General features: G+C 72.6%; 97 protein-coding genes and 1 pseudogene. 48 read left to right on the top strand and 50 right to left on the bottom strand.

Annotated elements, in window-relative coordinates; all coding sequences use genetic code 11:
- Positions 1-96 precede the first annotated feature (96 nt).
- Together ACIBSW_RS30280 and ACIBSW_RS30275 are read left to right on the top strand one after the other, a co-directional pair.
- A complete protein-coding gene (locus ACIBSW_RS30280; RefSeq protein WP_354723272.1) occupies positions 97-801 on the top strand; it encodes a PIG-L family deacetylase in 705 nt (234 codons plus the stop codon).
- Between the two features lie 130 nt (positions 802-931).
- Positions 932-1837, top strand: a complete 906-nt coding sequence (locus ACIBSW_RS30275; protein WP_354723270.1) for a FliA/WhiG family RNA polymerase sigma factor — start codon at positions 932-934, stop codon at positions 1835-1837.
- A 58-nt stretch (positions 1838-1895) separates the two neighbouring features.
- On the opposite strand, the gene ACIBSW_RS30270 is transcribed toward ACIBSW_RS30275, so the two are convergent.
- Positions 1896-4235 carry an ATP-binding domain-containing protein gene (locus ACIBSW_RS30270; RefSeq protein WP_354723305.1) on the bottom strand — a complete coding sequence of 780 codons (2340 nt, stop codon included), beginning with the start codon at positions 4233-4235 and terminating at the stop codon, positions 1896-1898.
- A 184-nt stretch (positions 4236-4419) separates the two neighbouring features.
- Here ACIBSW_RS30270 and ACIBSW_RS30265 point away from each other — a divergent pair, with 184 nt between their 5' ends.
- On the top strand, positions 4420-4935 hold the full coding sequence (locus tag ACIBSW_RS30265) for a hypothetical protein (RefSeq protein WP_354723268.1): 516 nt from the start codon (positions 4420-4422) through the stop codon (positions 4933-4935).
- Positions 4936-4969: 34 nt separating this feature from the next.
- Here the strand turns inward: ACIBSW_RS30265 and ACIBSW_RS30260 are convergent, their stop codons facing one another.
- A complete protein-coding gene (locus ACIBSW_RS30260; RefSeq protein WP_354723266.1) occupies positions 4970-5818 on the bottom strand; it encodes a sigma-70 family RNA polymerase sigma factor in 849 nt (282 codons plus the stop codon).
- A 247-nt stretch (positions 5819-6065) separates the two neighbouring features.
- Between ACIBSW_RS30260 and ACIBSW_RS30255 the strand changes: the two genes are divergently transcribed.
- Positions 6066-7580, top strand: coding sequence for a DEAD/DEAH box helicase (locus tag ACIBSW_RS30255; RefSeq protein WP_354723264.1), 1515 nt, complete (start codon positions 6066-6068; stop codon positions 7578-7580).
- A gap of 58 nt (positions 7581-7638) precedes the next feature.
- Here the strand turns inward: ACIBSW_RS30255 and ACIBSW_RS30250 are convergent, their stop codons facing one another.
- Genes ACIBSW_RS30250 through ACIBSW_RS30240 form a run of 3 tightly spaced genes read right to left on the bottom strand, consistent with a single transcriptional unit; the run spans position 7639 to position 11557 of the window.
- On the bottom strand, positions 7639-8166 hold the full coding sequence (locus ACIBSW_RS30250; protein WP_354723262.1) for a YceI family protein: 528 nt from the start codon (positions 8164-8166) through the stop codon (positions 7639-7641).
- Between the two features lie 40 nt (positions 8167-8206).
- Positions 8207-10903: an AAA family ATPase gene (locus tag ACIBSW_RS30245; RefSeq protein WP_354723260.1), complete on the bottom strand. Its 2697-nt coding sequence runs from the start codon at positions 10901-10903 to the stop codon at positions 8207-8209.
- A gap of 9 nt (positions 10904-10912) precedes the next feature.
- Positions 10913-11557 carry a hypothetical protein gene (locus ACIBSW_RS30240; RefSeq protein WP_354723259.1) on the bottom strand — a complete coding sequence of 215 codons (645 nt, stop codon included), beginning with the start codon at positions 11555-11557 and terminating at the stop codon, positions 10913-10915.
- A 17-nt stretch (positions 11558-11574) separates the two neighbouring features.
- On the opposite strand from ACIBSW_RS30240, the gene ACIBSW_RS30235 reads away from it, so the two are divergent.
- A complete protein-coding gene (locus ACIBSW_RS30235) occupies positions 11575-11757 on the top strand; it encodes a hypothetical protein (RefSeq protein WP_354723258.1) in 183 nt (60 codons plus the stop codon).
- Between the two features lie 3 nt (positions 11758-11760).
- On the opposite strand, the gene ACIBSW_RS30230 is transcribed toward ACIBSW_RS30235, so the two are convergent.
- From ACIBSW_RS30230 to ACIBSW_RS30220, 3 genes are all read right to left on the bottom strand, one after another.
- Entirely contained in the window at positions 11761-12801 is a 1041-nt protein-coding gene (locus tag ACIBSW_RS30230) for an App1 family protein (protein ID WP_404799499.1), read from the bottom strand.
- 99 nt (positions 12802-12900) lie between these two features.
- Positions 12901-13572, bottom strand: coding sequence for a hypothetical protein (locus tag ACIBSW_RS30225; protein WP_354723257.1), 672 nt, complete (start codon positions 13570-13572; stop codon positions 12901-12903).
- Between the two features lie 188 nt (positions 13573-13760).
- Positions 13761-14183 (bottom strand): hypothetical protein, encoded by a 423-nt coding sequence (locus tag ACIBSW_RS30220; RefSeq protein WP_354723256.1) that lies wholly within the window; start codon positions 14181-14183, stop codon positions 13761-13763.
- Positions 14184-14274: 91 nt separating this feature from the next.
- Between ACIBSW_RS30220 and ACIBSW_RS30215 the strand changes: the two genes are divergently transcribed.
- The 9 genes from ACIBSW_RS30215 to ACIBSW_RS30175 all read left to right on the top strand — a co-directional run bounded on the left by ACIBSW_RS30215 (position 14275) and on the right by ACIBSW_RS30175 (position 25977).
- Positions 14275-15111: an NAD-dependent protein deacetylase gene (locus ACIBSW_RS30215; RefSeq protein WP_354723255.1), complete on the top strand. Its 837-nt coding sequence runs from the start codon at positions 14275-14277 to the stop codon at positions 15109-15111.
- Positions 15112-15368: 257 nt separating this feature from the next.
- A complete protein-coding gene (locus ACIBSW_RS30210) occupies positions 15369-16391 on the top strand; it encodes a LacI family DNA-binding transcriptional regulator (protein WP_354723253.1) in 1023 nt (340 codons plus the stop codon).
- 120 nt (positions 16392-16511) lie between these two features.
- Positions 16512-18194 carry an ABC transporter substrate-binding protein gene (locus ACIBSW_RS30205; RefSeq protein ID WP_354723249.1) on the top strand — a complete coding sequence of 561 codons (1683 nt, stop codon included), beginning with the start codon at positions 16512-16514 and terminating at the stop codon, positions 18192-18194.
- A gap of 85 nt (positions 18195-18279) precedes the next feature.
- Positions 18280-19413 carry an ABC transporter ATP-binding protein gene (locus ACIBSW_RS30200; protein ID WP_354723247.1) on the top strand — a complete coding sequence of 378 codons (1134 nt, stop codon included), beginning with the start codon at positions 18280-18282 and terminating at the stop codon, positions 19411-19413.
- Positions 19410-20390 carry an ABC transporter permease gene (locus ACIBSW_RS30195; protein WP_354723245.1) on the top strand — a complete coding sequence of 327 codons (981 nt, stop codon included), beginning with the start codon at positions 19410-19412 and terminating at the stop codon, positions 20388-20390. Before ACIBSW_RS30200 ends, ACIBSW_RS30195 begins: the two co-directional genes overlap by 4 nt.
- A 3-nt stretch (positions 20391-20393) precedes the next feature.
- On the top strand, positions 20394-21479 hold the full coding sequence (locus tag ACIBSW_RS30190) for an ABC transporter permease (protein ID WP_354723243.1): 1086 nt from the start codon (positions 20394-20396) through the stop codon (positions 21477-21479).
- A complete protein-coding gene (locus ACIBSW_RS30185) occupies positions 21476-22483 on the top strand; it encodes an ABC transporter ATP-binding protein (protein WP_354723241.1) in 1008 nt (335 codons plus the stop codon). The genes ACIBSW_RS30190 and ACIBSW_RS30185 overlap by 4 nt, the downstream gene beginning before the upstream one ends.
- Before the next feature lie 81 nt (positions 22484-22564).
- Positions 22565-23968 (top strand): GH1 family beta-glucosidase, encoded by a 1404-nt coding sequence (locus ACIBSW_RS30180; RefSeq protein WP_354723239.1) that lies wholly within the window; start codon positions 22565-22567, stop codon positions 23966-23968.
- A 146-nt stretch (positions 23969-24114) separates the two neighbouring features.
- A complete protein-coding gene (locus ACIBSW_RS30175; RefSeq protein ID WP_354723301.1) occupies positions 24115-25977 on the top strand; it encodes a ricin-type beta-trefoil lectin domain protein in 1863 nt (620 codons plus the stop codon).
- Between the two features lie 19 nt (positions 25978-25996).
- Here the strand turns inward: ACIBSW_RS30175 and ACIBSW_RS30170 are convergent, their stop codons facing one another.
- A complete protein-coding gene (locus tag ACIBSW_RS30170) occupies positions 25997-27256 on the bottom strand; it encodes an ROK family protein (RefSeq protein WP_354723237.1) in 1260 nt (419 codons plus the stop codon).
- A 104-nt stretch (positions 27257-27360) separates the two neighbouring features.
- Between ACIBSW_RS30170 and ACIBSW_RS30165 the strand changes: the two genes are divergently transcribed.
- From ACIBSW_RS30165 to ACIBSW_RS30155, 3 genes are all read left to right on the top strand, one after another.
- The gene (locus ACIBSW_RS30165) at positions 27361-28191 is read left to right on the top strand and encodes a class I SAM-dependent methyltransferase (RefSeq protein WP_354723235.1); all 831 of its coding nucleotides are present in this window, start codon (positions 27361-27363) and stop codon (positions 28189-28191) included.
- A gap of 56 nt (positions 28192-28247) precedes the next feature.
- Entirely contained in the window at positions 28248-28457 is a 210-nt protein-coding gene (locus ACIBSW_RS30160; protein ID WP_354723233.1) for a hypothetical protein, read from the top strand.
- Between the two features lie 113 nt (positions 28458-28570).
- On the top strand, positions 28571-30109 hold the full coding sequence (locus ACIBSW_RS30155; RefSeq protein ID WP_354723232.1) for a GGDEF domain-containing protein: 1539 nt from the start codon (positions 28571-28573) through the stop codon (positions 30107-30109).
- Between the two features lie 8 nt (positions 30110-30117).
- Here the strand turns inward: ACIBSW_RS30155 and ACIBSW_RS30150 are convergent, their stop codons facing one another.
- A complete protein-coding gene (locus tag ACIBSW_RS30150; RefSeq protein WP_354723230.1) occupies positions 30118-30492 on the bottom strand; it encodes a cupin domain-containing protein in 375 nt (124 codons plus the stop codon).
- A 77-nt stretch (positions 30493-30569) separates the two neighbouring features.
- Between ACIBSW_RS30150 and ACIBSW_RS30145 the strand changes: the two genes are divergently transcribed.
- Both ACIBSW_RS30145 and ACIBSW_RS30140 read left to right on the top strand, forming a co-directional pair.
- Positions 30570-31013 carry a MarR family winged helix-turn-helix transcriptional regulator gene (locus ACIBSW_RS30145; protein WP_354723228.1) on the top strand — a complete coding sequence of 148 codons (444 nt, stop codon included), beginning with the start codon at positions 30570-30572 and terminating at the stop codon, positions 31011-31013.
- A 44-nt stretch (positions 31014-31057) separates the two neighbouring features.
- Positions 31058-31687 carry a maleylpyruvate isomerase family mycothiol-dependent enzyme gene (locus tag ACIBSW_RS30140; RefSeq protein WP_354723226.1) on the top strand — a complete coding sequence of 210 codons (630 nt, stop codon included), beginning with the start codon at positions 31058-31060 and terminating at the stop codon, positions 31685-31687.
- A gap of 56 nt (positions 31688-31743) precedes the next feature.
- On the opposite strand, the gene ACIBSW_RS30135 is transcribed toward ACIBSW_RS30140, so the two are convergent.
- The 4 genes from ACIBSW_RS30135 to ACIBSW_RS30120 all read right to left on the bottom strand — a co-directional run bounded on the left by ACIBSW_RS30135 (position 31744) and on the right by ACIBSW_RS30120 (position 42403).
- Positions 31744-34266, bottom strand: a complete 2523-nt coding sequence (locus ACIBSW_RS30135) for a DNA topoisomerase IV subunit A (protein ID WP_354723224.1) — start codon at positions 34264-34266, stop codon at positions 31744-31746.
- A 13-nt stretch (positions 34267-34279) separates the two neighbouring features.
- Positions 34280-36337, bottom strand: coding sequence for a DNA topoisomerase IV subunit B (locus ACIBSW_RS30130; protein WP_354723222.1), 2058 nt, complete (start codon positions 36335-36337; stop codon positions 34280-34282).
- Positions 36338-36459: 122 nt separating this feature from the next.
- Positions 36460-41727, bottom strand: a complete 5268-nt coding sequence (locus tag ACIBSW_RS30125; RefSeq protein ID WP_354723220.1) for a diguanylate cyclase — start codon at positions 41725-41727, stop codon at positions 36460-36462.
- 40 nt (positions 41728-41767) lie between these two features.
- Positions 41768-42403: an adenylate/guanylate cyclase domain-containing protein gene (locus ACIBSW_RS30120; RefSeq protein WP_354723218.1), complete on the bottom strand. Its 636-nt coding sequence runs from the start codon at positions 42401-42403 to the stop codon at positions 41768-41770.
- Positions 42404-42571: 168 nt separating this feature from the next.
- Here ACIBSW_RS30120 and ACIBSW_RS30115 point away from each other — a divergent pair, with 168 nt between their 5' ends.
- Positions 42572-45421, top strand: a complete 2850-nt coding sequence (locus tag ACIBSW_RS30115) for an AAA family ATPase (RefSeq protein WP_354723216.1) — start codon at positions 42572-42574, stop codon at positions 45419-45421.
- Between the two features lie 163 nt (positions 45422-45584).
- Positions 45585-46358, top strand: a complete 774-nt coding sequence (locus ACIBSW_RS30110; protein ID WP_354723214.1) for a DUF5995 family protein — start codon at positions 45585-45587, stop codon at positions 46356-46358.
- Between the two features lie 80 nt (positions 46359-46438).
- Here the strand turns inward: ACIBSW_RS30110 and ACIBSW_RS30105 are convergent, their stop codons facing one another.
- From ACIBSW_RS30105 to ACIBSW_RS30085, 5 genes are read right to left on the bottom strand one after another with little or no spacing between them, the layout of a single operon-like run.
- Positions 46439-46960, bottom strand: coding sequence for a hypothetical protein (locus tag ACIBSW_RS30105; protein WP_354723212.1), 522 nt, complete (start codon positions 46958-46960; stop codon positions 46439-46441).
- A 41-nt stretch (positions 46961-47001) separates the two neighbouring features.
- Entirely contained in the window at positions 47002-48351 is a 1350-nt protein-coding gene (locus ACIBSW_RS30100; RefSeq protein WP_354723210.1) for a HAMP domain-containing sensor histidine kinase, read from the bottom strand.
- Positions 48344-49033, bottom strand: a complete 690-nt coding sequence (locus ACIBSW_RS30095) for a response regulator transcription factor (RefSeq protein ID WP_354723208.1) — start codon at positions 49031-49033, stop codon at positions 48344-48346. The genes ACIBSW_RS30100 and ACIBSW_RS30095 overlap by 8 nt, the downstream gene beginning before the upstream one ends.
- Positions 49034-49062: 29 nt before the next feature.
- Positions 49063-50313, bottom strand: coding sequence for a DUF6596 domain-containing protein (locus ACIBSW_RS30090; protein ID WP_354723206.1), 1251 nt, complete (start codon positions 50311-50313; stop codon positions 49063-49065).
- Complete coding sequence (locus ACIBSW_RS30085; RefSeq protein ID WP_354723204.1) at positions 50310-50669, bottom strand: YciI family protein; 360 nt, start codon at positions 50667-50669, stop codon at positions 50310-50312. Before ACIBSW_RS30085 ends, ACIBSW_RS30090 begins: the two co-directional genes overlap by 4 nt.
- A 364-nt stretch (positions 50670-51033) precedes the next feature.
- On the opposite strand from ACIBSW_RS30085, the gene ACIBSW_RS30080 reads away from it, so the two are divergent.
- The 3 genes from ACIBSW_RS30080 (at position 51034) to ACIBSW_RS30070 (ending at position 55819) form a co-directional block, all read left to right on the top strand.
- Positions 51034-54453, top strand: a complete 3420-nt coding sequence (locus ACIBSW_RS30080) for a discoidin domain-containing protein (protein ID WP_404799498.1) — start codon at positions 51034-51036, stop codon at positions 54451-54453.
- A gap of 102 nt (positions 54454-54555) precedes the next feature.
- Positions 54556-55410 (top strand): ion transporter, encoded by an 855-nt coding sequence (locus tag ACIBSW_RS30075; protein WP_354730606.1) that lies wholly within the window; start codon positions 54556-54558, stop codon positions 55408-55410.
- A 34-nt stretch (positions 55411-55444) separates the two neighbouring features.
- Positions 55445-55819, top strand: coding sequence for a VOC family protein (locus ACIBSW_RS30070; protein ID WP_354730608.1), 375 nt, complete (start codon positions 55445-55447; stop codon positions 55817-55819).
- 5 nt (positions 55820-55824) lie between these two features.
- Here ACIBSW_RS30070 and ACIBSW_RS30065 read toward each other — a convergent pair whose 3' ends face one another.
- Both ACIBSW_RS30065 and ACIBSW_RS30060 read right to left on the bottom strand, forming a co-directional pair.
- Complete coding sequence (locus ACIBSW_RS30065) at positions 55825-56301, bottom strand: hypothetical protein (protein WP_354730610.1); 477 nt, start codon at positions 56299-56301, stop codon at positions 55825-55827.
- A 123-nt stretch (positions 56302-56424) separates the two neighbouring features.
- On the bottom strand, positions 56425-59010 hold the full coding sequence (locus tag ACIBSW_RS30060) for a discoidin domain-containing protein (protein WP_404799497.1): 2586 nt from the start codon (positions 59008-59010) through the stop codon (positions 56425-56427).
- Positions 59011-59213: 203 nt separating this feature from the next.
- On the opposite strand from ACIBSW_RS30060, the gene ACIBSW_RS30055 reads away from it, so the two are divergent.
- The gene (locus tag ACIBSW_RS30055) at positions 59214-59783 is read left to right on the top strand and encodes a DUF305 domain-containing protein (protein WP_354726908.1); all 570 of its coding nucleotides are present in this window, start codon (positions 59214-59216) and stop codon (positions 59781-59783) included.
- 68 nt (positions 59784-59851) lie between these two features.
- Here ACIBSW_RS30055 and ACIBSW_RS30050 read toward each other — a convergent pair whose 3' ends face one another.
- Positions 59852-61255, bottom strand: a complete 1404-nt coding sequence (locus ACIBSW_RS30050) for a DUF1996 domain-containing protein (RefSeq protein ID WP_354726910.1) — start codon at positions 61253-61255, stop codon at positions 59852-59854.
- Positions 61256-61525: 270 nt separating this feature from the next.
- On the opposite strand from ACIBSW_RS30050, the gene ACIBSW_RS30045 reads away from it, so the two are divergent.
- The gene (locus tag ACIBSW_RS30045; RefSeq protein ID WP_354726912.1) at positions 61526-62584 is read left to right on the top strand and encodes a LacI family DNA-binding transcriptional regulator; all 1059 of its coding nucleotides are present in this window, start codon (positions 61526-61528) and stop codon (positions 62582-62584) included.
- Here the strand turns inward: ACIBSW_RS30045 and ACIBSW_RS30040 are convergent, their stop codons facing one another.
- Positions 62585-63079, bottom strand: coding sequence for a DinB family protein (locus ACIBSW_RS30040; protein WP_354726914.1), 495 nt, complete (start codon positions 63077-63079; stop codon positions 62585-62587).
- A 16-nt stretch (positions 63080-63095) separates the two neighbouring features.
- A complete protein-coding gene (locus tag ACIBSW_RS30035; protein ID WP_354726916.1) occupies positions 63096-64280 on the bottom strand; it encodes a helix-turn-helix transcriptional regulator in 1185 nt (394 codons plus the stop codon).
- 342 nt (positions 64281-64622) lie between these two features.
- Between ACIBSW_RS30035 and ACIBSW_RS30030 the strand changes: the two genes are divergently transcribed.
- Positions 64623-64856 (top strand): hypothetical protein, encoded by a 234-nt coding sequence (locus tag ACIBSW_RS30030; RefSeq protein ID WP_354726918.1) that lies wholly within the window; start codon positions 64623-64625, stop codon positions 64854-64856.
- 13 nt (positions 64857-64869) lie between these two features.
- On the opposite strand, the gene ACIBSW_RS30025 is transcribed toward ACIBSW_RS30030, so the two are convergent.
- A complete protein-coding gene (locus tag ACIBSW_RS30025) occupies positions 64870-65970 on the bottom strand; it encodes an ionic transporter y4hA (protein WP_354726920.1) in 1101 nt (366 codons plus the stop codon).
- 119 nt (positions 65971-66089) lie between these two features.
- Between ACIBSW_RS30025 and ACIBSW_RS30020 the strand changes: the two genes are divergently transcribed.
- Entirely contained in the window at positions 66090-66902 is an 813-nt protein-coding gene (locus tag ACIBSW_RS30020; protein ID WP_354726922.1) for an SAM-dependent methyltransferase, read from the top strand.
- Positions 66903-66914: 12 nt separating this feature from the next.
- Here ACIBSW_RS30020 and ACIBSW_RS30015 read toward each other — a convergent pair whose 3' ends face one another.
- Positions 66915-67070, bottom strand: coding sequence for a hypothetical protein (locus ACIBSW_RS30015; protein WP_354726924.1), 156 nt, complete (start codon positions 67068-67070; stop codon positions 66915-66917).
- A 102-nt stretch (positions 67071-67172) separates the two neighbouring features.
- On the opposite strand from ACIBSW_RS30015, the gene ACIBSW_RS30010 reads away from it, so the two are divergent.
- Positions 67173-67727, top strand: a complete 555-nt coding sequence (locus ACIBSW_RS30010; protein ID WP_354726926.1) for a hypothetical protein — start codon at positions 67173-67175, stop codon at positions 67725-67727.
- Here the strand turns inward: ACIBSW_RS30010 and ACIBSW_RS30005 are convergent.
- Positions 67695-68234, bottom strand: coding sequence for a MarR family transcriptional regulator (locus ACIBSW_RS30005; RefSeq protein ID WP_354726927.1), 540 nt, complete (start codon positions 68232-68234; stop codon positions 67695-67697). The two genes, ACIBSW_RS30010 and ACIBSW_RS30005, sit on opposite strands and share 33 nt — an antisense overlap.
- A 92-nt stretch (positions 68235-68326) precedes the next feature.
- On the opposite strand from ACIBSW_RS30005, the pseudogene ACIBSW_RS30000 reads away from it, so the two are divergent.
- Positions 68327-69139, top strand: a pseudogene (locus tag ACIBSW_RS30000) (EamA family transporter); the annotation flags it as partial.
- Positions 69140-69160: 21 nt separating this feature from the next.
- Here the strand turns inward: ACIBSW_RS30000 and ACIBSW_RS29995 are convergent.
- Entirely contained in the window at positions 69161-69805 is a 645-nt protein-coding gene (locus tag ACIBSW_RS29995; RefSeq protein ID WP_354726929.1) for an NAD-dependent epimerase/dehydratase family protein, read from the bottom strand.
- Positions 69806-69867: 62 nt separating this feature from the next.
- Between ACIBSW_RS29995 and ACIBSW_RS29990 the strand changes: the two genes are divergently transcribed.
- From ACIBSW_RS29990 to ACIBSW_RS29960, 7 genes are all read left to right on the top strand, one after another.
- Positions 69868-72753 carry an SWIM zinc finger family protein gene (locus tag ACIBSW_RS29990; protein WP_354726931.1) on the top strand — a complete coding sequence of 962 codons (2886 nt, stop codon included), beginning with the start codon at positions 69868-69870 and terminating at the stop codon, positions 72751-72753.
- A 63-nt stretch (positions 72754-72816) separates the two neighbouring features.
- Entirely contained in the window at positions 72817-73878 is a 1062-nt protein-coding gene (locus ACIBSW_RS29985; RefSeq protein WP_354726933.1) for an AAA family ATPase, read from the top strand.
- Positions 73871-76312, top strand: a complete 2442-nt coding sequence (locus ACIBSW_RS29980) for a DUF5682 family protein (RefSeq protein ID WP_354726935.1) — start codon at positions 73871-73873, stop codon at positions 76310-76312. The genes ACIBSW_RS29985 and ACIBSW_RS29980 overlap by 8 nt, the downstream gene beginning before the upstream one ends.
- Positions 76309-76434: a hypothetical protein gene (locus tag ACIBSW_RS29975; RefSeq protein ID WP_354726936.1), complete on the top strand. Its 126-nt coding sequence runs from the start codon at positions 76309-76311 to the stop codon at positions 76432-76434. Before ACIBSW_RS29980 ends, ACIBSW_RS29975 begins: the two co-directional genes overlap by 4 nt.
- Complete coding sequence (locus ACIBSW_RS29970; RefSeq protein ID WP_354726938.1) at positions 76431-76556, top strand: hypothetical protein; 126 nt, start codon at positions 76431-76433, stop codon at positions 76554-76556. Before ACIBSW_RS29975 ends, ACIBSW_RS29970 begins: the two co-directional genes overlap by 4 nt.
- Positions 76553-77725, top strand: coding sequence for a VWA domain-containing protein (locus tag ACIBSW_RS29965; protein ID WP_354726940.1), 1173 nt, complete (start codon positions 76553-76555; stop codon positions 77723-77725). Before ACIBSW_RS29970 ends, ACIBSW_RS29965 begins: the two co-directional genes overlap by 4 nt.
- Before the next feature lie 217 nt (positions 77726-77942).
- Positions 77943-78461 (top strand): polyketide cyclase, encoded by a 519-nt coding sequence (locus ACIBSW_RS29960; protein ID WP_354726942.1) that lies wholly within the window; start codon positions 77943-77945, stop codon positions 78459-78461.
- Between the two features lie 448 nt (positions 78462-78909).
- On the opposite strand, the gene ACIBSW_RS29955 is transcribed toward ACIBSW_RS29960, so the two are convergent.
- From ACIBSW_RS29955 to ACIBSW_RS29935, 5 genes are all read right to left on the bottom strand, one after another.
- Positions 78910-79146 carry a hypothetical protein gene (locus tag ACIBSW_RS29955; protein WP_404799496.1) on the bottom strand — a complete coding sequence of 79 codons (237 nt, stop codon included), beginning with the start codon at positions 79144-79146 and terminating at the stop codon, positions 78910-78912.
- Between the two features lie 228 nt (positions 79147-79374).
- Complete coding sequence (locus tag ACIBSW_RS29950; RefSeq protein ID WP_354726944.1) at positions 79375-80031, bottom strand: DUF6082 family protein; 657 nt, start codon at positions 80029-80031, stop codon at positions 79375-79377.
- Positions 80032-80600: 569 nt separating this feature from the next.
- Positions 80601-81380: a phosphotransferase gene (locus ACIBSW_RS29945; protein WP_354726946.1), complete on the bottom strand. Its 780-nt coding sequence runs from the start codon at positions 81378-81380 to the stop codon at positions 80601-80603.
- Positions 81377-82024, bottom strand: coding sequence for a 4'-phosphopantetheinyl transferase superfamily protein (locus tag ACIBSW_RS29940; protein ID WP_354726948.1), 648 nt, complete (start codon positions 82022-82024; stop codon positions 81377-81379). Before ACIBSW_RS29940 ends, ACIBSW_RS29945 begins: the two co-directional genes overlap by 4 nt.
- Positions 82017-82826, bottom strand: coding sequence for an alpha/beta hydrolase (locus ACIBSW_RS29935; RefSeq protein WP_354726950.1), 810 nt, complete (start codon positions 82824-82826; stop codon positions 82017-82019). The genes ACIBSW_RS29940 and ACIBSW_RS29935 overlap by 8 nt, the downstream gene beginning before the upstream one ends.
- Before the next feature lie 127 nt (positions 82827-82953).
- On the opposite strand from ACIBSW_RS29935, the gene ACIBSW_RS29930 reads away from it, so the two are divergent.
- Both ACIBSW_RS29930 and ACIBSW_RS29925 read left to right on the top strand, forming a co-directional pair.
- A complete protein-coding gene (locus tag ACIBSW_RS29930) occupies positions 82954-83394 on the top strand; it encodes a nitroreductase family deazaflavin-dependent oxidoreductase (RefSeq protein WP_354726952.1) in 441 nt (146 codons plus the stop codon).
- A gap of 9 nt (positions 83395-83403) precedes the next feature.
- Positions 83404-83844, top strand: a complete 441-nt coding sequence (locus ACIBSW_RS29925; RefSeq protein WP_354726954.1) for a nitroreductase family deazaflavin-dependent oxidoreductase — start codon at positions 83404-83406, stop codon at positions 83842-83844.
- On the opposite strand, the gene ACIBSW_RS29920 is transcribed toward ACIBSW_RS29925, so the two are convergent.
- The 4 genes from ACIBSW_RS29920 to ACIBSW_RS29905 all read right to left on the bottom strand — a co-directional run bounded on the left by ACIBSW_RS29920 (position 83834) and on the right by ACIBSW_RS29905 (position 87715).
- Positions 83834-84631, bottom strand: a complete 798-nt coding sequence (locus ACIBSW_RS29920) for an ABC transporter ATP-binding protein (protein ID WP_354726956.1) — start codon at positions 84629-84631, stop codon at positions 83834-83836. The genes ACIBSW_RS29925 and ACIBSW_RS29920 overlap by 11 nt on opposite strands.
- The gene (locus ACIBSW_RS29915) at positions 84628-85662 is read right to left on the bottom strand and encodes an iron chelate uptake ABC transporter family permease subunit (protein ID WP_354726958.1); all 1035 of its coding nucleotides are present in this window, start codon (positions 85660-85662) and stop codon (positions 84628-84630) included. The genes ACIBSW_RS29920 and ACIBSW_RS29915 overlap by 4 nt, the downstream gene beginning before the upstream one ends.
- Positions 85659-86630, bottom strand: a complete 972-nt coding sequence (locus ACIBSW_RS29910; protein WP_404799510.1) for an iron chelate uptake ABC transporter family permease subunit — start codon at positions 86628-86630, stop codon at positions 85659-85661. Before ACIBSW_RS29910 ends, ACIBSW_RS29915 begins: the two co-directional genes overlap by 4 nt.
- 86 nt (positions 86631-86716) lie before the next feature.
- Complete coding sequence (locus tag ACIBSW_RS29905) at positions 86717-87715, bottom strand: ABC transporter substrate-binding protein (RefSeq protein ID WP_354726962.1); 999 nt, start codon at positions 87713-87715, stop codon at positions 86717-86719.
- A gap of 129 nt (positions 87716-87844) precedes the next feature.
- Between ACIBSW_RS29905 and ACIBSW_RS29900 the strand changes: the two genes are divergently transcribed.
- Positions 87845-88978, top strand: a complete 1134-nt coding sequence (locus tag ACIBSW_RS29900) for a DUF5925 domain-containing protein (protein ID WP_354726964.1) — start codon at positions 87845-87847, stop codon at positions 88976-88978.
- Here the strand turns inward: ACIBSW_RS29900 and ACIBSW_RS29895 are convergent.
- The 5 genes from ACIBSW_RS29895 to ACIBSW_RS29875 form a co-directional block, all read right to left on the bottom strand.
- Positions 88973-90169: an adenylosuccinate synthetase gene (locus ACIBSW_RS29895; RefSeq protein WP_354726966.1), complete on the bottom strand. Its 1197-nt coding sequence runs from the start codon at positions 90167-90169 to the stop codon at positions 88973-88975. The genes ACIBSW_RS29900 and ACIBSW_RS29895 overlap by 6 nt on opposite strands.
- Positions 90166-91134 (bottom strand): hypothetical protein, encoded by a 969-nt coding sequence (locus ACIBSW_RS29890; RefSeq protein ID WP_354726968.1) that lies wholly within the window; start codon positions 91132-91134, stop codon positions 90166-90168. The genes ACIBSW_RS29895 and ACIBSW_RS29890 overlap by 4 nt, the downstream gene beginning before the upstream one ends.
- 18 nt (positions 91135-91152) lie before the next feature.
- Positions 91153-92148, bottom strand: a complete 996-nt coding sequence (locus tag ACIBSW_RS29885; RefSeq protein ID WP_354726970.1) for a molecular chaperone DnaJ — start codon at positions 92146-92148, stop codon at positions 91153-91155.
- Positions 92145-92897 carry an NUDIX domain-containing protein gene (locus tag ACIBSW_RS29880; RefSeq protein ID WP_354726972.1) on the bottom strand — a complete coding sequence of 251 codons (753 nt, stop codon included), beginning with the start codon at positions 92895-92897 and terminating at the stop codon, positions 92145-92147. The genes ACIBSW_RS29885 and ACIBSW_RS29880 overlap by 4 nt, the downstream gene beginning before the upstream one ends.
- A gap of 186 nt (positions 92898-93083) precedes the next feature.
- Positions 93084-93374, bottom strand: coding sequence for a DUF1540 domain-containing protein (locus ACIBSW_RS29875; protein ID WP_354730724.1), 291 nt, complete (start codon positions 93372-93374; stop codon positions 93084-93086).
- A gap of 176 nt (positions 93375-93550) precedes the next feature.
- Between ACIBSW_RS29875 and ACIBSW_RS29870 the strand changes: the two genes are divergently transcribed.
- Together ACIBSW_RS29870 and ACIBSW_RS29865 are read left to right on the top strand one after the other, a co-directional pair.
- On the top strand, positions 93551-94672 hold the full coding sequence (locus ACIBSW_RS29870) for a glycosyl hydrolase (protein ID WP_354730722.1): 1122 nt from the start codon (positions 93551-93553) through the stop codon (positions 94670-94672).
- A 10-nt stretch (positions 94673-94682) separates the two neighbouring features.
- Complete coding sequence (locus ACIBSW_RS29865) at positions 94683-95519, top strand: patatin-like phospholipase family protein (protein ID WP_354730720.1); 837 nt, start codon at positions 94683-94685, stop codon at positions 95517-95519.
- A 161-nt stretch (positions 95520-95680) separates the two neighbouring features.
- Here the strand turns inward: ACIBSW_RS29865 and ACIBSW_RS29860 are convergent, their stop codons facing one another.
- Positions 95681-96304, bottom strand: coding sequence for a hypothetical protein (locus ACIBSW_RS29860; protein WP_354730718.1), 624 nt, complete (start codon positions 96302-96304; stop codon positions 95681-95683).
- A 109-nt stretch (positions 96305-96413) separates the two neighbouring features.
- Here ACIBSW_RS29860 and ACIBSW_RS29855 point away from each other — a divergent pair, with 109 nt between their 5' ends.
- Positions 96414-96932: a SigE family RNA polymerase sigma factor gene (locus ACIBSW_RS29855; protein WP_354730716.1), complete on the top strand. Its 519-nt coding sequence runs from the start codon at positions 96414-96416 to the stop codon at positions 96930-96932.
- Positions 96929-97648, top strand: a complete 720-nt coding sequence (locus tag ACIBSW_RS29850) for a hypothetical protein (protein WP_354730714.1) — start codon at positions 96929-96931, stop codon at positions 97646-97648. The genes ACIBSW_RS29855 and ACIBSW_RS29850 overlap by 4 nt, the downstream gene beginning before the upstream one ends.
- A gap of 12 nt (positions 97649-97660) precedes the next feature.
- On the opposite strand, the gene ACIBSW_RS29845 is transcribed toward ACIBSW_RS29850, so the two are convergent.
- The gene (locus ACIBSW_RS29845) at positions 97661-98050 is read right to left on the bottom strand and encodes a hypothetical protein (RefSeq protein WP_404799495.1); all 390 of its coding nucleotides are present in this window, start codon (positions 98048-98050) and stop codon (positions 97661-97663) included.
- A gap of 239 nt (positions 98051-98289) precedes the next feature.
- On the opposite strand from ACIBSW_RS29845, the gene ACIBSW_RS29840 reads away from it, so the two are divergent.
- Together ACIBSW_RS29840 and ACIBSW_RS29835 are read left to right on the top strand one after the other, a co-directional pair.
- Complete coding sequence (locus ACIBSW_RS29840) at positions 98290-99102, top strand: SGNH/GDSL hydrolase family protein (protein ID WP_404799494.1); 813 nt, start codon at positions 98290-98292, stop codon at positions 99100-99102.
- A gap of 85 nt (positions 99103-99187) precedes the next feature.
- On the top strand, positions 99188-99592 hold the full coding sequence (locus ACIBSW_RS29835; protein ID WP_354725190.1) for a PLD nuclease N-terminal domain-containing protein: 405 nt from the start codon (positions 99188-99190) through the stop codon (positions 99590-99592).
- A gap of 43 nt (positions 99593-99635) precedes the next feature.
- Here ACIBSW_RS29835 and tuf read toward each other — a convergent pair whose 3' ends face one another.
- Together tuf and ACIBSW_RS29825 are read right to left on the bottom strand one after the other, a co-directional pair.
- Positions 99636-100823: an elongation factor Tu gene (gene tuf, locus ACIBSW_RS29830; protein WP_354725188.1), complete on the bottom strand. Its 1188-nt coding sequence runs from the start codon at positions 100821-100823 to the stop codon at positions 99636-99638.
- A 261-nt stretch (positions 100824-101084) separates the two neighbouring features.
- Positions 101085-102824 (bottom strand): serine/threonine-protein kinase, encoded by a 1740-nt coding sequence (locus ACIBSW_RS29825; RefSeq protein ID WP_354725186.1) that lies wholly within the window; start codon positions 102822-102824, stop codon positions 101085-101087.
- A 201-nt stretch (positions 102825-103025) separates the two neighbouring features.
- Here ACIBSW_RS29825 and ACIBSW_RS29820 point away from each other — a divergent pair, with 201 nt between their 5' ends.
- Positions 103026-103961, top strand: coding sequence for an aminoglycoside 3'-phosphotransferase/choline kinase family protein (locus tag ACIBSW_RS29820; RefSeq protein ID WP_354725184.1), 936 nt, complete (start codon positions 103026-103028; stop codon positions 103959-103961).
- Positions 103962-104016: 55 nt separating this feature from the next.
- On the top strand, positions 104017-106062 hold the full coding sequence (locus tag ACIBSW_RS29815; protein ID WP_354725181.1) for a response regulator: 2046 nt from the start codon (positions 104017-104019) through the stop codon (positions 106060-106062).
- Here ACIBSW_RS29815 and ACIBSW_RS29810 read toward each other — a convergent pair.
- The 4 genes from ACIBSW_RS29810 to ACIBSW_RS29795 all read right to left on the bottom strand — a co-directional run bounded on the left by ACIBSW_RS29810 (position 106051) and on the right by ACIBSW_RS29795 (position 115198).
- Complete coding sequence (locus ACIBSW_RS29810; RefSeq protein WP_354725179.1) at positions 106051-106989, bottom strand: ribose-phosphate pyrophosphokinase; 939 nt, start codon at positions 106987-106989, stop codon at positions 106051-106053. The genes ACIBSW_RS29815 and ACIBSW_RS29810 overlap by 12 nt on opposite strands.
- A 61-nt stretch (positions 106990-107050) precedes the next feature.
- On the bottom strand, positions 107051-108118 hold the full coding sequence (locus ACIBSW_RS29805; RefSeq protein ID WP_354725177.1) for a DUF2855 family protein: 1068 nt from the start codon (positions 108116-108118) through the stop codon (positions 107051-107053).
- 83 nt (positions 108119-108201) lie between these two features.
- Positions 108202-110448, bottom strand: coding sequence for an MMPL family transporter (locus ACIBSW_RS29800; protein WP_354725175.1), 2247 nt, complete (start codon positions 110446-110448; stop codon positions 108202-108204).
- A gap of 31 nt (positions 110449-110479) precedes the next feature.
- The gene (locus ACIBSW_RS29795) at positions 110480-115198 is read right to left on the bottom strand and encodes an aminotransferase class I/II-fold pyridoxal phosphate-dependent enzyme (protein ID WP_354725173.1); all 4719 of its coding nucleotides are present in this window, start codon (positions 115196-115198) and stop codon (positions 110480-110482) included.
- Positions 115199-115343 lie beyond the last annotated feature (145 nt).

Here is a 115343-nt window from a genome sequence, read left to right as displayed (position 1 = left end):
CCGATGGGACTCAGCATCGCCGACCCCCCTCGGCGACGCCGATTCACCCCGGGAGGCCGATGTGCGTCGAGAACACACCCCACCCGGAGGCGCGGCATGACCCGCAGCGTGCTGGCCGTCGGCGCGCACCCCGGCGACATCGAGTTCGGCTGCGCCGGCACCCTGGCCGCGCACCGGGCCGCCGGCGACTCCGTCACCATGCTGGTGCTCACCTGCGACGGGCCGGACACCGCCGGCGGCCGGCAGGCGGAGGCGGCCGCGCGGGCGCTGGACTGCCTGCTCGTCTGGGGACCGCAGGCCGCCGAGCGCCGCTCCGGCGGGGACCGCCGGGCGCTCAGCCGCGGCCCGGGCGACCGCCGCGTGCACCGCCCGCGTCCCGATCAGCCCTGGGGGTCCGGCCCGGTCACCCCGGACGGCATGACCGTCGCCGCCATCGAGAACGTGCTCACCGGCGTGGACGCCGACGTGATCTACGTGCACGCCCCCGACGACGCCGACACCGAGCACCGGGCCGCCGCCGTCGCCACGCTCGCCGCCGCCCGGCACAGCGGCCGGATCCTGCACTACGCCGTGGACTCGACGCTGAGCTTCGCCCCGGCGCTGTTCGTCGACGTCTCCGCGTACCTGGGTCGCAAGCTGGCGGCGCTCGCCGCGGCGCCGTACCCGGTCGATCCCGAACTGCCCACCGGAACGGCCCGGCACTTCGGCGCGCAGGCCCGGGTCCGCTACGCGGAGGCGTTCGCGCCGGCCCGCTTCGTGTGGGACCTGGCGACGGCGGATCTGCCCGCCCGGGCTACTTGAGCGACTGTAACGAGCGCAACCGGGAGGCAACGCTGCGCCACCGGGCGGCGCACCCGTAGTCACTCAGTGTTTCCCCTTGTCAAGCCGTAGGCCATCCGCCGAGGGCCACGGACAACACACGGGGGATCACATGACCAGCGCCATGACGACTGCCGCCGACACCGCGCCCGCCGTACCGGCGCTGTCCGCCGCCGAGCAGGAGGAGCTGATCCGGACTCACATGCCGTTGGTCGGTCACCTGGTGCGCGACATGCTCACCCGCATCCCGAACCACATCCACCGCGACGACCTCACCAGTGCCGGCCTGCACGCGCTGGTGACCGCGGCCCGCGGCTGGGACCCGACCCGCGGCATCCCGTTCCACCGCTTCGCCACGACCCGCATCCGCGGCGCCATCCTCGACGAGCTCCGCTCGCTGGACTGGGCCACCCGCTCGGTGCGTACCAAGGCCCGGATGACGGACACCACCCGGCAGCAGCTGACCACCACCCTGGGCCGCACGCCGACGAACGAGGAGCTGGCGCAGGCGCTGGGCACCACCACGACGGACCTGAACCAGACCGACAACGACGTGCAGCGCGCGACCGTGCTGTCGCTGCAGGGCTTCACCACCACCAGCGCGGACGACCTGGTCACCGAGCGGACCCCCGGCCCGGAGGACATGCTGCTGCGCCGCGAGCAGATCGGCTACCTGCACCACGCCATCGAGTCGCTGCCGGAGCGCCTGCAGATCGTCGTCACGGAGTACTTCCTCCGGGAGCGGCCGATGGCGGACATCGCCGCCGACCTCGGCGTGACCGAGAGCCGGATCAGCCAGCTGCGCGCCGAGGCGCTGTCGCTGCTCAAGGACGGCCTCAACACGCACCTCGACCCGCACCTGGCGCCGGAGGTGGAGAACCCGGAGAGCATCGTCGCGCGCCGCCGTGCCAGCTACTTCGCGACGATCGCCGGCAACACCAGCCTGCACTCGCGGCTGGCACTGACCAACGCGCACGGCCTGACGCCGCTGTCCGTCCAGGACCCGACGGCCGCCTGAGCCACCGGCGACGAGAAGTGGGCCGGCGCGAACGCGCCGGCCCTCTTTCGTGTCGGCGTCAGGCCAGGGCGTTCAGGACCTTCGGCAGATCGGCGGTGTGCAACACGCCGAGGGACAGGGTCGAACGGGTCACCGCGACGTAGAGGTCGCTCAGGCCGCGCGGGCTCTCCGCGATGATCCGGTCCGGCTCGACCACGATCACGCTGTCGAACTCCAGGCCCTTCGCCTGCCGCACCGTCATCAGCACGATGTGGTTGAGCAGGTCGGGCTGCTCACCGACCGCCGACTCCGGTATCGCCGCGGTCAGCTCGCGGCCGAGCTCGTCCTCGATCTCCGCCGGCACCAGGACGCCGACGCGCCCGCCCGTGACGCCGGACGCCTCCCGGCGTACCGCCTTGATCAGCTCCGTGGCCAGCTCGGCGGGCCGCACCCGGGCCGCCCACGGCTCGACGCCGGCCGTCCGCACCGACCGCGGCGGCCGCAGCGACGGGTCGACCGCGGCCAGCACGTCCGCGGCCACCGTCATCACCTCCGCCGGGGTGCGGTAGTTGACGGTCAGCTCGGCCAGCCGCCAGCGCTGCGCGACGTACGGCTCGAAGACCTGCTCCCAGGTGGTCGTCCCGGCCAGCTCGCCGGTCTGCGCCACGTCGCCGACCACGGTCATCGACCGGCTCGGGCAGCGGCGCATCAGCAGCCGCCAGGCCATCGGCGACAGCTCCTGCGCCTCGTCGACGATCACGTGGCCGAAGACCCAGTTGCGGTCGGCGGCCGCGCGCTCCGCGGCGGTCCGGGTGTCGATCACCTCGTGGCGCTCGACGAAGGCGCTCGCGTCCACGACGTCGATCGCGGAGAGCACCTCCTCCTCTTCGTCCTCGAAGTCGAGCGAGCGGGAGCCCTCGACGATCTCGAGCACGCCCTCGGCGTACTCGATGGCCTGCTCGCGCTCGCGGGCCACGGCCCGGGCCCGCAGGGTGTCGTCGACGCCGAGCAGCTCGGCGAGCTCGTCCAGCAGCGGCACGTCGGCCGGCGTCCAGCCGGCCCGGTGCCCGCGCAGCAGCAGCCCGCGCTCGTCGTCGGTGAGCCCGGGCGCGGCCGACGCCAGCCGGCCGGCGTCGCCGAGCAGGTCGCGCAGCACCTGCCGCGGGGTGAGGATCGGCCACAGGTCGAAGAGGGCGGCCTGCACGTCGGCGTCCTCGCGCAGCTCGCGGCGGGTCTCGGCGAGGTCGGCCTCCTCGAGCAGGTTCTCGCCGCCGAGCGGGTCGGCGCCGATGCGCTCGGCGATCTGCAGCGACAGGGTGTGGATGACCGCGGTCACGAAGATCGACCGGGCCAGGTTGTGCGGGCGCCCGGAGCGCCGCGCCTCCTCGCGCGCCTCCTCGCAGACGGCCCGCTCGATGCGCAGCGGGAAGCCGTCGTGGTCGACCTCGACGTGGTCGTCCGGCACGGTCTGCCGGTCGGCGACCGCGGCGGCGAGCACGTCCAGCATGTCCGTGCGGCCCTTGAGGGCGGCCGCCTCCGGCGCCTCGGCGGCCCGGGCGGTCACGCCCGGGAACATGTCGCCGAGGGTGGCGAGCAGCACGCCGGTCTCGGCGAGCGAGGGCAGCACCTGGGAGATGTAGCGCAGGAACGTCGCGTTCGGCCCGAGGATCAGCACGCCCTGCTTGGTCAGCTGGGCGCGGTGCGTATAGAGGAGGTACGCGGCGCGGTGCAGCGCCACCGCGGTCTTGCCGGTGCCGGGGCCGCCCTGCACCACCAGCACGCCCGGCAGCCCGGCGCGGATCACCTCGTCCTGCTCGGACTGGATCGTCTCGACGATGTCGCGCATGCGCCCGGTGCGGTGCGCGGTCAGCGCGGAGAGCAGCGCGGCCTCGCCGGTCACGTCCTCCCGGCCGCCGGCCGCGCCGGCCGCCAGGTCCAGCACCTCGTCGTCGATGCCGGTCAGCTCCCGGCCCCGGGTACGCAGGTGGCGCCGCCGGGTCACCCCCTCGGGGGACACCGCGGTGGCGAGGTAGAACGCCCGCGCCGCGGGGGCCCGCCAGTCGACGAGCAGCGGGTCCCGGGCGCGGTCCTCGGCGAAGAGCCCGATCCGGCCGATGTATCGCGGATTGTCGGCGGCAAAGTCGAGCCGGCCGAAACACAGACCATTCTCGACCGCATTCATCTGGGCCAGTTGTTCGGCCCAGTGGCTGCGGGTCGCCTCCCGCTGCGATCGGCCCTGCGGCGTGCCGCCCGCCTCGAGCAGGATCGCCCGCAGCCGCTCGTCGGCCTGCTCACGCAGCAGATCGAGGCGGCCGTAGAGCGTCGCGAGGTAGGCCTTTTCGGACTCGATGTCGTCGTTCCGCTGTGTTTCCGTACTGCCGGCGGAGCTTGACAAAGCTACTCCTTGCTGTGGTAGCATTCCGAGGTCAGCCACCCTTTGAGGTGGCTTTTTTGCTTTCCATGGAAACGCTCAGAATAGCTGATGTCGATGCCGGGCGGCGACATGGTGGCCAGGGTTACGGCCCGTGCGGGCAAGTGTAAGGAATCCGTCACCGTGGGCCCCCGCCCGTTACGCCGAGCGGCACATCGACATTAAGCGGTACATGAACCACAGCCACCCGTTCCGACGCCTCGGCGCGCTGGCGCTCATCGCCGTCGCCGCCGTCACCCTCACCTCCGCCTGCTCCGACGACAAGGCCGAGGCCCCCGGCAACGCCGCCGCGGCCGCACCCGGCGGCCCGGAGCCCAAGAACATCGAGGCCGCCAAGGCCGCCGCGCAGACCGTGTTCGACCGCTTCAGCGGCGGCGACTTCGCCGGCGCCTGGGAGCTGTACACCGCGGCCGGCAAGAAGGCCATCAGCAAGGACGACTACGTCAAGCTGAACACCGCCTGCTCCCGCAAGGGCCTCGCCATCCAGCTCACCAGCGCCCGCATGGAGGGCACCGACAAGGCGATCGTCATCGCCAAACAGCTGGTCGCGGCGCAGTCGTACACCATGGTGTACGAGGGCGACGCCTGGAAGCTCGAGCCCGCGAAGGAGGGCCTGGAGCTCTACGCCAAGGGCGCCGACAAGGCGATCGCGGCACAGCGAAAGGCCGGTACCTGCGCCAACGCATGACCCCTGGCCTGGGGCCGGTCCACTGTGACCGGCCTCAGGCAGCTACCGGCATCCCGTCGACGCCGGTGAGCGCGAGCCGGTCCCGCAGGGTGCCGCGCGTGGCGATCTCGTCGAAGTACGCCGACCGGCGGCGCGCGACGCAGCCCTCCTTGGTCGGGCTCTCGGCCGCGAGGGCTGGGTCGAGGTGCGTGTTGAGACCGTCCTTGAGCAGCGCGAGCGCCTCCGCGCGCAGCTGCGACACCCGCGACTCGGTCACGCCCAGCTCGACCGCGATCTGCGCCATCGGGCGCTCGTCGAAGAAGTAGCCGGTGATGACCGCGCGCAGCCGCTCCGGCAGCACGTCGACGGCGTGCCGCAGGTAGCCCAGCCGCTCGCGGCGGATCAGGATCTCCTCCGGGCCGAGACTCGGCTCGGTGACCATGTCGTCCGCGCCGGCCGTGGCGAAGCCCTGGAGGCTGAACACCACCGCACGCTGCACGTCGTCGTCGGCGGACTCGACGTCCTCGACCGTGCAGCCCAGCCGCTCGGCCACCTCCGTCGCCGACGGCATCCGGCCCAGCTCGGCGGTCAGCTCCTGGCGCGCGCTGTCGGTACGCCGGGCCCGCTGCCGCACCGACCGGCTGGCCCAGTCCAGGCCGCGCAGCTCGTCGAGCAGGGCGCCGCGCACCCGGGCCGCGGCGAAGCGGGCGAACGGCACGCCGCGGGCGTCGTCGAAGCCGCGGGCGGCGGCCACCAGGGCGGCGTACCCCGCGGACAGCAGGTCGTCACGGTTCACATGGGCCGGGACCCGGGCCAGCATCTCCCGCACCAGGTGGCCGACGAGCGGCATGTGCGCTCGTACGACATCCTCGCGCCGACGGTCGAAGGCGGGTTCTCCGCTCATGGGGGTCACTCCTCGCAGTACCCGGCCGGTGGGGGGAATCCGGCACTGACGAGAAAGGTCGCGGCCCACAGGTGCAGGGCAGGTCACACTCGGGTGCAGCGAGGTTGCAGCGATCACCGCGTACACTTGATCTCACGGCCCGCCCAGTTCTGCCTCGGGCCGTCTTTGGATCGACCACCACGCGCCGCGACCGTGTAGGTCTGCGCCGGGCAGGACGACCCCTTCGAACTTCGGAGTTCTCACCTACATGTCCTCGTTCACAGACCTCGGCGTGCCCACCAAGCTCGCCGCGGCTCTTGCCGCCCGCGGCATCGAAACCCCCTTCCCGATCCAGGCAGCCACGCTGCCCGACTCGCTCGCCGGCCGCGACGTGCTCGGCCGCGGCCGTACCGGCTCCGGCAAGACGTACGCCTTCGTGCTGCCCGTCCTCGCCCGCCTCGCGGCGAGCAAGGCGCCCCGGCGCCCGATGCGGCCCCGCGCGCTGATCCTGGCGCCGACCCGCGAGCTCGCCACCCAGATCGAGGCGACCCTCGCCCCGCTCGCCGAGGTGCTCGGCCTGCGCACCCTCACCGTCTTCGGCGGGGTCGGCGCGAACCCGCAGATCCGCGGCCTCAAGGCGGGGGTCGACGTGCTCGTCGCCTGCCCCGGCCGGCTCGCCGACCACCTGCAGCAGGGCTACGCCAGCCTCGACTCCGTCGAGATCACCGTGCTGGACGAGGCCGACCACATGGCCGACCTCGGCTTCCTGCCGGTGGTACGCCGCCTGATGGACGCGACGCCCCGCGAGGGCCAGCGCATGCTCTTCTCCGCGACGCTGGACGGCGGCGTGGACGTGCTGGTCAAGCGCTTCATGAGCAAGCCGGTCACACACCACGTCGACGCGGCGGCCGAGGCGCCGGTCGAGATGGCCCACCACGTGCTGCACGTGCGCCACGACGACCGCTTCCCGGTGCTCGTGGACCTGGTGGCGGCGCCGGGCCGCACGGTCATCTTCACCCGCACCAAGCGCCGGGCGAAGACGCTCACCCGTCAGCTGGTCCAGGCCGGCGTGCCCGCGGTGGAGCTGCACGGCAACCTGGCGCAGAACGCGCGCAACCGCAACCTGTCGGCGTTCTCCGACGGCAGCGCGCAGACGCTGGTCGCGACGGACATCGCGGCCCGCGGCATCCACGTCGACGACGTCGCGCTGGTCATCCACGCCGACCCGCCCGTCGAGCACAAGGCGTACCTGCACCGCTCGGGCCGTACCGCCCGGGCCGGCGCGCAGGGCACGGTCATCACGCTGATGACCGACGACCAGCAGAGCGACGTGCGCGACCTGACCCGCAAGGCGGGCATCAAGCCCACCACGACGAAGACCCGCCCGGGCGACGCCCTGCTCGCGCAGCTGGCGCCGGGCGAGCGCACCTTCAGCGCGCCGGTCTCGCCGGTGGCCGAGCCGGAGCCCGCGTCCACCGGCGGCGGCGGTCGTTCGCGGCGGCCCCGGGCAACGGGTCACCCGGCCGGCACCCGGGCCGCGGGCGCCCCCCGCGGTGCGGGCGGCGCCCGCGCCGGCGGCGCGGCGCGCGGCGGCGGCGAGCAGCCCGCCCGGTCCGGCGGCCGCGGCCAGGGCGGCGGCGCCCGGTCGCAGGGCGGCCACTCGCAGGGCGGCGGCTCCTCGCGGGGACGCCGGGGCGGGACCGGATCGACAACGGTGCACACCACCCAGTCGTCCAGCGGCGGCGCGGCAGCCTTCTCGGCGCGCAGCCGGGCGGCCCGCTAAGTAGCAGGCGTCGTAAGCCCGCCACGGTCCTGACCGTGGCGGGCTTCATGCTGTCTGATCAAGCCGCGCCGCCGGGCTCCACGCGGCAGTCCACGGTCACCCGGACCTGCCGGCCGATGATCCAGCGGCCCGCCGGGACGCCCGCGGCCACCCGGTCGACCACCGCGGTCGCCCGGAACCGGTAGCCGTCCCCGGCCGGCGTCGCGTCCACCAACTCGAGGACCATCGGGGCGGAGCCGCCGCGGACACCGAGCACGCCGGCCAGCCGCCAGCCCTCGGCCGTACGGGTCAGGCCGGTGCTGCGGAAGCCGATCACCGGATGGGCGTCCGCGGCGAGGAAGCGCCGGCCGCGGACGTCGGCGTCGCGCCGCTTGTCGTCGGTGGTGAAGCTGGCCGAGTCCAGCTCCGCGGAAACCGTCGACAGCTCCGGCCTCGCGGCCACCACCAGCGTCCCCGAGCGGATCTTGAAGGTGCCGTCGACCGGCTTGAGGCCGAAGACGTGCGTCGCCGTGAACCGTACGGTCGAGCGGCGCGGGTCGATGCGGTAGGTACCGGGCAGGACCTCTGCCTCGAGATGAAGTGTCATGCCGCAAGCCTCGCCGCCCGGGCGCCGCCGGCACTCAGTGCTACCGCTGAGAAACGGTACGTACCCACGACGCCACCTGGGTCCGGTTGCTCAGCCCGAGCTTCGCCAGCAGGTTGCGGACGTGGGTCTCCACCGTGCGCTCGGAGAGCACCAGCTTCGCCGCGATGGCCCGGTTGGCCAGGCCCTCGGCGACGAGGAAGGCTATCTCGCGTTCCCGGGCGGTCAGCGCGCCCGGCCCCGCGCGTACCCCCGCGGTCTCCTCGGCCAGGGCCTGCGCCGCCGCCGCGACGCCGGGCATGCCCAGCCGCCGGGCGGCGGCCGCGGCCGACTCCGCGAGGTCCCGGGCCCGCCCGCGGTCGCCCGGGGCGGCCCGGGCGACCAACGCGCGCGCCAGGCCCAGCCGGGCGTGCGCCAGGAACGGCGGCGAGCCCTCGTCCATCTCCACCGCGGTGACGAGATGGCCGACCGCCGCGTCGTGCTCGCCCAGCGCCGAGGCGATCGTGCCGAGCGACCTCGCCGTCGCGCCGTAACAGCTCGTCGTGTTGTTCAGGTAGGTGCGCTCGTAGCGCACGGCGCGGTCGTAGCAGTCGCGGGCCGCGTCGCGGTCGCCGGCCCGGGCCGCCAGCTCCCCCGCGGTGATCAGGATGTAGCTGCGGCGGGCGTCGGGCGCCAGGTCCGCGAGCACGGGCCGCAGGCTCTGCCAGCACAGCTCGACCGTCTCGCGCACGCCGGCGTCCATCGCCATCCGGCCGAGCTGCGCCGTCGCGACCGGCATCGACAGCGCGACCGGCAGCCATTCGGCGGCGGCGGTGCTCAGGTACCGGCCGGAGTCCCCGGTCTGCAGCACCAGCCCGCTCGCGAACGCGTGGTAGAGCAGGACCGCGGTGTCGTCCTGCATCCGGACGCCGACCTCGCGGGCCTCCAGCGCCAGCTCGCCGGCCTCGGTGAAGCGGCCCGCCAGCAGCGCCCGCGCGGCCCGGGCCCGCAGCAGGTGCCAGCGGGCGAGCGGCCAGCCGAGCCGGTCCGCGAGCACGCCGAGCCGCACGGTCTCCTGCTCGGCCGCGGCGTTGTCGCCGCTCATCAGGTAGGCGTCGATGCGCCAGGTCCGGCCCCACAGCTCGGCGTCCGGCCGGCCGAGCGAGCAGCTCCGGTCGGCGAGCTCGAGCACCAGGCCGGGCCGCTCGAACGGGTCGATGACCTGGTGCCGGGCGTGCACCGCGGCGGCCAGGTCGCCCGGGAGCCCGGACTCCTCGGCCAGCGTCATGGCCTCGACGCTGATCTGTGCCGCCCGGCCCGGGTCGCCGCTCTCGGCGAGCAGGAACGCGTACTGGGCGAGGACCCGGGGATGGCGGCCGGCCAGCGCCAGGGCCCGCTCGCAGAGCAGCAGCAGCGCCGGGGCCAAGGGTCCGGCGACGCCCCGCACGACCAGCGCGGCGTCGACCGCGAGGGCCGGCCGCCCGGCGCGCTCGGCCACGTCGAGCAGGTCGTCGCAGTCGGCGATCGCCAGGTCGAGGCGGCCGTCGGCGTACGCCGCCGTGGCGCGGGCGAGCCGATCGGCCGGGTCGTCCGCCAGGTCGACGGCGTGGCCGTACCAGCGGACCGCCTCCGCGAGGTCGAGGGCCGCGGCCGCAGCGGCCCGGCAGGCCTCCACGGCCGCCTGCCGCGAGCCCGCGTCGACGGCGCAGCGGACCCGGTGCCGGGCCACCTCGGCCGGTGCGGCGCCGGCCGCCGTCAGCGCGTCGGCGAGGCGGCGGTGCCAGGCGATCCGCTCCGCGCGGGCCAGCTCGTCGTAGCGGGCCTGGCGCACCAGTTCGTGCGCGAAGCGCAGCAGCGCCGGGCGCCACGGGTCGTCGGTCAGCACGCCGGCGTCGAGGGCCTCGGCGAGCAGGTCGTCCACCGCCGCCGGGTCGCTCGCCGCGGCCCGCAGCACGGGCACGTCGATCTCGGCGCCGAGTGCCGCGGCGCCGCCGAGCAGTTCGCGGCAGGCCGGTCCGAGCTGCGCGGTCCGCCGGCCGACCAGGCGCCGCAGCTCCGTGTGCACGCCGACGCCGGCGGCCGGGTGCCGCAGCCGGTCCTCACGCTCCAGCTGCCGGGTCAATTCCCTTACGTAGAGCGGGTTTCCGCCGCTGAGCCGGTGCATCGCGGCCGGCCATGAGCCGTGCACGCCCGGACCGGCGTGTGCCCTCAGGTACGCGCCCACGGCGGCCGGCTCCCACGGGTCCAGCCGCAGCACCTCCGCGCCGGGCAGCCCGTCGGGTGCGAACGGCGGCCGTGCCGTCCCGATCACCAGCAGCCGGGTGCCGGGCAGCTCGTGGCAGAGCAGGCGCAGCAGGGCGAGCGACGGCGGGTCGGCCCAGTGCAGGTCCTCGAGGACCAGCACCAGGTGGCCGGCCTCGCGCAGGGCGCGCACGGTGGCCTGCGCCACCCGGAAACGGAGCGCCGCCGGGGACTCGCCCTCGGCGGCGGGCGCGCTCAGCAACTCCGGCGACAGGCCCGGCACGTCCTCGAGCAGGCGCAGCCACGGCCAGTACGCGGGCGCGCCCTCGTCGGGCACCGCCCGCCCGGTGCCGACCGTCGCGCCGGCCGCGGCGGCCCGGGCCACCGCCTCCTCGACCAGCGTGGTCTTGCCGATCCCGGCCTCACCGACGAGCAGCGCGGCGGCACCCTGTCCGGCGGCCGCGGCGGCGCGCAGCCGGTCGAGGGCGACCACCTCGGGTACCCGGCCCACCAGTCCCACGGGACAACCCTATGGCGTGTGCACCGCGATCTCCGCACCGAGCCGGTAGCCGTTGCACAGCTCCAGGTCGTCGCCGCTCCAGAACCGGCCCGGGTCGTACCAGCTGGGCTGCCTCCTGCGCCCCAGCAGCCCCATGTCCTCGTAGGTCACGGCGACGACCTCGGCGCAGTACGCGGTCTCCAGGTCCGCGTCCTGCGTGCCCTTCTCCTGCCACGGCAGGCGCAGCTGCGGCACCCGGCCGCGCGCCCACCGCCAGGCGAGCTGCGCGCTGGACGGGAACGGCGTGCCATCGAGCCGGGCGACCGTCTTGAGCGCCCGGTCCTCCATCTGCGGGGTGACCGGCTGCTCCAGCTGGCGCAGCCAGCCGCGCTGGCCGTACCGGTGCGCCCAGACGGTGACCGCGTCGCGCAGGTCGTGCAGCTGCACGCCGCGCTGGAACGTGCCCGACCAGAGGTCGGGCAGCGACTTGCCCAGCTCGGCGTGCCACATGAGCGGCGGCATGTCTTCGATCACGAGCGACATGCCGACGTGGTTGACGGGGCTGTTGGTCATGGCCTGGATGGCACGGTCGGGTCCGGAGCGGCCCCGGAACAGCCAGATGTCACCCGTACGCGTCAGATCGATGGCCTCGTCGAGGCTGATGTCGGCGACCACTTGTCTATCCTCATCAGATGCGTTGGTGGAAGGTAGCGGGATTGGCCGGGCTGGCGGGGGTCGCCGCCACGGGTGTTGTGCTGGCACGTTCGGAGCGCCGGCGCCGGGCGTACACGCCGGAGGAGATCCGCGAGCGGTTGCACGCGCGGTTGTCCGAGGCGACCGACGAGACGGCGAAGTCCCCGGCCGGCGAGGACTGACACCTAGACGACATCGGTGTCCCGCAGCAGCGACCAGAGGCCCGCGCCGTCGGGTGCGGCGAACCAGGTCTTACCGCCGGAGCCGACCACCTCCGGGTCGCCCGTCGGCCCGGGGATGGCGCCGGCCAGAACAGCCTGCGTCGGCGAGAGCCGGCGGATGGCCACGGCGGCGACGTTCTCCGGGTGCGCGTGCGCGAACTCGGAGTAGATCTCCTGGTCGTGCTGGCCGTCGTCGCCGATCAGCAGCCACCTGATGTCGGGGAACTCGGCCGCGAGCCGGCGCAGGGTGTTGCGCTTGTGCTCCTGCCCGCTGCGGAACCACCGGTCCGGGGTCGGCCCCCAGTCGGTGAGCAGCAGCGGGCCGGCCGGGTACAGGTGCCGGGACAGGAAGCGGGTCAGCGTCGGCGCCACGTTCCAGGCGCCCGTGGAGAGGTAGAAGACCGGCGCGCCCGGGTTCGCGGTGACCAGGCGCTCGTAGAGCACCGCCATGCCCGGCACCGCCGCGCGGGCGTGCTCGTCGAGCACGAACGTGTTCCACGCCGCGAGCAGCGGACGCGGCAGCGCGGTCACCATCACCGTGTCGTCGATGTCGGAGATCACGCCGAACTTCATGGCCGGGTCGACGACGCGGATCGGCGCCTCCACCGGCAGGGCTCCCTCGGTGCTCAGGCGCACGTGCGCCCAGCCCGGCTCGAGATCGCCCCTGACCCGGGTGTCGATGTATCCGCTGCGGTCGGTCCGGGTCTCGTGGATCCGGTCGCCGACCTGCAGCAGCACGGGAGCGTTGTTCACCGGGGACGTGGTGAAGCTACGCCAGCCGCGGGTCTTCTCCGGGCGGCGCTTGGCCGGGGTGCTCCGGGTCAGCACGACGCGGCCCATGACGCGGGCCCAGCCCGGCGCGCCGTACCCCGTGTAGGCGGTGATGACGGGCTGCCAGCCGCGCTGACGCAGCCGTCGCTCGATCACCTCGTGCACGGCGTCCTCGATGCGCGCGGCCCGGTGCAGGCGCACGGCGGGCGGTCCGCCCGCCGGGGTCAATGACACTCAAGGCCTCCTGCCATCCCTCATGAGCGACTCTGTGACGGTACCTGGCCTGCCGGTGTTACGCGGCGCAACGGGGGCGATCGGGGTGGCGGTATCCACTCAGGACGGTGCCCGCAACGGGCGGGGGCGGTGCACGGCGAGCCGCGTCCGCGTGGGCCGCGTCGGCGTCCAGCGCTGCGAAAGCCGCGCGTCGCGCTCGGCGCGGGACTGCACGGCCAGCGCCTCGGTGCGCAGGCCGCGCACGGTTGCCGCGGCCCGCTCGGCGTCCTGCCAGGCGCGCCGCTCCCGGCCGGTCGCCGCCTGGTAGAGCGCGTACCGGTGCTCGCGCACCGCCGCGCGCAGCGCGGCCTCCTGCGCGACCGGATGGCGACGCGGATTCCACCCGCCGCGGTGCGCGAGCACCTCGTTGAGCTGCGCGATCGACAGCTCCCGTCGGCGGCAGGCGGCGGTGGCCCGGCGGTGCAGGTCGCGCTCGCGGTCGGCGAGCTCCGCGCGGGTGCGGCGCTGCCGCAGGATCGGGAAGGCGGCCGCGGTGACGGACTTGCGGGCGGCGCGGTCGGCGGCGTCGAACGCCGCCCAGGCCGCGTCGACCTCGTCCTGCGCGCGCACCCAGTCGGCGCGGCGGCGGCGGGCGATCGCGGCGGCCTGCTCCGCGGCGAGCGCGACCTGGTCGGCATAGAGCTCCGTGACCGGCCATCCTGCGCGGGCGGTGCGCCGCGGCGCGGCGAGAACCGCCGCCGCGGCGGCGAAAGCGAGCAACAGGACCAACAAGAAGGTAGATTCCACAATGAACACCGGCCTCTCTCGGGCTCTGTGGGTTCGTTCCGGCTACGGATGGGCCAAATACCCGGATCCCTTACGCGCACAGGGGTTCCGGAGGCCGCGGTGCGGCGCTGCCCGCGGTACCGGCGGAGTCGCGGGCACGCGGCGGCGTCACAGGACGCAGGTGCGGTGAGTGGCTAGATGCGCGGCGGGGCGCGCTCGCCCCCGGCGTCCCGGTCGGCCCCCGCGGGCGTGCGGGCCTCGACGCAGATCCGCTCGCCGGACACCGCCCGGTCCGCGACCTGATCGGCGACGGGTTCGGCCGGGGTCGCGGCGGTGTCCTGGTCGGCGGTGTCCTGGTCGGCCGGGCTCAGCGCGGCCGCCGCCGGACTCTCCACCTCGACGCGGCCGGCCAGGCCGGCCTCGGCCGGCAGCTCAGGCACGGCCGGGGTGTCGACGGTGGTGATGATCGTGACCGGGGGCTCCGCGGGCTCGACCGCCGGGGAGGCCGCCAGGACCGGGGCCGCGAAGGCCAGCGCGATCAGGGCCAGCCCGGTCAGGAACCGCAGCAGGCGACGCCCGTCCCAGTGACGGGGAAGCAGGCGTGCGACGGCAGTCACCCGATCAACTTACCGTTCTCGGCCCGTCCGTGCACAGATCGGCGTGACTGCGTTCTTCGTCCCACTCCAGAGGGTGAGGGACCATGGACGGGTGACAGGGATCGAGCAGCTCGCCGAGTGGGTCGGCGACGGCGGCGTCGTCGTGCTCAGCGGCGCCGGCCTCTCCACCGAATCGGGCATACCCGACTACCGCGGCCCGACCGGCACGGCCCGGCGCGCCACGCCGATGACCTACCAGGCCTTCACCGGCGACCCGGACGCCCGGCGGCGCTACTGGGCGCGCAGCCACCTCGGCTGGCGCACGATCGGCGGCGCCCGCCCGAACGCCGGCCACCGGGCGGTCGCGCGGCTGCAGGCGCTGGCCCGGGTCGACGGCATCATCACCCAGAACGTGGACGGGCTGCACCAGGCCGGCGGCGCGCACGGCGTCGTCGAGCTGCACGGCAACCTGGCCCGGATCGTCTGCCTCGGCTGCGGCGAGCTGACCGCCCGGGCGGAGCACTCGGCCCGGCTGGACGCCGCCAACCCGGGCTTCGCGGCGGCGGTGACCCGGGTCAACCCCGACGGCGACGTGGACATCGACGACGCGGCGCTCGGCGACTTCGCGGTGGTCGACTGCGTCTCGTGCGGCGGCCTGCTCAAGCCCGACGTCGTCTACTTCGGCGAGACGGTCCCGGCCGACCGCGTCAGCCGCGCCTTCGGCCTGGTCGCCGGCGCGCGGACCCTGCTCGTGCTCGGCTCGTCCCTGACGGTCATGTCCGGCCGCCGCTTCGTGGTACGCGCGTCCCGCGACGGCATCCGGGTCGCGATCGTCAACCAGGGCTTCACCCGCGGCGGTCCATACGCGGACCTGACCGTCGACGCCGCGCTGGGCGAGATCCTGCCCGACCTCGCCGCCCGCGTCGAGCGCACCGCGGTCCCCGGTTGACCGAGGCCGTTCGACGGCCCACCCGACTTCGGTCGGGTCGTCAGTCGACGATGGTGCCGGCCGGCCGTTTCGCCCGGAAAGCACTGTTGTTCCTACCGACCGCGATCGATGCGTCCCACGGTTATCGTCTCGAAACCTAAATAAAGCTTCCGACTCGTTGACGTGACCGGGCTCACCGGAGTTTACTGCCCGGAACCGCTCCCGAAACCGGTTCCGAAACCGCGGTTCAATGATCCGGTAACACAGTCGGAGGACACGTGCCAATCACCATCGCCGATGTGGCGGCCCGGGCGAAGGTCAGCAAGACCACCGTGTCCCGGGTGCTGAACGGCAAGGGTGAGCTGGACGAGTCGACCGCCGCCCGGGTCCGCAAGGTGATCGAGGAGCTGGGCTACGTGCCGAGCTCCCGCGCGGTCGGCCTGGCCCGCGGCCGGACCCGCGTGGTCGGCATGCTGGTGCCGTCGCTGACCTGGCCGTGGATCGGCGAGGTGCTGCAGGGCGCGGTCGACGTGCTCGAGACCGAGCGCTACGGCCTGCTGCTGTTCACCTGTAACCGCGGCGAGGAGTCGATGCGCCAGTTCGGCGCCCAGGTCTCCGCCAAGAGCTTCGACGGCCTGCTGGTGATCGAGCCCGAGGGCACCCTCGACTTCATCGCCACCCTGCACGCCCGCGGGCTTCCCGTGGTGCTCATCGACGACCGCGACACGCAGCCGGTGCAGATCCCGAGCGTGGGCACCACCAACCACACCGGCGCCGGCGCCGCCGCCCGGCACCTGCTGGAGACCGGCCGGCACCGGCCCATCGTCATCACCGGGCCCGAGCGCTTCGGCTGCACCGCGCAGCGCCTCGACGGCTTCACCGCCGTGTACGCCGAGGCCGGCCATCCGATCACCCCGGACCGCGTGCTCCTCGGCGACTTCACCATCGCCCGCGGCTTCGAGCTCGTGCAGGCGGCGCTCGGGTCCGGCCTCGAATTCGACGCGATCTTCGCGCACAACGACCTCTCCGCCACCGGCGCGATGCAGGCCGTGCTCGACAGTGGCCGGCGCATACCGCAGGACGTCGCGGTGGTCGGCTTCGACGACATCCCCATGGCGGCACACACCCAGCCGCCACTCACCACCGTGCACCAACCGTTGCGCGAGATGGGCGAGGCGGCGGCACGCACGCTGCTGGCCCACTTCGAGGGCACACCCCTGCCCAACCGCCCGACCGTCATTCCCGCCACCTTCACCGTCCGCGGCTCGACCGGCGCGGGCACCAACGCCGAACCCACGTAGTCCGTACGCAGATCCGATAGAAACCCGCACCTTCGGCCGGCGCTTCGGCTTCCGGCGCACTTCGCCCTGCCTCGGGCACCCCTCTCACCCAAAATCCGTAACACCTGAGGAGAATCAGAGATGCAGAGAAGGAAACTGTTCGCGGTCGCCCTCGCGGGCGTGCTCGCCTCGGGCGGACTCGCCGCCTGCAGCGAGTCGCCGAACGCGGGCAACAAGAACGCTTCCGGTGGTGCCACGTTCCTGACCGTCGGCATGCCCAACGGTCCGCAGACGGAGAACCACAACCCGTTCCTCACCACCTCCGCGGGTGCCTCCCTCGGCTACCGCTGGATGATCTACGAGCCCCTGCTGATGTGGAACCCGGTCAAGCCGGCGGACGCGTCGCGGCCGTGGCTGGCCACCGGCGCCGAGTGGGCACCGGACTTCAAGAAGGTCACCATCACGGTCCGCGACAACGCGACCTGGTCGGACGGCCAGAAGGTCACCGGCGACGACGTGGCCTACACGTTCGAGCTGATCAAGAAGAACGAGGCGCTGAACCTGGCCGCCACGCCGTACGGCGAGATCACCGCGAGCGGCAACACGGTGACGGTCACGTTCACCAGCTCGATGTTCGTCTACAAGGACAAGTGGCTGGGCCAGACCCCGATCGTGCCGAAGCACGTCTGGTCGGCCATCAAGGACCCCACCACCGACCCCAACAAGACGCCGGTCGGCTCGGGCCCGTACACGCTGAAGTCCTTCACGCCGCAGACCACCACGCTCGCGGTGCGCACCGAGGGTTACTGGCAGGACCTGCCGCAGGTCAAGGAGCTGCGCTACACGTCGTACACCGACAACAACGCGCAGACCACCGCCCTGTCGGACGGTTCGAACGAGTGGAGCTTCGTCTTCATCCCGAACTACAAGACGGTCTTCATCGACAAGGACCCGGCGCACTACAAGGTCTGGGCGCCGCCGGTCCTCGGCATCCACGGCCTCTACATCAACACCACCAAGAAGCCGTTCGACAACCCGGCCCTGCGCAAGGCGATGAACATGGTCGTCAACCGCGAGGACATCTTCAACCAGGCCGAGGCCGGCTACTTCCACCCGCTGATCACCAGCGTGACCGGCCTGCCGTCGCCCGCCGGTGACGCGTACGTCGCCCCGGACTACAAGGGCAAGAACCAGGCCGTCGACGTCGAGGGCGCCAAGAAGGTCCTCACCGACGCCGGCTTCAAGCTCAACGGCACCACGCTGACCGACCCGAGCGGCAAGCCGGTCAAGCTGACCCTGACCGACCCGAGCGGCTGGTCGGACTACCAGACCTCGCTCGAGATCGTGAAGGACAACCTGGCGCAGATCGGCATCGCCGCCACCGTCGACAAGGCGAACCAGGACGCCTGGTTCCGCAACGTCGAGGAGGGCAAGTTCGACGCCACGTTCCGCTGGACCAACGGCGGCTCGACGCCGTACGACATCTACCAGACGGTGATGGACGGCAAGCTGCTCAAGCCGATCGGCACGGCGTCGCCGGGCGGTAACTTCGGCCGCTTCAACAGCCCCGAGGCGACCTCGGCGCTGGCCGCGTACGCGAACGCCAGCGACGACGCCGCGCGCACCACCGCGCTCAACACGCTCCAGAAGGTCTTCGTGGAGCAGACCCCGATGATCCCGGTCGGCGCCGACAACATCGGCATGGCCTACAGCACGAAGAACTGGGTCGGCTGGCCCGACGACACCAACCCCTACAGCGCCGGCCAGCCCACGCAGGCCAACGCCCTGGACGTCGTCCTGCACCTCAAGTCCGCCACCTCCTGATCCGCACCGCCGTGCCCCGGACGGGGGCCATCCCGTCCGGGGCACGGCACCGCGGCAGTTCTGACCCTCTGCGAAGGAACTCGGCATGACGTTGAGCCAAGAGGCCGAGGCGCCGGCGAACGAGGTGGTGCTCGAGGCGATCGGCCTGAGCAAGCACTTCCCCGTACGCCGGAAGCTGCGCGACCTTTTCAACCGCACGCACGACGCCGTGCACGCGGTTGATGACGTGAACCTCATCCTGCGGCGGGGCCGCGTGACCGCCCTCGTCGGCGAGTCCGGCTCCGGCAAGTCGACGGTGGCCCGGCTGCTCGCGCAGCTGTACCCCCGTACCGCCGGCGACATCAAGCTGCACGGCCTGAGCACGAGGGTCCGCGGCGGCCGGCAGTTCCGCCGGTACGCCGCCCGGGTCCAGATGATCTTCCAGGACCCGTTCGCGTCGCTGAACCCGGTGCACACGATCCGGTACCACCTGACCCGGTCGCTGAAGATCCACGGCAACGCCGGCGACTCCGCAGCGGAGCTCGAGGCGGCGCTGGGCAGCCTGCTCAACCGGGTGCACCTCACCCCACCGGAGCGGTACCTGGACAAGTTCCCGCACGAGCTCTCCGGCGGCCAGCGGCAGCGCGTCGCGATCGCCCGGGCGCTCGGCGCGGACCCGGAGGCGCTGCTCGCCGACGAGCCGGTGTCCATGCTGGACGTCTCCATCCGCCTCGGCGTGCTCAACCTGCTGCGCGACCTCAAGGAGCGGCTGAACCTCGCCATCCTCTACATCACCCACGACATCGCCTCGGCCCGCTACTTCGCCGACGACACGATGGTGATGTACGCGGGCCGCATGGTCGAGGGCGGCGACAGCGAGACGGTCACCCAGTCGCCGGCCCACCCGTACACCCAGCTTCTGATCGACTCCGCGCCGGACCCGGACCGGATCGAGAATCTGCTCGGCGACCTCGCCGACCGGGGCAACGGCGAGCCGCCGAGCCTGATCAAGCCGCCCAGCGGCTGCCGTTTCCACCCGCGCTGCCCGATGGCCATGCCCCGCTGCTCGCGGGACCTGCCGACCCGCCTGGAGATCGGCGACCAGCCCGGCCACTGGGCCGCCTGCTGGCTCTACGACCCGGCGACGGTGGCCGCCGAGAAGCCCGGCTCCGCCGCGACCGACTTCTCCCCCGAGGCCGTCGCCGTCGCCGAGAACGCGCACCCGGAGGAGGTCCGATGAAGTTCCTGATCCAGCGGACCCTGTTCTACCTGTTCACGGCCTGGGCCGCGATCACCATCAACTTCTTCATCCCCCGGATGATCCCGGGCGACCCGGTCAAGTCGCTGCTGGCCCGCTTCCAGGGGCAGATGAGCAGTGACGCGATCGCCTCGCTCTACGTGCTGTTCGGCCTCGACAAGGACGCCAGCCTCTGGGAGGAGTACGTCGACTACTGGCAGCAGCTGCTGCACGGCGACCTGGGCCTGTCCTTCACCGCGTTCCCGACCCCGGTCTCCGAGATCATCGGCCAGGCCCTGCCGTGGACCGTCGCCCTGGTCGGCATCACCACGATCATCAGCTTCTCGATCGGCACCAGCGTCGGCGTCCTCGCCGGCTGGCGGCGCGGCTCGTGGGTCGACGGCCTGCTGCCGGTCACCACGTTCCTGTCGTCGATCCCGTACTTCTGGCTCGGCCTGCTGGCGATCTACCTGCTGGCCGGTCCGGACAGCTTCTTCCCGTCGTCCGGCGGATACGACAGCGCCTACGTGCCGGCCTGGGACATGTACTTCATCCCCAGCGCCATCAAGCACAGCCTGCTGCCCGCGCTGACGATCCTGATCTCGTCGGTCAGCGGCTGGATCCTGAGCATGCGCAACATGATGGTCACCGTCGCGGCGGAGGACTACATCACGGTCGCGCACGCCAAGGGCCTCTCCGACCGGCGGGTCGCGCTGAGCTACGCCGCCCGCAACGCCCTGTTGCCCAACGTCTCCGGCTTCGCGCTGGCGCTGGGCTTCATCGTCGGCGGCACCCTGCTGGTGGAGATCGTCTTCTCCTATCCCGGCCTGGGCTATCTGCTCTTCCGCGCGGTCGGCGCCAAGGACTACCCGCTGATGCAGGGCATCTTCCTGGTCATCACGATCTCCGTGCTGGTCGCGAACCTGATCGCGGACATCGCGTACCTGCTGCTCGACCCGCGTACCCGCAAGGAGGGCTGACAGGTGACGATTCCTACCTCCAGCATCGACGAGGTCATCCTCGATCAGGCGACGGCGGCGCAGACGGAGGCGCCGCAGCCCGGCCGGGCGAAGCGCCGCAAGTTCCGGTTCGTCTCCAACGGCAAGGCGCTGACCGGCATCATCGTCCTCGGCCTCTACATGCTGTTCGCGGTCATCGGGCCGTGGGTCGCGCCGTACGACCCGGACGCGCGCGGCGACCAGCTGGTGCAGCCGCCGTCGGCCGAGCACTGGTTCGGCACCACGCACCTGGGCCAGGACGTCTTCAGCCAGATCCTGGTCGGCACCCGGGCCGTCATGGTCGTCGGCCTGGCCGCGGGCATCCTCGCCACGCTGTTGTCCGTGCTGATCGGCGTCACCGCGGGCTACCTCGGCGGCGGCTGGGACGACAGCCTCTCCGCGCTGTCCAACGTCTTCCTGGTGATCCCGGCGCTTCCGCTGATCATCATCGTGACCGCGGCCGTGCCGGAGGGCGGCGACACCCTGGTCGCGCTGATCATCGGCTTCACGTCGTGGGCCTGGGGCGCCCGAATACTCCGGGCGCAGACCCTGTCGCTGCGCAGACGCGACTACGTCGAGGCATCCCGGGCCAACGGCGAGTCGACCTGGCGGATCATCATCTTCGAGATCCTGCCGAACCTCACCGCGATCATCGCGTCCGGCTTCGTCGGCACCGTCATCTTCGCGGTCACCTCGGAGATCACCCTGGCGTTCATCGGCATCGGCTCGGTCTCCTCGTGGAACTGGGGCACGATCCTGTTCTGGGCGCAGAGCCAGCAGGCCCTGGCGCAGGGCGCGTGGTGGTGGTTCGTGCCGGCCGGCCTCGCGATCGCGTTCCTCGGCACCGCGCTCTCGCTGATCAACTTCGGCATCGACGAGTTCGTCAGCCCGCGCCTGCGCAGCATGGGCAAGACCAAGCTGAAGACCGCCTCCGGGCGCACGGTGCGGATGCGGGTCGGCTTCACGCCGGTCCTGGACAACTCGGCCGCGCCGCACACCCACGCCACCCCGATCCCGGTCATCGGCGGCAAGCCGACCCCGGTGAACCGCAGCAAGGAGGCGAGCAAGTGAACGAGCCGGTTCTCGAGATCAAGAATCTGAACGTCGACTACGGGCTCGGTGACCAGGCCGTGCACGCCGTCCGGGACGTGAACCTCACCCTGCACCGCGGCGAGGTCCTCGGCCTGGCCGGCGAGTCCGGCAGCGGCAAGTCCACCCTGGCGTACGGCCTGACCCGGCTGCTCGCCCCGCCGGGCGTGGTCACCGGCGGGGAGGTCATCTACCACCCGGAGAACGCCGAGGCGTACGACATCCTCGGGCTCAGCGACAAGCAGCTGCAGCAGTTCCGGTGGGCCGAGACGGCGATCGTGTTCCAGGGCGCGATGAACTCGCTCAACCCGGTGCACAAGATCTCCACCCAGCTGACCGACGTGCTGGCGGCGCACGAGCCGCAGATGTCGCCGCACAGCCGCAACGCCCGGGCCCGCGAGATGCTCAAGTTGGTCGGCATCTCGCCGGACCGGATGGACGCGTACCCGCACCAGCTCTCCGGCGGCATGCGCCAGCGCGTGATGATCGGCATGGCGCTGATCCTGCAGCCGCAGGTGGTCATCATGGACGAGCCGACGACGGCGCTCGACGTCGTGATGCAGCGGCAGATCCTGGGCCAGCTCATCGAGCTGCGCGAGCGGCTCGGCTTCTCGGTCATCTTCATCACGCACGACCTGTCGCTGCTGGTGGAGTTCTCGAACCGCATCGCCATCATGTACGGCGGACGGATCGTCGAGGAGGCGCAGGCGACGGCGCTGTACCGGGACTCGCTGCACCCGTACAGCGCGGGCCTGCTGAACTCCTTCCCCGCGCTGCGCGGGCCGCGCCGCGAGCTGTCCGGCATCCCGGGTTCCCCGCCGGACCTCAAGGGGATGCCGACCGGCTGCTCGTTCCACCCACGCTGCCCGAAGGTCTTCGACCCGTGCGCGGACAACATCCCCGTGCTCGGCAATCCCGGCACCCCCGACGGGGCGACCCGTACGGTCGCGTGCTGGCTCCACCCGGTCAAGCAGCCGGTCGGCTGAGACATAACGCCGACGGCCCCGGCCCACCAGCCGGGGCCGTCTTCGTATCCATCCCCATCGCCGAGTTCTGCCAGGAGAACCATGAACCCCACCGCCACCGGAGCACCCGGCCTGCTCCTGCCCACCGCCGCACTGCCCCCGTCGTTCACCTGGGGCGTCGCCACGTCCTCGTACCAGATCGAGGGCGCCGTCGCCGACGACGGCCGCACGCCGTCCATCTGGGACACGTTCTGCCGCGTGCCCGGCGCGGTGGCGGGCGGCGACAACGGCGACGTCGCGTGCGACCACTACCACCGGATGCCGCAGGACGTCGCGCTGATCAAGAGCCTCGGTGTCGACGCCTACCGCTTCTCGGTGGCGTGGCCGCGCGTGCAGCCGGGCGGGAAGGGCCCGGTCAACGAGGCCGGCCTGGCCTTCTACGACCGGCTCACCGACGAGCTGCTGGGCGCCGGCATCGACCCGTGGGTCACCCTGTACCACTGGGACCTGCCGCAGGAGCTGGAGGACGCGGGCGGCTGGCCGAACCGCGACACGGCGTACCGGTTCGCCGACTACTCGATGATGGTCTTCGACCGGCTCAGCGACCGGGTGGACACCTGGACCACGCTGAACGAGCCGTGGTGCTCGGCGTGGCTGGGCTACTGCGTCGGTGTGCACGCGCCGGGCCGCAAGGACTTCGACGCCGCCATCTCCGCCGTGCACCACCTGCTGCTCGGCCACGGCCTCGCCACCCAGCGGATGCAGGCCGCGGCGCCGCGGGAGATGAAGTTCGGCATCACGCTCAACATGGGTACGGCCGACCCGGCCACCGACTCGCCGGCGGACCTGGACGCGGCGCGCCGCGCGGACGGCATGGGCCTGCGGGTCTACCTCGACCCGCTGCGCAAGGGCGAGTACCCGGCCGACATGGTCGAGGAGCTGGCGGCGCGCGGCTCGGCGTTCCCGGTCCGCGACGGCGACCTGGAGGTCATCTCGACGCCGTTCGACCTGCTCGGCGTGAACTTCTACTTCGGACAGGACTTCAGCGGCACCGACGAGCAGGGCAACACCCACGACGCCGACGGGCACCCGATCGTGCGCGGGGTGCCGCTGGACCGGCCGCGCACGGCCATGGACTGGCCGATCACGCCGGAGCGCTTCACCCAGCTGCTGGTCCGGCTGCACCGCGACTACCCGAACCTGCCGCTGGTCATCACCGAGAACGGCGCCGCGTTCGACGACACCGCGGACGACTCGGGCTTCGTCGCCGACGACGACCGCACCGCCTACCTGGCCGATCACATCGCGGCGGTGGTGGCGGCCCGAGAGCAGGGCGCCGACATCCAGGGCTACTTCGCGTGGTCGCTGATGGACAACTTCGAGTGGGCCGAGGGCTACGCGAAGCGGTTCGGCATCGTGCACGTCGACTACGAGACTCTGGCGCGTACGCCGAAGCAGTCCGCGCTCTGGTACCGCGACACGATCGGCCGGGTGCGCGGGGCCTGATCGGGGTATGAAAGGCCCGGCCGCGGCCGGGCCTTTCATTAATCCATGTAAATTATGTAACAAGCTTTACCGGTTGTTCCGGCGCCGGGAAAATCTGTTTCGTGACCACTCCCCGGAAGTTCACCGTGGCCGCGACCGCCACCCTCATGCTCGCCGCGACCGGCGCAGCCGTGCTCCTCGGTACCCCCGCCGAGGCTGCTGCCGAAGCCGTCAACATCTACCTGACCACCACCAACGACTCCCGCGGCGTCAACGTCACCCGCGGCCTGCAGCAGCAGACCCCGATCGCCTTCGCGTCCTCCAGCGCGGCCGCGAACACCACCGTCACCGTCAACGAGGGCACCCAGTACCAGCAGTTCTCCGGCGGCGGCGCGTCCATCACGGACACCACCGCGTACCTGCTGCGCGGCGGCCCGGTCAGCGCCGCGACCCGCGACGCCGTGATGCGCAAGCTGTTCAACCCGACCGAGGGCATCGGCCTCTCCTTCGTGCGCAACCCGATCGGCGCCTCCGATCTGTCGCGTCCCGGCAACGTCTCGCTGGACGACACCTGCTGCGACCTCAACGACTTCGGGTCCAACGGCTACGACACCAACGTGCGGCTGCTGACGCAGCAGGCCCGGTCGCTCAACCCGGCGCTGCGGGTCAAGGGCGTGCCGTGGAGCTCGCCGGGCTGGATGAAGGACAACGGGCGGATGGACCAGATGGGCTGGCTGAAGTGGGAGTACTACCCCACCTACGCGCAGTACCTGGTGAAGTACGTCCAGTCCTATCAGGCCGCCGGCGTGCCGGTGAACTACATCTCGGTGCAGAACGAGCCCAACTGCTGCAACGCCACCAACCCGGTGAACCAGACGTACCCGGGGATGAACTGGAACTCCTCCGGGCTCGTCGAGTTCACCAAGAACTTCGTCTACCCCGCGTTCCGGGCCGCCGGCATCACCACCAAGGTGCTCATCCACGACTGGAACTACGGCGACTACGCCGGCATGGGCGCGGCGATCCTGGCCGACGCCGGGGTGCGCAACGACCCGCTCTTCGGCGGGATCGCCTGGCACGGCTACTTCGGTGACCCGGCCGTCGGCACCCAGGTGCACAACCAGTACCCGAACGTGCCGCAGTTCTCGACCGAGCACTCGGGCGGCACCTGGATCTCCAACCAGCACAACGAGGACCTCGCCGACATCGTGAACTACGCGCGGAACTGGAGCGGCAGCCTGGTCAAGTGGAGCCTCGCCGTCGACCAGTCGATGGGCCCGCACAACGGCGGGTGCGGCACCTGCACCGGGCTCATCACCGTGCAGAACGGCGGCTCCCGGGCCGGGCAGGTCGACTACACGGTCGAGTACTACACGACCGGGCATCTGACGAAGTTCGTGCGGCCGGGCGCGTACCGGATCGACTCGACCGCGAGCGGCACCGTGCCGAACGTCGCCTACCGCAACGCCGACGGGTCCAAGGCGCTGATCGCGCACAACGGCGGCGGGTCCGCGCAGTCGGTGAAGGTGGTGTGGGGCAACCAGTCGTTCACCTACAGCCTGCCGGCGCGCACCACGGCGACGTTCACCTGGAGCGGCACCCCGGGCAGCGGCGGGCCGACGACCCCGCCCGGCGGCGGCTCGGGCCCGATCGTCAGCGCGGCGAACAACAAGTGCCTGGACGTGACGGACGGCTCGACCGCGGACGGCAACCAGCCGCAGATGTGGACCTGCTACGCCGGCTCGGCGAACCAGACCTGGCAGCGGGCGTCCGACGGCACGGTCCGCGGCCTCGGCAAGTGCCTCGACGTGCAGAACAACGCCACCGCCGACGGCGCGACCGTGCACCTGTGGACCTGCCTCGCCGGAGTGGCCAGCCAGCAGTGGCAGGCGACGGCGGGCCGCGACCTGATCAACACCGCGTCCGGCAAGTGCCTCGACATCAGGAACAACAACCTCGCGGACGGCGCGAGGCTCCAGCTCTGGACCTGCACCGGCGCCGCAAACCAGAAGTGGACCGTCCCCGCGTAGCGCGACCGCCCGGGGCCGCTCAGCCGCGGCCCCGGGCCAGCGACCGCCGATGGGCGGCGCGCGACGGCGGCGCCGAGACGTCCGACGCCGCCGGCAGGCCGCCGTCGGCGAGCAGCCTCGCGATAGGCAGCGTCGCCGCGCCCATCGCGACGGCGTCGGGCCCGAGCTGACAGAGATCGATTCGGGTACGGGAGTACGGCTGCTTCAGGGCGTTTCGTGCGGCCGCAGCCCGAATGTCAGGAAGAAAGCGCTCTCCCAAGGCCAAGCCCAGCGGGCCGCCCAGCACGATGCGCTCCGGGGAGAAGAGATTGATCAGCCCCGCGATGCCCGCGCCCAGATAGCCGACGGTCTCCGCCATGATGTCCGCCGCCGCGCCCTCCAGTGCGCCGCCGGTCGCCAGCATCCTGGTGACCAGCCGGGCATCCGGCTCCTGCCCGGTCGCCGCCGCGATCCGGGCGGTCACCGTCGCCGATCCGATGTACGCCTCCAGGCAGCCCCGCGCGCCGCAGCGGCACAGGTCACCGTCGTAGACCAGCGTGGTGTGCCCCCACTCCCCCGCGTTGCTGAACGCGCCCCGGTAGCCGCGCCCGTCCAGCACGACGGCCGCGCCGACCCCGTTGCCGACCAGCACGATCACCGCGTGCCGCGCGCCCCGGCCCGCGCCGAACCACATCTCCGCCTGGCCGACGGCCTTCGCGCCGTTCTCCACGAAGACCGGCACGTCGGTGCCCGCGCCCAGCAGCTCGCCCAGCGGCACGGCGTCCCAGCCGGTGGTCTGCGAGTGGACGACCGGCGAGCCGCCGGACTCCTCGACCACGCCGGGCACGCCGACCCCGAAGCCAAGCACGTCCGCGCACCGGACGCCGGACTCCTTGACGACCGACGCCAGGCCCTCGAGCAGCAGCGCCACCGCCGCGGCGGAGTCCGAGCCGTCGCCGCCGAGCGGGTACTGCGCCACCGCGAGACGCGACATCGCCAGGTCGTAGAGCTCGACCAGGACCCGGGTCTCGCCGACGTCGGCGCCGACCACGTAGCCGTGACCGGGCGCCACCCGCAGCAGCGCGCGCGGCCGGCCGCCGTCCGAGCCGACCAGGCCGGCCTCCTCCACCAGGCCCTCGTCGATCATTTCGCCGATCAGGTTGCTCACGCTCGCCTGACTCAGCGCGGTCGTCTCGCCGAGTTGCTGGCGGCTCTGCCGGCCGCCGTGGAACAGGTCCGTGAGCAGGCTGGCCCGGTTCGCGCGGCGGACGTCCCGCACCGTCGTACGCCTGGTCTCCAAACCGTTACCGCCTTCACATCCCGACGCCATGACCCTGCCATCATGTGACACGGGCGGCGCGGAAACCACCACACGGATCCGGCCGGGCGCGATACCGTCGCGCCGTGACCGACTATCGCGGGCTCAACCGGGCGAACTGGGACGAGCGGGCCCCGGTGCACGCCGCCTCCGCCGACTACCGGGTGAACGACTTCGCCGCCGACCCCACACACCTGAGCGACGTGGTCCGCTTCGACCTGCCGCTGCTCGGTGACATCAGCGGCCTGCGCGGCGTGCACCTGCAGTGCCACATCGGCACCGACACGGTGTCGCTGGCCCGCCTCGGCGCGACGATGACCGGCGTCGACTTCTCCCCGGCCTCGCTCGCGGAGGCACGCCGGATCTCGCGGCTGGCGGGCAATCCGATCGAATTCGTCGAGTCGGACGTCTACGACGCCGCCGACAAGCTCGGCGGCGGCTTCGACCTGGTCTACACCGGAATCGGCGCGCTCTGCTGGCTGCCCGACATCCGCCGCTGGGCGCGGGTCGTGGCAGGGTTGCTGCGCCCGGGCGGCCGGTTGTTCATCAGGGAGGGCCATCCGATCCTGTGGGCGCTGTCCGACCCGCTGCCCGAGGGCGGGGCGCTGACGCTGGAGTACCCGTACTTCGAGCAGCCCGAGCCGCTGGTCTGGAGCGAGGGCGGCACCTACGTCGAGACCGACGCCGAGTTCACCCACAACACCACCCACGAGTGGAACCACGGCCTCGGCGAGATCGTCACCGCGCTGCTCGACGCCGGGATGTCGGTGACCGGTCTCGTCGAGCACGACTCCGTGCCGTGGGAGGCGGTGCGCGGCCACATGCGCCGGGTCGGCAACGACGAATGGCAGCTCGCCGACCGCCCCGAGCGGCTGCCGCACACCTACACGCTGCAGGCGGTTCGCGCGGCGGTTTAAAGATCGACGGTTTCGGGGTACCTGACGCGCAGTCCCAACGACCTAGGAGCCCCCCGATGCGCGCAGGATCAATCGGCGGCGTCATCGTCGCCATCTGGCTCGTCCTCGGCATTATCGCCGCGTTCGAGCGCGGCTACTTCAAGGACAGCGGCGACGCCGGCTGCGCGGAGGCCGGCACGGTAATCGTCACGGTGGTCGCCGGCCCACTCAACTGGTTGGGCGTCAACCCAAAAATTACCTGCGATGTTCCTGAGCCTTCGAAGTAGATCGGCGTAGATATTGCGCCTAGCCTGACTGGGTGCCCGGCGCTGAGTCGTCCCACGCAGGTGCCGCCGTTCCTCCGAGAGCGGCGGCACCCTGGCGAACGGGTACGGACACGATGCGCCACGGCCTCCGCGCGCTGCGCTCCGACCGGCTGCTGCTCGCCCTGCTCGCCGCCACCGCCGGCCTGACCATCTGGTACGCGACCGCGCCGTCGAGCCGCACCGCCCAGGTCGTCACGGCCTGGGTCTTCGTCGCCTCGATGCACGCCTGTCTGATCTGGACCACCCGGTCGTTCACCCGCACACCCGGCCTGCCCGCCGTGGTCCGGCGCTTCTGGCGCGCCGTGCTGGTCGGCGCGACCGCCTACCTCGCCGGCGACCTGGCCCAGGTGGTGCTGGCCGCCACCCGGCCGGACCTGCCCACCGCCGCGACCGGCGGAACCATCCGGGTCGCGACCCTGGCCGCCGGCAGCGCCTGGCTGCTGCTCGCCCTGCTCGCCTCCCCGCTCGGCCTGGCCACCCGCCGCGCGCGCCTGCGCTTCTGGCTGGACGTCGCCACGGTGATGGTCGCGGCCGTCGTCGTCGGCTGGCACCTGGTGCTTCCCGACCGCCCCGCCGACCTGCTGAGCGCGGCGGCCCCGGTGCTGACCGGCCCGGTGATCCTGCTGCTGTGCGTCTTCGCCATCACCAAGCTGACGATGTCGGGCACCGCGCTGTTCACCCGCGCCTGCGCCGTGATCGGCACCGCCGCCGCGGCGCTCAAGGCCGGCTCGGACCTGCTCAGCTGCGACGGCCTCGCCCCCGGGCGGCTGCACTGGTTCCTGGCCATGACGATCGTCGCGAACGCGGGACTGACGATCGCCGCGCGCGTCACCCAGATGCAGCTCACCCGCAATCCCCTGGCGCTCGAGGGCCGCCGGGGCCGGCGGCCGTACAGCCTGCTGCCGTACGGCGCGATCGTGATCACCTACGGGCTGCTGACCGTGGCGATCTGGCGGAACGAGACGGCCACCGTCCCGATCGCGCTGACCGGCGCGGCGATCAGCACGCTGCTGGTGGTGCTGCGCCAGCTGGACGCGTTCCACGAGAACGCGCAGCTGCTCGCCAAGCTGCACAACTCGCTCGACCAGCGCGAGAACCTCGCGGCCCGGCTGCAGCACCAGGCCTTCCACGACGGCCTCACCGGCCTGCCCAACCGCCAGCTGTACTCGCACCGGCTGGACGCGGCGCTCGCCGCCGGCGAGCCGGCGGTGGTCATGCTGGTCGACCTGGACGACTTCAAGCTGGTCAACGACGCGCACGGCCACGCGGCCGGCGACCACCTGCTGAAGGTGATCGCCGACCGGATGCGGTCCTGCGTAAGGAGTTCGGACACGGTCTCCCGGATCGGCGGCGACGAGTTCGCGGTGCTGCTGTCGGCCCTGCCCGGCGACGACGCGCTCGAGATCGCGGCCCGCATCGTCCGCGAGATCGAGGCACCGGTACCGGTCGACGGCGGCTCGGCGCGGGTGGGCGCCAGCGTCGGCATCGCGTTCGCCCGCCCCTGCCCGGCGGGCCACCTCCCCGACGGCGAGGCCCTGCTCCGCGAGGCCGACCACGCGATGTACGCGGTCAAACGCGACGGCAAGGGCTCATACGCGGTCTCGCCGGGCTGAGGCGTGTCTTAGCGGACCCAGGGCGGGCTGATCGAGGAGCCGTCGGGGAGGGTGGCCTCGAGTCCGACGCTCGTGGTGACCCAGGCGGTCGCCGGGTCGCCGGACGCGTTGTCGAGGCCGAACATCGCACCCGCGGGCACGAACGCGACCTCACCGGGCCGCAGCGCGCTGACCACGCCGTCGATGTTCACGGTGACCTCACCGGACATGATCAGAAGTACCTCCTCGCGGCTCACCCGGTGCGGCACCCCGGTCGTGCCGGCGGCCACCTCGAGCCGCCAGGCGCAGAGCTCGGTGCTGCCGGACGAGGGCGCGACGAAGGAGTTGAAGGTGGCGCCGTGCAGCTGGTGCGCGACGGCGTCGTGCTCGCGGACGACTGGCATGTCGATCCCTTCGAAAGGTAGTCAAGCTGCTTGACGAAATAGTCCAGCAGCTTGACCAAGCTGTCAAACTGCTTTCCGTGGAACGTGACCTCCTCGACCTTCCGGTGCTGCTGCTCAGCGCGGCCCGCGCGCTGGTGGACGGCATCGACGCCGGCGTGCGGGCCCGAGGCTTCGACGACCTGCGCCCGGCGCACGGCTTCGCGTTCGTGCGCCTCGCCGGCGACGGCGCGACGGTCGGGCAGCTCGCCGAGCACCTGAACGTGACGAAGCAGGCGGCCAGCCAGATGATCGAGGAGCTGGTGACCAAGGGCTACGTGACGCGGCGACCGCACCCGGACGACGCCCGCGCGCGGCTGGTCGTGCTCACCCCGAAGGGCTGGGCCTGCACCCGCGCGGCCGACGAGGCGGCGACCGAGCTGCTGCGCCCCTGGGCGGCCGCCCTGGGACCCGAACGCCTGGCGGCGCTGCGCGCGGACCTCGCCCGGCTGGGCACCCCCGGCCGGGTGCGCCCGATCTGGTGACCGCCGGCCCGATTGGTTTCCGGCACGCGCGGCGTACACCTCGCATGGACAGAGAACTTCGGGAAGCGGTCGCCGCGGAGCGGCGCGAACAGGCCGAGCTGCTCGCCGGCCTACGGCCGGAACAGTGGGACGCGCCGACCCTGTGCGCGGGCTGGCGGGTCCGCGAGGTCGTCGCACACACCACCATGCCGTTCCGGACGTCGTTGGGCCGGACCGTGCTGGAGCTGGCGCGGGCACGCGGAGACGTCAACCGCATGGCGGACCGCTGCGCGCGCCGCGACGCCGCCCGGCTCTCGGACCGGGAGCTGCTGGCCGCGCTGCGCGACAACATCGACCACCCGTGGACCCCACCGGGCGGCGGCGCGCGCGGCGCGCTCTCCCACGACGTCATCCACGGCCTCGACATCACAGTCGGCCTGGGCCTGGACCGGCGGGTACCCCCGGAGCGGGTCGGCCTGGTGCTGGCCGGCCTGAGCCCGAGAAACATCGCATTCTTCGGCACCGACCTCGACGGCATCGCCCTGCAGGCGACCGACCTCGACTGGAGCTACGGCACCGGCACACCGGTCCGGGGCACCGCACAGGACCTGCTACTGGTCCTCTGCGGCCGCCACCTACCCCCAGGCCGGCTCACCCCACCACCGCCGGCACGCGAGCCGGACCAGGCGCGATAACGAAAGGAGGGGCGGCGCCGCGTGCGGCCCCGCCCCTCCTTTCGTGTCTGCTGTGGTCAGCCGCGTTCGATCAGGTGGCCGATGATCTGCGGACCCATCAGGACCGCCTCGCCGGAGCCGTCGCGGCGGCCGTCCGGGTCCGGCAGCTCCACCGGGTCGCCGTTTCTGCTCGCGCCGACCGGGCGGGTGCCCACCCAGGCCAGCTCGAGCCGGGACTCGCCCTTGAGGAAGCGCTGCACCCGGACGCCGCCGGTGGCCCGGCCCTTAGCCGGGTAGGACGCGAACGGGGTCACCTTGACCTGGGTGCCGGTCGAGGTCACCACCATCGGTTCGCCGTGCTGCGGGTCCGTCGTGTCCACCACGTTGAACGAGACCACGTCGGCGTCCGCCGACAGGCTCATGCCCGCCATGCCGCCGCCCTTGAGGCCCTGCGGGCGGACCAGCTTCGCGGGGAAACGCAGCATCGAGGCGTCCGAGGAGACGAAGGCCAGCGACTCCGCACCGTCGGTCAGCCAGGCCGCGCCGAGCACCTCGTCGCCGTCCTTGAGGGTGATGACCTCGAACTCGTCCGAGCGGACCGGCCACTCCGGCGAGCAGACCTTGACCACGCCGAGCCGGGTGCCCAGCGCCAGGCCCGGCGAGCCGTCGGCGCCGAGCGGGGCGAGGCCGACCACTCGCTCGCCCGGCGCCAGCGGGATCAGCTCCGAGGCCGACATGCCGCCGCGCACCGACACCGTGCCGGACTGCTCCGGCAGCACCGGCAGCGGCAGCACGTCCGTCTTGAACGCCCGGCCCGCGCTGGTCACCAGCAGCACCCGGCCGCGGGCGGTCGAGTGGACCATGGCGCGGACCGCGTCGTGCTTCACCCGGCCGCTGCGCCGGCGCGCCTCGATCGTCTCCTCGCTCTCCGCCGCGGTGCGCGCGATCAGCCCGGTCGCGGAGAGGATCACCTGGCACGGGTCGTCCGCGACCTCCAGCGGACCGGCCGGCACGGACGCCGCGAGGACCTCCTTGAGGTCGCCGTCGATCAGCGTGGTGCGGCGCGGCCCGCCGAACTCCGCCGCCACCGCCGCGAGCTCGTCGGAGACGACCTGCTTGAGCACGTCGTCGTTGTCGAGAATCCGGCTCAGCTCGGCGATCTCCCCGCGCAGGCGCTCCTGCTCGGTCTCGAGCTCGATCCGGTCGAAGCGGGTGAGCCGCCGCAGCGGGGTGTCCAGGATGTACGTCGCCTGAATGTCGGTGAGGCCGAACTCGCTCATCAGGCCGTCCTTGGCGGCCGCGGCGTCGTCACTGCCGCGGATGATCGCCACCACCCGATCGATGTCGATGAGCGCGATGAGCAGCCCGTCGACCAGGTGCAGCCGGTCCTGCCGCTTGGTACGCCGATGCGTGGTGCGCCGGGTGACCACCTCGTAGCGGTGCGCCAGGAACACCTCGAGCAGCGCCTTGAGCCCCAGCGTCCGCGGCTGGCCGTCGACCAGCACCAGGTTGTTGATGCCGAACGACGACTCCAGCGGTGTCAGCCGATAGAGGTCGGCGAGCAGGGCCTGCGGGTTGACGCCGACCTTGCACTCGATGACCAGGCGGATGCCGTGCTCGCGGTCGGTGAGGTCCTTGACGTCGGCGATGCCCTGCAGCCGGGCCGGCTGGCGCTGACCCTTGCGCGGCCCGGACGTGATGAGCTTGCCCTTCACCTCATCGGTGATCGCCTCGATGATCTTCTCGGTGCCGACGCCGTACGGCAGCTCGACCACGGTGATCGCCTGGCGGCCGCGACCGCCCTCGAGGGGCCCGGTCTGCGCGCGGGCCCGCATCCGCACCACGCCCCGGCCGGTCTCGTATGCCCGGCGAACCTCGTCGAGGCCGAGCAGCTGACCGGCGGTGGGCAGGTCGGGTCCGGGCACGAAGCGCATGAGCGCGTCGAGGTCGGCCTCGGGATCCGTGATCAGGTGCCGGGTCGCCGCGACGACCTCGCCCAGGTTGTGCGGGATCATGTTGGTCGCCATGCCGACCGCGATCCCGGACGTGCCGTTGACCAGCAGGTTGGGGAAGGCCGCGGGCAACACCCGGGGCTCCTGCTCGGACCCGTCGTAGTTGGCCTTGAAGTCGACAGTGCCCTCGCCGAGCTCACCGACCAGCAACATCGCCTCACGCGACATCCGGGCCTCGGTGTAACGCGATGCGGCCGGCCCGTCGTCCGGGGACCCGAAGTTCCCGTGCCCGTCGATCAGCGGCGCATTCAGCGAGAAGCCCTGCGCCAGACGCACCATCGCGTCATAAATCGCCAGGTCGCCGTGCGGATGGTACTTGCCCATGCAGTCACCCACGACGCGGGCGGACTTCACGTAGGGGCGGTCGGGGCGGTGGCCCTGTTCCTGCATGGACCAGAGGATGCGGCGGTGGACGGGTTTGAGGCCGTCGCGGGCGTCCGGGAGGGCGCGGGAGTGGATGACCGAGTACGCGTACTCCAGGTAGGAGTCCTCGACCTCGGTGGTGAGCGAGTTGTCGATGACCCTGGCGCCGGCCTGGTCGAAGGCCGACAGGTCCACCCGGGACGTTTCGTTCTTTCGGCGTGCCATGTCTGAAGGCCCCTCAGGCGTCGATCGTCTCGTGGTCGATGCGGCCGGCGGCCTCGATCAACCAGTTCCTGCGCGGTTCCACCCGCTCACCCATCAGCAGTTCGAGCGTGGCCTCGGCCTGCTCGGCGTCGTCGATGGTGATGCGCCGGACGGTGCGGGTCGCCGGGTTCATCGTGGTGTCCCACAGCTCGTCGGCGTCCATCTCGCCGAGGCCCTTGAACCGGGGCACCGGCTTGACCACGGACTTGCCGGACTGTTCGAGCCGGCCGACGGTCCGCTCCATCTCCTGCTGCGTGTAGGTGTAGAGGGTCTCGGCGTTGCGGCCCTTGGTGACGACCTTGTGCAGCGGGGGCATGGCGGCGAACAGCCGGCCCTGCTCGATCACCGGGCGCATGTACTTGGCGAACAGCGTGATCAGCAGCGTGCGGATGTGCGAGCCGTCGACGTCCGCGTCCGCCATGATCATGACGCGGCCGTAGCGCATCGTGCTCATGTCGAAGGTGCGCCCGGAGCCGGCGCCGAGCACCTGCACGATGGCCGAGCACTCGACGTTGTCGAGGACCTGCTGCAGGCTGGCCTTCTGCACGTTGAGGATCTTGCCGCGGATCGGCAGCAGGGCCTGGTATTCCGAGCTGCGGGCCATCCGTGCGGTGCCGAGCGCGCTGTCGCCCTCGACGATGTAGAGCTCGCTGCGGCCGATGCCGGTGGAGCGGCAGTCGACCAGCTTGGGCGGCATCGAGGCGCCCTCGAGCGCGGTCTTGCGGCGGGCCGCGTCCTTCTGCTGTTTCTGGGTCAGGCGCACCCGGGCCGCGTCGACGACCTTCTGCAGGACCGTGCGGGCCTCGGTCTTGGTGCGCCGGTCGTCGATCCAGGCCTTGAGGTGCTGCTCGACCAGGGTCTGCAGCACCCGGGTGATGCCGGCGGTGGAGAGCTCGTCCTTGGTCTGCGAGGTGAACTGCGGCTCGGGCACCCGGACGTGGATGACCGCGGTCATGCCCTCGAGCAGGTCGTCGAGGACCGGCGGGTCCTCCTTGGGCTTGAGCAGGCCGCGGGCGTTGCGGATCGCGTCGGTCAGGGCGCGGACCATGGCCCGCTCGAAGCCCTTGCGGTGGGTGCCGCCGTGCACGTTGCGGATGGTGTTGGTGAAGCATTCGACCGTGCGGTCGTAGCCGGTGCCCCAGCGGAACGCGATCTCGACCTGCGCGTGGCGCACGACGTTGGCCTGCATGACGCCGTTGGCGTCCGCGGCGTTCTCCTTGTAGGTGCCCTCGCCGGTGATCATCAGGATCCCGGATACCGGCTTTTCACCCGACGGAGTGAGGAACTCCACCATGTCGGTGAGGCCCTGCGGGTAGTGGAACTTCTCCTCGACCGGCTCCTCGCCGGTCTCGTCGCGCAGCACGTAGGCCACGCCGGGCACGAGGAAGGCGGTGTTGCGCAGCTTGGCCTTGACGGTGTCGAGGTCCAGGCGCGCGCCGGCCTCGAAGTAGCGGGCGTCGTACCAGTAGCGGATCGAGGTGCCGTCGCGCTCGCCGCGCTTCATCCGGCGGATCACGCGCAGGCCGGACTCGGGCACGAAGGCCGCGTCGGGGCCGGGGCCGGCGAAGACGCCGGGCACGCCGCGGCGGAAGGAGATCTCGTGCACCTTGCCGTCGCGCCTGACCGTCACGTCGAAGCGCAGCGACAGCGCGTTGACCGCGGAGGCGCCGACGCCGTGCAGGCCGCCCGAGGTCTTGTAGCCGGAGCCGCCGAACTTGCCGCCGGCGTGCAGCCGGGTCAGCACCAGCTCGACGCCGTTGAGGCCGGACTTGGCGTTGATGTCCGTCGGGATGCCGCGGCCGTCGTCGTCGACCTGCACCGAGCCGTCGGCGTGCAGGATGACCGCGACGTGGTCGGCGTGGCCGCCGACGCCCTCGTCGGTGGCGTTGTCGATGATCTCGTTGGCGAGGTGGTTGACGCCACGGCTGTCGGTGGAGCCGATGTACATGCCCGGGCGCTTGCGGACAGCGTCGAGTCCTTCGAGGTGCGTGAGGTCATCAGCCCCGTAGAGGATCTCTGGTTGCGCAGTCACGAAGCACTACTCCCGGCGATGGCGGCTGTCAACGACGCGGCGAGCCTACCGGGCTGGTACGACGACTTCTTGTGAGGCCGACTGCGTGCGTCACGACATAACAGCGACGAAAGGGACGAATCCTACTGGTCGTGAGCCACGACACGGTTGCGGCCGGCCTGCTTGGCCTCGTAGAGCCCGGCGTCGGCCCGCCCCAGCAGCGTGTCGGGGGTCGCGTCCTCGGGGCGCAGCCGGGCCAGCCCGATGCTGATCGTGACCGGGATCGGCCCGGACCTGGTGTCGATCGGCGAGCCGCCGACCACCGCGCGCAGCTCCTCCGCGAGGGTGGGGCCGGACGTGTCGACGCCGGGCAGCAGCACCGCGAACTCCTCGCCGCCGTACCGGGCGACCAGGCCGTCGGTCGGCAGCCCGACGAGCAGCCGGCCGACGACACCCTTGATCACGTCGTCGCCGGTCTGGTGCCCGTACGCGTCGTTGATCCGCTTGAAGTGGTCGATGTCGACCATCAGGGCGGTCACCGGGCCGTCCTTGGCCCGAGCCACGGTCAGCGAGCGCTCGGCGAGTTCGAAGAACCGCCGGCGGTTCGCCACGCCGGTGAGGCTGTCCGTGGTGGCCAGCTCGTTCACCCGGCTGAACAGCCGGGCGTTGTCGTAGGCGACCATGCCTTGGCCGACCAGCGCGGCCGCCACGCCGAGGTCCGCGGCCGCGTAGGCGCCCGGGCGGTCGGAGGCGAGCACCAGCACGCCGACCGCGCCGTTGCGGTCGTCGAGGGTGACCGCGAGCCAGCTCTGGCCGGTCGAGTCGTCCAGCGAGCCGGCCCAGGGCGGCGTGCCCGAGAGCATGTCCGCCTGCCGGTGCTCCAGCAGCGCCCGCAGCTCCGGGTGGTCGTCCAGGGTCAGGGTCAGCGGCACCGGCCCGCCGTGCACGGTGACCTCGGCCGAGGCCGACGTGCCGAGGATCAGCCAGCCGCGGTTGGCGCCGGGCGTCTGCCGGGCGGTGAGCAGCAGCCGGCGCAGCACCAGCTCCGGGTCGAGCGTGCCGGTGAGCCGGGCCATCGCGCGGCGCAGCGTCTCGGCGATGTCGCGCTGCCGGTTGGCGGCGGCCACCGCGACCTCGAGCTGGGCGGCGCGGGCCGTCTCCAGGCCGACGGCGATGTGGTGGGTGATCGCGGTGAGCACGTCGGCGTCGTCGACGTTGAAGACGCCCTTGGCGACCCGGCTGTCCAGGTAGACGACGCCGAGCAGGCGGTCGTCCAGCTCGAGCGGCGCGACCAGGATGCTGCGCAGGCCGAACTGGACCACGCTCTGCGCGCCGAGTGCCGCGCCCTCCTCGGTGCCGGTGACCACGAGCGGCTGGCGGCTGTGCCGGACCCGGTCGACCACTGTCGCGCTGTATCCGGCGAGCTCGGCCAGGTCGCGGCCGGCGGCGTCGCGCCCGACGTACGGCGCGAGCACCTGCGACTCGGCGTCCATCAGGAACAGGATGGCGCGCTCGGCGCCGAGCAGCCGGGTGGTCTCGTCCAGCGCGACCCGGGTCAGCCGCTCCGGGTCGCTGAGCCGCGACGCCGCGAGGCTGAGCTGCTCGAGGGCGGCCCAGCGCTGCCCGGCCCGGTCCCGCGCGGCCACGACGGGCACGCGGTTGCGGCGCCCGGTGTCGAGCCCGAACTCGGCGGCGACCCGGCGCGCGCGGTGCGGCCAGCCCTGCGCCTCGGCGATGCCCGCGGCCATCCGCGCCTGCCGCTCGGCCTCGCCGGTGCTGCCGGTCGCGGCGAGCGCGCGGGCCCGTACGAGGGCTGCCTCGAAGGCCGGCAGCGGCGCGTCCACCCGGCGCAGCAGCGGCTCCGCCTTGGCGAGCAGGTCGAGCGCGGCCTCGCCGCGCTCGGGGTCGAGCGCGAGCAGGGCCGCCCGGGCGATCTGGTGGTGCGCGGCGATGATCGGGCGGCGGGTGATCCGGCCGAGGGCGGCGACGGCGGCGCGGGCGGTCTCCACCGCGGCCTCGCGGTCCTCCGGCGCGGCCCGGCGGGCCTGCTCCAGCCGGCCGTACGCGAGGCAGACGTAGTAGCCCTGCTGCGCCGGGAGCAGGTCGATGGGGCGCACCCCGAACCCGTCGAACTCGGCGACGGCGTCGTTGAAGGCGGGACCGAGGTCGTCGCGCTCGACGGCGGCGAGCAGCCGTGCGGTGAGGGTGTGGATGACCTCGTGGATGCCCTTCGGCCGGTCGTCGGCGCGGGCCAGGGTCGCGAGCGCCTCGCCGGCCCGTCCGCGCAGCGCCAGCAGGCCCGCGTCGACCGCGACGACGGCGCTGCGGTCGGCGTGCCCGCCGGCGTCCAGGCAGCGCTGCCGGCCGGGCCGCGCGGCGTCGGCGACGCCGATCTCGCCGCGCAGCACCCAGTCCCAGCCCAGCACGGTGTAGCAGTCCAGGATCAGCCCGACGTCGAGGAAGCGCTCGCGCTCGGCCAGCACCTGCCCGATCCGCTCGCCGGAGTCGCCGCCGCTGCCGTGGTAGGCGATGCCGGTCATCCAGTCGATCCGGGCGACCAGCGTGGGGTCGCCGAGCTCGTGCGCCATGCTCAGCGCGCTCGCGGTGATCCGGTCGGAGGTCTTCTGCAGGCCGATCATGCGCAGCGCGAGGGTCAGCGCGACCAGGTCACGGGCCCGCTCGGCGGAGCGCCCGAGCCGGCTGGCCGGGTGCATCATCCGCATGCCGTACAGCAGGGACCGCAGCGGCTTCATGGTCCGTACGCTGCCGGAGGCGCCGTAGTGGTAGAGCGTCGACTGCAGCCGCAGGCGCTCGCGGTACGCGCCCTTGGCGGTGCCGTAGCCGAGCCGGGTGATCCGGATCAGGCAGCCGACGATGAGCAGCCAGAGGCTGGTCAGGGCGGACAGCACCGGGTTGGCGGGCAGCGGGCGGCCGAGCTCGGCCAGGCCCTCCTCGACGGCGCGCAGCTGCTCGGCGCCGCCCCAGTTGCTCTCGTGCACCCGGGCGAGCATCAGGTGTACGTGCGCCCGCTCGGTGGGGTCGGCCGACTTCTCCAGCGCGGCGGTGAACGTGGCGATCGCCTCGTCGAAGCGGCCGTTCTGGTGGTAGGCGGTGCCGAGCAGCTGGAGGAACCCGCTGCCGAGGGCGATGCCGGCCGCCTCGGCGGCCTCCGCGGCGTAGTCGAGGTAGATCAGTGCCGTGTCCGGCGCGTGGTCGGCGAGCGCGCGGGCGCCGGCCGCGTGGCCGGCGCGCACCATCCGGTCCGGGTCGTGGCTCGGGTCGCCCAGCGCGCAGTGCCGCGCGAGGGCGTAGACGTCGGCGTCCGGCGTACCGTCCAGGACGTCGGCGATCCGCTGGTGGAGGGTCTGCAGTTCCTGGTCGGGTATGCCGTCCAGGAGCGCGATGCGGATGCTGTCGTGCAGGAAGCGGTGCACACCGTCGCGGTGCTCGACCAGTCCGCGGCGGACCGCGTCGGAGAGCACGTCGAGCACGCGCCGGCGGTCAACGCCCGCGACCTCGGCCACCAGGGCGGGCGCGAACGAGGTGCCGACGACGCCGGCCACCCGCAGCAGGCGACGGCTCTCCTGGTCGAGTTCGCCCATCCGGCGCAGCACCAGCTGCGCCGAGTCGGCGGGCAGCGCCAGATCGCGGATGCCGGCCGCGTCGATCTGCCAGACACCCCAGTCGGGCAGGAGCAGCCCCGCGTCCATCACGGCCTTGGCGTACGCCAGGGTGACGAACGGGTTCCCGCCGGTGAGCATGGCGATCATCTCGGCGCTGTCGGCGTCGATGCGGTTGCCGCCGGAGAGCGACTCGATGAGGGTGCCGACGTCCTCGGCGGGCAGGGGCGGCAGCGTCACGTCGGTGTCGCGGGCCGGGCCGAGGCGGGCCAGGGTGGCCGCCGTCTCGGGTGCGGCCTCGTCGTCGCGGGCGGTGGCGAGCACCAGCAGCGGCACGCCCGACAGGTCCGTCGCGAGCTTCTCGAGCACGCGGACCGTGCCGTCGTCGTACCAGCGGACGTCGTCGAGGTGCAGCAGCACCGGGCCCGCGCCCCGGGCCACGCCGGTGAGCAGGTCCGCGACGGCGGCCGAGTGCCGCTCCAGGCCGATCTCGCCGGCCACCTCCGGCACGCCGAGCAGCTCGGCCAGCACCGGCGACAGGCTGGTGACCAGGGCGGCGCCCTGCCCGGCCGCGGAACGCAGCAGGGCGGCGGCGGCGGCCCGGCCGCCGGGCTCGCCCAGCAGGCCGCGCACGTACTCGTCGACCGCGGCGCGGATCGGCGCCATCGGCCGGCGTTCGCTCGGCGTGGCGCTGCCGCGCAGCAGGATGCCGCCGGCGGCGGTGACCGCCGCGCCGAGCTCGGCGGCGAGGCGGCTCTTGCCGGACCCGGCCGGGCCGTGCAGCACCGCGATGCCGCCGCGGCCGGCGGCCGCGTCGGCCCAGCGCGCGCGCAGGGTCTCCAGCTCGGCGTCGCGGCCGGTCAGCGGCGCCTGGCCGATGACGGTCGGCCCGTCGTTGAGCGCCAGCGGGAAGATCGCGTCGGGCTCGAGGGCGAGCCGGCGCAGGTCGGCGAGCAGCCCGCGGGCGCCCTGGTAACGGTCGTCGGGGTCCTTGGCGAGCAGCCGGACGATCACCGCGGCGAACGACGCGCTCAGGCCGGGCGCGAGGGCCCGGGGGTCCGGCACGGACGCCGTGGCGTGCAGGTGCAGCAGCTCGCCGACGTCGGAGGCGGCGAACGGCGGGGCGCCGGTGACGCACTCGAACAGCACCGCGCCCAGCGCGTACAGGTCGGAGCGGGCGTCGACCGGCCGGTTCAGCATGCCGGCCTGCTCCGGGGCGCTGTAGGTCAGCGTGCCGGCGATCGGGTCGGCGGGACCGGTGAGGCCGCCGGGCGGCGCGTCGGAGGCGCGGGTGGCCAGCCCGAAGTCGACCAGCCGGGCCGCGCCCTGCGGCGTGACGATGATGTTCTCGGGCTTGACGTCGCGGTGCACGAGGTCGTACTCGTGCGCCGCGCGTAGGGCGGCGGCGATGTCGGCGCCGATCTGCACGGCGGTCCGCTCGCGGATCGGGCCCCGGGCCAGCCGGGCGGCGAGCGTGTCGCCCTCGATCAGCTCCATCACCGCGTACGGGCGCCCGCCGGCCATGCCGACCTTGTGCACGCGGGGCAGCCCGGGGCTCACGATGGCGGCGAGCAGCGCGCTCTGCCGGCGGAACTCCTGCGCCTGATCGGGGTGCTGCGCGGCGTCGTGGCGCAGCAGCCGCAGGGCGTACTCGCGGCCGCGGTAGCGGACCCGGTGCACGACGGCCTGGGCGCCGCGGCCGATCTCGCCCAGCACCTCGAGCCCGGCGGCATCGCCGGGCTCGAACTGGATCTGCTCCGGCTCTGCCGGCAGCGATGGCGAGACACCCACGGCTGCTCTATCGGCGCGCGCCAGGCGCGCTGAAGGATTGTCAGCCGCACGCCTGCAGTGCGCGCCCGGCGGCCGGGATCTGCGGATGCAGCGCCCGCCACAGCTCCACCGGCGCCGCCTTGCCGGCCACGGACACCGGCGGCATCTCCTGGTAGGCCACCGCGGCGTCGGTGACGTCGCGGGTCGTGGCGCAGACCACGACCGTGTCGTGCGGCGCGTACGCCTGCAGCCGCGACGCCGTGCTCACGACGCTGCCGCTGACCATGCCATAGCCGCCGTCGCGGGTCTGTTCCAGGTCGACGATGGCGTCGCCGGTGGCCAGCCCGACCCGGGTCCGCACCGGGAACCGGCCGGCCATGAGGCGCCCCCGCAGCGCCTCCTGCACCCGCAGGCCCGCACGCACCGCGCTCGCCGCCGCGCAGGCGACCCCGTCCGGGGTGCCGGCGTCCGGGCCGAGCGCGCCGAACACCGCCATCACCGCGTCCCCGATGAACTTCTCCACGACCCCGCCGGCGGCGCGCACCGCGGCGGAGACCGTCGCGAAGTAGTCGACCTGAAGATCCCGTACGTCCGCGCAGTCCAGTTCGTCGACGATGCTGGTGAACCCGACGATGTCGACGAAAAGCACCGTCACAGCCTGTCGCCGGCATCTGATGCCGGTCGCCGTTCTGTTCATGCCCACGCTCCTTCGCCGCCTTGGCGAGGAGAACGGTGCCATTCCGGCGCGAGCGGCGGATCTGCAAAATGACGTATCTGTGACAGCCCGCCGACAGTCGAATTTGTGACGCAGAACCGTCCGAACCGACGAGAACCTGGTACCGGAATGGGCACTAGGCTGCCACGCATGGCCAGCGAGGGGGACGACGCGCCACTTGTCGGACGTACCGGCATTTTGACCGAGCTGCGCACGGACCTGCTGGACGCGGGGCCCGGCGGGACCTCGGCGGTGTTCGTCACCGGCGAGAGCGGCGTCGGCAAGAGCCGCCTGCTCACCGAGACCGCGGACGCGCTGCGCGGCTCCGGCATCGCCGTGCTCTCCGGCACCTGCCTGGACATCGGCGACGCCTCTCCCCTGCACCCGGTCCTGCAGGCGCTGCGGCGCGCCGGCGTGCACACCGAGCCCGGCCCGGCCGACGCCGGCGCACAGGACGGCGCGGGCGCCCTGCTCGAACGGGTCTCCCAGCAGCTGCGCTCGCTCGCCCAGGGCCGCCGGCTCCTGCTGGTCCTCGACGACCTGCAGTGGGCCGACCGCAGCACCCGTCAGCTGCTGCTCTACCTGCTGGCCGGCCTCGGCGAGCTCAACCTGTCGGTGCTGGCCGCGGTCCGGGCCGAGTCGCTGCACGGGTCGCATCCGCTGCGCCGGGTGCTCGCCGAGCTGCGCCGGCTGCGCTCCGTACGCGTGCTGGACCTGGCCCCGCTCGACCGCGACGCGACCGGTGAGCTGGTCGCCGCGATCGCCGGGACGGACGTCGCGGCCGAGGACACCGAGCGGGTCTTCAAGCGCAGCGGCGGCAACCCGTTCGTGGTCGAGGAGCTGGCCCGCGACCTGCGGGACGGCCGGGTCGAGCTCTCCGACACGCTGCGCGAGATCTTCCTCTCCCGCGTCGACGAGCTGCCCCCGCACGCGCACGAGGTGGTGCACGCGGTCGCGGCCGGCGTCGAGCCGGTCGAGCACGCCCTGCTCGCCCGGGTGCTGCCGCTGCCCGAGTCCGAGCTGATCGAGGCGGTCCGGGCCGCGGTCGCGCACCGCTTCGTGACCAGCGCCGGCGACGGTTACCGGCTGCGCCACCGGGTCGTCGCCGAGGTCCTCGAGCACGAGGTGCTGCCGGCCGAGAGCGCGGCCCGGCACCGCCGTTACGCGGAGGCGCTGGATGCCGCGCCGGGCGGGCCGGACCACGCCCGGCTCGCACACCACTGGCGCCAGGCCGGCGAGCCCGAACGCGCGCTGCCGTCGGTCATCGCCGCCGCCCGCGACGCCGAGCTGATGTACGGCTACGCCGAGTCGCACCGCCAGTGGACCCTCGCCCTCGAGCTGACCGGCGACGACGCGCCGCAGCGCACCGAGCTGCTGGCGAGCGCCGCCGAGGCCGCGCACCGCTGCGGCGAGCACCAGCGCGCCCTGACCCGCATCGAGGAGCTGGCCGCGCGCCCCGACGGCCCCGGCGAGTGCGAGCTCCACCTGCGCCGGGCCCGCTACCTGGCGGCGGCCGGGCGGTCGGCCACCGCGGAGACCGAGTACGAACGCGCGCTCGCGACGCAGGCCTGCACGCAGCAGGAGAAGGCCAGCGCGGCGGCGAACCTGGCCGAGCTGCTGTTGCACCTGGGCCGCTACGCCGACGCCGGCGCCCGCGCCCGCGAGGCCCTCGAGCTGGCCGAGCGCGCCGACGGCTCGACCGCGGACCTGGTACGCGCCAGCGCCGCGCTCGGCTTCAGCCTGGCCTTCCGCGAGGACCCCGACGCCGGGCTCGCGGTGATCCGGCAGGCCGTCGAGATCGCCGAGCGCTCGGGCCACCCGGACGACGTCGGCTGCGCCTACCTGCACCTGGCGGAGCTGCTCACCGGGCCGCTGAACAGCGTCGAGGAGGGCGTGCTCGTCGCGCGCCGGGGTGCCGCGAAGCTGGCCGCGATCGGACAGGGCCGCACCTACCAGACCCGGCTGCTGGCGATCGCCGCGAACGGGCTCTTCCGGGTCGGCGACTGGGCCGAGGCCGAGCGGGTGCTCGAGACCGCGATGCGGCACCGCCCGTCCGGCGCGGACGCCGTCGAGCTGCTGCTCTCCCGGTGCCGGCTGTGGGTCGGCTTCGGCGACGTCGAGCAGGCGGACCGGGACCTGGACGCCGTCGCCACCATCCTGGCCGGCGGCGGCGCCCGGCACGTGATGCCGATGCTGACGCTGCGCGCCGGCCTGGCCATGTGGCAGGGCCGGCACGCCGACGCGCGGGCGGCCGTGCAGCGCGGCCTGACCGAGACCCGCTCCGACGACCTGGTGCTGCTCGGGGTGCTGGCCTGGCACGGCCTGCGCGCCGAGGCCGAGGCGCAGGCCGGCGGCGCGGTCCCGGTCGACCCGGGCGCGGTCCGGCGGCTGCAGGTCGTGGTGGAGCGGCTGGGCCGGGGCGCGGGCAGCGCGGCGCCGGCGGTCCGCGCCGTGGTCGACGGCTACCTGGACCTGTGCGCGGCCGAGCAGAGCCGGATCGACGAGCGCAACGACCCCGACCTGTGGGCAAAGGCCGCCACGTCGTGGGACCGGCGCAAGCAGCCCTACCCGGCGGCGTATTCGCGGCTGCGGCAGGCCGAGGCGTCGTTCGCGCGCCGGCCGAGCCGGTCCGCGCGGGCCCGGGCGGCGGCGACGGCGGCGCTGCGTGAGGCGTACGCGACGACGCGGGCGATGGGCGCCAAGCCGCTCGCGGCCGAGATAACCACGGTGGCGACCCGGGCCCGGGTCGCGCTGACCGGCGACGAGGACACCGTTCCGCACCCCCCGCCGGGCCCCGAACCCGACGACGAGCTGGGCGCGCTCACCGACCGCGAGCGCGAGGTGCTGGTGGCGGTGGCCGAGGGGCTGACCAACCGGGAGATCGGCCAGAAGCTGTTCATCAGCGAGCGCACGGTCGGCGTCCATGTCGGGCACATCTTCGACAAGCTCCAGGTCCGCACCCGGGTGCAGGCCAGCCGGGTCTACCTACGGGCGGCGTGACCGTTTCGTTATCCGCGTACCCGGAATACGTCGTTCTACCGATCCCCTCGTACGTCGCCGATGGAAGGCTGGCTCTCGTTCGGGGGAGCACCGCCCGGCGCCCGGCAACGCCGGGCGGTGCTGGAGGGCCTCCGCCGGGAAGTTTCGTGTGTGGAGGACCGCTATGACCGCCGACTCCGTCTGGGGCCCCGTCCAACGGGAAATGGCCGCCGTGCTGGCCGGACACCCGGACGACGTGCCCGCCGTGGTCGACCAGCTCACGAAGCTCCAGGACGTGCTGATGCGGGTGCCTCCGCTGCTCGCCGGCAATCCGCTCGCCGACTTCAACAAGCTCTATCTGACCATCACGACGAACGTGCTCGAGCGCCTGTACGCCGGCCGGTTCGCCGACCCGGCGTTCCTGGCCCGGCTGGACGTCGAGTTCGCGGCCCGCTACTTCGACGCCCTGCGCCAGTGGTCGGACGCGAGCAGCGGTTGCCCGCGCGCCTGGACCGTGCTGTTCCACCGCATACCGGGGCCGGACGCCCGGCCGCTGCCGTCGGCGGCCGCCGGCGTCAACGCGCACATCAACTACGACCTGCCGTTCGCGCTGGTGACCACGTTCGACCACCTGGGCTCGGACCCGGTCGACGACAGCGACCAGCACCACGACTACCTGCAGATCAACGACATCTTCGCCGAGTCCATCCCGGGGCTGCGCCGCGGCATGCTGGAGAAGTGGCAGCTGATCATCGACATGATGAACGGCGACCTGGACGACTGGTGGCAGGGCGAGCTGATCGAGTACACCCGCAACGTGGCCTGGCGCAACGCGCAGCGGCTCTGGGCGGTCCGCCACGACCTGCAGGCGCTGGCGCGGGAGCGGGGCCGCCTGGACGGCACCGCGGAGAGCTTCGGCAAGCTGCTGCTGTCACCGATGGGCGCGATCCTCCAGTAGCCCGACGACTTTCCTCGAGGGGGGCATGGGAAGGGTCCGCGCTTGTCCAAGAGCGCGGGCCCTTCTCATCGGAGGAGTCGCTACTTGACGGCGACGAGGCGGGCCACGTTCTTGTCGCCGTCCTTGGCGCCGGCCACCCCGACCTCCGCGCCGGTCTTGATCGCCGCGGGGTCGACGGCCTTGCGGTCCTGCACGACCTTGAGCTTGTCGCCCAGGGTCCAGGTCAGGGCGAAGCCGTCGGACGACTTGACGCTCACGGTGCCGTCGCCGACGGCGGTGACGGTGCCGCGCTGCACCACGACCGTCCGCACGCCGTCCTTGCCCTGCACCGTCAGCTCGCCGTGCAGCGTGTTCTTGCGCAGGAACCGGCGGACGCCGGGATGCCGGCGCCCCTTGTCCTCTCCCGGTCCGGCCGAGACCGGCGCGGGCTCGGCCTCCAGCCCGGTCTCCAGGCCGACCGCCTGCAGCGCGAAAGCCTCATCGGCGACGTCGGCGATGCTCGCCGGTGCGGCGCCGGAGGTGCCGGCCCCGCAGGCGGTGAGCGCGAGCAGGGAGGTCAGGCCCAGCGTGGTCAGGGTCAGCGCGATTCGGGAACGTGTCATGCCGATCAGATTGCGCCGGCGTTGCACGGGCCGGATCAGCGTCATGTTCGGGCTGTGTAAGGAAGCGTCACGGTGAACATCGCGCCGCCCTCGGGCGCGTGGCCGGCGGCGATCTCGCCGCCGAGCCGGCCGACCAGCCGGGCGGCGAGTGCCAGGCCGAGGCCGCTGCCGGTCTTGCGGATGCCCCGGTAGCGCCGGTGCAGGGCGCCGCGCTGGAAGGCCACGGACAGGTCCTCGTCGGTGAAGCCGGGGCCGCCGTCGCGGATCTCGACCACCCCGCCGTGCTCGCCGGCGCGCACCGCGAGCACGAGCGGGGCGCCGGCCGGCACCACCCGCAGCGCGTTCTCGCAGAGCCCGTCGATGACCTGGCGGATCCGGCCGGGATCGGTGTCGACCGGGATCGGCGCCGACGGCAGCTCGGTGAGCAGCCGCGGCCCGTCCGGCACGCAGCGCGTGGCCCACGCCTCGGCGGCGGAGCCGACCAGGTCGACCAGGTCCACCGGCACCACGTCGACCGGCAGGTCCGCGGCCTCGAGCCGGGCGAGCACCAGCAGGTCCGAGATGAGCCGGTCGAGCCGGTCCGCCTCGGCGAGCATGGTCTCCCCCGCGCGCGGCGCGCCTTCGGCGCCGATGACACCGTCGGCCAGCGCCTCCGCATACCCCCGGATGGTGGACAGGGGCGTGCGCAGCTCGTGCGAGACCGAGAGCAGGAAGTCGCGCTCGCGGCCCTCGCTGATCTGCAGCGCCGCGCCGAGCTGGTTGAGCGCCGAGGCCAGCTCGGCGACCTCCTCGGGCGGCCGGACGGCGAGGCGCACGGACCGGTCGCCGGCCGACAGCAGGCCCGCGGCCACCGCGGCGTGGCGCAGCGGCCGGGCGATGAAGCGGGCCAGCAGCGCGCCGGCGAGCACGCCGCCGAGCAGGCCGGCGAGCAGCGCGAGCCAGACGCCGCGGAGCACCCGGCCCGCCGTGCCGGACGCCGTGTCGCGGGTGAGCACCACGCCGCTGTCGACGCCGCGCAGCGGGCGCCCGACGATCATGACCGCCCGGCCGCCGACGATTCCCCGGGTGTCGACCTCCGCGCCGCCGGCCACATCGGTGATCACCCGGTCCGGCAGCCCCGCGCGGTCGACGGTCCCGCGCCTGATCAGGTACACGTCGACGCCGTCCGCGCGCAGCCGGGAGACGATCCGCTCGCGGGCGACCTGACGCTCGGTGGTGAGCAGCTCCACGGCGAGGGCGGACTTCTCCACCAGGTCCTCGCGGGCCGCGCTGTTCGCCGAGCGCACGGCGATGGGCAGCGCCACCATCGCGGTGACGATGACGGCGACGACCGCGGTGGCGGCGGTGACCAGCACGATCCGCCCGGACAGCGTGCCGAGGAACCTACGCATCGGCGGTGTAGCCGACGCCGCGGACGGTGCGGATCAGGTTCGCGGCCGGCCCGAGCTTGGCGCGGACCTGGGCAACGTGCACGTCGACGGTACGGGTGCCGGCATGCGACGCGTACCCCCAGACGCTGGCCAGCAGCTCCTCCCGGGTGAAGACCCGCCCCGGCCGGCCGAGCAGGTGCCCGAGCAGGTCGAACTCGGTCGGGGTGAGCGAGAGCGCGGCGCCGTCCACGGTGACCAGCCGCCGGCCGGGGTCGAGCCGCAGCGGCCCGAGGGCGCGCACCCGGCCGCCGTCGGGCGGGCCGGCGGCGCGGCGCAGCAGCGCACGCACCCGGGCCACCAGCTCGCGCGGGCTGAACGGCTTGGTCAGGTAGTCGTCGCCGCCGAGCTCGAGCCCGAGGATCCGGTCGACCTCGTCGTCGCGGGCGGTGAGGAAGACGACCGGGGTCCAGTCGCCGTCCTCGCGCAGCCGCCGGCAGATCTCGGTGCCCTCCATCCCGGGCAGCGCGATGTCCAGGACGCAGGCGACCGGGCGCATCCGCCGGGCGGCCGCCAGCCCGGCGACGCCGTCGTGCTCGACGTGCACGCCGAAGCCGTCCCGGGTCAGGTAGAGCCGGACCAGGTCCGCGATCGGCCGCTCGTCCTCGACGAGCAGGATCAGGCCCTTGGCGGAAGCGTCGCTCACCGCCCCATTCTGCCCGGGCGCGGCGCCGGTCAATGTTCGGATGTTGTACGGGTCGCCAGCACCGCGGCCCGCAGCGTCAGGTAGCGCTGCTCGGGCAGGCTGGCCGTCATGCCGGCGGCCCGCAGGTAGCAGGCGTGCGCGGCGGCGTGGTCCCCGGCCAGCTCGAGCAGGTGCGCGCGGACGGATTCCAGCCGGTGGTTGCCGGCCATCCGCTCGTCGCCGTCGAGCTCGGCGAGCGCGGCCAGCCCGGCCAGCGGCCCGCGCGCCCGGGCGAGCGCCACCGCCCGGTTCAGCGTCACCACCGGCCCCGGCGAGACCCGCTCGAGGACCTCGTAGAGGGCGAGGATCTGCGGCCAGTCGGTCTCCTCGGCGGTGGCGGCCTCGTCGTGCAGCGCGGCGATCGCGGCCTGCAACTGGTACGGGCCCAGCGGCCCCCGGCCGAGCGTGGCGGAGACGATCGCGACCCCCTCGGCGATGAACGCGGCGTTCCACGACGTCCGGTCCTGCTCGTCGAGCGGCACCAGGGCGCCGTGCGCGTCGGTGCGCGCGGCCCGGCGTGCGTCGGTGAGCAGCATGAGCGCGAGCAGCCCCGCCGTCTCGCCGTCGCCGGGCGAGCTGCGGTGCAGCATCCGGGTCAGCCGGATCGCCTCGGCGGTCAGGTCGGCACGCTGCAGCTGTTGTCCGGCACTGGTCGTGTAGCCCTCGTTGAAGACCAGGTAGAGCACCTGCCGCACGACGCCGAGCCGCTCGGCGCGCTCGCCGGGCGGCGGCTCCTCGAAGCCGAGCCCGCTGGTGCGGATCCGCTGCTTGGCGCGGCTGATCCGCTGCGCCATGGTCGCCTCGGGCACCAGGAAGGCGCGGGCGATCTCGGCGGTGCTCAGGCCGCCGACGGCGCGCAGCGTCAGCGCGAGCTGCGAGGGCCCGGACAGCGACGGATGGCAGCAGAGGAAGAGCAGCGTAAGGGTGTCGTCCCGCTCGGGTGCGGCGGCCGCGCCGGCCGGCTCGAGCAGCGCGACGTTCTCCTCGCGGGCCCGGCGCGCGCTCTCGCTGCGCCACTCGTCGACCAGGCGCCGCCCGGCGACGGTGATCAGCCACGAGCGGGGGTTGTCCGGCAGCCCCTCGACGGGCCACTTGAGCGCGGCGGCGAGCAGCGCCTCCTGCACGGCGTCCTCGGCCGCGTCGAACTGGCCGTACCGCCGCACGAGCACCCCGAGGGCCTGCGGCGCCAGCTCGCGCAGCAGGCCCTCGATCCCGGGTGTCTCGGGTGTCTCAGCACTCACTGCTCGGGCGGGCCGGCGGCGACCTCGCGCAGCTCGACCCGGTCGGCCCAGACGACGACCTCGCCGGCCCGCTCGATCGCGCGCCGCTCGTCCGCCACCTCGATGATCCAGTACCCGGCGAGGGACTCCTTCGCCTCCGCGAACGGGCCGTCGGTGACCACGACCTGGCCGTCGACCAGGCTCACCGTCTTCGCCGTGCCCGGATCCGCGAGGCCCTCGGCCGTGACCAGCTCGCCGGACTTCTGCAGGTCGGCGATGAACGTCTCCATGAACGCCATCATCTCGTCGACCCACTCCGGGCTGCGGGTCTGCATCATCGTCGCGCCGTCGCCGAACATCATCAGCATGTATTTCATGGCTCAGTCTCCCAGCTCACGGGCCCCTCGGCGGGGGCGCTTCCGCCGGTGAGTCGGAGGCCGGGCGCGGTTCTCGACATGCGCCCGAGGGGAATTCCGGCGTGGCCGGCGGCGCGGACCGCCGGCCACTCTTGGAGAGCGCTCTCCAAGTGCCCTCCAAAATCGTCCTCCGTCCGTCCAATGTCAAGAGATCGAGATCCGATAAGCGGCATTGGACCGCAAAGTCATGGCGACTTTTCGGCCATCGAAGCCCAGCTATTGACACGAAAGAAAAGCGGGCGTAACACTGCGGCATGCGTGGAGAGCGCTCTCCACGAATCCCCGTTCCCCCAGTGACTCCGTCCCCGATCGTCAGGAGTTCCCCGTGCATACACCCCACCGATGGCGGAGGCTGATCCCCGTCACCGTGCTCGCCGTCGTCGTCGCTTATCTGGGCGTCGTGCAGCTCTCCGCGCAGGCCGCCGATTCGTTGTTGTCGCAGGGCAAGCCGGCGACGGCGTCCTCGCAGGAGGGTGCCGACGTGTCCGCGGCCAAGGCGGTCGACGGTGACGCGGGCACCCGCTGGTCGAGCCAGTTCAGCGACCCGCAATGGCTGCAGGTCGACCTCGGCGCCACCGCGACGATCAGCCAGGTGGTGTTGCAGTGGGAGGGCGCCTTCGGCAGGGCGTACAAGATTCAGACCAGCCCGGACGGCAGCGCCTGGACCGACGTGTACAGCACGACCACCGGAGCCGGTGGCACCGAAACCCTCACGGTGAGCGGCACCGGCCGGTACGTGCGGATGTACGGCACCGCTCGGGCCAGCGGCTACGGCTACTCCCTGTATGAGTTCAAGGTGTACGGGTCCGTGGGTGGCGGTACCTGCGGCTCGGCGAACGCCGCGCAGGGCAAGACGGCGACGGCGTCCTCGCAGGAGGGTGCCGACGTGACCCCGGCCAAGGCCGTCGACGGTGACGCGGGCACCCGCTGGTCGAGCGTGTTCAGCGACCCGCAGTGGCTGCAGGTGGATCTGGGCGCCAGCGCCACGGTCTGTCAGGTGGTGTTGCAGTGGGAGGGCGCTTACGGCAGGGCGTACAAGATCCAGACCAGCCCGGACGGCAGCGCCTGGACCGACGTCTACAGCACGACCACCGGAGCCGGCGGCACCGAAACCCTCACCGTGAGCGGCACCGGCCGGTACGTCCGGATGTACGGCACCGTGCGCGGCAGCGGTTACGGCTACTCCCTGTACGAGTTCAAGGTCTTCACCACCGGCGGAACCACCACGCCGCCGACGGACCCGCCGACCACCCCGCCGACCATCCCCGGCGACTTCACCACGGTCTGGACCGACGACTTCTCCGGCGCCGCCAACACCTCGCCCAACCCGGCGAACTGGCTGCTGCGCACCGGCACCCAGTACCCGGGCGGCGCCGCGAACTGGGGCACCGGCGAGGTCGAGACCGCCAGCAACTCGACCGCCAACGTCTACCTCGACGGCGCCGGCAAGCTGAACATCAAGGCGATCCGCGACGGCGCCGGCAACTGGACGTCCGGCCGGATCGAGACCCAGCGCACCGACTTCGAGCCGCTCGCCGGCCAGCAGACCAAGTTCACCGCGATCCTGCGGCAGCCCGAGGTCGCCAACGGAGACGGCTACTGGCCCGGCTTCCGCGCCACCGGCGCGGCCTACCGGGGCAACTACAACAACTGGCCGGGCGTCGGCGAGACCGACATCATGACCGACGTGAACGGGCGCAGCCGGCTGGCGCAGACCCTGCACTGCGGCACCGCGCCCGACGGGCCGTGCGCCGAGTACAACGGCCGCAGCAGCGGGTTCGCCACCTGCGCCGGCTGCCAGACCGGCTACCACGAGTACACCCAGATCATCGACCGGACCCGGACCGACGAGGAGATCCGCTTCTACCTCGACGGGCGGCAGACCTGGGTCGTCCGCGAGTCGCAGGTCGGCGTCACGGCATGGAACGCGGCCGTGCACCACGGCTTCTTCCTCCGCCTCGACCTGGCCGTCGGCGGCTCGCTGCCGAACGCCATCGCCGGATACACCACGCCGACACCGGAGACCACGTCCGGCGGCGTGCTCAGCGTCGACTCCGTGACGGTGGCCCGCGCCACCGGCACCACCCCGGCGGCGATGACCGACCCGGCCACCCCGGCGGGACCGTCGACCGTGCGGGTCACCGGCTCGCAGGGCAACTGGCAGCTCAACGTCAACGGCGCGCCGTACGAGCTGAGGGGCATCACCTACGGCCCGCCGCAGGCCGCCGCCGACGGATACATGCGCGACCTGAAGAACATGGGCGTCAACACGATCCGCATCTGGGGCGTCGACGACGCCAACACCCCGCTGCTGCTCGACCGCGCCGCTCAGCAGGGCATCAAGGTCGTCGTCGGGCACTGGCTCAACCAGGGTGCCGACTACGTCAACGACACCGCGTACAAGACGAACACGAAGAACGAGATCGTCGCCCGGGTCAACGCGCTCAAGAACCGCCAGGGCGTGCTGATGTGGGACGTCGGCAACGAGGTCATCCTGACCATGCAGGACCACGGGCTGCCGGCCGCCGAGGTCGAGGCACGGCGGGTCGCCTACGCCCGGTACGTCAACGAGGTCGCGCAGGCGATCCACGCGGCGGACCCGAACCATCCGGTCACCTCGACCGACGCGTACACCGGCGCGTGGCCGTACTACAAGCAGAACGCTCCGGACCTGGACCTGCTCGCGGTCAACTCGTACGGCGCGATCGGCAACGTCAAGCAGGACTGGATCAACGGCGGCTACACCAAGCCGTACATCCTCACCGAGGGTGGCCCGGCCGGCGAGTGGGAGGTGCCCAACGACGTCAACGGGGTGCCGACCGAGCCGTCCGACCTGCAGAAGCGCGCCGGCTACACGGCGAGCTGGAACGCCATCAAGGCGCACCCGGGCGTGGCGCTGGGCGCGACCGAGTTCCACTACGGCCTCGAGAACGACTTCGGCGGCGTCTGGCTCAACACGTTCACCGGCGGCTGGCGCCGGCTCGGGTATCACGCGCTGCGGCAGGCGTACACCGGGCAGGCCTCGGCGAACACCCCGCCGGAGATCACCTCGATGTCGGTGAGCAACCAGACCGCGGTGCCCGCGGGCGGGACGTTCACGATCAACGCCGCGGCGACCGACCCGAACGGCGACCTGATCCGCTACAACCTGATGTACAGCAACAAGCACATCACCGGCGGCACCGGGCTGACCAATGTGGTCTTCACCGGGGGCGCGAACGGCACGTTCACCGCGCGGGCCCCCGAGCAGCTCGGCGTCTGGAAGGTCTACGTGTACGCGTACGACGGCCAGGGCAACGTCGGCATCGAGCAGCGCTCGTTCCGGGTGGTCCCGCCGACGATCCCCGGCACCAACCTCTCCCGGGGCCGGCCCGCGACGGCGTCCAGCTACCAGCCGACCGGCACGAACGGGCCGCAGCTGCCGGCGTACGCGGTGGACGGCGACTACGGCACCCGCTGGGCCAGCGAATGGGTCGACACCGCGTGGCTGCAGGTCGACCTCGGCTCGGTGCAGTCGTTCAACCGCGTGCTGCTGGCGTGGGAGGCGGCCTACGCCAAGGGCTACACGGTGCAGGTGTCCGACAACGGCACCAGCTGGAACACGATCTACACCGCGACGGCCGGCAACGGCGGCTTCGACGACCTGGGGATATCCGGCTCCGGCCGCTACGTCCGGGTCAACGGCACCGCCCGCGCGACCTCGTACGGCTACTCGCTCTGGGAGCTCGGCGTCTACCGAAGCTGAGCACCCGGTTTTGACCCGGCGGCGGACGTCTGGCGGTGGCCGCCGTTCCGGAAAGGTGGGCGCCCCTCACTCGGCGAGGGGCGCCCACCGTAATGTTGGTGAATGTCTCGAGTCGCGCGATGGAGTGCCCGGATCACCGGATCGCGGCTGTTCGAGGTCTCCATCGTGGTCGCCATCGGGGCCAACGCGATCGTGCTCGGCCTCGAGACCTACCCGCACCTGGACGAGGCGCGCCCGCTGCTGCACGGCCTCGAACTGTTCTTCCGCTACCTGTTCGTGGTCGAGATCGCGCTCCGCATCCTGGCACACGGCCGGCGACCGCAGGACTTCTTCCGCAACGGCTGGAACGTCTTCGACTTCGTGGTCACCATGGCCGTGTTCGTGCCCGGCCTGCACGGCGACACGACGATCCTGCGGGTGGTCCGGATCGCCCGCGTGCTGCGGCTGGTGCGCTTCTCCCCGGGCCTGCGCACGATCGTCTCGGCGCTGATGCGCAGCCTGCCCGGCGTCGGCGGCGCGTTCGCGCTCGCCCTGGTCACCCTCTACGTGTACGGGATGGCCGGCTGGCTGATCTTCAAGGACCACTACCCCGACGAGTACGGCAACATCGGCCGGGCCGTGCTGACGCTCTTCGTGCTGCTCTCCCTGGAGACGCTGCCCGAGCTGATCGAGCAGGGGCTCGCGGTCTCGCGGTGGACCCTCGTCTACTACGTCAGCTACGTCCTGATCACGGCGAACCTGCTGGTGAACATCCTGATCGCGGTCATCGTGAACTCGATGGAGGAGGTGCGCCGGCTGGAGATGACCGAGGGCCTGGCCCCGGACTTCGACGCCGACGGCGACGGCGTACCGGACGAGCTGGACCGGCTCGCGATCAGCCAGCGCCTCGACGACCTGCGCGCGGTGATCACGGAGCTGGAGCGTGAACTTCGCGTCGGCCGGCGCGATACGCACTAACGTCGACGGGGAACGCCAACGCTGAGGAGCGACCATGGACAAGGTGGTCCATTTCGAGGTCCCCTACGACGACGCCGACCGGGCACACGCCTTCTACCAGGAGGCCTTCGGCTGGCAGCTGCGGACCATGCCGCAGATGGGTTACACGATGGTCACGACCACGCCGACGGACGAATCGGGACGGCCCGGTGAGACCGGCGGCATCAACGGCGGGATGCTCGCCCGGCAGGGTCCGATCACCGGCCCGGTCATCACGATCGGCGTCGAGGACCTGGACGAGTCACTGGCCCGGGTAGAGAAGCTGGGCGGCTCGGTGAAGATCGGGCGCAGGCCGGTCGGCGACATGGGCTTCTCGGCCTACGTCACCGACACCGAGGGCAACCTGATCGGCCTCTGGCAGAACGCCTGACGCCGTCAGCCGGGCAGGCCGGCGGCCCAGGCCAGGACGCGGTCCACGTCGGCGCGGGTCCAGCCGATCGCAGAGTCGATCGGCACCAGCAGGGTGGGCGCCGAACGCCCGGCGGCCCACCGGCGCCCGGCCTCGGTGTGGTTGTCGTCGATCCAGGCGAGCGGGCGGTCGCCCGCCACCGCCGCGACGGCCGGCACCTTGGCCTCCGGCGGGAACGGCAGCGGCGGGAACGGCACCACCGGCAAGGGCTCGACGCCCAGCACGGTCCCGTAGAGCGTGTTCGCGTCGTCGCCCCAGGCGCTCGCCCAGTGCAGGTCACCGGCCGCGGCCAGTTCGGTGATCCAGGCGGCGTGCGCGGGGCAGTAACGCTCCGGTCCCTCACCCGGATAGAACTCGTGCTCGAGGTAACCGTCGGGGCAGGAGGACGCGGCGAACGGGTTCAGCACCCCGTCGAGGTCCAGCAGCAGAACGGATCGGCTCACGCTGCCCATCTAAACCGCCGCGTTTCCGGTACGCCAACCCGGGTCCCGCCGCGGACGTTGGAAGCCCCTGCGCGCCACAGCCTCGGTGGCACCGTGGCGCGCAGGGGGATTCTGTTGGGGTTGTTACGGGCCGGCGGTCAGGTACTGGATCTCCGCGCCGCGCTGCGCCGTACCACCCTTGTCGTTGATGATCTTGTTGATCGTGCCCTGGCCGCCCAGGGACACGGTGACCATGTTGGTGAACCGGATGCCGGACTTGACCGGGGCCTCGATCGCGCGCTCACCCACCACCGACTGGTCGAGGGTGAAGACGCAGTAGCTGCCGACGCCCCAGGCCTGGTGGGTGTTCACCGCGTCGGCGACCTTGTAGGCCGCGTAGCCGCGGGTCGCCCCGTTCATCCAGGCCGCCTGGTTCGGCATCTCGTACGGCATCTCGTTCTGGTAGAAGTACGTCCGGCCGCGCTCGCCGTTCCAGACCGTCTGGTACCGCTGGAAGTGCTCGACGAACAGGCCGTACATGGTGACGTCGGCGCCGTTGACGACCAGGCCCTGGTCGGCGGTGTTGACCGACCAGCCGACGCCGTCGCCGTGGTCGGCGCGCCACAGCCACAGGTGGTCGCCGATCACGTGGTTGCTGTTGACCACGACGCTGTTCGTCGCCCGGCCGACGCCGGAGCCGCCGATCCGGACGAACACGTCGTGCAGCGAGATCGGATTGGCCGCGTTGTTCGCGGCGGAGCCCGCCGCACCGACCTCGATCAGCGTCGGCGAGTTGGCGGCGCCGGCCTCGACCAGCACGCCCGCCAGCTTCACGCCGGCGACGTCCGCGATCTTGATGGCCGCGGTGCCCGCGGTCGGCTTCAGCGTGGCCAGGCCGAGGCCGAGGATCACGGTGTCCGCGCGGTTCACCTGCAGCGCCTGGTCCAGGTTGTAGACGCCCGGGGTGACGAGCAGGTGCCGGCCCTGCGCCAGGGCGGCGTTCATGGTCGCGGCGGTGGTGCCGGGCCGGACCACGAAGAACTGGCTCAGCGAGATCGACGAGCCGGCCGGGGTCTTGTTGTACCAGCTCGTGCCGGTGCTGTTCTGCCGCAGCGCGGGCACGAACACCTTGTACTCGCCGGCGCCGTCGACGTACAGGAAAGGCTTCTCCCGGACCGTCGGGGTGGTGCCGATGACCGTGTGCGAGGGGTTCGGGAAGTTCGGCGGCGGCGCGCCCTGCACGCCCTGGAACACCATGTTCCAGACCGAGCCGGCCCAGCTGCCGAACTCGCTGTTGCGCGAGTACCACTGCTGCTGCGAGCCGGAGACGACCGCGCCGTCGACCTTGGTGTCGGCCATCAGGCCGCCGGACGACCAGCCGTCGCCGCCGTTCCAGAGCTGGATCTGGTTGCCGGCGCCCCGCAGGTGCATGCGGCGGTAGGGCGCGGCCTGCGAGACGGCGTACCGCTCGACGGTGGTGCCGGCCGGCAGGGTGACGGACAGGTTCTCGGCGACGCGCCAGAAGTTCTGGGTGGCGTTTCCGTTCATCCAGTTGGCCTCGACGCGCACGTGGCCGTTGAGGTTGACGTCGTCGGGCGAGAGGCCGAGGCCCGAGACCTGGGTGAAGAAGCCGAGGTTGACGTCGGCGGTGTAGTTGCCGGGCTTGAACAGCACGGCGTAGCGCTCGGGGCCGAACTGGTTGGTCTCCTGCGCGGTGAAGAGCTGGTTGAACCGGTTCTGGATGGTCGCGGCCGGCGTCGACGGGTCGAAGACGTTGACGTTCGGGCCGAAGTTCGGGTTACGCGGGTCGGTCGGCTCGACGGGCGGCGTGGTGGTTCCGCCGCTGGTGAACACCTTGAACTCCCACAGCGAATAGCCGTAGCCGGTGCCGCGCTGGGTGCCATACATCCGCACGTACCGGCCGGTCCCGCTCACCGTCAGGGTCTCGGTCCCTCCGGTACCCGTGGTCGTGCTGTACACGTCGGTCCAGGCGCTGCCGTCCGGGCTGGTCTGAATCTTGTACGCCCTGCCGTAAGCGCCCTCCCACTGCAACACCACCTGACAGACCGTGGCGCTGGCGCCCAGATCCACCTGCAGCCACTGCGGGTCGCTGAACACGCTCGACCAGCGCGTGCCCGCGTCACCGTCGACCGCCTTGGCCGCGGACACGTCGGCACCCTCCTGCGACGACGCGGTCGCGGGCAGGCCCTGCGCGGCACTGCAGGCGCCACCGCCCGTCGTTCCGTAGACCTTGAACTCCCACAGCGAGTAGCCGTAGCCGCTGGCCCGAGCCGTGCCGTACATCCGCACATACCGGCCCGACCCGCTCACCGTCAGGGTCTCCGTGCCACCGGCCCCGGTCGTCGTGCTGTACACGTCGGTCCAGGCGCTGCCGTCCGGGCTGGTCTGAATCTTGTACGCCCTGCCGAAGGCGCCCTCCCACTGCAACACCACCTGGCTGATCGTCGCGGTGGCGCCGAGGTCGACCTGCAGCCACTGCGGGTCGCTGAACTGGCTCGACCAGCGGGTGCCCGCGTCACCGTCGACCGCCTTGGCCGCGGACACGTCGGCACCCTCCTGCGAGGACGCCGTCGCCGGCTTGCCCTGCGACAACAACGGATCGGCGGCGCGGGAGGGGCCGGCGACGGTCAGGCTGAGTGCGGTGACCAGGACTGCCATGAGGGCGGTCAGCTTGCGGCGCCCGCGCGGGGGCGGCGGTATCGGATTCATGGTCCTACCTGTCGTGACGGGGGTGGCACCCGCTGGCGGGATCGAGAAGGCCACCGCATAATGATCTTTGGAAAGCGCTCTCCAAGTAAATCGATTGTTACGGCGACGTTGTTCCACGTCAATACGCTGAGGTTCCGGAATTCGTTGACACCCCCGGCCGATACGTCGAAACTAAGACGCCTCGCTTGTGGAATGGAGTTCGCGTGAACCTCGCGCAGCGCACCGCCGTGACCGGCTGCCTGCTGGCCGCGCTGCTCGGCGCCGGGGCCTGCGACGGCGGCACCGCCGCGCCGCCGACCGGCGCACCCGCGCCGGCCGCGCCGAGCCTCTTCGGCGGCACCGACCGCGCCTGGGTCGAGATCAACATCGCCATGAACGAGGAGCTGTCTCCGCTGCTCGAGCTGGTCGCGACCCACAGCTCGAACGCGGCGACCAAGGCGCTCGCGGCGGAGGTCGCGGCGGCCAACGACCAGGAGCTTTCCGCCCTGCGCGGCCTGCACGACCAGGCCGGACTGCCGTCCGAGAACCCACACAAGGGCATGCCGATGCCGGGCATGGTGACACCCGAGCAGGTCACCCTGGCGGCGGCCACCAAGGGCGCGGCGTTCGACGCCCTGCTGGCCGGTCATCTCAAGGCGCACTTCGAGCAGGGCGTGAAGCTGGCCGAGAGCGAGGTGAAGTCCGGCGTCGAGCCGCAGACCAAGACCCTCGCGGCGCAGGCGATCAGCAGCCGGAAACGATACCTGCCGAGGCTCGTCGCGACCCTTTCGTAAATCCTTTTTCGGGCAGCCGGAAATCGTCCGGGCGCCAGTTTCGGCGCCCGGACGAATTTCGTTTTCTGTTACGGCAGGACGTAGTTCTCGTTGAGGGCGGCGCCGCGATCCGGCTTGTAGAGGTCGAAGCCGCGCGGGTCGCACTGGAGCCCGCCCCGGATGCAGTGGTTGACCAGCGCGTTGAGGGTCGGCGGGTCCCACGCGTTGTAGAAGTCGTAGTGGAACGAGTAGCCGCGCCCGCTCGACAGCCGGACGTTCGACATGTTGCCGCTGACCGGGAACGCCATCTTGAACTCGATCATCGGCACGGCCACCGGGTGGCTGGCCGGGCAGACCCCGACGGTCGGGTACGCCATGTGGCTCCGGTGGTCCGGCGTGTCCAGGTAGATGCCGTCCCAGCAGCTCGGCGCCTGGTACCGGATGTTCAGCTGGGTGCCGGCCGGGCAGGAACCGGGGAAGTCCCAGTTGCGGGAGCTGTCGCCGCACTCCCAGCCCTCGACCGCGCCGGGCGCGTTGCGGAACTCGTCCAGCGTCGCCGACGGGCTGCCCACGAGGTAGCGCAGGCCGGGCGGGGACGGGCGGACGCTGCGGTAGTCGATGACGCCGCTCTTGTAGTAGATGACCTGGCGGCCGACCGGCTGAACGGCGGTGTCGCCGTTGAGCAGCGTCGGCATCCAGTAGCCGGTCTTGTCGCCCGGCGTGATGCAGGAGGTCCCGCCCGCGTTGAGGCTGGCCAGGGTCGTCGCCGCGTTCGTGGTGGTGTTGCCCATGAACGTGTGCGAGTGCGAGGCGCCCGGCAGGTTCGGGAAGACGATCGGGTCGTCCGGCAGGTTCGACCGGCTCACCGAGCAGTTCGCCTGGAACTCGTGGTGGGTGGTCGGGGGGTTGGTCGCCGGCGGGGTCGCCGTCGACGGGACCACGCCGGTGACCGGCGGGTTGGCCAGGACGTAGCCGGCGCCGCCGGTCGGCGGCGGTGCGCTGCTGGTGCCGTAGACCTTGAACTCGTACAGCGAGTAGCCGTAGCCGGTGCCGCGCTGGGTGCCGTACATGCGCACGTACCGGCCGCTGCCGTTGACCGCGAGGGTCTGCGTGCCGCCGGTGGCCGTCGTGGTGCTGTAGACGGTGGTCCAGGCGTTGCCGTCGGGCGAGGTCTGCACCTGGAAGGCCCGCGCGTACGCGGTCTCCCACTGCAACACGACCTGGGTGATCGTCGCGGTGGCGCCGAGGTCGACCCGCAGCCACTGCGGGTCGGACCACTGGCTGCCCCACCTGGTGTCTGCCCGGCCGTCGACCGCGGCGGCCGCGGGCGATTCGCCGTTCTCCAGCGACGAGGCGAGGGCCGGCCTGCCCTGTGACAGCAGGCTGTCGGCGGCGTGCGCCGACTGGACCCCCGCCACCAGCAGCGATCCGACGACGGCGGCGACTCCGAGCGGCGCGACGAGGCGTCTGAGCCGGCTTTTCCCTGATCTCATGGGTTCTCCCAGGGGGATGAGGACGAGTGCCTCACCCGGCCTGGCACCTGCTTGAGGGCGTGGCGGGGTGCCACGCCACGGCGGCGCGGGGATCGGCCGGGCGATGCGGGACGTACTTGGAGAGCGCTTTCCGAAGTGTTACGCCCAGGTTGCACATCCGTCAATATCTCCGCCCTGATCCGGAACCTGACGGCCTCGGAACCCGCATTTCGGAGAGCGCTCTCCAAGGTGTGCTATAAAAACTGTTATGCAGACCCGGAACACGACCCGATGACCGCCGGCACCGGGCGGGTGCCCGTCGGCGAGCGCCTGCCGACCCTCGAGGACGTGGCCCGGGTCGCCGGCGTCTCCCGGGCCACCGTGTCCCGGGTGATCAACGGCATCCGCAACGTGGACCCACAGCTGCACGAGATGGTGTGGAACGCGGTCGGCCAGACCGGCTACGTGCCGAACCGGCTGGCCCGCTCCCTGGTCACCCGCCGGACGGGCACGGTCGCGCTGGTCGTCTCCGACTCCGAGTCGCACGACGACGACCCGTTCATGGGCCGGTTCTTCGCCGACCCGTACTTCGGCCGGGTGGTCGGCGGCCTGATGAGCGTGCTGCGTCCCGCCGGCATCCAGCTCGCCCTGCAGATCGTCGGCACGGAGGAGCAGCGCACCCGGCTCGTCGGCGACCTGCGCCACGGCCAGGCGGACGGCGTGATCGTGCTGTCCCTGCCCGGCCACGACCCGCTGCCCCGGATGCTCACGGACGTCGGCGTCCCGGCGGTGATGATCGGCCGCCCGGCCGACCCGGTACCGATCAACTACGTCGACCTGGCGAACGAGACGGGCGCGTCCCTGGCCGCCGACCACCTGGTCGAGCGCGGCTGCCAGCTGATCGCGATGATCTCGGGCCCGGCGGACGTCCCGGCCAGCAACGACCGGATCGCCGGGTTCCGCCGCTCGATGGCCCGGCACGGCCACGCCTGGGTGCCGCTGGCCTCCGGCAACTTCACCCAGGAGAGCGGCGAGACCGCGATGCGCGCCCTGCTCGCGGAGAACCCCGGCATCGACGGCGTCTTCGTGGCCAACGACCTGATGGCGCTCGGCGCGCTGCTCGCGCTCCGCGACGCGGGCCGCCGGGTGCCGGACGACGTCGCGATGGTGGGCTTCGACGACAGCAGCGCGGCGGTGGCGGCGAGCCCGGCGCTGACGACGGTGCGGCACCCGCTGGAGGACATGGCGGCCGAGAGCGCGCGGCTGCTGCTGGCCCGCATCGACGACCCGAGCATGCGGATCTCCTCGGTCATCTACGAGCCCACCCTGGTACTGCGCCAGTCGGCGTGATCAGCGACCCGTCACGCCGTCGATGAGCTCCCGCAGGATGTCGGCGTGCCCGGCGTGCCGTACCGTCTCGCCCGTCATGTGCGCGAGCACCCAGCGCAGCGTGCGCGGCTCGTCGTTCACCGGGTTCGCGGTCCGGGCCTCCGGGCCGGCCGCCGCGCGGATGTGCGCGTCGCTCTCGGCGATCGCGGCCCGATAGTCCGCGACGACCTCCTCCGCGGACCGCTCCGGGCCGACCACCATGTCGAAGGCGACCTCGGCGTAGCGCGGGTCGCCCGCCAGCGTGTATCCGAACCAGTACCGCTCGCCGTCGGCCAGGTGCTGGACCAGCCCCAGCAGTGTCGTGTCGGACACGACCAGGCGCCGCCGCAGCTGCTCCTCGTCCAGCCCACTCACCTTCTTCAACACACAGGACCGCGCAAAGGCCAGAAACGCCAGCCCCGTATCCATCTCGCCACCGTCGTTGAGCGGCACCCGTTCACGCTGCGACTCGATCACGAGCCCGACTCTACGTTCAGGTCGGCTGGTCGCCATTTCTGACCGAGTTGAGCACCTCGTGGAAGTCGGCGGCCTCGGACTCCCTGGGGTAGTGGCTGCTCAGCTCGCGGTCGAGTTCACCGGCGACCATCAGCAGGGAGGGCAGCGACTTCCGCGCCGCGCCGAGGGCGCCGATCCCGGTTGTGACCGCGTGCTCCAGCTCGCCACCGCGGGCCGCGACGGCCGCGAGCGTCAGCCGGGCCTCGGCCATGCGCATCGGCGCGCGCTCCCCGTCGGGGCTCGCGCCGAGTTCGAGCACCGTCCGCGCGTGATGCGCCGCGCGCTCGTCGTCCCGGGCGAGGCGGTAGGCGTCCATGGCATAGAAGTCCCACTTGGCCGGGTCCACAACGAAATGATGGTCGGGCCGGGACGGGTGCGGCATGTCGGCCAGCCGGGCGCGGCCCCAGTCGAGGGCGTCGCGGACCGCTTGAGTGTCGCGGAGCCGGGCGTGCGCCTTGGCCCGCTGCCCGGCGAGCTGGACGGCCGCGGAGCCGTGCGGCGCGGCCGCCTGCCCGGCCGAGGCCGCATCCAGGACGTCACGGTATCTGCCCTGGGTGAGCGCGAACCAGGCGACCATCTCGTATGCCCAAGCGACGATCTCGGGGTTTCCGCCCTCGCGTCCGAGCTCCAGAGCGCCCAACCGGGTCGCCTCGGCGCCCGCCCGCATACCCATGTCGTATTCGAGGCAGCCGGTCAGCAGGGCCAGCCAACCGGCTGCGGTCAGCAGTTCCTTGTGCACGGCCACCCCGACGGGTTGACGGAGGAGCCGGGTCACCTCGCCCAGCCATCCGTGCGCCTCCCTGCGCAGGCCGCTAGCCTCGCGGGCAGGGTATTCGCAGCACAGCTCGAACGCGGCGGCCTGGATGGAGTCCGCGGTTCCAGGCGTGACCGCGCCCGCCCGCATCCGCTGGAGCAGCTCGGTCGTCTCCCACGGGCGTGGCTGGTCGAGATCCCATCGCTGCGACGACTCGGCAACCAATGCGGCCAGCTCTCCGCCGGTGTCGAGCGCCTGGTCGAGGGCGCGTGCGAGGTCCGCGTTCGGGGGTCGCGTCCCGCGTTCGACGCGGGAGAGATGGCCGGGGTCCAGGTGAGCAAGCCGGGCGACCTCACGCAGTGCCAGTTCGCCACGGAGCCGCCTGCAGGCCTGACCGAACGTCTCCATCGTCCACCCCCGAACGTGAAAGCCGAGCGTTGCCACCGCCGGTGTTGCCAGCGATGGCAACGCGATGACCCTGCCGTTCCCCGTGCGTGAGCGCGACGCTACACCCGGAGACGGCGTCCTGACCGCTGTCCCCGCTGATCAAGGAGGGCGGAACGGTGACGCGACGGCGGCAGCAGACCTGGCTGATGACCCGGTGGTCCAAGCGGCAACGACGGGCGGTGCTCGATGCCGCCGCGGCGGTCCAGGAGGCCGAGCGGAATGCCGCTCGAAGGCGGCTGCTGATGACGGCCGCCCAATGGCCCGTCCCTCCCTGGCTCGACAGGTGACGGATCCGGGCGGCCGGTGCCGGGCGCGCTCCCGGTGAGCGGCGGGCACGTCGAGGAGCGGCCGGGCTGGGACTGCCGGGCCTGCGGTGAGCCCTGGCCGTGCGAGCCGGCCCGGAAGGATCTGGCGGCCGAGCTCTCCCCCACCTCGCTGCGCATCCACATGTGGATTCGCCTGGAGCCGGCCGCCCTGGACCTTCCGTCCGGCACGGCCAGAGAGTTGTTCGACCGCTTTCTCCGCTGGACCGGCTGATCCGGCTCGTGGGCTACGGGCTGGCGGCCAGGAAGAGGAAGACCGCGAGCAGGCTCAGGTGGATGCCGCCCTGCAGGACGTTCGCGCGGCCCGGTACCACCGTCAGCGTGCCCACCACCACGGTCAGCGCCAGCAGCACCATCTGCGTGCCGCCCAGCCCGAGCAGCAGCGGCCCCGGCAGCCAGATCATGGCGATCGCGATCGCCGGGATGGTCAGGCCGATGCTCGCCATCGCCGAGCCCAGCGCCAGGTTGATGCTGGTCTGGATGCGGTCGCGGGCGGCGGCGCGTACCGCCGCGATGGTCTCCGGGAGCAGGACCAGCAGGGCGATCACCACGCCGACCACGGCCGGCGGCCACTCCGCCTTGATCACTGCCGCTTCGATCGACGGCGAGACGCCCTTCGCCAGGCCGACGACCGCGATCAGGGCGATCAGGAGGAAGCCCAGGCTGGCCAGCGCCGCCCGGCCGGTGGGCGGGTCCAGGTGGTCCTCGTCCTCGATCACCTTGCCGGCCGTGGTTATCGGCAGGAAGTAGTCGCGGTGCCGGTGCGTCTGCACCAGTACGAACAGCAGATACAGGGCGAGCGAGGCCACCGCGGCGAACGCCAGCTGCGCCGGCGAGAACTGCGCGCCCGGGCGGCTGGTGGTGAGGCTGGGCAGGACCAGGCTCAGCGTGGCGACCGTGGCGACGGCGGCCAGCGCTCCGCCCGTACCCTCCGGATTGAAGACCGCGAAGCGGCGTCGGATCGCTCCGACCAGCAGGGACAGGCCCAGGATGCCGTTGCAGGTGATCATCACGGCGGCGAAGACGGTGTCGCGGGCGAGGGCCTGTGACTTCTCGGGACCGCTGATCATCAGGGTGACGATCAGGGCGACCTCGATGATGGTCACGGCCACGGCCAGGACCAGCGAGCCGAAGGGCTCGCCGACCTTGTGCGCGACCACCTCCGCGTGGTGCACGGCGGCGAGCACCGCGCCCGCCAGCAGCGTGCCACAGATGATCACCAGCGATGCCGGCAGGTCGCGGCCCCAGGTCAGGGCGAGCACCAGAACGGCCAGCACCGGGACCCACGCCGTCCACCGGGCCAGGAGGGCACTGATCTTGGCGGTCATCTGACTACCCTGCCAGAAAATCTCCGGCACCGCCCAGGACCGGCGGTTTCCGGCCCCGCGGCGTCTTCCGGGGCGGCGGTACGGGCGGCGGCGCCCTACGATGCTCGGCAACGTCCACCATGGAGGTTTCCGTGAGCGACCAGATCGACAGCTCGACCGCTCAGCCGGCCCGCCGGTACAACTACTGGCTCGGCGGCAAGGACAACTTCGCGGTGGACCGCGCCTCCGGTGACGAGATCCTCAAGGCCTTCCCGACGGCCCGGATCGCGGCGCTGGAGAACCGCCGCTTCCTGCAACGGGCGACGCGCTACCTGGTCGCCGAGGCCGGCATCCGGCAGTTCCTGGACATCGGCACCGGGCTGCCGACCGCCGACAACACCCACGAGGTCGCGCAGCGCCTCGCGCCCGAGAGCCGCGTCGTCTACGTCGACAACGACCCCATGGTCATGGTGCACGCGCGGGCGTTGCTGAACAGCACGCCGGAGGGGAAGACCACCTACCTCGAGGCCGACCTGCGGTCGCCCGAGGGCATCCTCGCGGACCCGGCGCTACGCGAGACCCTCGATCTCGGCCGGCCGGTCGGGCTCATGCTGGTGGCCGTCCTGCACTTCATCCAGGGGTACGGCGCCGGCGCGCCGGTCGTGCGCACCCTGATGGACGCCCTGCCCAACGGCAGTTTCCTGGTGATCACGAACGCCACCAAGGATCTCGTCAGCCCGGAGATGGCCGCGGCCTACGACGCGGCGCTGGCCTCCGGCGTCACCAACGTCTGGCCGCGGGACCGGGCCGAGTTCACCGCCCTCTTCGACGGGCTCGAGTTCGTCGAGCCCGGCGTGACCGCGGTCAGCGAGTGGCGCGCCGAGGACGAGCCGGAGCCGCGGCCGGACCCGGCACACGTCGCGATGTTCGCCGGCGTCGCCCGCAAGCCTTAGCCTCGGGCGGGCTCACCCCGGCTCGTTCAGGCCGGTCGCGAGGATGGCCAGGAAGATCCCGGCCAGCGTGAGCCAGACGGTGGCCCGGATGACCACCCGGCCGCTCGTGTCGGTGTAGCTGCGCTTCAACCAGTCGCGGTCGGCGCCCGGGTCCTGAATCGTGCCCACGCCCCGAGTCTGCGCCGTGTGCGCAACGGCGGTTGTTTGACAGGTGACCTCAGGCTGGATTCAGGTGGATTGGTCGTAGGCCAGACCAGACCGGGAGCCGGCATGCTCATCGCCCTTTCGCAGGAACCCAACTGGATCATCGTCACTCTTGTCGGCGCCCTGGTCGGCGCGTCGGTGACCTGGTGGTCGACGCCGATCAGATACCTGCGTGCGCGCAACAGTCACGGATATCTGCTGGGGACCTGGTACGAGTACCACTACACGTTCCGGCACGGCCGGATGATGCTCGGACGCGCGGTCGTGACCATCCGGCCGGGTTTCCGGAGCTCGCTCAAGGCCGACGTCGTGTCGCATGAGGTACACGCCGACGGGATGGTCACCGATCTCAGCTACACGGGACAGGTGCGCCGTGAAGGTCACCTGGTGCTGTCGCTGTCCGGGCGCTCGCACGACGACACGATGATGATGCGCTACATCGAGCGGCTGCCGTCCAACCCCGCGCCGATGCTGGGCATCTGGCTGAGTCAGGACCATGATTGCCTGCCCGCCGCCGGCGTGAGCGCGTTGAGCAGGAAAGAACTGACCGACGAGCAGGCACACGACGTCCTGAGATTCGAGGGCCCGTCACCGGGAGCCCTGCGGGTCGCCTCCCCGTAGTGGCCGCGGACCATCCTTCTCAAGGGGGGCGAGCGCCTCCCGTAGCAGGTCCGCCAGTTGCCGCTGGGTCTGCGGGGGCAGGTGTGACAGCATGCGCTGCTGCTCGGCCAGGCCCGCGGCGACCGCCCGGTCGACGATCTCCCGGCCCTTCGGCGTGAGCCGGACCTGCACGCTTCGCCGGTCGGTCGGCGACGGGAAGCGAGCGGCGAGCCCCGCCCGTTCCAGCCGGTCGAGCCGGGCCGTGGTGCCGCCCGTGCTGGCCATCATCGAAGCGGCGAGCGCTCCGGGCGAGAGCTGGAACGGCTCCCCGGCCCGGCGCAGGGTCGCCAGCACGTCGAACTCGGGGCGACCGATGCCGTGGCCCGCGTAGACGCGCTCCATCTCGTCGCCGGCGATCCGGGACAGCCGGAAGATCCGGCCGAAGACGGCCATCGCCGTCGTGTCGAGCTCCGGGCGCTCGCCGCGCCACTGCTCGGTGATGCGGTCTACGCGGTCGGGGTGTGCCACGTCTCCATTGTCTCGATGTCGAGCATCTTGACAAGAAGCAGATCCCAAGAGAGTCTCTTGATGTCGAGATACTTTACGTCAAGGGAGTTGGGATGCGCCCGCCGGTCATGCTGATCGCCGCACTCACTCCCGTCGCCTGGGGCACCACGTACGCGGTGACCACCGAGTTCCTGCCGCCCGACCGTCCGCTGCTCGCCGGCACCCTGCGCGCCCTGCCGGCCGGGCTGCTGCTGATCGCGCTCGCCCGGCGGCTGCCGCACGGCGTGTGGTGGTGGCGGTCCGCGGTGCTGGGCACGCTCAACATCGGGGTGTTCTTCGCGCTGCTGTTCGTCAGCGCCTACCGGCTACCCGGCGGGATGGCCGCCGTGCTCGGGGCCGCCGCGCCCCTGTTCGTCGCCGGACTCACCGCGCTGCTGCTCACCGAGCGGGTCGCCCTGCGTACCGTCCTCGCGGCCGTCGCCGGCGCGGGCGGGGTCGCGGCGACGGTGCTGACGGCCGGCGCGGGGCTCGATCCCGTCGGACTGCTCGCCGGGCTGGGCGGCACCGCGTCGATGTCGTTCGGGCTGGTGCTGACCAAGCGCTGGGGACGGCCCGCGAACACCACTTTGCTCACCACGACCGGCTGGCAGCTGACCGCCGGCGGGCTGTTCCTCGCCCCGGTGGCGATCGGCGTCGAGGGCCTGCCGGCCGCGCTCACCGCCGGGAATCTCGCCGGGTACGCGTACCTGTCGATGATCGGCACCGCGGCGGCGTACATGATCTGGTTCTGGGGTCTCGAGCGGTTGCCGGCCGCCCGGATCTCCCTGCTCGGGTTGCTCTCGCCGCTGGTGGCGACCGCCGTCGGCTGGGCGGCGCTCGGTCAGGGGCTCGCGCCGGCGCAGGTGCTGGGGATGCTGGTCGCCTTCGGCGCGGTCCTCTACGGCGCGTCAGCGAAGGTCCGCGTTCTCCACGACGCGCGTGGGGAAGCCGGTGCGGGCCGCCCGCAGCATGGCCCGGCCGAGCCGGTCGGTGCTGGTTACGTATCCCGGCGCAACCCGCCCGAGCAGCGGCAGCAGCGGAGCGGTGAGCGTGTACAGGACCCGGTAGATGCCGGTCTTCGAGGTGGCGCCGTGGGTCGGCTGGATGAAGGCCGGGCGGAGCGCGTACCCGTTCGGGAAGGTCTTGATGATCTCGAGCTCGGTGCGGCCCTTGACCCGGGCCCACATGGCGCGGCCGTCGGGATTCGTGCCGGCGCCTGAGACGTACAGGAAGGTCATCTCGGGGTTGAGCCGGGCGAGCAGGTGCGCGGCCGCGACCGGGAAGTCGTACGAGATCCGGGTGTACTCCGCCTCGCTGAGCCCGACCGACGAGACGCCGAGGCAGTAGAAGCAGGCGTCGTAGCCGCGCAGCTCGTCCTCGATGCCGCCGAGGTCGGCGAAGTCCGCCCAGGTCAGCTCCCGGAGCTTGGGATGCCGCACCCCGGTCGGCCGGCGCACCAGCGTGAGCACCTGCTCCACGTCCTCCGCGAGCAGGCTCTCGCGCAGCGCGCCCTGGCCGACCATGCCGGTCGCGCCGAAGATGATGACCTTCATGCCTTCAGGGTGCACCACCCTCGCGGGCGCGGAACGTCATACCCGGCTTCTACAGTGCTCCGGTGCCCGTTGAACGATGGTCCACCGCGCAGATCGAAGCCCTGGCGCCCGACGCGAGCTCGCTGAAGGGCGCCCGCGGCATCAACCGGTGGCTGGAGGCCGGCCTGCTCGACGAGGTCCTGTGGGGTCTCTGCAAGGGCAGCGGACAGAAGCCGTACCAGGTCTGCGTCGACCTGGCCGGGCCGGCGTACCGATGCTCGTGCCCGAGCCGGAAGTTCCCCTGCAAGCACGCGCTCGGCCTGCTGCTGTACTGGGCCGGCGGCGGCCCGGTCTCCTCGCCGCCGCCCGCGTTCGCCGGCGAGTGGCAGGCGGCCCGCGCGGCCCGGACGGCGGCCCCGGCGCGGGCCGCCGGGACGGCGGACCCGGCCGCCGCCGAGAAACGCGCCCGGCAGCGGGCGGACCGGGTCGCGGCCGGCATGGCCGAGCTGCGGCGCTGGCTCGACGACCAGGTGCAGCAGGGCCTGGCCGGCGCGGAGCAGGCGGGGCGCCGGCCCTACGAGGCGATGGCCGCCCGCCTCGTCGACGCGCAGGCACCGGCCGCCGCCTCCGCGGTGCGCCGGCTGGGCGGGATCGCGGGCATCGGGCCGCACTGGGCCGACCGGCTGCTCGGCGAGCTCGCGCTGCTGCGGCTGCTGGTCGCCGGTCACGAGCGGCTCGGCACGCTGCCGCCGGCCCTGGCCGCGACGGTCCGGTCGCGGATCGGGTTCCCGGTGGCCAACCAGGACGTGCTAGCCACCGCGGAGGTCCGGGACCTGTGGCAGGTGCTGGGGCAGGTCGACAGCGAGGAGGGCGCGATCACGACCCGGCGGACCTGGCTGCTCGGCGTCGGCAGTGGACGGTTCGCGCTGCTGCTGTCGTTCGCGGCGCCCGGGCAGTCGCCGGCGGCCGAGGTGGTGCCGGGCACGGCGATCGAGGCGGCGCTCTGCTTCTACCCCGGCGCCGCGCCGCTGCGGGCGCTGGTGAAGGAGCAGTTCGGCACGCCCCGGCCGCTGACCGCACCGGGACCGGCCGCCGGCCTGCGGGCGGCGCTGGCGGGCTGGTCGTCGACGCTCGCCGCCGAGCCCTGGCGCCACGACGCGCCGGTGCTGCTGGCGGACGTGGTGCCGGGCCCGGACGGGTTCCTCGTCGACGCCGCCGGTGAGTCCCTGCCGCTGGCGCCGGGGCATCGCGAGCCATGGTGGCTGCTGGCCGCCGCCGGCGGGTCACCGGCGACCGTCGCGGGCGAGTGGTCGCCGTCGGGGCTGCGGCCGCTGGCGGCGTGGGTCGACGGCAGGTATGTGCCGGCGCCCCCGCCGGCGCCCGGCGGGGGCGGCGGGCGCGGGCCGGAGCTGCCGGCCGACCTGCTGGCGGCGGCCCTCGTCGGCACCGCCCGGCGGCCGTGGACATCACCGGGTCTGCACGTCGGCGATCGGGTCCTGAGCATGGCACCGGACGCCGACCTGTTGGAGGCCGCCGCCACCGCGCTGACCTATCGGCGGGCGGGCGTCACGCCGTCGTCCGGCCACGCGCCGGTCTCGTCCGCACCCGTCGAGACCGGCCCGCCGCTGCCCGCCGCGGCCGGGGCCCGGCTGCTGCGGTTGCTGACCGACGGCGGGGCGCCCGGCGGCGCCCAGCAGGCGCAGGAACTGCTCGCACAGTGGCTGACCGCGGCCGCCCGGCACGGCGGGTTCGTCCCGCCCGAGTCGCTGCCCGCGCTGCTCGACGCCGGCCGCCGCAACGGCGCCGTCCGGCCCGCGATCGGGCGCGTCGCCGGCCGGCGCGGCGGCTGGCTCGCCGCGATGCGCCCCGACTGGCGCTGGCTGCGCGACGAGGCGCCCGGCGCCGCCGAGCCGGCGGATCCGCAGGTGTGGGAGACCGGCACCGGCGGCGAACGCCTGGCCCACCTCACCCGGTTGCGCGGCGCCGATCCGGCCGCCGCGCTCGCCCTGCTGGAGAGCACCTGGCCGACCGAGACGCCCGAGGACCGCACCCGGTTCGTGGACGCGCTCGGCACGGGTCTGTCCCTCGCCGACAATGACTTCCTCGAACGGGCCCTCGACGACCGCCGCAAGGGCGTCCGCGAGACCGCCCTCGACCTGCTGCGGCGGCTGCCGGAATCGTCGCTCGGCCGGCGGATGACCACCCGGGCGACCGCGGCGGTGCGCCTGGAGCGCCGCACACTCGGGCGCGACCGGCTGGTCGTCGACCCGCCCGCGGAGCTGACCACCGAGCTGCGGCGCGACGGCGTCGGCGCCCAGCCCGCGCACGGCACCGGCGTGCAGGCCTGGCTGCTCGAGGAGGTCATCGCCGGCACGCCGCTGACCGTCTGGACCGACGCCTTCGAGCGTTCACCGGCCGCGGTCGTCGACCTGGCCCGCGGGCACGACTGGGAGACGCCGCTGCTGCACGGCTGGGCCAAGGCGGCGATCATGCAGGCCGACTCCGCCTGGGCGGCCGCGCTGGTCGACAACGACACCCGGGGCAGCGCGACCGGGCTGCGCGAGGCCGTCCGCTGGGACCTGCACCTGCTGCTGCCGCCGGCCGACCTGGCCCGCATCGCCGCCGACTTCCTGCGGCGCGAGGACCACCTCGCGCACCGGCTGCTGGCCGTGCACCCGGGCGCCTGGCCGGACGAGCTCGCGGTCGCGGTGGTGGAGACCATCGCGCACCGGGTACACGCGGACCGGCACAGCTGGCAGCTCGCCGAGCTGTGCCGGGCCACGGCGATGGCGATGCCGCCCGGCTACGCGGCGCAGGTCGCCCGGCTGGCCGAGCAGCTCGATCAGCAGCCGGCCGACCCCTCCCGGGTGCGGCCGGTCGCCGAGCTGGCCCGGATCCTCGCCTTCCGCCACGAGATGCTCCAGGAGTTGCCGCCCCGACCGTCGTTTCTTGTCGGAGGTGCTCAGTAACGTGCCAGACATACCAGCGCCGGCGGGCCGGACAGCCGGGCCGTGGGACAGACAGGAGTTCGAGTGACCGCACTGCGACCGCACGCCGAGGATCAGTATGCCGAGGAGCTCGCGCTGCTCGCCGCGACCGACGACCGGCCGCGACCGCCGGGCTGGCGGCTCTCCCCGCAGGCGGTGGTGACCTACCTCCTGGGCGACGGCGCCAAGATCACCCCGAAGTATGTCGGTCCCCGCCGGCTCATGGAGGTCGCGGTGTCCACGTTGGTCACCGACCGGGCGCTGCTCCTGCTCGGCGTGCCCGGCACGGCCAAGACCTGGGTCTCCGAGCACCTCGCGGCGGCGATCTCCGGCGACTCCACCCTGCTGGTGCAGGGAACCGCCGGCACGGCCGAGGAGGCGATCCGCTACGGGTGGAACTACGCCCGCCTGCTCGCGGACGGCCCGAGCGAGGCGGCGCTGGTGCCCAGCCCGATCATGCGCGCCATGCGGACCGGCGCGATCGCCCGGATGGAGGAGCTGACCCGCGTCCCGTCCGACGTGCAGGACGCGCTGATCACCGTGCTCTCGGAGAAGACCCTGCCGGTGCCGGAGCTCAACACCGAGGTGCAGGCGCAGCGCGGCTTCAACCTGATCGCCACCGCCAACGACCGCGACCGCGGCGTCAACGAGCTCTCCAGCGCGCTGCGCCGCCGGTTCAACACGGTGGTCCTGCCGGTGCCGGCGTCGGCCGACGACGAGGTGGAGATCGTGTCCCGCCGGGTGGCCCAGCTCGGCAAGTCCCTCGACCTGCCCGAGGTGCCCGCCGCCCTCGACGAGATCCGCCGGGTGGTGACGATCTTCCGCGAGCTGCGCACCGGCCTGACCGAGGACGGCCGCACCAAGCTGAAGTCGCCCACCGGCACCCTCTCCCCCGCCGAGGCGATCTCGGTGATCACCAACGGCATGGCCCTGGCCGCCCACTTCGGCGACGGCACCCTGCACCCGTCCGATGTGGCCGCGGGCATCGTCGGCGCGGTGGTCAAGGACCCGGCCTCCGACGGCGTGGTCTGGCGCGAATACCTCGAGACGGTCGTCCGCGAACGCACCGACTGGCGCGACTTCTACCGTGCCGCCCGCGATGCCTGAGCAGCTCTACGGCATCCGTCACCACGGACCGGGCTCGGCCCGCGCGGTCGTCCAGGAGCTGAACCGCCAACGCCCCGCGGTCGTGCTGATCGAGGGCCCACCGGAGGCGGACGACCTGGTCCGCTGGGCGGCGGACACCGGCCTGGAGCCGCCGGTGGCGCTGCTGGGCTACGCGGCGGACGACCCGGGCCGCGCGGCCTTCTGGCCGTTCGCGGTCTTCTCACCGGAGTGGCAGGCGATCCGCTGGGCGGTGGAGCACGGGGTGCCGGTCCGCTTCTTCGACCTGCCCTACTCCTACCGCCTCACCGACGCCCACACCCCGGACACCCCACCGTCCGTCGGCCGAGGTCCCGGCGCTCCCCCGCCCCCAGCCGCCGACACGGGCCCGCCCGGCACCCACACGACGCACCCCGCCGCCGACCACGACCCGGCCGCGGCAGGAGCGCCTGCCCACAGCGGCCCCGGACCGGCCATTCCCGGCGACCCCGGCAGCGCGGGCCCGGGCGAGTTGGACGTCCCGGCGGGCGCCGGCGAGACGGGACCGGTGGTTCCCGCGCCGCGGGGTCCCGGGGAGGCCGGGGGCGTCGCGGCGCCGGTGCGGGTGCGGCCGGTCGATCCGATCGGGGAGCTCGCCGCGGCCGCCGGATACGACGATCCCGAGCGGTGGTGGGAGGACGTCGTCGAGCATCGGGGGTTGCCCGCGTTCGAGGCCATCGCCGAGGCGATGACCGCCATCCGCGAGTCGTCGCCCGAGGACCCCGAGGACCTCGTCCGCGAGGCATACATGCGCACGGTGCTGCGCGAGGTGCGCCGCACCCACGACAACATCGCGGTCGTGTGCGGCGCGTGGCACGTCCCCGCGCTGGCGCGCAAGGTCGCCGCCAAGGACGATGCCGCACTGCTCAAGGGGCGGAAGAAGGCCAAGGTCGCCTTCACCTGGGTGCCGTGGACCTACGGGCGGCTGGCCTCGCAGTCCGGCTATGGCGCGGGAGTGCGGTCTCCGGGCTGGTATCACCACCTGTTCACGACCGCCGACGACGTCGTGCCGCGGTGGCTCGTCGACGCGGCCGGGGTACTGCGCGCCGAGGGCGTGCCCACCTCGTCGGCGCACGTCATCGAGGCCACCCGGCTCGCCGAGGCGCTCGCGGTCATCCGCGGGCGGCCGCTGGCGGGGCTCGCGGAGGTGACCGAGGCCGCCGAGGCCGTCATGTGCGACGGCGAGCCGCTGCGCCTGGAGCTGATCGACCGGCGCCTCGTCGTCGGCGAACGGCTCGGCGGCGTGCCCGACGACATGCCGGCCGTGCCGCTGGCCAAGGATCTCGCGGCGCAGCAGCGCACGGTGCGACTCAAGCCGGAGGCGCTGGAGCGCGAGCTCGAGCTGGACCTGCGCCGCGACATCGACCTGTCCCGCAGCCGGCTGCTGCACCGGCTGCGCACCATCGGCGTGCCGTGGGGCGAGGCTGAGACGGCCCGGCGCGGCACCGGCACGTTCCGCGAGCAGTGGCGGCTGCGCTGGCAGCCGGAGTTCGCCGTTCAGCTGGTCGAGGGCAGCATGTGGGGCACCACCGTCGCCGCCGCGGCGACCACGAAGGTGATCGACGCCGCCCGCGAGGCCGCAACGCTCGCCGACGTCACCGAGCTGGTCGAGGTATGCCTGCTGGCCGACCTGGCCGGCGCCTACGCGCCCGTGCTCGCCGCCCTCGACACCCGCGCCGCGCTCGACTCGGACATCGGCCACCTGATGGCGGCGATCCCCGCGCTGGCCCGCACCCTGCGCTACGGCGACGTCCGCCGCACCGACCTCGCCGGCCTGTCCACTGTGACGGCGACCCTGCTCGCCCGCGTCTGCGCCGGCCTGCCGGCCGCCGCCGGTTCGCTCTCCGACGAGGCCGCCAAGCAGCTGCGCGGGCAGGTCGACGGCGTGCATTCCGCGGTCGCCCTGCTGGACGACGACGAGCTGCGGGAACGCTGGCTGACCACGCTGGCGTCCGTCTCCCAGCGCGCCGACCTGCACGGCCTGCTCGCCGGCCGGCTGACCCGCCTCCTGCTCGACGCCGGCCGCCTCGGCATCGCGGAGGTGCTGCGACGGCTGCGGCTGCCGCTGACCGTCGGCACGCCGCCCGCGCACGGCGCCGCCTGGGTCGAGGGCTTCCTGGCCGGCGGCGGGCTGCTGCTCGTGCACGACGACACGCTCCTGGACCTGCTCGACGGCTGGGTCGCCGACATCCCGCCGGACTCGTTCGACGACGTGCTGCCACTGCTACGCCGCACGTTCGGCGGGTTCGCCGCCGGCGAGCGCCGCGCGATCGGCGAACGGATCGCGGGCACGGGCGCCGGCGGGCGTCCGGGCGCCGAGCCGCTCATCCTGGACCACGAGAGGGCGGCCCTCACGCTGCCGACGCTGAGTGCACTCCTCGGCCGGGAGGTCCGATGACCAACATCGAAGATCCGGCGGGTCGCGAACGCCAGCGCCGCCGACGGCAGGTGCTGGACCACAAGAACGCGGCCCTCGCGCCACCCACACTGCATGCACTCCTGGGCCAGGAGGTCCGATGACCAACATCGAAGATCCGGCGGGTCGCGAACGCCAGCGCCGCCGACGGCTGGTGCTGGGGCACGAGAAGGTCGCCCTCGTGCCACCTACGCCGAGTGGGCTGCTGGGCAGGGAGGTCGGATGACGGACATCGAGGATCCGGCGCAGCGCGAGCGCATGCGCCGATGGCGGCTCGTGTTGGGCGGTCCCGCGGAGGACTCCCTCGGCGCCGCGCAGGGTCGCGACGGCGCGATGGATGCGGCGCTGGCCGCGCTCTACGACGCGGGCGGGGACGGCGAGGGGTCCGGGACGTCGCGCTCCGCCGGACTCGGCGGGTCCGCGCCGAAGGTGGCGCGGTGGCTGGGCGACATCCGTGAGTACTTTCCCAGCACGGTCGTGCAGGTGATGCAGGCGGACGCGATCGAGCGCCTCGACCTGACCCGGCTGCTGCTGGAGCCGGAGATGCTGGACGCCGTCGAGCCGGACGTGCACCTGGTCGGGACGCTGCTCTCGCTGAACGCGGTGATGCCGGAGCGGACCAAGGACGCGGCGCGGCAGGTGGTCCGCAAGGTCGTCGCCGAGCTGGAGCAGCGCATCTCCCAGCACACCCGGGCGGCGGTGAGCGGCGCCCTGAACCGGGCGGCGCGGATCAACCGGCCCCGGCACGCGGACATCGACTGGGATCGGACCATCCGCGCGAACCTGAAGCACTACCAGCCGGAGCACCGCACGGTGATCCCGGAGCGCCTGGTCGGCTACGGCCGCCGCGCCACCGCGATCCAGCGCGACGTGGTGCTCTGCGTCGACCAGTCCGGCTCGATGGCCGCGTCGGTGGTGTTCTCCGGGGTGTTCTCGGCGGTGCTGGCGTCGATGCGCTCGCTGCGCACGTCGCTGGTGGTCTTCGACACCGCGGTGGTCGACCTGACCGACCAGCTGAGCGACCCGGTCGAGGTCCTGTTCGGCACGCAGCTCGGCGGCGGGACGGACATCAACCGGGCGATCGGCTACAGCCAACAGCTGATCACGCGGCCGCGGGACAGCATCTTCGTACTGATCAGCGACCTCTACGAGGGCGGCGTCCGCGAGCAGATGCTGCGCCGGGTCGCGGAGATGACGGCGGCCGGGGTCCAGGTGGTGGTGCTGCTCGCGCTGTCGGACGAGGGCGCGCCGGCCTACGACCACGAGAACGCGGCGGCGCTGGCGGCCCTGGGCGTGCCAGCCTTCGCGTGCACGCCCGACGCGTTCCCGGACCTGATGGCGGCGGCCATCGAACGCCGCGACCTGATGGCCTTCGCGGCCCGCCAACAGCAGTGACCCCGCCCAGGCTCCGGCCAGTCGTATCCGGGCGGCCGCACCTTCGACTCCGCCCGCCGGCACCTCATAGCCGGCGTTGAAGAACGCCGCCGCGTACCCGATACCGGTCAGCGCGGACGTCCGAGACTGGTGACCGGTGGCGGAGGCCCGATGCACGAACCCGCACGCGCCCTGTCGTGGCAGATCCGGATATCGATAGCGGTGGGAAGATCGATCGATGATCGGTGACCGGTGGGGCGTGACCGACGACGAGATGTTGCGCCACTATCCATGCGACGAGTTTGTCGGCGCCCCTGCATTGCAGGCGTGGCGCGGAGTGCACGTTGCGGCGCCTACCGCGACAGTATGGCCGTGGGTTGTCCAGGTAAGGATCGCGCCGTATTCCTATGACTGGATCGACAACCTCGGCCGCCGCTCACCTCGTCGAATAATGGGCCTTCCCGAACCCGAAGTCGGGGAGGCATTCACCTCCTCTGGCGGGCGGAAGTTGGGCAGGATCGTCTCCCTCGACCCTGGAAAGCAGCTGACGGGGACCATCATGGGCGCCTTCATGTCCTACGTGCTCGTGCCACAGGAGCGCAACACGACCCGCCTGCTGCTCAAGGTGGTCATGCAGACGAACCGCTGGGCCGCTCCCGCGCTGTCCGTCGGTGACCTCGTCATGGCTCGCCGGCAGTTGCTGAACCTGAAGCAACTCGCCGAACGCCACCAACGCCGTAGCACTCCCCCGAGCTGAAGATCAGGCTCCCCACTCATCGGCAGAAGCGGACTCGGATCCCGCGTAGGGGATCCGTTCAGGTCACTGAGCACTTCAACCTAGCCCCGGGCCAGCGGTATCCCAGCCGTTTGACCGCCGCCGGGAGCCGCCGCCCGGTCACGTTGAAAAGGCTCAATCCTGGACACCACGGATAGCCGTCGCGAGACCGTTGACGGTTGGTAGCAGCGGGTCTCCTGCAACCAGCGCACGTAGCGTTCGATGTCCCCCGGCCCACACGAAGTGGATCAGAGTGTAGGCCGGTGTCATACCTTGCGGTGCGTCACCGCCTGCAGGACTGCACCGCCTTCGACACGGCAGCGCAATGCAGTCGATCTTGCTCGGCGAACCTGGTGGGATGACATCATCTTGCCGACAAATAGTCGAGCGAGCGCGAGACGACGTTTGGTACCTGAGACTCCTGCGCTGGTCAGGAATCCGGAATATCGCGCTTCGCGGCAAGCAACGTCTCTCGCGACACCACGACGATCCGTTCGTAATCCGCACGCGCCGCATCTGCCGGCAGTTTGAACTCCAGCGTTTCGGTCACGTCAGTACCGATAATGGCGAAGTCACCATTAGAAAGCTCGAATACATCAGGGCAGGTCCCATTGTTCAGTGACCCGCGTTCCCGAGGTGATCGCCCGAGTCGACGCACGAACTCCACGAAGGTGCCTTCCCTAACGGTTGAACCGGCATGATCCTGAGTTCAGCCAAGTTTGCATGCAGCTACGTTGCCGTTCAAGCAACGCCACGCGGCGACAAGTTTGGCGGACAAGCTGTCCGGTGGCCACGGCCCTTGGGTCACAACTTGGGCTCAAGGCCAGGCGCGCTCCTTCACCGGCTTACGTGCGGGGCGGTGCCGCCTCCATGACAGTAATCCTCGCATGACTGCTCAGGCGGCTTCTTCCGCCAGATCGGCAGGCTCAGGAACCTCCATACTTGGCCGGGACCTGTAGCGATGATCGGCGGCGACGGCGGTCTCGTAGTCTCGGCAAAGCTCATCCAACTTCTTCGTGAACGTGTGCTCTGGGCTGCCCGGCTCGAGGGATGTTCTGGCCCGCTCTGCTACCGCCCAATACTCTCGCATGATAGGACTCGTAAAGAGGTAGCGCATACTGCCGAGAACCTCCTCGTCAGTTGCCTTATTCAGCTTCAGTGAAGTCCAGTGGAATTGATAGATGATGTTAGCGTAAAGGAACTGTCGATTTTTCTCTTCGGGCAGGCCCGGCCGAAAAGCTGGCCAAACCCCGGCAAGCTGCGGATCATTTATGCTCATCTTGAGGATTTCGAGGTGCAGCATACTCAGCTCGGCGGCGGCGCTACGCTGAAGCTCGCGAAACTGCACGCGGGCGGTAACCACGACAGCGACGAGGGCAAGCCCGCTGATGATCGAGCTGAGGACGCCGAAGGTTTGACCGACATCGCTCCATCGACCCCAATCCGCGGCAGCCCCTTGTTCTCCCAGTACCGCGGCCACACCGACCCCTACAAGTAGAGTCAGCAAAGCAGCAGCAGCGGTGGCAGCCAGCCAGTACGAGAAGCGCGCCACAGCTCCTCGGCGGAGACCCCTAGCGTCGTTCGCCATCGGAGAACGCACCTCCCAGCTGTGCTGTGAGGAAGTGTCCACAACCTCCACTACCCCCGGAGGTGCCGCACCGCCGGTAGTAGACGGAGGTGCCCCTCATCCACATAGTGCGGTACGTAGCCAAAAAGAGCTACTAATCCACGATGAGTGAACGTCAATCCGGCCGTCAAACGAATGTGCCACCTGGCAGTTTGGCAAGTGGCAAGTTGCCACTAACCAAGACCATTAACGGTCGTTAATCCTGTACCGGCATCCTGGCACAAAAATGGGATCATTGTCCGCTCCCGGTCAAGCGGCCGAAGCAAGTGAGAGTGCAAGCAACGACTGTGAGGCCTGCGTCTAGCAGAATCCGCGGGCAGAGTAACCGGAGCGACATGCCGGCTGCCGACTTGCCGCTCTCTGAGCGGCACTCGCGTAACCTGGCCGTCGGCGTGTCGGGAGGCGATGCTCTACCCTCGAGTCTTCGCGATGCGCGCAGCCCGCGGCGGACGGTTGTCTCGTGCCGGCTGTGGACTTCTGCCGTGAAGCGCAGGCTAAGCACGGTGGAGCGGCGCGAAGAGCCGGGACAGGCCCGCGATCGACTTCTCCCGATAGACCGGCTGGGCCGTGGTGATGCCGTACGCGAGGTCGGCGATGAGCCCGCACCGCGCATAGAAGAGGGCACGCTCGGTGATTTCCGGGTCGCGCAGGTCCGGGGTGACCTGCTCCATCGCCGCCGCGAACGCCGCCGGCCCGAGATCACGCAGGATCAGCCCGAGGTCCCGGGCGGGGTCGCCCACCGCCGCATCCGACCAGTCGATGACCCCGGTGATCTCCTGGGTGCCCGGATCGACCAGAACGTGCTCGGCGCCGAGGTCCTGATGCGAGAAGGCGAGCGACGGCGCCGACGAAGGCGCCGGCTCAGCCAGGAACGCCCGCACCGCGCCGTGCCACGCCACCGGCACCTCCGCCGCAACCTCGGGCCACAGCGAAAGCGCCTCGTCCAGCCACTCCTGAGGCGCGGAGTCGTCCATCTCGGAGAGAGGCAGGGCGTGCAGTGCCGCAAGCAGGCGGCCGAGCTCAAGGCCCAGCGCACCCGCGTCCCAGCCCGCGACCGAGAGCAACGGCACCCCCGGCAGCATCCGGTAGGCGAGACACCCACCCACCGGATCGACGAACTCCGGTACGGGCACCGCGATCGGCGACACCGCCCCGACCGCCCGCAGCACCCGGGCCTCCCGCGAGACCTCCTCCGGATCGGTGCGCCGGAACCGCACCACCAGGTCGTCGATCAGGTACGCGACGTTGTCCACGCCCGCACCCAGCCGTTTCATCGCGCCGGACCGCCGAGGGCGATGGCCGTCAGCACGATCCCGTCCGCCACCAGGAACCGCCCCGCCAGCGTCTCGAACGGCCCGTCGACCAGCAGCCGCGCCGTGAACGTCCCCGCCGCCGGATCGAACGTCACCGCCGCGTCCTCGAAGCCGAGCCACTCGCCGGTCAGCGGCGACCACACCTTGTAGACGGACTCCTTCGCGCTGAACAGCAGCCGCTCCCACGACACCGTGGGGTGCTCCCGCGCCAGCTGCCCGAGGTGCTCCCGTTCCCGCTCCGAGGAGACGAGATCCAGCACGCCCTCCGGCAGCGGACCGTCCACCTCCGCGTCGACGCCGACGCCCCGGACCACGTCCGCCCGCGCCACCGCCGCGCCGCGGTAGCCCACGCAGTGCGTCATGCTGCCCACGATCCCCGCCGGCCAGATCGGCGCGCCGCGTACCCCGGGCAGGATCGGCGCGGGCGGCACGCCCAGCTCGGCCAGGGCGAGCCGCGCGCAGTGCCGGACCGTCGTGAACTCGCTCCGGCGTTTCGCGACGGCGTTCGTGATGAGGGCGGCCTCCGCCGGGAAGATCTCGGCATCCGGCGGGTCGGTCCTGGTGTGCGCGGTCCGCACGTCCGGCGGCAGGAGGCGCTCAAGCATCGGCGAGGAACTCCAGGACGGCCTCGTTCACGGCCTCCGGCTGCTCCAGGTAGCCGTAGTGGCCCGCGTCCGCGATCCGGGTGTACCTCGCGCCCGGGATCGCCTCGGCCAGTTCGCGGCCGCGGACGGCCGGCGCGACCAGGTCGTCGGCGAACGACAGCACCAGGGTCGGCACGCGGATCGTCCGGTACGCCGGGCGCCGGTCGGTGTCCACCGTCACCTCCAGCTGGTGGCGCTGGCCCTCGTCGGCCCAGTCCGTCGGGGACATCTCCAGGATGTCGAGCCAGTCCTGTGCCGTCTCCGGCTCCTCGAGGGTCCGCGGCGACAGGTTCTGCAGCGCGCGGTTGACCGCGTCGTAGCCGGGCGGCAGCACGATCCCGGCGTCGGCCATGGCGCGCTCGGCGGCCGCCAGCGCCAGCGACACCGCGTCCGGCCGGGCCCGGCTCGCCATCAGGACGGCCCGGTCGACCAGGTCCGGGCGCGCGAGCAGGACCTCCTGCACCACGTACGCGCCGAGCGACGTACCGATCAGGCGGCACGGACCGCCCGCGACCCGCTCGATGACCGCGACCGTGTCCGCGACCAGGTCCGCGACGGTCAGGCCGGGCCGGGCCGGGCCGCTGCCGCCGACGCCGCGGTTGTCCAGGGTTATCGCCCGGTAGCCGGCGTCGACCAGGGCCGGCACCTGGTGCAGCCACCAGGTGCGGCCGCGGGCGGCGGTGCCGGGGATGAGCAGCACCGGCGGACCGCTCCCGGACTCCTCGAAGTGCAACGTGACGTCGCCGACATCGATCGCAGGCATGATCGTGAGGCTATCGGACGCCCAAGGGCGGATACTGGGTCCGGCTTCCCGCAACGCGGCGGCGAACCGGCCCGAGCCGTGGTTAGGTTTTCGGCGGGACTGTCGCTCTCCGAGGAGGAGTTTTCTCATGCCGTTGACCGGTGAATACGAGCCGAGCCCGTCCGACTGGGCCCGCGAGCAGGTGGAGCAGTTCGAGGCCACCAACGGCGCCGAGGCGAACGAGCTGCAGGGCAAGCCGATCATCGTGCTCACCTCGGTCGGCGCGAAGAGCGGCAAGCTGCGCAAGACCCCGCTGATGCGGATCGAGCACGGCGGCGAGTACGCGGTGGTGGCCTCGCTGGGCGGCGCGCCGAAGCACCCGGTCTGGTATTGGAACCTGGTCGGGAACCCGCACGTCGAGCTGCAGGACCTTTCCGTCAAGCGCGACTACGAGGCGCGCGAGGTGCACGGCGAGGAGCGCGAGCTGTGGTGGAAGCGGGCCGTCGAGGCCTGGCCGCCGTACGCTGACTACCAGACCAAGACGGAACGCGTCATCCCGGTCTTCGTTCTCACCCCGACCTCCGACTGAGGAGTCCGCATGCCTTTGACCGGCGAGTACGGCCCGAGCACGTCGAACTGGGCCCGCGAGCAGGCGGAGACGTACGAGGCGACGAACGGCGCGAAGGCCGGGGAGATCCTGGGCCGGCCGGTCATCGTGCTGACCTCGGTCGGCGCCCGCACCGGGCTGCTGCGCAAGACGGCGCTGATGCGCGTCGAGCACGGCGGCGAGTACGCGGTGGTCGGCTCGCTGGGCGGCGCGCCGAAGAACCCGGTCTGGGTCTACAACCTGCGTAAGAACCCCGAGGTCGAGCTGCAGGACGGCGAGGAGCGGCACGCGTACGTCGCGCACGAGGTGTCCGGCGACGAGCGGGCGCTGTGGTGGGAGCGCGCGGTCGAGGCGTTCCCGAACTACGCCGGCTACGCGAAGAAGACCAAGCGCTCGATCCCGGTGTTCGTGCTGCGGCGCGCTACCGCTTGAGGCGTGCGGCGCGCGCCGCCGGCACCACCAGCGGCGTGTGCGTCTGCGGGTCCGGGATCACCTCGCAGGCCAGGCCGTACACGTCGGCGACCAGCTCGGCCGTGATGATCGCACCGGGGTCGCCCTCCGCGACGATCTTCCCGGCCTTCATCGCGATGAGGTGGGTGGCGTAGCGGCAGGCCTGGTTGAGGTCGTGCAGGACCGCGACCAGCGTCCGGCCCTGCTCGTTCAGGTCGGCGCACATGTCCAGCAGGTCGATCTGGTGCGCGATGTCCAGGTAGGTCGTCGGCTCGTCCAGCAGCAGGATGTCCGTCTGCTGTGCCAGTGCCATCGCCATCCAGACCCGCTGCCGTTGGCCGCCCGACAGCTCGTCGACGGCCCGGTCCGCCAGCGTCGTCACGCCGGTCGCGTCCATCGCCGCCGCGACCTGGTTCTCGTCCTCGGGTGTCCACTGGCGCAGCAGCCGCTGGTGCGGGTAGCGACCGCGGGCCACCAGGTCCGCCACCGAGATGCCCTCCGGCGCGGTCGCCGTCTGCGGCAGCAGCGCGAGCCGCCGGGCCACCTCCTTGGGCCGGTAGGAGCTGATCGACGCGCCGTCCAGCACCACGGAGCCGCGCCTCGGCACCAGCAGGCCGGCGAGGGCCCGCAACAGCGTCGATTTGCCGCACGCGTTCGGCCCGACGATCACCGTGAAGGAGCCGTCCGGGATGCTCACGTCGAGGCCGGAGGCGATCACCCGGCTGTCGTACGCGAGGTTCAGGTCCGAGCCGGACAGCCGCGAGGTCATCGGCCCTCCCTTCGAAATTGGGTGCTGAGCAGCCAGGCCAGGTAGACGCCGCCGACCGCGCCGGTCACCACGCCGACGGGTAGCTGCGCGGGCGCGAGCAGCCGCTGCGCGACGAAGTCGCTGAGCACCATCAGCAGCGCGCCGGTGATCGCGGCCGGCAGCAGCTGCGGCGCGGGCGCCGCGGTGAGGCGCCGGGAGATCTGCGGCGCGGCCAGCGCGACGAACGCGACCGGGCCGGTCGCGGCGGTCGCCACCGCGCACAGCGCGACCGCGAGGACCACCAGCATCAGGCGGGACCGGTGCACCCGTACGCCGAGGGACTGCGCGGACTCGTCGCCCATCTCGAGCATCCGCAGCCGCCGGCAGAGCAGCAGCAGCGGCGGCGTCAGCACCAGCAGGGCCAGGCCGAGCAGGCGCGTGTACTCCCAGGTGCGCCCGTTCAGGGTGCCGACCAGCCAGACCGCGGCGGACTGTGCCGCGTCGAGCCGGGCCCGGCTGATCAGGTAGCTGTTCACCGCGACCAGCATCGCGGCGATGCCGATGCCGACCAGGATCAGGCGCCGGATCGCGCCGCCGCCGATCGCCGCCAGCCCGTACACGATCAGGGCGGTGAGGATGCCGCTCACGATGGCCGCGCCGGCGGCACCGGCCGGACCGGCGCCGAAGGCCACGATCGCGAGGATCGCGCCGGTGGCGGAGCCGGTGGTGAAGCCGACGATGTCGGGGCTGCCGAGCGGGTTGCGCGACAGGCTCTGGAAGACCGCGCCGGACATGGCCAGCGCGGCGCCGACGAGCAGGCCGAGGGTGACCCGGGGCAGGCGCAGGTCGAGCAGGATGAAGCGGTCGGCGCGCCGGCCGCCGCCGCCCGCGATCTCGATGATGTCGGCGAACGGCAGCCAGATCCCGACCCCCGCGACGGTCAGCGCGACCATGGCGGTCACGGCCAGCAGCAGCGCGCCGCCGACCCAGAGGGCGCGCACGTCGAGGCGCAGCGCGACGCCCGGTGCCCGTACGGTGATCCGGCGTCTCAAAGCGGCACGATCCGGCGGCGCATGATCACGGCGAGGAAGACGGGCGCGCCGAGGAACGCGGTGACCAGGCCCGCCTGCAGCTCGCCGGGGCGCACGACCAGGCGCCCGACGATGTCCGCGAGCAACAGCAGGGTCGGCGCGAGCAGCAGCGAGTACGGCAGCAGCCAGCGCTGGTCCGGCCCGACCAGCATGCGGGCGATGTGCGGCACGGCGAGCCCGAGGAACGCGATCGGCCCGACGGCGGCGGTGGCGGCGCCGCAGAGCAGCGTGACGGCGACCGCCGTGAGCACCCGCGTGCGGTTCAGGTCGGCGCCGAGGGCGCGCGCGGTGTCCTCGCCGAGCGCGATGACGTTGAGCGACGGGGCGAGGAGCAGCGCCAGCAGCGTGCCGACGGCGATGAACGGCAGCACGCCCCAGAGGACGTCCAGGTCGCGGCCGGAGAGGGAGCCGACCGTCCACAGCCGGTACCGGTCGAAGGTGGTGACGTCGAGCAGGGCGACCGCGTTCGTGACCGCCAGCAGCGCCGCGCCGACGGCGGCGCCGGCCAGCGCGAGGCGCTCGGGTGAGGCGGCGGAGCGGCCGCGGGTGCCGAGCAGGTAGACCACGACGAACGCGCCGGCCGCGCCGGCGAACGCGAACCAGATGTAGCCGGTCAGGGTGGCGACGCCGAGCACCCGGATGCCGAGCACGACGGCGGTCGCCGCGCCCGCGTTGATGCCCAGGATGCCCGGGTCGGCCAGGGGGTTGCGGGTCAGCGCCTGCATCAGCGCGCCGGCCAGGCCGAGGGCGATCCCCGTGGCCAGCCCGATCAGCGTCCGCGGGATCCGCAGGTCGAGGACGATCCGGACGTCCTCGCTGGTGCCGCCGGTCGTGATCGCGTGGAACACCGTGCCGAGCGGGATCGACTTGGTGCCGACCGCGACGCTCAGGGCCGCCACCAGGATCAGCGCGGTGCCGGTGAGCGCCAGCCCGAGGCCGCGCGCGGTGAGCCCGCCCCGGTGGTGGACCCGCGCCTCGAGGGTGGTGTATCCGGCCCGCTCGGCGGCGGCGTGGGTCACGCCAGGGCGTCCTTGACCATCGGCACGAACTTCTCGAGCGTGTAGGGGGTGCTCAGCACCGAGTTGGTGGAGAACGCGTTGGCCAGGTCGGGGTCGTCGATGATCAGCAGCCGGCCGTCCTTCGCGGACGGGATGCTGTTCAGTACGGGGTCCGCCTTGAGCTCCTTGCCGGCGCCGATGCCGAAGACGACGGTGAGGTCGGCGTCGAGCAGGGCGACCTGCTCCTTGGAGATCGGCGCGTAGTAGGTGGGCGGGTTGAGCGCCTCGATCTTCGGCGAGTTCGTGAAGCCGAGCGCCTCCATGAACTGCACCCGGCCGTCGCCGCTGGTGTAGGCACCGTACTGCCCGTTGAACGCGGCCGCGACGACCACGGTCTTGCCCCCGAACTCGGGGTTGGCCGCCTTGGCGTCGGCGAGCGCCTTGTCGTTGGCGGCGACCAGTGCCTCGCCCTCGGACTCGCGGCCCAGCGCCTGCGCGATGGTCAGCGTCTGGTCCTTGAGCGTGGTGCCGTAGGGCTGGGTGCCGGAGGGGCCGGAGAGCGTCGGCGCGAGCTTCTCCAGCTGGTCCCAGGTGGCCTTCACGTTGTCGCTCTTGGTGAGGGTTACGAAGTCGGGCCGCAGCGCGGCGACGGCCTCGAAGTTGATCTCCGGGCCGGTGAGGACGGTCGGCTTGGCGCCGCCCAGTTTCGGCTGCGCCCAGGGCCCGACGCCGGTCGGCCAGGCCTGGAACCAGTCGAGGATGCCGGTGGGCACGACGCCGAGGGCGAGCAGGGCGTCGGCGTCGGCCCAGCCGAGCGAGACGACCACGGCCGGCGACTTGTCGAGGGTGGTGCTGCCGAACTGGTGCGGCACGGTGGTCGGGAACGTGCCGCCCGACGCGGCGGGCGAGCTCCCGGTGTCCGGACTGTCGTCGTCGCCGCAGGCGGCGAGCATTCCGGCGGCCGCCACACCGGCCGCGCCGCACAACAGGTTCCGGCGCGAGATGGGTGTCGCCACGTCGGTCTCCAATCCTTGATTACACAGGGTTAGGTCAACCTAACGCGATCGAAGGTCGAGGATCTTGGAAACCGGGGACATGCGGGAAAACGGGATGCCGGTACCCCACCCAGGGTCGATCATGGGGTGATGCGCACCCCCCATCAGTCCGTCGACCGGCTCGGCAGCCGCACCGCCGAGCCGGCCGTCGCCGCCTCGCTGCCGCTGTCCGGCGCGGTCGACGACTGCGACCGGCTGGTGGACGTCGTCGACCTGCTCGCGCTCGACGCCTTCGTCACCGGACGGGAGCCGTACGGCCGCACCACCCACCTGGAGAACGTCCGCGCCGAGGCCCTGCTGACCACCGACGACGCCCGGATCGTCCGGGACGCGGTCGAGGAGGACGGCCACGGCCGGCTCTCCGTCGGCGAGGGCTGGACCCTGCACGTCACCCGCTGGAAGCAGAGTCGCCGGGCCCGCGTGACGGTCACCGCCGTCAGCGCCGAGATGGCCGAGTCGGTGCTGGCCGTCGCGGTGGAGAACGCCGTCGAGGAGCCGCCCCCGGCCGCCGACAGCGTGCCGATCGGCTTCTGGCACTTCGGACCGCACGGCCCGCGCCGCGTGCAGCGCGAGATCGACGCCGCGCCGTGGGAGAAGATCCGCGCGAACTACGCGGATCCGGTGGCGCGCACCCTGGAACGGCTGATGGCCATCGACGGTTCCACCGTCAACGGCCGCCTCATGCTGCTGCACGGAGAGCCCGGCACCGGCAAGACGACGGCGCTGCGCGCGCTGGCGCAGCAGTGGCGCTCGTGGTGCCAGGTCGACTGCGTGCTCGACCCCGAGCGGCTGTTCGGCGACCCCGCGTACCTGATGAGCGTCGCGCTGGGCAGCGGCGACGACGACGAGCCGCGCTGGCGGCTGCTCATGCTCGAGGACTGCGACGAGCTGATCAGCGGCGAGGCCAAGGCGGCCGCGGGGCAGTCGCTCTCCCGGCTGCTCAACCTGACCGACGGGCTGCTCGGCCAGGGCCGCAACGCGCTCATCGCGATCACCACGAACGAGGACCTGGCGTCGCTGCACCCCGCGGTGGTCCGGCCGGGCCGGTGCCTGGCCAGCATCGAGGTCGGGCGCCTGCCGTACGGCGAGGCGGTCGCCTGGCTCGGCACCCCGGCGGGCGTCGGCCCGGACGGCGCGACCCTCGCCGAGCTGTACGCGCTGCGCACCGGCGCCCGGCCGGTGACCGTGCCGACCACCGCGCCGGCGACGGGCATGTACCTATAGGCCCTTCTTGTCGGTGCGGCAGGGTCCATAGGACTCGAGGAGCACCGGCGCGTCCAGCAGCTCCGCGATCCGGGCCGCGAAGTCGGCGGGCCGCTCCAGGTCGCCGGGGCGGGACCGGGCCAGCAGCGCCGTCAGCGCGGCCTGCCGGTCCAGGTCCCGCGGCGGCCCGGGGACGATGCGCTCCCACCGCGCACCGTCCAGCTCGTACGAGGTGCAGACGCGCAGCCGCGGCTCCCGCGCCGGTGCGTCGAGGTGGGTGATCGCCAGCGCGTCCACGCCGCCGGCGACCTCGACGGCGTACCGATGCGCCACCGCGTCGAAGTGGCCCACCCGGAACTCGCCCTGCCACTCACCCGTGCCGTTGTGCGCCTCGGGCAGGTCGAGCGGCGCGGCGGTGACGAACGGTCCGGCGCCGTGCCGGGTCGTATAGGTCCGCACCACGCCCAGCCGCTGGAAGTCCGCACACAGCTCCGCCACGTTGTCGAACGTCGTGGTCGACCACGTCGTGTACGGGTGCCAGCCCCGCCACTCGTCCAGCAGCACGCCCTGCGCGCCCTCGAAGACGCACGGCCCGGTGTCCAGCAGGGCGCCGAGGTACGACGAGTCCACGATCGTCACGGCCCGCCCGAACGCGAGGAAGGCGTCCACGACGTCGTCCAGCGGCGCCGCCGCCAGCGGACCGAACGCGGCCTGCACCGCAGCCAGCCGCGACCGGAGCCGGGCAGGTGACAGTACGTCGCGCACCCGGGGCGCGTCGGCGTGGCTCAGCGCGTACTCCATGGTCTGTCCGACGCCCATGCCGCACGAGCCGTGCCGGTCGGGCCCACGCCGCCGCTCGCGGGCCCGGTTCGCGGCGCGATGCCACGGAGTGGCGAGCAATGCGTCGCCGTCCACGGTAAGCAGGTGGAAGGGGTTGCCGAGGGCGGCGGCCTCGGCCGCGAGGGCGAGCGGGTCGACCACCACGAAGCGCGACAGGTGGGTGGGCACGCCCTGGAACGTGCCCGACCCGAACTGCGCGAACGTGTGATGCCGGCCGTCCGGCGTGACCACGTTGTGCGCGGCCTGCGCTCCCCCGTTGAACCTGATCACCGCGGTGACCGGGCCGGAAGCGCAGATCGCGTCCACCACCGTGCCCTTGCCGGCGTCGCCGTAGCCGAGGTCGACCACGGCGACGTGCCCGGCGGGGTTCACAGCCGTTCGTTCCCGCCCGGCGTTGCCGCGCCGCCCAGGTCCAGCGGGGAACGAACGGCCGCGACCCGCCCCGCGCCGAGCGGCGCGAGCGCCCTGCCGACCGACGGCCCGGCCACCGAGCCGACCTCGACCAGGTCGGCCAGCCCGCCGTCGAGGTCGATGGACTCCTCGCCGAGGCCGACGGTCAGCGCGATGGTCTCGCAGACCGCGTCGAGGTCGTCCAGCTCGATGACCTGCTGGCCGAGCAGGCCGCGCCAGTGACCCAGGATCTCCTTGTCGCCGCCCCAGCCGGCCGCGGTCGGGATGATGTAGTAGATGTCGAAGCTGCGCCGCAGCTCGTCGATGATCGCCTCGATCGCGATCGGCTCGCCCAGCCGGTCGCCGATGAAGCGCCGGACCTCCTTCGGCTTGACCTGCGCGTAGGGCATCTCGTCGCCGATGATGAACAGGTAGCCGCGGCGGCCGCGGCGCGTCAGCGAGTCGAGGCTGGTGTGCCGGGCCATGAAGTACATGGCGAGCTCGTACGACTCACGCTTCTGGCCGCCGCCACCGCCCTCGAGGACGATCCGGGCCAGGTCCTCGTCCATCCGGTTGTCGGACTCGAACTGGCCGATCTGCAGCGGCACCCGGTCGCAGGTGGCGTCGCCGATCGCGCCGAACAGGATGTGCGGGTCGGTGGCGTAGCCCTTGCGGGTCAGCAGGCCGAGCAGTTGCGGCAGCTTGGTCTGCAGCACCCGCGGCACGTTGCCCATCGAGCCGGTCACGTCGAAGAGGACGGCGATCGGCGTGCTCATCGGGTGCTCGTCGCTGTCGCGGCTCTCGCGCGCGGCGACGTTCTTCGGGTCGAGCTCCGGGTGGGCTTCACGGGCACCGCTGTCGCTGTAGGCGAAGGCGCTCGTGCCGCTGGCGGCCCGGTAGCCGGCTGCCGCGGAGTAGACGTCGGTTGACCAGCGTCCGCTTCCCATTTCATACCTCCTGGTGTGTCACGCCGGCAACGCGAACGGGCGGAACCGGCGGGGGCCGTAAAGGTTGCCGAGCAGCTCGTCGAGCTCCTCGAGCAGTGACCATGCGTCCTGCGGGCGCATGCGTGGCGCGTCGTAGGTGCAGCCGGCGGCGAAGCGCCGCAGCGCGGCCGGCGGGTCGGAGATCAGGCGCAGCATCAGGCCGGTCGCCATGAAGATGTCGGTGGCGGCGGTCGCCGGCCGCCCGGCGAGGACCTCACCCGGGTACGCGTCCCGGTGCGCCGCGACCAGCGCCGGCACCTTCGTGCCGGGCGAGACGGAGTAGCACCAGTCGACGAGCACCACGCCGTGCTCGCCGGGGTGCACGAGCACGTGCTCGGGCAGGACCGCGCCGTGCACGACGCCGGCCCGGTGCGCCCAGCCGAGCCCGGTGAGCAGCCGCCGCCACATCCAGGCCGCGTCGCGCGCGTCGATGCCGGCCGGGTAGGCGCGCCGCACCCGCGCGAGCGACACGAAGCCCCGCTGGCGTTCGACGATGGTCGCCGTCCGGCGCGCCCGGGCAGAGTCCTCGTGGGTGAAGCTCTCGATCAGCCGCGGCGCGTAGGCACGCAGGCGCGGGTCGCCGTCGGCGGCCAGCCGGCCGAGGGCGGCGGCCTCGGCCCGCATCAGGTCGTTGTCGCCCGGCCGGCGGGGCAGCTTGAGCAGCGCCGCGTCGCCGTCGACCGCGTAGAGCTCGGCGATGTCGCCGCTCGCGACCACGCCGCCGACCCGGTAGGTCGCGCGGCCGGTCGTCATCGCCCGGCCGCCGCGCGCGGCCCAGAGGCCGGCGAGCCGGGCCAGGGCGGCCGTCGCGGCCGCGCCCCGGCCCGCCGGCGCGACGTCCGGGTGCACCAGCTTGACCAGCATCCGGTACGCGTGCCCGGCGCTCTGCCCGCGCGCGCCGTCCACCAGGTCGGCGAAGGTGCGCGCCGCCTCGATGCGCTCGACGGCGTCCGCGAACGACAGCGTCGCGTTCACCGGATGCCGTCCTCGCGGGCCGGCCGCAGCAGCGCCGGGTGCAGCAGCCGCGCGTCGCCGGCCCGGTACAGCCGCGCCTTGGGCCCACCGCGCTCCCCGCCCCGGGTCGCCGTCTCGCCGGTGCTCTCGACGAAGCCCGGCACCGACAGCACCTTGCGGTGGAAGTTGCCGGCGTGCAGCTCCTCGCCCCAGACCGCCGCGTAGACCGCCCGCAGCTCGCCGATGGTGAACTCGTCGCCGACGAACGCGGTGGCCAGCGGCGTGTACTCCAGCTTGGCGCGGGCCCGGTCGAGGGCGTCGGCGAGGATCGCCGCGTGGTCGAAGGCCAGTTCGCCGGCCTCGTCGACGGGCACCCAGTACGCGCCGGACGCGTCGCCGCCGGCGCTGGGGTCGGGCAGGCTGGGCGCGAACGCCAGGTAGGCCACCGAGAAGACCCGCATCCGGGGATCGCGGCCCGGGTCACCGTACGACCGGAGCTGCTCGAGGTGCACGCGGTCCAGGTCGTCCTCGCCCGGTCGCAGCCCGGTCTCCTCGGCGAGCTCGCGCAGGGCGGCCGCGTCGAGCGTCTCGTCGCGCACGAAGCCGCCGGGCAGGGCGCGCCGGCCGGCGAACGGGTGGCCGCCGCGCTCGACCAGCAGGACGTGCAGCCTGGCGTCCCGGATGGTCAGCGCCACGACGTCGACGGTGACGGCGACCGGGGCGAATTCACTCGGGTCGTAGCTCTCGAGGAACTCCCGTTCGTTCGGCATCGTCGCTCCGTGTTGTTCTCGATGTGAGTAAGACTCGATCTGAGAACAACCTAGCCGCTGCGCCCACCCGGGTCAACCCCGGACGCCGGCACGCAACCAGGCGCGACAATGAATAACGATCAACAAAAGGCCGCCGCCGGAATTCCGGCGGCGGCCCGATAAGGCAAGGCTCAGTTAATAGAACGCCTATCGCGCCTCGAAGGTCAGGCAGTCCGCCCGGTCCTGCGCGGCGCCGACGACGATCGACGGCGCGTGGCACTCGAGCTCGGAGTTGTGCACGCACTCGGACCGCTTGCACGCGCCGACCTGCGCCGCGACCTGGCCCATCCCGCCATTTTCGGCGGTCTCGATGTACGTGTCGCACGCCGAGTTCGCGCGGCCGATGGTGATCGCGAAGGCCGTACAGCCGTCGTGGTTGTAGCCGCAGCCGCTGACCGTGCAGCTCTGCACGCGCGGCATCTCCATCATCTGCGTCATGGTGGGACCCCTTTCTCCTAGCCGACCATAAACTATGCGAAGCACATTCGCGCGGCATGGTCGAGGTCAATTTTCGCGGTTTATAAATGAGGTAAGCCATTCTTTAGGTGAGGCAATCCTCATCGGGTCCGCTCTGGCAGAATCGGGCAAAACACTCGAATCGCCGGAGGTCCCGCATGGCCGACCAACGACCGCGCCGCCCGATGTCCCGGCCGGCCGGCGTCGCGGCGCTGGTCCTGCTCGCCGGGCTCGGCATCGCCCTGGCGAACTCGGCCGACGCACCCCCGCCGTCCGCCCCACCGTCCGCGTCGGTGTCCGCATCCGCGTCCCGCGGCGCACCGTCCTCCGCCGAGTCGCGCTCCGCGCGGCGGCTGATCGCGCTACCCCGCGAGGACGGCGAGTGGCCGGGGCCGAACGGCCTGTCCGGCGTCAACGGCGACCCGATCTTCGACACCGCGCACGTCGACGCGTTCTGCGCCGCGCGCGGCCGGCCGTGCCGGGTCGCGCAGACCTATACCGACCGGACGTCCTGGGAGTCGATGACCGCCGGCACCGGCTGGACGTTCGACCTGTTCTCGGACTTCGAAGGCATGCTGGTCGTCTCGCAGGGGCTGGTGCCCATCGGGGCGAGCGCGGACCTGGCGGCGTGCGCGAACGGCGAAAAGGATCGGGATTGGCGCAATTTCGGCGCCCTGATGACCCGGCACGGCCGCGGCGACTCGGTGGTGCGGCTGGGCTGGGAGTTCAACGAGCGGACCTCGCCCTGGCGGGCCGACGACCCGGCGACCTGGATCGCCTGCTACCGCCGCGCCGCCACCAACATCCGCGCCGCCAATCCGGACGTGCTGCTGGACTGGACGATCAACGCGCACGGCACGCCGGCCGGGGTCTGCGGCGGGGTGAGCACGAACTGCTACCCCGGCGACGCCTACGTGGACATCGTCGGCATCGACAACTACGACCACTACCCCTGGTCGCCGACGAGGGCGGCGTTCGACCGGGTCGCCGCGGCCCCCGAGGGCCTGGACTGGCTGTACCGGTTCGCCCGGGCGCACGGCAAGCCGTTCGCGGTCGGCGAGTGGGGCGTGGTGCCGACCGGCGACGCCGGCCGGGAGAACCCGTCGTTCGTGGCCTGGATGCACGCCTGGTTCGCCGGCCATGCGCGGCATCTGGCGTACGAGGCCTACTTCTCCGACTGCGGCGCGGGCGGGGTGCAGTCGAGCCTGTACCGCACGGACGCCGGCTGCTTCCCCAATCCAAGCTCGGCGGCGGTCTACAAGGATCTCTTCGGCGAATAGAGTCGACGGCATGCAGAGACGCGCGCTGGTGCTGGGTGGTGGCGGCGTCACCGGCGTCGCCTGGGAGATCGGCCTGCTGCACGGCCTCGCCGAGCGGGGCGTCGACCTCACCACCGCCGACCTGCTCGTCGGCACCTCGGCCGGTTCGGTCGTGGCCGCCCAGCTGACCGGCGGCGCCTCCGTCGCCGAGCTCTACGAGCGCGAGCTCGCCGACACCGGCGGCGACCGCAACGCCACCATCGGCGCGCGGGTGCTGCTCGGCTTCGTGCTCGCCGCGCTCTGGCCCGGCGGCCGGGCCCGCGGCCGGGCCCGGCTGGGCCGGGCCGCGCTGAAGGCCCACACCGTGCCGGAGTCCGAGCGGCGCACGGCCATCGCCTCGCGGGTACGGCGCGACGACTGGCCCGCGGGGCCGCGGCTGCTGATCCCGGCCGTCGAGGCGCACACCGGCGAGGTCATGGTCTTCGACAGCGACAGCGGGGCGTCGCTGGTCGACGCCGTCGCCGCGAGCTGCGCGGTGCCGCTGGTCTGGCCGCCGATGACGGTCGGCGGCCGCCGCTACATCGACGGCGGGGTGCGCTCGGTCGCCAACGTCGACCTGGCCGCCGGCTACGACCGGGTGGTGGTGATCGCGCCGCTGGTCGCCGCGGCCCGGCGCGCCGACCGCCCGGGTGCGCAGGCGGCGGCGCTCGGTGCCGGCGTACGGACCGCCGTGATCAGCCCGAACCGGGCCGCCCTGACCGCGATCGGCCGCAACCCGCTCGACCCGGCTCGCCGCGCGCCGGCCGGCGAGGCCGGCCGGGCGCAGGCGGCCGAGGTGGCCGAGCGGGTCCGCGCGGTCTGGGCCTAGGTCCTGTTTCGGACCGGGGGTCGCGGTGAGGCGAGGTCCAGGCGTCGTCTGGGTGTGCGCCGGGATCACCCGCATACCGGTGTTGTATGTGGGTGATCCCGGCGTGCGGCCAGGCGGCGGCTGGGCCCGCCGCAGCCCGGCCCCCGGTCCGAAACAGGGCCTTAGCCGACGCCGACCTGGTTGTTGCCCTTGGGCAGGGCGCGGCCGGCGCGGTCGAAGGCCTTCAGGTTCGCGACCGCCTCGGTCGCCGGGTCGAACCAGAAGAACTTGACCCGGCGGTCCTTGCTCCACGCGGCAATCTTCGCCACGACGGTACGGCCGCCCGCCCGCGCGGTGATCCGCGCCGCGTCGCCGGCGTAGTAGCCGAAGGACGGTGTCTGCTCGCCCTCGACCTCCATGCCGCCCTGCACCGCGTGGAAGCCGGGCGCCCGGTCCCGCCCCTCGACCTCGTTGGTCACGACCACGTCGACGATCGTGCCGTCGGCCAGCCGGCGGCCGGCCATCACCCCGAAGTGCGTGCCGGGCAGCACCTTCTCCTTGATCGGTACGGCGTAGAGCACCCACGTGCCCTCCTTGGCCGCGAAGCCGGCGTCGACCACGTCGCCCAGCTGCTCCCGAGCGGGCTCCGGCACCTCGGGAGCGGGTGCGGGGGCGGCCGACCGCGAGGGGGCCGCCACCGGCTTCTCCTGTGCGGCGTTGGCGGCAACGGCACCCGCCACCACCACGGCGAGTGCGGTTCCGGTTACCCCGGCGGTGAGGATCCAGCGGTTTCGGGACAGTCCCATTGCGTATCTCCATCAGGATGGGGCGGATGGTGCGTGACGATGATCGAGACGGACGGTCCCCGGAAAAGGTTGCCGCAACCTTTTCCGCCGCTCACCCGTCATGGCCGTCGTGGGATTAGCTCGAAGAGGCGACGACGAGTTCGTCGAGTTCGCGCGGGCGAACTCGGCGCGGCTGCAGCGCGCCGCGTACCTGCTGACCGGCGACCGCCATCAGGCCGAGGACGCGGCACAGGCCGCCCTGGTCCGGGTGTACGCGGCCTGGGGCCGGGTGCGCCGCAAGGACCCGTACGCCTACACCCGCAGGGTGCTGGCCAACCTGATCACCGACCAGTGGCGCCGCCCGATGCGCGAGTACGCGACCGAGCAACTGCCGGAGCAGCCGCTGCCGCGGGACCTGGCCGACGACGTCACCCGCCGCCGCTGGCTGATCGGCGCGCTGCAGGCGCTGTCGCCGCGCGAGCGCGCGGTGGTCGTGCTCCGGCACTTCTTCGACGCGACCGAGGTGGACGTGGCCCGGGAGCTCGACATCTCCCTCGGCACGGTCAAGAGCCTCAACTCCCGGGCGCTCGCCAAGCTCCGGGTCTCCATCCCTGCACCCCGGCGCGCCGAAAGCGGAGTACGCACGTGAACGATCTCGATGACCTGAGAGACGCCATGAACACGCCGGACTTCCAGCCGAAGCCCCTCGACATTCCCGCGGTCATGGCCGCCGGCGGCCGCCTGCGCCGGCGCCGCCGCCTCGCCGTCGGCGCGACGTCCGGCCTCGCGGTGCTGGCCCTGCTGGTCGGCGGCGCGCAGCTGGCCCGCCCGGACGGCGCCGGGCCGGTCGGCGCCGGGTCGCCCGGGGTGCACGTCAGCCCGGTCGAGCCACGGCAGGACGGCGCGTTCGGCGACGTCGTCGACACCGGGATGCGGACCGGCGGCGTGCCGCGGCTGCTGTGGGTCACCGAGCTCGAGGACCCCGCGCTGCCGGACACCGCCATCGGGATCGCGACCGGACGCCGGGACGCCGGTGGCGGGCTCGTCGTCGACGTCACGTCGAACGAGTCCGAGGGCTCGGACCGGGCGCCCGGCTTCCACGCCGCGCAGGCACCCATGGAGATCGGCAGCGGGCCGGTGCCGGCGTTCGGCTACTACGTCGGTGACGCGGCGCGGATCACCGTGACCGCCGACGGGAAGACGGTCAAGGCGCGGCAGGCCGTCTGGAGCGAGGATCCCTCGGTCGTGCTGTTCTGGTTCGCCCTCGATGAGGTCGCGCCCGGCGCCCGGCTGAGCAAGGTCAGCGCGTACGACCGGGACGGCCGGCGGCTGCCGGCCGGAAACGCGTACTTCGGCGTGGGCTGACCGGGCGGCGGTTCAGCCCCGGAAGGTGCGGCGCAGCCGGTCGCCCAGTCCGGGCGGGGGCGGCGCCGCCGCGACCCGGTCGGCGCCGCCCCGAGGCGTGGCCGGCCGGGAGCGGCCGATCGGCCGGTCGTAGTCGGCCGCCGCGATCGCCTCGATGATCTGCTCCTCGCCGAAGTTCTCCGAGCCGGGGATCGAGGACACGAAGCCGACCAGCACCCCGTCGCGCATCACCTGCGCCTCGAGGCCGGCCGTGCCGTCGTTGTCCCAGATCGCCTCGCGCCCGTCGGGCAGGACGACCCGGATTCCGTACTGGGTGATGCCGGCGTGCGGCAGTTTGACATGTGCGAAGACGTTGCGTCCGCGCAATGTCTCGACGACTCTCCGGGCCCGCTGTTCTTCCATCCCCTGACGCTATTCCGCCGACCTGTGCGCGCGCTGAAGACCGGCTGGACCGCCGGTAAGAAATAATCGCGCTGCGTACACGAAACATGACCGCATGACATAGATGCAGGTCACATCGATGGATGTTACTACGAGGTAACAGGAATGTCACTATGTTTCTTTCGATGAAGTCTTGACTTACTGTTCGGTAACCGGAGCGCTCCGGCCCCCTATCCCCCGCGGATCCGGAGGCCAACCCGATGAGCAGACGCACCAACGTCCTCGCCTGCCTCGTCACCTCGACCCTTCTCAGCCTCGTCATCGCCGCGCCCGCCGCGGCGGCGGCGGGCGCGGCGGCCGTGTCCGACTGGGACTACGTCGCGCTCGGCGACTCGTACTCGTCCGGCGTCGGCGCGTCCGGGCAGACCGGGCTCTGCCTGCGCAGCTCGAACGCCTACCCCGGCCTGTGGAACACCGCCAACAGCCCGAAGACGTACCGGTCGAACGCCTGCAGCGGCGCGACCACCGCCACCCTGCGGTCCGGGCAGCTGTCCGGCCTGAACGCCGAGACCGACCTGGTCTCGCTGACCATCGGCGGCAACGACATCGGCTTCGCCGACACGGTGATCACCTGCACGCTGGCCAGCGACAGCGGCTGCGCGACCGCCGTGGCCAACGCCCTGGTCAAGGTGCGCGACCAGCTGCCGGCCAAGCTCAACGCCACGTACGCCGACATCCGGGGCAAGGCACCGAACGCAAAGGTCGTCGTGCTCGGCTACCCGATCCTGTTCGACGAGACGGTCGCGAACTGCGGCATCGGCGGCATGAGCGTGCCCAAGCGCAAGTCGCTGAACAGGGGCGCCACCGAGCTCAACGCGGTGATCGCCGCGCGGTCACAGGCGGCCGGCTTCACCTGGTCGAGCGTCGCGGACGAGTTCGCCGGCCACGGCATCTGCGGCAACAACGCGTGGCTGCACGGCCTGACCGTGGTGCCGCCGACGAACTCGTTCCACCCGAACAACGCCGGCTACCGGTACGGCTACCTCCCGGCGCTGAACGCGGCGCTCGGCTGACCCGCCCCGAGAAAGACGGCCCGGGCGGGATCCACCACCCGCCCGGGCCGGTGCGGACGGCCCGGATCTGCGAAGATCTCTGGCCATGATCCGCCTCTACTCGCTGTTCGTGCTGATCGACCTCGCGCTGCTGGTCATCGCCCTGATCGGCTGCCTCTCCGCCGAGGAGTCCGAGATCCGGGCGCTGCCGCGGATCGCCTGGGTCTTCATCATCCTGCTGTTCTCCCCGATCGGGCCGATCGCCTGGTTCGTCGCCGGGCGCCCCGCCCGCCCCGTGCGGCTGAGCAACGGCACCACCTGGCGGCCCGGCAACGGGTTCCCGGAGGACCAGCGCCCGCGGAAGGGGCCGGTCGCCCCCGACGACGACCCGGAGTTCCTGCGGAAGCTGGCCGGCTCGCTGCGCGAGGACGAGTCGATGATGACGCGCTGGGAGGCCGACCTGCGCCGGCGCGAGCAGGAACTGCGCAAGCGCGAGTCCGAGGAGCAGTGACGGCCGGTGCCGCCCGGGCGGGTTCCCGGGCGGCACCGGCACGTCAGTCGAGCAGTTCCGTGACCGTTCCGGCCGCCACCGTGTGGCCGCCCTCGCGGACCGCGAAGCCGAGCCCGGCGTCCATCGCGACCTCCTTGCCCAGGCGCACGGTCACGTCCACCGTGTCGCCCGGCATGACCATCGGCAGGTCGCCCAGGTCGATCGCGCCGGACACGTCGGTGGTGCGGAAGAAGAACTGCGGACGGTAGTTCGCCACGAACGGCGTGTGCCTACCACCCTCCTCCTTCCGCAGGGCGTACAGCCGCGCGCGGAACTCGCGGTGCGGGGTGACGCTGCCGGGCAGCGCCACCACCTGGCCGCGCTGTACCTGGTCGCGCTTGATGCCGCGGAGCAGCACCGCCGCGTTGTCCCCGGCCTCCGCGACCGGCAGCGACCTGCCGAACGTCTCGAGGCCGGTGGCGACCGTCGCCACCGTCGGGCCGAGGCCGACGATCTCGACCGGCTCGCCGACGCGCAGCGTGCCGCGCTCGATCTTCCCGGTCACGACCGTGCCGCGGCCGCTGATGGTGAGCACGTTCTCGATCGGCATCAGGAACGGCTCGCCCAGCTCGCGCGGCGGGACCGGCACGTACGCGTCGACGGCGTCGAGCAGGTCCACGATCGACCGGACCCACCGCGGGTCGCCCTCCAGCGCCCTCAGCGCGCTGACGCGCACCACCGGCACCTCGTCGGCGGGGAAGCCGTACTCGCCGAGCAGCTCACGGACCTCCAGCTCGACCAGGTCGAGCAGCTCCGCGTCCTGCACCGCGTCGCTCTTGTTGAGCGCCACGACCAGGTACGGCACGCCGACCCGCTGCGCGAGCAGCACGTGCTCGCGGGTCTGCGGCATCGCGCCGTCCTGCGCCGAGACCACCAGGATCGCGCCGTCCACCTGCGCCGCCCCCGTGATCATGTTCTTCACGTAGTCGGCGTGCCCCGGCATGTCGACGTGGGCGTAGTGGCGGCCGGCGGTCTCGTACTCGACGTGCGAGATGTTGATGGTGATGCCGCGCAGCGCCTCCTCGGGTGCCTTGTCGATGCCCTCGAAGGCGACGAACCGGTTGGCGGCCGGGTCGCGGTCGGCGAGGACCTTCGTGATGGCGGCGGTCAGGGTCGTCTTGCCGTGGTCGACGTGCCCCATCGTGCCGATGTTCAGGTGTGGCTTGGTACGGATGAACTGGCTCTTGGCCATGGGAATGCCTGTCCTCACTGGATGCGAGAAACGTCGGGTCGGATGCGGAACGCGAGCCTTGCCCAGGGACGCGCGCCAGAACGGCACGGCTACCCTTCCCCGTGTTCTGCTGCGGCCTGGGGAAGGGTCAGATTCGCGTATCGCACGCGGGAGCCACCGGCAGGGTGAACCCTGCGGGCAGCTGCATACCGGGCGCGGCGAACATGGCGATCACGGTAGGCGGTAACGCCGGCGGGTGCGACCCTATTTCCGGGCCGCCGCTCACCAGTCGAAATCGTCGCCCGTCGTCTCGCCCGTCGTCGGCGGCTGGCCGGCCGGGGTGAAGGTCCACGCCATGACCACCTGGTACCGGTGCCCGTGCGGCGGGTCGACGGTCACCGGGCCGCAGTCGTGCACCGGCCGATCCCGGCGGAAGCCGAGGCCCGCGCAGACCTTCGGCGCGCCGGCGAGGCGCCCGGTGCCGACGTCGCGCAGGGCCACCGAGATCCGGCCCTCGCCCCGGCTCGGCGCGGCCATTCTCCCGCGGATCTGCACCTTGGCGCCGATCGCGTGGCACGCGTCGTGCAGCACCGGGTTGCTGAAGTTGGCGACCGTGAGGCGCCGGCGGCAGTTCTCCGGGCCGTACTCCTTGGCCTCACGGACCGGGGCGGTGGTGCCGGCCGGGCGCGGCGCGGCGGGCCGGCGGGTCTCCTGCGGCTTGCCCGGGCGCACCGGGGTGAGCGCCTGCGCGGCGACCGGCGCCGGGCGCCGCGCGGCGACCTTGGTGTGCGCGGCGGTCTTCGCCGGCGACGACGGCGTGGCCGCCGGGGCCGCCGCGGCCGGGCCGGACGGCCGGGCGAGCGGCACCCGAGGTACCGGCACCTGCGCCACGGCGACGCCCGGATCGTCGGCGCGGCCGAGATGCCAGGCCGTCGTCGTCACGCCGGAGGCCAGGATCGCCGCGGTGACCAGCCCGATCATCGCCCAGGGCCGCCCCCATCGCCAGCCGGCCGGCCGGTTGCCGCCGCGCGGCGCGGGCACCTGCGGCCGGCCTCCGAGCGAGGGCGGCGGGGTTTGCGGTGGGCACGACAGCGCCGGGGCGCGCGACGGCGCCGGGGCCGCCCTGGGCAACGCCGGCGTGTCCGCCACCCGGCGCTCGACGTCGCTGAGGTCGGCGATCAGCTCGGCGGCCGTCGGGCGCAGCCGCGGCTTCTGGTCGAGGCAGCCGACGATGACGTCCCAGAGCACGTCCGGGACGCCGGGCGGCCGCACCGGGTCGCCCTGCAGGTGCAGCTGCATCAGCTCGTGGACGTTGTCGCTGTCGTACGGCGGCCGCCCGCACACCGTCTCGTAGATCAGCACGCCGAGCGCGTACACGTCGGCGGCCGGGGTGGTCGGGGTGGCCTGGAACGCCTCGGGCGCCATGTAGTGCGGGGTGCCGACGACGGCGTTCGGCGTGGTGAGGCTCGGCGTGTTCAGCACCCGGGCGATGCCGAAGTCGGTCAGCCGGATGTCGAGCTGCCCGTCCTCGCGGTGCAGCAGGATGTTGTCCGGCTTCAGGTCGCGGTGCACGATGCCCAGCTCGTGCGCCTCGGCCAGGGCCGCGGCGACCTGCGCGGCGACGCGGGCGGCCTCGCCCGGGCGCAGCGTGTGGTGCTCCCGCAGGTATTCGCGCAGGCTGCCGCCCGGTACCAGGTCCATGACCAGGCCGAGCGACTCGCCGACGGTGATCAGGTCGCGGACCCGCACCACGTTGCGGTGCCGCAGCATCATCAGGATGGTGCGCTCCTGCACGAAGCGGGTGACCAGCTTCGGCTGGCGCAGCAGGCTCTCGTGCAGCAGCTTGACCGCGACCGGTTCGCCCGAGGCCCGGTCGACCCCGCGCCAGACCACGCCGGTGGCGCCCTGCCCGATGGGCCGGACGAGCAGGTACGAGCCGCCGACGCACCGCCCGCTCAAATCGAGGGTCGACGCGCCGAGGGAATCCGGGCGTACGCCGCCGCCCGTGGGATCCTGATCCACCGTGGTCGTGTCCTTCCGGCCGCTGTGGTGTGCTCCGTCGTCGAACCAGCTGTACCGTCAACCAAGCTCGAGCCGACCGGAATAATGCTGTTTGTCCGGATCAACTTGCAAGTTTCAGCGTCGGAGTTCGCACGTGAGGTGGTTGTCCGGCGCTACCCGTCACCGCAGTCCCGGCCCGTCGTTCATCGAGGTGGAACGCACTTGACCAGGGAAAACGTCGACTCGGTCTGGCCATGCGCCGACGATGAGGAGGATTTCGACTTCGTCGCCCGCGACGAGGCGGCGCTCGGGCCGGGCGTCCGCGCGCTCTGCGCCTCGCTCGGCGTCACCGGGGCCGCGTCGCGCTTCCCGACCGGATCACTTCCCGTGTACGCCGTCGGCGACCTGGTCCTCAAGCTCTTCCCGCCGGTGCACGCCGACGAGCTGCCGGTGGAGGCCGCGGTCCTGGCGGCGGTGCACGGCCGCCTCCCGGTGCCGACGCCCGCCGTGCACGCCGCCGGGACCTTCGAGCGCTGGGGCTACGTCCTGATGGACCGCATGCCCGGCGTGCCGCTCTCCTCGGTCTGGCCGGGCCTCACCGCGCCCGAGCGGGACGCCGTGGCCGATCAGCTCGGCGAGACGATCGCCGCCCTGCACGCCGTACCCGCGCCCGAGGTCGACGAGTGGTGGCCCGACGACTGGCCGGAGTTCGTCGCCGGCCAGTCGCGCGGGTGCGCCGGCCGGCAGCGGGCGCTCGGGCTCGACCCGGCCTGGGTCGCCCAGATCCCGTCGTTCCTCGCCGAGGTGCCGCTCGGCGCGGAAGCCCCGGTGCTGCTGCACACCGAGATCCTCGACGAGCACCTGCTCTTCGCCGGCGGCCGGCTGACCGGGCTGATCGACTTCGAGCCGGCCATGCGCGGCGCCGCCGAGTACGACTTCGTCGGGCCCGCGGTGTTCCTCGCGAACGGCGACGGGCGCTTCTACGGCCGGATGCTGCGGGCGTACGGGATCGAGCCGGACGCCGAGCTGCGGCGGCGGCTGATGGCCTGGACGTTGCTGCATTACTACAGCAATCTGGGCGCGTACCTGGAACGGCTGCCCGCACCGGCCAAGCCGACCCTCGGGTCGCTCGCCGAGCGCTGGTTCGCCGCGGATTGAGGGGAAACGCCCGCGCCACACCGCGCTATTGCAGATAGTGAACTGCATGGGTGTCATGGCTTATCCCCTCCGATACGCGCTGGCCGACCTCGCGCTGGCCCTCAGCCGGGCAGCCCAGGACGTGGCCAAGGTCCGCGCCACCGCGGCGCAGGCCGCCGCCGACATGGTCGGCGACGGCGCCGGGATCCAGATGCTGCGCGAGGACGGCCGCTACGACGCGATCACGTTCCATCATCCCGACGACGGGCTCCGCGCGCCGTACGCCGAGCTGCTCGACCGCGAGGGCGAGCTGCCCGACGACGACTTCTCGACCGGGCTGGCCGCGAGCCGCCGGCCGGTCGTGCTGACCGGCCAGGGCGGCGAACCGCTCACCGTGCTGCACCGGGCCGGCGCCGAGCCGGGCGAGCGGGCACCCGCCGTACACGCGGCCGTGCTCTGCCCGGTCATCGTCGACAACACCTACGCGGGCTACCTGCTGGTGGTCCGGGGCGCACCCGGCGCGGCCTACACCGAGGCCGAGGTCGAGCTGGCCCGTGACATCGCCGGCGAGCTGTCGCTGGCGCTGTCCTCGGCCCGGGCGCAGGAGCGGCTGCGGGCCAGCGAGGAGCGCTACCGCCGGGTGCTGGAGACCATCCCGGAGGGCGTGCTCCAGCTGGACGACGAGGGCGTCGCCACGTACGCGAACGAGCCGATCGGCGTCGTCCTCGGCCTGCCCCGGGCTCAGCTGATCGGGGTCTCGCTGCGCGGCTTCCTCGACGACGCCGGCCAGCGCGAGCTGATGCGCCGCCTCGCCGAGTGCCGGGCGGGCCGCTCGACGGTCGGCGCGACCCGGCTGATGCGCGCCGACGGCTCGCAGCGCAGCGTGCGGATGAGCATGATGCCGCTGGAGGACGAGAACGGGCAGCACGGCCACGTGCTCTGCATGATCACCGACACCACCGACCACATCGACGCGCGCGGCCTCAAGCGCCAGCTCGACCACCTGCGCCGGCTCGACAGCATGGGCCAGCTCATCGGCGGCATCTCGCACGACTTCAACAACCTGATGACCGTCGTGCAGGGCTCCGCCGACATGATCGCCACCACCACCGCCGAGGACTCGCCGCAGCATCGGATGGCCAAGGACATCATGGAGGCGGTCAACACCGGGCGGACCCTGACACACCAGCTCCTGGCCTTCGGCCGGACCGAGGGCAACCGGCCGGAGATCATCCCGATCCCGGACCTGCTCACCGACGTGCAGAGCCTCTTCAGCCGTACGCTGGGCGAGCGGATCGGCCTCGACCTGGCGTTCGGCCCCGACGTCTGGCCGGTGCGGGCCGAGCGCGGCCCGCTGGAGCAGGCGCTGGTCAACCTGGCGGCGAACGCCCGCGACGCGATGCTGCACGGCGGGATGCTGCGGGTCGCGGCGACCAACGAGGTCATCGAGCCGGGTCAGCTCGCCGAGGACGCGCCGACCGGCCGCCTCGTGCACATGGTCATCCAGGACACCGGCGTCGGCATGACCGACGAGACCCGCAAGCGGGCCCTCGAGCCGTTCTTCACCACCCGGCCCACCGCCGCCGGTCTGGGCCTGGCCACCACCGCCGGCATCGTGAAGGGCATCGGCGGGCACATCGCGCTGGAGTCGGAGCCGCGGATGGGCACGACGGTGCACCTGTACCTGCCCGCGGCCGAGCAGCGCGCGGGGGTCGACCGGCGGGCCAAGCCGGCGGTGATCGGCCGGGTGCTGATCGTCGAGGACCAGCCCGAGGTGGCCCAGCTGGTGCAGCGGCTGATCGCGCCGGCCGGCTACGAGATCACCGTGGCGACGGACGCGCTCACCGCGGTCACCGAGGTGGCCGCGGGCGCGCAGCCGGACCTGCTGATCACCGACGTGGTGATGCCGACGATGACCGGGCCCGAGCTGGCCGCGGCGCTGCGCACCCACCACCCGGACCTGCCGGTGCTCTACATGTCGGGCTACACGGCCGCGTCGCTCGGCCCGCAGCTGCACCTGGACGAGAACAGCATGCTGGTGGAGAAGCCGTTCACCCGCTCGACGCTGCTCGGCGCGATCCTGTCGCTCTGCGGCCCGCAGCCCTCGAAATCAGGCGAATAGCGCGCTGACCGACTCGCCGTTGTGGATGCGGCGCATCGCCTCGGCCAGCGCGGGCGCCACCGACAGCACGGTGAGCTTGTCGGTGCGGGTGCCGGCCGGGATCGGCACGGTGTTGGTGCAGACGATCTCCTCGATGTCCTTCTCCGCCGAGAGCCGGGCCACCGCGCCGGCGGTGAAGAGCCCGTGCGTGCACGCCACCCGGACGCTGCGGACGTGGCGCTCGCGGAGCCGGTCGAGCAGTTCGAAGACCGTGCTGCCCTTGGCGATCTCGTCGTCCAGCACGATCACGTCGCGGTCGGCCACCTCGCCGATCACCGAGCTGATCACGACCTTGTCGTCCGCGAACCGCTGCTTGGCGCCCGCCGCGACCTCGATGTCGAGCATCCGGGCGAACGCCGCCGCCTCCTTGGCGTTGCCGAGGTCCGGCGAGACCACGACGGTGTTGCTCAGGTCGTAGCCGCGGAAGTGGTGCGCCAGCTCGCGCAGGGCGTGCAGGTGGTCGACCGGGACGCTGAAGAAGCCGTGCACCTGCGGCGAGTGCAGGGTCATCGCCAGGATCCGGTCCGCGCCCGCGGTCTGCAGCAGGTCCGCGACCAGCCGGCCGCCGATCGAGATGCGCGGCGCGTCCTTCTTGTCGCTGCGGGCGTACGCGTAGTGCGGCAGCACCACGGTGATCCGCCCGGCCGAGGCGCCCCGGGCGGCGTCGAGCATGAACAGCAGCTCGACGAGGTTCTCCTGCACGGGCGGCACGAGGGGCTGGATCAGGAAGACGTCCCGTTCGCGGCAGTTGCCCTGCAGCTGCACCTCGATGCAGTCGTTGGCGAACCGGGACGTCTTGGTCGGCAGCAGCGGCACGCCCAGCTGCTCGCAGATCTCGGCCGCCAGCTCCGGATGGGCACTCCCGGTGAACACCGCTATGTCACGCACGGGCACCACCCTAGGTGCAGCGCCCGCGACACCATCAGGCGACCTCGGGCCGGTGCCCGCCTCAGAGCTGGACGATCTGGCCCACCCGCGGCGGCGTCTCGCCCCGTAGGACCTCCCCCCACGCGCGGCGCAGGGCCTTGGGGCCCTCGCCGACCCGGACGTCGAGCCAGTCGCCCACGACGCCGGCGAACCGCTGCCAGGCCGCGGCGAAGCGCTTGTCGAGCTCCTCGCGGCCCCAGTCCTGGCGACGCTTGGAGATCCGCACCGGCGCGAAGAAGAACTCGCCGGCGGCGTCCATGTTGGGGATCTGGTTGGTGAGCCCGACCGCGACATCGCGCACCATCCGGTCGCCGAGGCGCTGCCGCAGCGCGGCCCGGACCGCCGGGGCGCCGGAGAGGTCGAGGTAGGCGGTCGGCACCAGGTCGAGGTCGCCGATCCCCTCGTACGCGACGACGTCGTCATAGCAGCCGAGCGACCGGGTGAACTCGATGTTGCCGGGCGAGGTGAGCCCGATCAGGCGCGGGCCGCGGCCGTGCAGCTCGTACGCGGCGGCGTAGGCGGTCTTGCTGGACGCCGACGACAGCACCAGCGCCTCCGCTCCGTAGTAGTCCTCGTCGATGACCTGGTCGGCCAGCATGAACGAGGTGAAGAAGAGCGGCCGGAACAGGATCAGCAGGTCCTCGGCGTCCGCCCGGTACGCCGGGTCGCCGTCCGTCGCCCGGTAGGCGTTGTACGGCGACGGCAGGTCGGCCCGGTGCGCGCTCACGTCGCGGAAACCGGTGGCGTCCACCCGGTCCGGCCGCACCACCAGGTGCCCGGCGGACGGCAGATAGCCGTACACCCGCAGGCCGACCGCGACTTCCGGCACCGTCGACGCGACCACCTCGGCGAAACCCCACAGCGGCGGCAGCCCCCATTCGGGCCCGAGCCCGTACGCCTCGGGCGGGAAGAACTGCCAGTACCGCATCGACTCGCCGAGCACCGCGTAGGTCACGTTGTTGGCGGTGAGGCCGACGCGGTCCACCCGCAGCAGGGCCTCGCCGTCGGCCAGGTCGGGCAGATCGCTCAGGAGCAGCGTCGTCTCGCCGAGGTTGGCGCGGGTCACGGCGAACGTCCAGGAAGCAGCCATGGTGTGACGCTAGGTTTCGTGACACACCGAGACAAGTGCACGTCGAGTGCAAAATGCCACTCGCCGCCTGGACGCCCGCCGTATCAGGATTGCTCCCGCAGCCCGAGGCGGGCGTGCAGCGCGCGCAGCGGCCGCGGCGCCCACCAGTTCCAGCGCCCGGCCAGCCGCATCAGGGCGGGCACCAGCACCGGGCGGACCAGCAGCGCGTCGAGGATGATCGCGAGGCTGGCGCACAGGCCGAAGAACTGGATGAACGACACCCCGGACGACAGCATGGCCAGGAACGACACCGACAGGATCGCCGCGGCCGCGCTGATCACCCGGCCGCTGCGGGACAGCCCGTCGACGACCGAGGTGTGCAGATCGGCACCCTGGCCGTGCCGTTCGATGATCCGCGAGAGCACGAAGACCTCGTAGTCCATCGACAGTCCGAACGCGACGCAGAACAGCAGCACCGGCATGGCCACCGCCAGCGGCGTCGCGGTATGGCCCAGGACGCCGGAGAGATGGCCGTCCTGGAAGACCCAGACGGCGACCCCGAAGACCGCGCTCATCGTCAGCAGGTTCAGCAGCAGCGCCTTGACCGGCAGCAGCACGCTCCCGGTCAGCAGGAACAGCAGCGCGAACGTGGTGCAGGCGATCAGCACCAGCGCGAGGGGCAGCCGGTCACCGATCGAGCCGGTCATGTCGACCAGCTGCGCGGCCAGCCCGGTGACGAGCACGGGCACGCCCTGCGGCACCGGCGCGGCGCGCAGGGCGCGGGCCAGGTCGGCGCCGGCGTCCGAGTACGGCTCGAGGTTGCTGAGCACCGAGAACCAGGCCGTCTCGCCGGCGATGAAGGCGCCGGGCGGCGCGGCGGTGACGACCGCGGTGCCGCCGCCGAACGAGCCGGCCATGCTGTCGACCCGCTGCACCCCCGCGATCCGGGAGAGCCCGGCGGCGTAGTCGGCGGCCCGGATGACGGCGTCCGGCCCGTGCCCCCAGTGCTCCGCGACGATGACGGCGGCGCCGTTCCCGGTGCCGCCGAAGTCGCCCCGGATCGAGTCGGCGACCGTCCGGCTCTCCGCGTGTTTCGGCAGCACCCGGTCGTCGGCGACGCCGAACCCCACGTGGGTGAACGGCAGCGCGAGCACCAGCAGCACGAGCACCACCGGCGCCGCGGTCAGCGCCGGGCGGCGCATCACGTGACCGGCGACCCGGCCCCAGAAGGCGGTGTCGCCGCCGACCGTCCGGTGCCGGGGCCACACCGACCACTTGTCGATGCGGTCGCCGAGCAGCACCAGCAGGGCCGGCAGCACCAGCAGGGCCGCGCCGACAGTGGCCATGACGACGGCGATCCCGGCGTACGCGAACGAGCGCAGGAAGTACTGCGGGAAGACCAGCAGGCTGCACAGCGCCACCGCGACGGTGGCCGCGCTGAACAGGATCGTCCGGCCGGCGGTACGCATGGTGACGGCGAGCGCGGAGAGCATGTCCTTGTCCCGGCCGCGCTGCTCCCGGTAGCGCGAGACGAAGAGCAGGCTGTAGTCGACGGCGAGGCCGAGGCCCAGCGCCGTGGCCATGTTGACCGAGAAGACCGACACGTCGGTGAAGACGGCCAGCAGCCGCAGTACCCCCAGGGTCATGACGATCGAGAAGATGCCGATCAGCAGCGGTGCGCCGGCCGCCCAGACGGTGCCGAAGACCAGCAGCAGCAACAGCAGGGTGATCGGGATCGCGATGGACTCGGCCCGGGCCAGGTCCTCCGTCACCTGATCGGCGATGTCGTTGTTGATCTGGGTCAGGCCACCGAAGGCGACCCGCACCGCGCCGGTCGTGCCGGCCAGGTCCTCGTGCAGCCGCTCGACCCGCTGCATGCTCTGGTCCTCGTCGCCGTCCACATGCACCAGGATCATGCCCCGGTCGCCGGCCTTGTTGACCAGCTGCGGCAGCATGTCGTCCCAGTACACGCCCACGACGCTGGCCTCGGGCGCCATCGCGAGGCGCCGGACGACCCGCCGCGCCGCGTCGCCCGCGTCGGTGTCGAACGCGCTGCCGCCCGGCTTCTCGACCATGATGACCAGGTTCGGGTCGGCACCGCGGAAGTGCTCGGCGAGCACCTGCCGGCCCTGCACCGAGTCCGAGTGGACATCGTCGAAGCCGCCGGTCTTCAGCGCGCCGACCACGTCGCCGCTGAAGGCGACCGCCAGCGCCGCCAGCAGCAACGCGGCGAGGATGACCAGCTTCGGGCGACGGGCGACGAACGGCAGTACGACGCCGGTGCCCGGGCCGCGGGTGCTGACCCCGTCGGGCCGGGCGGCCCGGGCCGGCGGAGATTTCACAGGGGTCATGTCAGGCGCAATCTGCGAAGGGGGCCGCGGGTCATGCCGGTTGCGGCACGCCGGCCTGGCAAGCCGGGTCGAGGTTCCGGGCCAGAAGGTCGACGGTGGTCTCGATGTCCTCCGGGCTGTGCTCGGCGGTGACGAAGAACCGCAGGCGCGCCAGCTCCTCCTTGACCGCCGGGTACAGGATCGGGTTGACGCTGACGCCGTTCTTCAGCAGCGTGTCGGAGAGCCGCAGCGCCTTGACGGAGTCGCCCGTGATGCACGGGATCACCGGCGTGCCCGCGCTGGTGCCGACGTCGACGCCGGCCTCCCGGGCGAGGCGCAGGAACAGCGCGGCGCGGTCGTGCAGCCGGGCCAGCCGCTGCGGCTCCTCGCGGAAGATCCGCAGCGCGGCCAGGGCCGCGGCGGCGTTCGCCGGGCTCATCCCGGCGCTGAAGATGAAGCCCGGCAGCGTGTACCGGAAGTACTCGATCAGCTCGTGCCGGCCGGCGACGTAGCCGCCGCAGCTGGCCAGCGACTTCGACAGCGTGCCCATCCACACGTCGACGTCGCCGCGGTCGACGCCGAAGTGCTCGCCGACGCCGCCGCCGCGCGCGCCGAGCACGCCGATGCTGTGCGCCTCGTCCACCATGAGCAGGGCGCCGTGCCGCTTCTTGAGCGCGATGAGCGCCGGCAGGTCGCAGATGTCGCCGTCCATGCTGTAGACGCCCTCCACCACGATCAGCACGCGGCGGTAGCGGTCGCGGATCTGCCCGAGCATCGCGTCGAGGGCGTCCAGGTCCTGGTGCGGGAACGGCTGGCGGCTCGCGCCGGAGAGGCGGCAGCCCTGCAGGATGCTGTCGTGCGCGAGGGCGTCGTGCACGATCAGGTCGTCCGGGCCGACCAGGTGGCCGATCACGCTGACGTTGGTGGAGTGCCCACCGATCAGCGTGATGGCGTCCTCGGCGCCGACCAGGTCGGCCAGGGCCTGGTCCAGCTCGTCGTGCAGGGCGCGGTTGCCGGAGAGGATCCGCGCCGCGGACACCGACGAGCCGTACCGGTCGACCGCGTCCTTGACCGCTCCCGCGACGGCCGGGTGCCCGGCCAGCCCGAGGTAGTTGTAGCTGGAGAACGAGATCAGCTGGCGCCCGCCGACCCTGGTCCGGCTGTCGATCACGCTGTCGTGCACCAGGAAGTAGGGGTTGGCCACCTGCAGCCGCTCGAGCATCACGCCGCGCTGCTGGAACGCCACGATCTCGGGCAGGTACGCCACGTCGGCGACCTCGGCGCCGCGCGGCTCGGGCCACACCGGGCGGGGCCCGGAGTCCGCGGCGGCCGGCGCGGGCGGTGCCACCTCGACGGCCGGGCGGGCGGGTGCCATGGAGCCGCCCGACTGCGCCCTGGCCAGCGCCTGGGCCAGCTCGCCGACCGTGGTGATGCCGAAGACGTCCGCGGGGTCGAGGGACAGGTGCGGCCAGCGGCGCTTCACGGCCGCGGTGAGCTCGGAGCTCATGATCGAGTCGAAGCCCAGGTCGGCGGCGAACGAGTGCTCCGCGCGGACCAGGTCCGGCGGGTAGGCGCTGATCCGGCCCACCATGACGCCCAGCTCGGTGAGGATCTGGCCGGTGTCCGCCGGCGACGACTTCTGCGTCGGCACCGGTGCCCGCGTCGCGGGCGAGGCCGGCAGCGCCGGCGCGGTCGGCGGGTGTGCGACGCCGGCCGTCGCCGGGGAGCAGCCCACGGCGGAGGACGGCGTGACGTCCCGCATGCCGGTGCCGGCATAGTTTTCCAGCGGCTCGGCGCTGAAGCTCTGCAGGGCAGCGAGTTGCTCCCGCAGCAGCAGGATGACGTCGTTCATGTACGTCCGCTCTCCATTCCTGGTTACGGCCGGAAGCGCGGCGCGCTCCGGTTGACGGGACTCGGTTGTGGACGGCGCCGATCCGGCCGCCACCGGCGGGCGGCCGGCACGCGCGCCGGACGGCCGCGGGCGACCGCCGCCGGCGTTGCCGCGGATCGAGTAGTGCTGGGTGGCCACCGGCGACGGCGGCAGGGTCAGCAGGGGCACCCGCAGCCCCGCGAACAGCGGCATCAGATTCACGGGCACGCCGGCGACCGCCAGCCGGCCCAGCCCCTCGAGCAGCGCGTAGCCGTCGTCGGGCTCCGCCGGCATCAGCGCGATCGCGTCCAGCCCCGCGGCCGAGGGCGTCCGGGCCGCCATGCCGAGCAGGGCGTCCCCGGCGCAGACCTGCACGAGGATGCGGGCGCCGGAGTCGACCGCGACGTCGACCGCGTCGCGGAACAGCACCGGCGAGGAGCCCTGGCGGCTCCACAGTGCACGCAGCGTCTCCGGGTCGCCGGCCGCGCCCGGGTCCACGCTGGACACCAGCCGCAGGGCGGGCGTGCGCACCGTCAGCTCGGCCGCGTGCTCGGCCACCAGGGTGTCGACCCCGGCGAGCAGCGGCGAGTGGAAGGCGTGCGACACCCGCAGCGGCACCGCCTGTACGCCGCGGTCCTCGCACCGCGCCAGCAGGCGCGCGACCGCATCCCGATGACCGCTGGCCACCGTCTGCGTCGGATGGTTGTAGCAGCCGGCCCAGACGCCCTCGATGCCCCGGCGCAGCTCCTCGAACCCGGCCGGGCCGATCTTCACCGCGGCCATGGTGCCCGGCGGCGGCTCCTCGCCGGCGGTCACCGCGGCGCCGCGGTCGACCAGGAAGTCGATGCCGTCGCCGGGCGTCAGCGCACCGGCGGCGACGGCGGCCACCACCTCACCGGCGCTGTGCCCGAGCGTCACCAGCGGCGTCACCCCGCAGTCGGCGAGCAGCTGGGTCATCGGGATCCCGGCGACGCCGAGCGCGGGCTGGCAGATCCGGGTCGCGTTCACCTCCGCCTGGGCGTCCGGACCGGGCTCCTCGCACAGCAGCTTGGAGACCGGGGTGCCGGTGCGCTGGTCGACCAGGTCGGTGAGCGGCCGCACGTTCCGGTCGAGCGCCGGGAAGCGGGCCACCAGGTCGCGCAGCACGCCCGCCCGCAGCGAGCCCTGGCCCGGATAGAGGAAGGCGAGCCGGCGCTGCTCGGGCGCGAGCGGCGCCGCGCCGGCGTACACGCCCGGCCCGAGCCGGCCGAGCGAGCCGGCGGCCAGCGCCCGCGCGGCGGCCGCGAGCCGGTCGACGAGCTCCGCCCGGCTGCGGCACATCACGGCCAGGCGGGCGGGCAGCGGCAGGCGGGCGGCCATCGTGCGGGCCACGGCGGCGGGCGTCATCGCGTCGTCGGCGGCGACGACGGCCGCCATCCGTTCGGCGTGCGCCGCCAGCAGGTCGGGCGTGTCCGCGGTGAGCAGGACCAGCCACGGGCGGTCGTCGCGGCCCCGGTCCGCGTCGCCGGGCTCCCGCTGATCGGGCACCTCGCTGAGCACGGCGTGCACGTTGGTGCCGCCGAAGCCGAATGAGCTGACGCCGGCGCGCCGGCGGTCGTCCGGCACCTCCGGCCAGTGCCGGGCCTCGGTGGTGATCTCCAGCCCCGCCGCGGCGAGCGGCAGGTCGGGGTGCGCGGAGACGGCCGGCTGCGGTGGCACGGTGCGGTGGTACAGCGCGAGCGCCGTCCGCAGCACGCCCGCGGCGCCGGCCGCCGGCAGGGTGTGCCCGATGATCGCCTTGCCGGACGACAGGTAGCAGGGCCGCCCGGCCGCGCCCGTCGAGCGCAGCCGCCGTACCGCCTCGATCTCGACCCGGTCGCCGACCGTCGTGCCGGTGCCGTGCGCCTCCAGGAAGTCGATGGCGCCCGGGGTGACGCCCGCGTCCCGGTAGGCGGCCCGCATCGCCGCCTCCTGGCCCTCGGCCCGCGGCGTCATCGGCCCGGAGCCCTTGCCGTCGTTGCCCGTACCGATGCCGTTGAGCACCGCGTAGATCCGGTCGCCGGCCGCGACCGCGTCGCGCAGCGGGCGCAGCACGGCGAGCGACCCACCCTCGCCGAGCACGAACCCGTCGGCGCGGGCGTCGAAGGGCCGGCACACGCCGGCGGCGGACAGCGCGCCGACCCGGGAGAAGCCGATCAGCGCGTTGGGGGTCAGGTTGAGGAAGACCCCGCCGACCAGCGCCGCGCTGCACGACCCGGTCCGCAGGTGATTGACGGCCTGGTGCAGCGCGACCAGCGCGGACGAGCACGCGGCGTCGATGGCGAACGACGGGCCGCCGAGGTCGAGCAGCTCGCTGACGGCGCACGGCCCCATGTTGAGCAGCGAGCCGGCCAGCGAGAAGGACTGCGGCGCGTCGACGGCGCTCGCCGCCGCCCGCGCCACCGCGCCGAGCAGCTCGGGGTCGCGGGCCTGCGGCGACAGCGACCCGTCGGCGAGCATCATCGCGGCGACCCGCGCGCCGGCCACGCTCGAGTAGTCGGACGTGCTGAGACCGACGAACACGCCGGTGCTCGCCCGATCGAACTCGGACCGCTCCCAGCCGGCGTCCTGTACCGCCTCCCGGGCCAGGTCGATGAGCAGGCGGTGCTGGGGATCCATGGCCTTGGCACGCCGCGGCGGAATCCGGTGGTGCAGGGCGGCGAACTCCTCGACGCCGTCGAGGAAGGCCACCTGGTCGGTGTAGGTGGAATTCGGATCACGGCGATCGTGCGAGAAAACCGTCTCGTGATTCCAGCGCGTGGACGGAACGCTCCGGAATTGCTGAGCCGCGTTCAACGAGTTCGCCCAGAACTCCACGACGTCACGAGCACCCGGAAAACGGCAGGAAAGACCGACAATCGCAATGTCCACTGATGTCCCCATGCTTGCGTGCGGTTGACGGCTCGACCGGAAAGCCGCCACGAAAAACGCAGAGCGCACCGATGCAAGTTCGCCGCCGGATGCGCTTTTCAGGGATGCTACGTCACCTTTCGCTGTCCAAGGTAGAACACGCGACATCGGCAGGGTG

Origin of the sequence: Actinoplanes sp. NPDC049668 (assembly GCF_044465445.1) — a bacterium.
Lineage (GTDB): Bacteria > Actinomycetota > Actinomycetes > Mycobacteriales > Micromonosporaceae > Actinoplanes.
Note: the sequence above shows the minus strand (reverse complement) of the source record. Positions and strands in the feature narration are given on the sequence as shown.

What these genes read in the sequence shown, in the direction of transcription:
- ACIBSW_RS30260 (WP_354723266.1), bottom strand. Translation starts at nt 5,818, where the DNA reads ATGAGCGGAGAACCCGCCTTCGACCGTCGGCGCGAGGATGTCGTACGA.
- ACIBSW_RS30120 (WP_354723218.1), bottom strand. Translation starts at nt 42,403, where the DNA reads ATGAACAGAACGGCGACCGGCATCAGATGCCGGCGACAGGCTGTGACG.
- ACIBSW_RS30025 (WP_354726920.1), bottom strand. Translation starts at nt 65,970, where the DNA reads ATGACCGCCAAGATCAGTGCCCTCCTGGCCCGGTGGACGGCGTGGGTC.
- ACIBSW_RS29890 (WP_354726968.1), bottom strand. Translation starts at nt 91,134, where the DNA reads ATGGGAAGCGGACGCTGGTCAACCGACGTCTACTCCGCGGCAGCCGGC.
- ACIBSW_RS30205 (WP_354723249.1), top strand. Translation starts at nt 16,512, where the DNA reads ATGCAGAGAAGGAAACTGTTCGCGGTCGCCCTCGCGGGCGTGCTCGCC.
- ACIBSW_RS29935 (WP_354726950.1), bottom strand. Translation starts at nt 82,826, where the DNA reads ATGCCTGCGATCGATGTCGGCGACGTCACGTTGCACTTCGAGGAGTCC.
- ACIBSW_RS29870 (WP_354730722.1), top strand. Translation starts at nt 93,551, where the DNA reads ATGGCCGACCAACGACCGCGCCGCCCGATGTCCCGGCCGGCCGGCGTC.
- ACIBSW_RS30255 (WP_354723264.1), top strand. Translation starts at nt 6,066, where the DNA reads ATGTCCTCGTTCACAGACCTCGGCGTGCCCACCAAGCTCGCCGCGGCT.
- ACIBSW_RS29845 (WP_404799495.1), bottom strand. Translation starts at nt 98,050, where the DNA reads ATGGAAGAACAGCGGGCCCGGAGAGTCGTCGAGACATTGCGCGGACGC.
- ACIBSW_RS30060 (WP_404799497.1), bottom strand. Translation starts at nt 59,010, where the DNA reads ATGAATCCGATACCGCCGCCCCCGCGCGGGCGCCGCAAGCTGACCGCC.
- ACIBSW_RS29970 (WP_354726938.1), top strand. Translation starts at nt 76,431, where the DNA reads ATGACCAACATCGAAGATCCGGCGGGTCGCGAACGCCAGCGCCGCCGA.
- ACIBSW_RS29880 (WP_354726972.1), bottom strand. Translation starts at nt 92,897, where the DNA reads ATGCCGAACGAACGGGAGTTCCTCGAGAGCTACGACCCGAGTGAATTC.
- ACIBSW_RS29900 (WP_354726964.1), top strand. Translation starts at nt 87,845, where the DNA reads ATGCGCACCCCCCATCAGTCCGTCGACCGGCTCGGCAGCCGCACCGCC.
- ACIBSW_RS29815 (WP_354725181.1), top strand. Translation starts at nt 104,017, where the DNA reads ATGGCTTATCCCCTCCGATACGCGCTGGCCGACCTCGCGCTGGCCCTC.
- tuf (WP_354725188.1), bottom strand. Translation starts at nt 100,823, where the DNA reads ATGGCCAAGAGCCAGTTCATCCGTACCAAGCCACACCTGAACATCGGC.
- ACIBSW_RS30110 (WP_354723214.1), top strand. Translation starts at nt 45,585, where the DNA reads ATGACCGCCGACTCCGTCTGGGGCCCCGTCCAACGGGAAATGGCCGCC.
- ACIBSW_RS30075 (WP_354730606.1), top strand. Translation starts at nt 54,556, where the DNA reads ATGTCTCGAGTCGCGCGATGGAGTGCCCGGATCACCGGATCGCGGCTG.
- ACIBSW_RS30105 (WP_354723212.1), bottom strand. Translation starts at nt 46,960, where the DNA reads ATGACACGTTCCCGAATCGCGCTGACCCTGACCACGCTGGGCCTGACC.
- ACIBSW_RS30115 (WP_354723216.1), top strand. Translation starts at nt 42,572, where the DNA reads ATGGCCAGCGAGGGGGACGACGCGCCACTTGTCGGACGTACCGGCATT.
- ACIBSW_RS30100 (WP_354723210.1), bottom strand. Translation starts at nt 48,351, where the DNA reads ATGCGTAGGTTCCTCGGCACGCTGTCCGGGCGGATCGTGCTGGTCACC.
- ACIBSW_RS30035 (WP_354726916.1), bottom strand. Translation starts at nt 64,280, where the DNA reads ATGGAGACGTTCGGTCAGGCCTGCAGGCGGCTCCGTGGCGAACTGGCA.
- ACIBSW_RS29995 (WP_354726929.1), bottom strand. Translation starts at nt 69,805, where the DNA reads ATGAAGGTCATCATCTTCGGCGCGACCGGCATGGTCGGCCAGGGCGCG.
- ACIBSW_RS29945 (WP_354726946.1), bottom strand. Translation starts at nt 81,380, where the DNA reads ATGAAACGGCTGGGTGCGGGCGTGGACAACGTCGCGTACCTGATCGAC.
- ACIBSW_RS30140 (WP_354723226.1), top strand. Translation starts at nt 31,058, where the DNA reads ATGGACAGAGAACTTCGGGAAGCGGTCGCCGCGGAGCGGCGCGAACAG.
- ACIBSW_RS30280 (WP_354723272.1), top strand. Translation starts at nt 97, where the DNA reads ATGACCCGCAGCGTGCTGGCCGTCGGCGCGCACCCCGGCGACATCGAG.
- ACIBSW_RS30265 (WP_354723268.1), top strand. Translation starts at nt 4,420, where the DNA reads ATGAACCACAGCCACCCGTTCCGACGCCTCGGCGCGCTGGCGCTCATC.
- ACIBSW_RS30150 (WP_354723230.1), bottom strand. Translation starts at nt 30,492, where the DNA reads ATGCCAGTCGTCCGCGAGCACGACGCCGTCGCGCACCAGCTGCACGGC.
- ACIBSW_RS29865 (WP_354730720.1), top strand. Translation starts at nt 94,683, where the DNA reads ATGCAGAGACGCGCGCTGGTGCTGGGTGGTGGCGGCGTCACCGGCGTC.
- ACIBSW_RS29840 (WP_404799494.1), top strand. Translation starts at nt 98,290, where the DNA reads ATGAGCAGACGCACCAACGTCCTCGCCTGCCTCGTCACCTCGACCCTT.
- ACIBSW_RS30195 (WP_354723245.1), top strand. Translation starts at nt 19,410, where the DNA reads ATGAAGTTCCTGATCCAGCGGACCCTGTTCTACCTGTTCACGGCCTGG.
- ACIBSW_RS30010 (WP_354726926.1), top strand. Translation starts at nt 67,173, where the DNA reads ATGCTCATCGCCCTTTCGCAGGAACCCAACTGGATCATCGTCACTCTT.
- ACIBSW_RS30275 (WP_354723270.1), top strand. Translation starts at nt 932, where the DNA reads ATGACCAGCGCCATGACGACTGCCGCCGACACCGCGCCCGCCGTACCG.
- ACIBSW_RS29965 (WP_354726940.1), top strand. Translation starts at nt 76,553, where the DNA reads ATGACGGACATCGAGGATCCGGCGCAGCGCGAGCGCATGCGCCGATGG.
- ACIBSW_RS29920 (WP_354726956.1), bottom strand. Translation starts at nt 84,631, where the DNA reads ATGACCTCGCGGCTGTCCGGCTCGGACCTGAACCTCGCGTACGACAGC.
- ACIBSW_RS30250 (WP_354723262.1), bottom strand. Translation starts at nt 8,166, where the DNA reads ATGACACTTCATCTCGAGGCAGAGGTCCTGCCCGGTACCTACCGCATC.
- ACIBSW_RS30175 (WP_354723301.1), top strand. Translation starts at nt 24,115, where the DNA reads ATGCTCGCCGCGACCGGCGCAGCCGTGCTCCTCGGTACCCCCGCCGAG.
- ACIBSW_RS29795 (WP_354725173.1), bottom strand. Translation starts at nt 115,198, where the DNA reads ATGGGGACATCAGTGGACATTGCGATTGTCGGTCTTTCCTGCCGTTTT.
- ACIBSW_RS30180 (WP_354723239.1), top strand. Translation starts at nt 22,565, where the DNA reads ATGAACCCCACCGCCACCGGAGCACCCGGCCTGCTCCTGCCCACCGCC.
- ACIBSW_RS29960 (WP_354726942.1), top strand. Translation starts at nt 77,943, where the DNA reads ATGATCGGTGACCGGTGGGGCGTGACCGACGACGAGATGTTGCGCCAC.
- ACIBSW_RS30135 (WP_354723224.1), bottom strand. Translation starts at nt 34,266, where the DNA reads ATGGCACGCCGAAAGAACGAAACGTCCCGGGTGGACCTGTCGGCCTTC.
- ACIBSW_RS30235 (WP_354723258.1), top strand. Translation starts at nt 11,575, where the DNA reads ATGCGTTGGTGGAAGGTAGCGGGATTGGCCGGGCTGGCGGGGGTCGCC.
- ACIBSW_RS29835 (WP_354725190.1), top strand. Translation starts at nt 99,188, where the DNA reads ATGATCCGCCTCTACTCGCTGTTCGTGCTGATCGACCTCGCGCTGCTG.
- ACIBSW_RS29975 (WP_354726936.1), top strand. Translation starts at nt 76,309, where the DNA reads ATGACCAACATCGAAGATCCGGCGGGTCGCGAACGCCAGCGCCGCCGA.
- ACIBSW_RS30270 (WP_354723305.1), bottom strand. Translation starts at nt 4,235, where the DNA reads ATGCTACCACAGCAAGGAGTAGCTTTGTCAAGCTCCGCCGGCAGTACG.
- ACIBSW_RS29875 (WP_354730724.1), bottom strand. Translation starts at nt 93,374, where the DNA reads ATGACGCAGATGATGGAGATGCCGCGCGTGCAGAGCTGCACGGTCAGC.
- ACIBSW_RS29860 (WP_354730718.1), bottom strand. Translation starts at nt 96,304, where the DNA reads ATGGGACTGTCCCGAAACCGCTGGATCCTCACCGCCGGGGTAACCGGA.
- ACIBSW_RS30155 (WP_354723232.1), top strand. Translation starts at nt 28,571, where the DNA reads ATGCGCCACGGCCTCCGCGCGCTGCGCTCCGACCGGCTGCTGCTCGCC.
- ACIBSW_RS30160 (WP_354723233.1), top strand. Translation starts at nt 28,248, where the DNA reads ATGCGCGCAGGATCAATCGGCGGCGTCATCGTCGCCATCTGGCTCGTC.
- ACIBSW_RS29930 (WP_354726952.1), top strand. Translation starts at nt 82,954, where the DNA reads ATGCCGTTGACCGGTGAATACGAGCCGAGCCCGTCCGACTGGGCCCGC.
- ACIBSW_RS30070 (WP_354730608.1), top strand. Translation starts at nt 55,445, where the DNA reads ATGGACAAGGTGGTCCATTTCGAGGTCCCCTACGACGACGCCGACCGG.
- ACIBSW_RS29980 (WP_354726935.1), top strand. Translation starts at nt 73,871, where the DNA reads ATGCCTGAGCAGCTCTACGGCATCCGTCACCACGGACCGGGCTCGGCC.
- ACIBSW_RS29800 (WP_354725175.1), bottom strand. Translation starts at nt 110,448, where the DNA reads ATGACCCCTGTGAAATCTCCGCCGGCCCGGGCCGCCCGGCCCGACGGG.
- ACIBSW_RS30045 (WP_354726912.1), top strand. Translation starts at nt 61,526, where the DNA reads ATGACCGCCGGCACCGGGCGGGTGCCCGTCGGCGAGCGCCTGCCGACC.
- ACIBSW_RS29805 (WP_354725177.1), bottom strand. Translation starts at nt 108,118, where the DNA reads ATGGCTGCTTCCTGGACGTTCGCCGTGACCCGCGCCAACCTCGGCGAG.
- ACIBSW_RS30085 (WP_354723204.1), bottom strand. Translation starts at nt 50,669, where the DNA reads ATGAAATACATGCTGATGATGTTCGGCGACGGCGCGACGATGATGCAG.
- ACIBSW_RS30020 (WP_354726922.1), top strand. Translation starts at nt 66,090, where the DNA reads ATGGAGGTTTCCGTGAGCGACCAGATCGACAGCTCGACCGCTCAGCCG.
- ACIBSW_RS29940 (WP_354726948.1), bottom strand. Translation starts at nt 82,024, where the DNA reads ATGCTTGAGCGCCTCCTGCCGCCGGACGTGCGGACCGCGCACACCAGG.
- ACIBSW_RS29925 (WP_354726954.1), top strand. Translation starts at nt 83,404, where the DNA reads ATGCCTTTGACCGGCGAGTACGGCCCGAGCACGTCGAACTGGGCCCGC.
- ACIBSW_RS30050 (WP_354726910.1), bottom strand. Translation starts at nt 61,255, where the DNA reads ATGAGATCAGGGAAAAGCCGGCTCAGACGCCTCGTCGCGCCGCTCGGA.
- ACIBSW_RS30200 (WP_354723247.1), top strand. Translation starts at nt 18,280, where the DNA reads ATGACGTTGAGCCAAGAGGCCGAGGCGCCGGCGAACGAGGTGGTGCTC.